Raw genomic sequence first — 107,939 nt, forward strand, 5'->3', positions numbered from 1 at the left:
TTGACCGCGATCTTCTTCGGTGTGACGCTGCTCGCAGCCGCCGGCATCGGCCTTTATTTCGCCAACCAGACCGGCGTCTTCAAATCGGCGACCGAGCTCGACACAGCGCCACCGGAAGCGCCGCCAACGGTCGACGGCGAAGATTTCACGCCGGACGACACCGCTTCGCCGCCGAAGCAGGGCGAGCAGGACGAGGCGCGCGACTGGATCAACGTTTTTTCGCCGGGTGACCCGACGCAGGTCAATGCACCGTCGGACGCCAAGGCCGACGTCATCCAGGACGAAAGCGGTTCCTTCCTGCGCATCCGCTCGGGGGCATCCGGCTCGGCCATCAGCTTCGACGTCGGACAAGGCGTGTTGGAAAAACTAGCCGGCAAGCATGCCACATTCGACATCATCGCGCGCTCCGAGGAGGGGCAGGAGACGCAGATTTCCGTCGATTGCAATTTCGGCGAACTCGGCGACTGCGGCCGCAAGCGCTATGCGGTCGGTCGCGAGCGCAATGAATATCTGTTCGACGTGCGCTTTCCCGACAAGCGTCCGGGTGCTGCCGGCACCATCGCCATCAATTCCGACTTCGATAAGCAGGGCAAGTCGGTCGACATCTACGAGATCCGCGTTTCAGTCGTTCCCTAAAGCACGTCGCGTTCGGACCGGTCTTATGCGACGCACTTTAGGTTCTTGTTTTGATGCATGTCGTTACCGCAAAACCGCTGCACACTTTTTGCTCGACATGCATTAACTATCGAGCAGCGCCTGCAGCGTCTCGATGCGGTCGGCTTCGGCCGCCGGCTTGTCCCAGCGCAGCCGCGAAATGCGCGGAAAGCGCATGGCAACGCCGGATTTGTGCCGCGTCGAGCGGTTGATCCCTTCGAAGGCTACCTCAAGCACCAGCCCGTTCCTGCGGTCGGCACGCACCGAGCGCACCGGGCCAAAGCGCTCGATCGTATTGTCGCGGACATATTTGTCGATCTGCCTCAGTTCCTCGTCGGTGAAGCCGAAATAGGCTTTTCCCACCGGCACCAGCTCCTCCGATCCTTCCGGCCCGGACCAGACGCCGAATGTGTAGTCGGAATAGAAGCTCGAGCGCTTGCCATGGCCACGCTGGGCATACATCAGCACGGCGTCGACCGTGTGCGGATCGCGCTTCCATTTGAACCACGGACCCTTCGGCCGCCCGGCCACATAGGGCGAATCCCAGCGCTTCAGCATGACGCCTTCGATGACCGGATGCAGCGGCTTGCGGCGCAATTCCTCGAGTGCCTGCCAGTTGGTGAATTCGACCAGCGGCGACAGATCGAAGCGGCTCGGATCGAGTGTCCTGACGAAGGCCTCGAGCCGGCCGCGCCGTTCGCGGAAGGGAAGTCCGCGCACATCCTCGTCACCAATCTGCAGCGCATCGTAGCAGCGCATGAAGGCCGGGTATTGCTGCTGGATCTTGGGTGACACGCTCTTGCGGTTCAGCCGCTGCTGCAGGTCCGAGAACGTGCCTGTCGCCTGCCTGGGGTCTCCGACCAGAAGCTCGCCGTCGAGGGCGCCGGAAAAATCCATCGCCTCCGCAAGGTCCGGAAAGGCACCCGAGACATCGTCACCGGTGCGCGAATAGAGCCGGCGAATGCCGCCTTCGCAAACCGCCTGGACGCGGATGCCGTCCCATTTCCATTCGGCCGCGTAGTCGGCCGGGTCGAGCTTTTCGAGGTCGCCGTCGCCGACGGCATTCGACAGCATCACTGGCCTGAACAGCGCCAGCGCCGTCTTCCTGGGTTTTTCCGCTTTACCCTCCAGCCAGGCGAACAGCGCGAGATAGGGCGGCGTCAGCCCGTGCCAGAGTTCCTCGATCTCGGCGATTTCGACCTTGCCGAAATCGGCCAGCGCCTGCTTGGCAAGCCGCGCCGAGACGCCGATGCGCAGGCCGCCGGTGACCAGCTTTATGATGGCAAAGCGCGCCGAAGTGCTGGCGCTGTCGAGCAGCCGGGCCAGCACTTGCGGCCCGTCGGAACGGCTCGCCGCCTGCAGCTTGGCCACCACCTCGGCCAGCGTCGGCTCGTGGTTCGCAATGTCGACCGGCGCCTGCGGCCAGACCAGCGATACGGTCTCGGCCAGGTCGCCGACATAGTCGTAGGAATAGCCGAACAGCACCGGATCCATGCGCTCGATCACCAGTGTGCGCAGCATCGCCGGCTTGACCGCGGCGATGGACAGATCGCCGGTGATGGCCGCCAGCGCCAGCCCGCGGTCCGGATCCTCGACGCTGCGGAAATAATCGGTCAAAAGCGTCAGCTTGCCGTTGCGCGACGGCGTCAGCACCAGCCGGTCGAGAAGCTCGGCGAAGCGGTTCATGAGTGGCGCGCCAAGGGGGGAAGCTTGCGATCCTTCGCGCCCCTCTCTGTCCTGCCGGACATCTCCCCCACGAGGGGGGAGATTGGCAGTTTCGTCCTTGCCACCCGTCCAGCAACGTTGGTGGTTGGCGAAAGCCGGCGCGACATCCAATCTCCCCCCTCGTGGGGGAGATGTCCGGTAGGACAGAGAGGGGCGCCGTAGAGCTCTGCGCAGGTGACCATCGAACCTCGCATTCTCAATCGCCCTCGTCCTCATAACCAACGAGATGCAGCGGCCGAGCCGCAATGCCTTCGAGCTCGCACCAGCGCACCAGCGCCTCCTCGCGGCCATGCGTTACCCAGATTTCTTCGGCGCCGGTCTCCTTGATCGTGGCGGTCAACTCGCCCCAGTCGGAGTGGTCGGAAATGATCAGCGGCAGCTCGACGCCGCCCTGCTTGGCGCGCTGGCGGATGCGCATCCAGCCTGAGGCGAAGCACGACATCGGATCGGGAAAACGCCGCGCCCAGCGATCGGCGAAGGCGGATGGCGGGCCGACGACGATGGCGCCGGCAAAGTCGCTTTTTTGGCCGGTCTCGACGGTCGCCGGTTCCAATGTGCCGAGATCGATATTCTGGCTCTGGTAATACTCGCTGAGCTTGGCCAGCGCGCCGTGGATGTAGATCGGCTTTTCGTAGCCGGCATCGCGCAGCAGCCGCATGACGCGCTGCGCCTTGCCCAGCGCATAGGCGCCGACCAGATGCGTTCGCTCGGGAAACTGCTCGGTCGATTTCAGCAGCCGGGCGATCTCTTCGGTATCGGGCGGATGCCGAAACACCGGCAGACCGAACGTCGCCTCGGTGATGAAGACGTCACACTTGAGCGGCTCGAACGGCTCGCAGGTCGCGTCCTTCTGGCGTTTATAGTCGCCGGACGCGACGATGCACGTACCCTGATGCGCGACCTTGATCTGGGCCGAGCCAAGCACATGACCAGCCGGGTGAAAGCTGACGGCCACACCGCCAAGCGCAATCGTCTCGCCGAGCACGGCGGCTTGCGTCGTTCCGGCAAAACTGTCGCCGTAGCGCAGCCCCATGATGTCGAGCGTCTGCTGCGTCGCCATCACCGAGCGGTGGCCGGAGCGGGCATGGTCGGAATGGCCATGTGTGATCAGCGCCCGGTTGACCGGCCGCACCGGGTCGATGAAGAAATCGCCGGGCGGGCAATACAGCCCTTCCGGCCGGGGATGAAGCAGGTCGCTGGCGCGCATGGCCCCAAGATAGGCGCTAATTCCGGCGCGGGAAGCCTGTTGTATGTCACTGCTGACTCCAGCATAGAGCGCAAGCCGGCTGCAAACACCCGGCGGAACCCGATCGCATGAAATCGCTCCAGACCTCGTCCGGCGATTTGACCGCCGACCGCCGCGCCGACTATGCCGAAATGCTCTATGCATCCGGCGATCATGCGGCAGCGGCGGAATTGCTGCTCGGCGCGCTCGAACTGGCGCCGCAATGGCCAGCCGGCTGGTTCCGCCTCGGCGAGATGCAGGAAGCGGCGGGCGCGCGCGATCGTGCCGCGCAGGCCTGGACGACGGCACTGCGGCTCGACCCGGCGGACAGGCTCGGCGCGGTGCTCAAGCTGCAATTGATCGGCAGGGCAGCGGCGGCCCAGGCGCCGCCCAGCGCCTTTGTCGAGACGCTGTACGACCACTATGCCGGGAGTTTCGAGGCTGAACTGGTCGACAGGCTCGGCTATCGTCTGCCCGAATGCCTCGACCGCGCCATCCAGGCAGCACGGCCGGGCCGGTTTTCGCTGGCGCTCGATCTCGGCTGCGGCACCGGCCTCATGGGCCAGAAGCTGCGGCCGATCGCCGACCGGCTGGAGGGTTACGACATCTCGGCCGCCATGCTGAGGCAGGCGCGCGCCAAAGGCGTCTACGATCTGCTCGTCAAGACGGACCTGCAGGATTTTTGCTATTCTGGCCCGAAAGCCGATCTGGTGACGGCGGCCGATGTGTTCATCTATGTCGGCGCACTCGAAAAGGTGGTGAACAAGATTGCCGGAATGCTTGCCGGCGGCGGTCTGTTTGCGTTGTCCGTCGAGACGCTCCCGGGCGGAGAATCGTCTGACAGCGCCGGCTTCGCCCTGCTGCCGTCCCGCCGCTACGCGCATTCCCAAAGCTATGTAGAGCGGGTTCTGGACGCCGACGGCTTTTCAGTCCTGTCGCTGCAGGCAACGATCATCCGGCAGGATCGCCGCCAACCGGTCGAAGGGCTGGCCGTAGTGGCAAGCTTGCTTTCCGGCAGCGTAAAATCTGGCTAAGACTTCTGCCGCTGCGCATGAGAAGCCGCAGCTGCGAACGACAAGGAGCACGTTCATGCGCTGGAACATGACGGTCTTGGCATCTTGCCTGGCGATGGCCGGCTGCGTCGGCAATTCGATGTCCGAACGGCAGGACGAAAACGTCCAGTCCTCGCTGCAATATGACAAGGTGCCTTGCGATCAATTGCTGGCGCAACGAAACGGCCTGGCGCAGCAATATCATCTGCCGGTGGACGCCAAGCCGTCCTTCTCCAACCCGGCGACGGGCTTTGGCCCGTTCACGCCGGATATGCGCTCGAAAGCCAAGCGCGATGCCGACCAGGCAAGCGGCAAGATCGACGCCATGAACCGGTCGATTGCCCGCCGCGAATGCGGCAAGCCGGCCAAGCAGAACAAGCTCGGCCTGACCTGACCGGATCCTAATCCGCCACCTTCCACTGCTCGCGCGAGGCGCTGGCGGGATAGACGCCGAGAATGCGCATTTCGCGCGAGAAAAAGCGCAACTCGTCGAGTGCCAGCTTCACCAGCGGATCGTCGGGATGGCCCTCTATGTCGGCGTAGAACAGCGTCGCCGTAAACGCGCCGAGCTGGTAGCTTTCCAGCTTGGTCATGTTGATGCCGTTGGTGGCAAACCCGCCCATCGCCTTGTAGAGCGCCGCCGGCACGTTGCGGACGCGGAAGATGAAGGTCGTCATCATCCTGGCGTCGGCCGAGGGGCGCTCGGCCCATTGCTTGTTCTTGGTCAGCACGACGAAGCGGGTGACGTTGCTGTCGGTGTCCTCGACATTCTCCTCGATGATGTCGAGTCCGTAGAGGGTCGAGGCCAGCGCCGGCGCCAGCGCGGCCATGGTGCGGTCCTTCATCGCGGCGACCATCTTGGCGGCGCCCGCGGTGTCGCCGGCAACCGTCGCCTTCCAGCCGTTCTTGCGGATGTATTTGCGGCATTGGCCGAGCGCGTGGATGTGGCTGTGCACGGTCCTGATCTCGTCGCGCCTGACGCCGCGCAGCACCATCAGCTGGAAGTGGATCGGCAGAAAGTATTCGCCGATGATGTGCAGCTTCGATTCCGGCAAGAGGTGATGAATGTCGGCGACGCGGCCGGCAATGGTGTTCTCGATCGGGATCATCGCCAGATCGGCCTTGCCGGTCTCGACGGCGTTGAAGGCGTCCTCGAAGGTCGGGCACGGCAACGGCTCCATCGACGGGAACATGTTGCGGCAGGCGGTGTCGGAATTGGCGCCCGGCTCGCCCTGGAAGGATATTTTGTTGGTCTTTTCAGGCATGCGCAGAGTCTCGGGAATTGGGGGAAGAATTTCTTAGTTGGAAAGGAGCGCCCTGGCGCGTTCGAGATCGTCCGGCGTATCGACGCCAAGCGGCACCGACTGGACGATCTCCGCATCGATGCGCATGCCGGCCTCCAGCGCCCGCAACTGCTCCAGCCGCTCGCGGCGCTCCAGCGGCGACGGCCTTAGCGCAACGAAGCGTTCGAGTGCGGCGCGGCGATAGGCATAGAGGCCGATATGATGGTAGAGCGGGCCTTCGCCCCAAGGGGCGGTGGCGCGGGTGAAATAGAGCGCCCTGAGCCGCGTCGTCGAGAGTGGCGAGCCGACCAGCTTGACGACGTTCGGATTGGTCTTTTCCTCGTCGCGTACGATCTCGACGCAGAGCGTGGCGATGTCGACCGCTGCGTTCTCGAAAGGCTTCAGCGCGGCGCCGATAACAAGGGGGTCGATGGTCGGCAGATCGCCCTGCACATTGACGATGGTCTCGACGCTGTTGCCAGGGTCGAGAATGGTCAGCGCTTCGAAGATGCGGTCGGAACCGGTTTCGTGGTCCGCCCGCGTCATCACCGCCTCGAAACCATGCGCGCGCACCGCCTCCGCAACGCCTTGCGTATCGGTGGCGACGACGACCCGGCCGAGCCCGGCCTCGGCAGCGCGGCGGGCGACGTGGACGATCATTGGAGTGCCGGCAATGTCGGCGAGCGGCTTGCCCGGCAGGCGGGTCGAGGCCATGCGGGCCGGGATCAGGATGAGGGTGGACATGAGGCGGGCAGGGGCTCGAAAAAGAGGAGGACAAAAGTGGCAAAAGGTCTCACTGGCAGCGCCCTTATAGGTGTTGCAACGCCGGAGCAAAAGACCTAGTTTCCGCGCGATTTGACCGCCTCGCAGGGTGGTTCACGATACCGACGGACGGAGTGGACGGATCGGTCCGCCGGAAAAGGGAGCCTGGGGCGTATGGATTCCAACGAAGTCAACAAGCTGCTCGCCGGTCTCCTCGGCACCGTGTTCATCGTCTTTTCCGTTGGCATCGTGTCCGACGCGCTGTTTGCCTCGCCGGCGCCGGAAAAGCCCGGCTTCGCCATCGAGGCGACCGAGCCCGCCGAAGGCGGCCCGGCCGCTCCCGCCGCGGCCGTGAAGCCGATTGCCGAGCTGCTGACCACTGCCAACGCCGAAGCGGGCGCCGCCATCTTCAAGAAATGCCAGGCTTGCCACTCCGGCGAAAAGGGTGGCCCCAACAAGGTCGGCCCCGATCTCTGGGACATCATCGACCGTCCGGTCGCCGAGCATGAGGGCTTTGCCTATTCGGCCGGCATGAAGGAGTTCTCCAAGGGCGGCAGCGAGAAGTGGACCTACGACAATCTCAACCACTTCATCACCTCGCCGAAGAAGTTCGTGAAGGGCACCGCGATGGGCTTCGCCGGCCTGCCCAAGGATGAGGACCGCGCCAACGTCATCGCCTATCTGCGCACGCTGTCGGACAATCCGAAGCCGCTGCCGGCGCCCGGCGCCTCGGCCGAAAATGAGCCCGCCAAGCCGCCCGAAGGTGCGGCCCCTGCCAAGCCGGCAGAAGGCGCGGCGCCAGCCGCCCCGGCGGCACCCGCAAAATAACAAAACTGTAATGACATTATCCTTGAAAAAGCCGGGTTCAGCCCGGCTTTTTCGTTAGGAAAAATGCATATGCGACGACAAAGCCGCTCGGTTGCGGTTTTCAGCGCCGCCAAATGATCTAGATTGGGCCCAGACGCTATGGTGACGGCGCTATATCGCGAAGAGGAGAACGCATGACGGTTGGCCGAGCGCGGACGCTTCTGAAATCGGTGCTGATGCTGGCTGCCTTTGCCGGCGGCCTGCAGGCGGCCTTTGCGGACGAATGGCGCACGACCTCCTCGCTGATCGGCGAATCCAAATACGGCGACAATTTCCAGCACTACGACTACGTCAATCCGGATGCGCCGAAGGGCGGCACGCTGAATTCGGTGGTGCTCGGCACGTTCGACAGCTTCAATCCCTATATTGTGCAGGGTTCGTTCGCCGCCGGCTTCGCCCAATTCGGCGGCGGCCTGCTCTACGACACGCTGATGGAGCAGGCGACCGACGAGGGCAGCACCAGCCATACGCTGATCGCCGACGCCTACAAATATCCGGCCGACTATTCCTCGGCGACCTACCGGCTCGATCCGCGGGCCAAATGGCATGACGGCCAGCCGATCACCACCGAGGACGTGATCTGGTCGTTCCAGGTGCTGAAGGCCAACAGCCCGATGTACAGCCGCTATTTCGAGAACGTCACCGACGCGGTCGCGATCTCCGATCGCGAGGTCGAGTTCCATTTCAGCCAGAAGGGCAACCGCGAACTGCCGAAGATCCTCGGCGATCTCGTCGTGCTGCCCAAGCATTGGTGGGAAGGCACCGATGCCAAAGGCAAGAAGCGCGATATCACAAGGCCGACGCAGGAGCCGCCGCTCGGCTCCGCAGCTTACAAGATCGCCAGCTTCAAGCCGGGCTCGGAAATCGTCTGGCAGCGCGTGCCGGATTACTGGGCGGCCAAACTGCCGGTGAAGATCGGCCGCGAGAATTTCGACAGGCAGCGTTTTACCTATTTTCTCGACGACAATGCCTCCTGGCAGGCCTTCACCAAGGGCGGATTCCAGGATCTTCGCCCTGAGTCACGTGCCCAGCGATGGGCAGTCGAGTATAATTTCCCGGCCATCAAGGCGGGGGACGTCATAAAAGCGGAATATCCTACGACGTCGCCGGAACCCATGCAGGCCTATGTCATGAATACGCGCCGGCCGCTTTTTCAGGACGTGCGCGTGCGCGAGGCTCTGACCCACGCCTACGATTTCGAGAGCATGAACCGCACCATCTTCTTCGGCGCCTATACGCGCACGGACAGTTACTTCGAAGGTGGTGATTTGGCCTCAAGCGGCCTGCCGCAGGGGAAGGAATTGGAAATCCTGCAACAATATCGCGACAAGCTGCCGCCCGAACTATTCACCCAGGAGTTCAAGCTGCCCGTCTACAACACGCCGCAGTCGGGGCGTGAAAATCTTCGGAAAGCCTATGAGCTTTTGAAGCAAGCGGGGTGGATCAACCGAGGCGGCAAGCTGGTCAATGAAAAGACCGGCGAACCGTTCAGGATCGAGTTTCTGGGCAACGATCCCGTGGACGAACGCGTTGCCGCGCCTTTGATCGATAATCTCAAACGCCTCGGCATCGACGCGACGCTGCGTATTGTTGACGACAGCCAGTACACAAACCGGACCCGCGCCTTCGATTTCGATATGCTGGCGCTTGCAGGCTTCCAGCAATCCAACTCGCCGGGCAACGAACAGCGCGATTTTTTCAGCTCCACTGCAGCCGATACCTCCGGGTCACGCAATTTGGCGGGCATCAAGAACCCGGTCGTCGACGCGCTTATCGACCGAGTGATCTTTGCCACCGATCGGGACGATCTCATGGTGGCCACCCATGCGCTGGACCGAGTGTTGCTCTGGAATTATTACATGATCCCACAATGGCACCTGGGAAAAATTCGTGTCGCCTACTGGAACAAGTTCGGCATTCCGGCAAAGCAGCCAAGCTACCTAGGCGTCGACCAGAATTCCTGGTGGATCGACCCGGACAAGGAAAAGGCGCTGGCGGCCAAATACAAGAGCGGCAATTGATGGCAGCGCTGCCTCGTCGCGACTTCCTCGCCCTGGGCGGTGCTGCCGCCGCTGCGGCACTGCTGCCAGGCCGAGCTTTCGCGGCCATTCCGACCGGCGTGAAACTGCACGGGTTGTCAGCTTTTGGCGATCTCAAATACGGGCCGGATTTCACGCATTTCGACTATGTCAATCCAGACGCTCCCAAGGGCGGCCGGATGAATTTCGGCCCGCCGAACTCCACCCTCAATCAGAGCTTTCTGACTTTCAACACGTTGAACTCGCTGGTGTTGAAGGGGGATTCGCCGCCGCGCACCGAGCTCTGTTTCGATTCGCTGATGGCAAGGGCGCTCGATGAGCCGGATGCGGTCTACGGCGTGCTTGCCGAATCCGTTACCTTGTCGCAGGACCGCAACGGCTTCCGCTTCAGCCTGCGGCCACAAGCACGCTTCCATGACGGCTCGCCCCTGACGGCCGAGGACGTTGCCTTCGCCTTGAACCTCTACAAAGACCGGGGACACCCGAACCTTTCCCAAGCGCTGCGGCATATGACGGATGCGGTCGCAATCGATCCGCTTACTGTCAGCCTTACCTTCAACGGCAAACAGTCGGCGCAGAATATCCTCGCGATCGCCGTAATGCCGATCGTGTCCAAAGCCTTCTATACGGCCAATGATTTCGACGCCTCGACGATGACCCCGCCGCTCAGCTCCGGGCCGTACAAGATGGGACGGGTCGTGGCCGGGCAGACTATCGAATATGAACGCGTCGCCGACTATTGGGGGCGCGATCTCGCCGTGAACCGCGGGCTTAATAATTTCGACCGTATCCGTATCGATTTCTATCTTGATCGCCAGGCAGCGTTTGAAGCGTTCAAGAAAGGCGATACGCATTTTCGCGAGGAATTCACCGCGCGGGTATGGGCGACCGGTTACGACTTTCCGGCCCTGAAGGACGGCAGGGTCGTCAAACGGGAATTTCCCGGCGAGAAATCGCCCGACATGCAGGCTGTCGCGCTGAACCAGCGCCGGCCGCAATTCCGCGATGTGCGCGTGAGACAGGCGATCGCCTATTGCTTCGATTTCGAATGGACCAAGCGGGTACTGTTTTTCGGCTCCTACGAGCGCTCGCAATCGAACTTCGAACGATCGGACTACAAGGCCGAGGGCCTGCCCTCGCCCCAGGAATTGAAACTGCTGGAGCCGTTTCGAGCCGAGTTGCCGCCGGAAACCTTCGGCGAACCGGTGGTGCAACCCGTCTCGGACGGTTCCGGTCACGACCGTAAGGTGCTGCGCGAAGCTTCGAGACTGCTTGCCGAAGCCGGCTGGAAGCGAGCGGGCAATTTCGTCGTCAATGAGAAGGGCGAGCGACTGCGGGTGGAAATGCTGGCCGAGGACGAGGGTCTCGTTCGCATTTTCGCGCCGTGGTCCGAGAATATGAAGGCGATTGGCATCGACGCTTCGATCCGGCAGGTCGATTCGACGCAATTTGAAGCGCGGCAAAGCAACTACGATTTCGATTTCAACATGCTACATTGGTTGATCGGGGCGACGCCTACTGCCGACGGCCTGGAAATCCTCTACAATTCCCGGATGGCGAAAACGCCGGGGATGCGCGACTATCCGGGCACGGAAAGCAAAGCCATCGACGCGCTGATCGAGGCAGCCGGCAAGGCGCAGAGCCGGATCGAACTCGTCACAGCGCTCAACGCGCTCGATCGGGTCTTGCGCGCGCGGCTAGACTGGATTCCAACATATCATCTGGCGAATCACCGGGCAGCCTTCTGGGACATGTTCGGCTTTCCCGCTCAAAAGCCGGATTACGACTTTCCGGTCGAGACGCTGTGGTGGTTCGACAAAGACAAGGCGGCAAAGATTGGCAAAGCCTGAGATTTTTGCACAAGCGAGGCAGGGAACCTGATGGGCGCCTATATACTGCGCCGCATCCTTTTGATGATCCCGACCCTGTTCGGCATCATGGCGGTGTCATTTGCCGTCATCCAGTTTGCTCCAGGCGGGCCGGTCGAGCAGGTCATCGCCAGGCTGACCAACCAGGGCGGCAGCGATCGCCTCGGCGGCGGCGGGGGTGATGCCGGCGGCGCCAATTTCGATGTCGCCGGTGACGTCGGCTCGAAATACCGCGGCGCGCAAGGGCTCGATCCGGAATTCATCAAGAAGCTGGAGAAGCAGTTCGGTTTCGACAAGCCGCCGCTCGAGCGCTTCGGCATGATGCTGTGGAACTATCTCCGCTTCGATTTCGGCGACAGCTACTTCCGCGACATCTCAGTGCTCGACCTGATCCTGGAAAAGATGCCGGTGTCGATCTCGATCGGGCTGTGGATCACGCTTTTATCCTACCTGATCTCGATCCCGCTCGGCATCCGCAAGGCGGTCAAGGACGGCTCCACTTTCGACGTCTGGACCAGCGGCGTCGTCATCGTCGGCTACGCCATTCCGGGCTTCCTGTTCGGCATCTTGCTGATGGTGCTGTTTGCCGGCGGCTCGTTCTGGGACTGGTTTCCGCTGCGCGGCATCACCTCCGACAATTGGGACCAGCTGTCCTGGCCGCAGCGGATCGTCGACTATTTCTGGCATATGACCCTGCCGCTGACCGCGCTGGTGCTGTCGGCCTTCGCCACGACGACGCTGCTCACCAAGAATTCCTTCCTCGAGGAAATCCGCAAGCAATATGTGGTCACCGCCCGCGCCAAGGGCCTGTCGGAGCGGCAGGTGCTCTATGGCCACGTCTTCCGCAACGCCATGCTGATCGTCATCGCCGGTTTTCCCGGTGCTTTCATCTCGGCCTTCTTCACCGGCTCGCTGCTGATCGAGAACATATTTTCGCTCGACGGCCTCGGCCTGCTCGGCTTCAACTCGGTGGTGCAGCGCGACTATCCGGTGGTGTTCGCCAATCTCTACATCTTCTCGCTGCTTGGCCTGTTCGTCGGGCTGCTGTCCGACCTGATCTACACCTGGGTCGATCCGCGCATCGACTTCGAGCGGAGAGACGTCTGATGGCGCGGACCATGGCCGAAACGGCGCCGGCTCGGATCGCGCGGCCCTTTCTGTCGCCGCTCAACCAGCGGCGTCTGCAGAACTTCAAGTCCAACCGGCGCGGCTACTGGTCGTTGTGGATATTCCTGTTCCTGTTCGTGCTGTCGCTGGTTTCGGAATTGGTCGCCAACGACAGGCCGATCATCGCCTCCTACAAGGGCGAGATCCTGTTTCCGGTCCTGGTCGCTTATCCCGAGGAGAAGTTCGGCGGCTTCTATGCCGTCACCGACTACCGCGACCCGGTCATCCAGGACGAGATCAACGCCAATGGCTGGATGATCTGGCCGCCGGTGCGCTACTCCTACCAGACCGTCAACAACGCTATTCCCGAAGCAGCACCGACCAAGCCGTCCTGGCTCTACGACAAGAAGACGCGCTGCAACCAGTATCCGAAAGGCGAGGCAGACCCCAATTGCAACGTCGGCAACTGGAACTGGCTGGGCACCGACGACCAGGCCCGCGACGTGCTGGCGCGCGTCATCTACGGCTTCAGGATATCGGTGCTGTTCGGCCTGATCCTGACCGCCGGCTCGGCGCTGATCGGCGTGGCGGCCGGCGCTCTGCAGGGCTATTTCGGCGGCTGGACCGACCTCCTGTTCCAGCGTTTCATCGAGATCTGGTCGGCGATCCCGGTGCTGTACCTGCTCTTGATCGTCGCCGCCATCCTGCCGCCTGGCTTCTTCATCCTGCTCGGATTGATGCTGCTGTTCTCCTGGGTGGCACTGGTTGGCGTGGTGCGGGCCGAGTTCCTGCGCGCCCGCAATTTCGAATATGTCAATGCGGCGCGCGCGCTCGGCGTCTCCAACATCACCATCATGTTCCGGCATCTGCTGCCCAATGCCATGGTGGCGACGCTGACCTTCCTGCCCTTCCTGCTCAGCGGCTCGATCTCGACGCTGACCTCGCTCGACTATCTCGGCTTCGGTCTGCCGCCCGGCGCCGCCTCGCTGGGTGAGTTGCTGAAGCAGGCACAGCGCAATCTCAACGCGCCATGGCTCGGCATTTCCGGCTTCGTCGTCATCTCGCTGATGCTGTCGCTGCTGGTCTTCGTCGGCGAGGCCACGCGCGACGCCTTCGATCCGCGCAAGACGTTCAGATGAGGGCGATGCAGGCTGGCATTCGGCATGTTATATTCCGGAAATGGCAATCCGGACAAAAGCGGACGTACCCTCAAGCGACCGGCGGCTTTGATCGGTGAAACACCAGTGGCAGCCATCGCTCGATCGCTGGAGAGCAAATTGGCCGATATGAGCGAACCCGGAGCCATGACGGTGTGTTGGCGTCCGTGCAGTCCGTCAATCCGCACGTTGGGGAAGGAAGGGTTATGAATAGGATCATCCTTGAACACTACCCGGCATCGAAGCTTCCGGATGAACTGCGAAAAGGCATAGCTCCGAGCGCCTCGGTCAAAGTGACAGTGGAGGAGGAGGCCAACAGGCCCCTTGGCCGCGAACAATTGCTTGAACTCATGCGGGATGCTCAGGCCAACGCGCCGGGAACAAGCCTCGACGAGGCTGTCGCGCGTGTTCGTGCCCTCCGCGATGAGTGGGAGGATTGATGGCTGCAGTCCGGCTTTATGTCGACACCAACATTTTCATCTATGCCTTTGAAAACAATGATGCGCTTGCAAAAAAACTGCTTCAGCTCATTTCACTGAACGAGGGCAGAAAGCAGCCTTTCCTGGCGACGAGTGAGATCGTGCTCGCGGAGTTGATGGTCGATCCCTTGAGAAAGAACAATGAGCGACTGATCGAGCTCTACGACAATATTTCAATCGGCAATGCCTTCATCTCAATTGGGACGATAACTCGCGACGTTCTCTGGCACGCAGCACAGTTACGTTCGGAATTCCTTTCCTTGAGATTACCAGACGCGATCCATCTTTCCACAGCGATGCACTTCGGCTGCACACAATTTCCGACCGCGGATACGAGATTGAAAGAGACCTATTCCATCGCACCAACTCGTCTCGTCCCACGTCAAATGGCAGCCAAAATATCGATCATACGACCGGAAATTTCCGCCTTGGACAGGGTTGTCGCGGAAGTTGAGCTATGACCGCCCCTCTCCTTTCGGTCCAGGACCTCAGCGTCGCCTTCACGCAAGGCGGCGACCAGTCGATCGCCGTCGACCATATTTCCTTCGACCTCGCCAGGGGCGAGACGGTGGCGCTGGTCGGCGAATCCGGCTCCGGCAAGTCGGTCACCGCGCTGTCGGTTCTGAAGCTGCTGCCCTATCCGACCGCCAGCCACCCGTCGGGAAAGATCCTGTTCCTCGGCGCCGACCTGCTTGCCGCCGACGAGAGAGACCTGCGCCGCGTGCGCGGCAACAAGATCACCATGATCTTCCAGGAGCCGATGACCTCGCTCAACCCGCTGCATACGATCGAGCAGCAGATCGTCGAGGTATTGAAGCTGCATCAGGGCCTGGGGGATCGCAAAGCCAAGGCGCGCACGCTGGAACTTCTGCACGAGGTCGGCATCCGCGAGCCGGAGAAGCGGCTCGACGCCTATCCGCACCAGCTTTCCGGCGGCCAGCGCCAGCGCGTCATGATCGCCATGTCGCTGGCCAACGAGCCTGAACTTTTGATCGCCGACGAGCCGACGACGGCGCTCGACGTCACCGTCCAGGCGCAGATCCTCGAGCTGCTCGCCGGCCTGAAAAGCCGCAAGAACATGTCGATGCTGTTCATCACCCACGATCTCGGCATCGTCAGGAAGATCGCCGACCGGGTCTGCGTGATGACCAAGGGCAAGATCGTCGAGACCGGCCCGACCAAGGAGATATTCGCCAATCCGCAGCACGCCTACACGCGGCATCTGCTTGCCGCCGAGCCGAAAGGCAAGCCGCCGGCGGCCAACCAGGCCGCCAAGCCGGTGATGGTCGGCAAGGACGTCAAGGTCTGGTTTCCGATCAAGAAGGGCTTCTTCCGGCGCACCGTCGACAATGTGAAGGCGGTCGACGGCATCGACGTCACCGTGCGGGCCGGCCAGACGCTTGGCGTCGTCGGCGAATCCGGCTCAGGCAAGACGACGCTCGGCCTGGCGCTGGCCAGGATGATCTCGTCGACCGGGACCATCCAGTTCAACGGACGCGGCATCAATCAGCTGTCCTTCAACGAAATGCGGCCGCTGCGGCGCGAGTTGCAGATCGTCTTCCAGGATCCGTTCGGTTCGCTCAGTCCGCGCATGTCGGTCGCCGAGATCATCGAGGAAGGGTTGAAGATCCACGAGCCGAAGCTGTCTCCTGATGGGCGCGACGAGCGTGTCGTCGACGTGCTGAAGGAAGTCGGCCTCGATCCGGCGACGCGCAACCGCTATCCGCACGAATTCTCCGGCGGCCAGCGCCAGCGCGTCGCCATCGCGCGCGCCATGGTGCTCAACCCGCGTTTCGTCATGCTGGACGAGCCGACCTCGGCGCTCGACATGAGCGTGCAGGCGCAGGTCGTCGACCTCTTACGCAGCCTGCAAGCCAAGCACGACCTCGCCTACCTCTTCATCAGCCACGATCTGAGGGTCATCCGCGCGCTCGCCAACGAAGTCATCGTCATGCGTAACGGCAGGATCGTCGAGGCCGGTCCTTCCGAACAGATTTTCGGCAACCCGCGGACCGACTACACAAAGGCGTTGATCTCGGCCGCCTTCAAGATCGAAACGGCGCCGGTCGGCATCGTCAGCGAGTAGATTTTCGCCAGAGATCATGCACAAAATCAAAACACTGCCGCGCCTTGCGCGTCGGAACGCGAACGCTGTTGGTAAAAAGGGAAAAACAATCCACAATGGAAAAAGGCCGCATCCTGCTTGCCCTCACCGGTATTCATCCGCTGCGCTGGCGCGAACTGCTGTCGGCGGAGCGCGAGGTGGTGCTCGAGCCGAATGGCGCCGGCGATCCCTCGATTACCTATGCTGTGGTGTGGAAACAGCGGCCGAACCTGTTGTCGTCGCTGCCCAATCTGCGCGCCATCTTCTCGATCGGCGCCGGCGTCGACCACATCTTCGCCGATCCCACCTTGCCCGACGTACCGGTCGTCAAGGTGGTGGCCGACAACCTGACCCAGTACATGACCGAATACGTCGTCTGGCGGGTGCTCGACCACCATCGCCAAGGCATGCTCTACCGCGCCCAGCAGCAGAAGAAGATCTGGCATGAACCGCAGCAGCGGCCGGCCAGCGACATCTCGGTCGGCATTATGGGGCTCGGCACGCTTGGCCGCGCGGCGGCATCGGTGCTGTTGTCGCTCGGCTTTCCCGTCAATGGCTGGTCGCGCAGCGATCGGCCGATGCAAGGTGTCTCGACTTACGCGGGCGAGGCCGGCCTGATCCCGTTCCTAAACGCCACCGACATCCTGGTGGTGCTGCTGCCGCTGACGCCGCAGACGCACGGTATCATCAACCACGGCGTGCTGAAGGAGCTGCGGAAGCGCAACGGCCTCGGCGGCTCAGTGCTGATCAATGCCGGGCGCGGCAGGCTGCAGAAGGACGCCGACATTTTGCGCGCGCTGGACGACGGCACGCTGAAGGAAGCCAGCCTCGACGTTTTCGAGGTCGAGCCGCTGCCGAAGACCAGCCCGCTATGGAGCCACCCCAAAGTGTTCGTGACGCCGCATGCGGCGGCAACTTCCGATCCGGTCCACCTGGCGCCGATCATGCTGCGCCAGATGGATGCTTTCGAGAGCGGCGAACCGCTGGAAAATGTGGTGGATCGCGACGCCGGGTATTAATTTTTAGAGCGCCGCTTTCCAGTCTCAGCCCCAGCCGAGCGGCACGTAGTCGATCTCCATAAACGCCTCGACTTCCGGGATCCAGCGGTCGCGGACGAAGGCGACGTGGTCGGGATGGTCGTTGTAGCCGGAATAGGCCCGCTGATCGGCGAACTCCATCGAGAAGCCGAAGCGGTAGTCGTTCTTGGGACTGACCTGCCGCAACTGCTCGAAATGCGTGACGCCCTTTATCGCCGTGAGAATCCTCTTGGCGTCGGCGAGGAACCGTTTTTCCTCGAGCGAATGCGGCGGGTGTTTCAGCGTGAACACGACGGTGTGACGGATCATTGTTTGCTCCTGCGATGTCTTCGTGTCACGCGCTGTCGGCCCAGGCGCGGATGAGGTTATAGGCGATCGCCCCCTTCGGCGGTGTCACCAGGCCGCCCGGATGCTCGCGGGCCAGCATCGAGAGCACCTCGTCGCGAAAGAACCAGCGGCAATCTTCCAGCTCGTTGAGATCGGGCTGGATATCGTCGTTGAGCGGTTCGCCGAAGCAGCCGATCATCAGCGAATAGGGAAACGGCCAGGGCTGGCTGGCGTGGTAGACGACGCGGCCTAGCCGGATGCCGGCTTCCTCCAGCGTTTCGCGGCGCACCGCCGCCTCGATCGTCTCGCCCGGCTCGATGAAACCGGCGAGCGCCGAATACATGCCGGGCCCGAAATGCCGGCCGCGGCCGAGCAGGCATTTTTCGCGTGTTGCCGTCAGCATGATCGCCACCGGGTCGGTGCGCGGAAAGTGCTCCGTACCGCAGGCCGGGCAATGCCGCTTGTAACCGCCCGCCCGCATCTCGGCTTCGGTGCCGCATTTGCTGCAGAAGCGATGGCTGGCATGCCAGGCGAGCAGCGCCGCCCCTTGCGCCAGCGCGCCGGCCGCCGCTTCGTCGATCAGCCCCCGCATATAGACCGAGCGATAGTCGATCGCCTTGATCGTCTCGGGAAGCTGCTCGGGCTCGACCCCGGCCGGCACCGCCAGCACCGGGCCGCTTTCGGAAAAACCGAGCAGGACGCCGTTTTCGAGCAATGCCTCGAGCGGCCTGCATTCGGCCACGCCGAACCAAGGGTCGAATGCGCCTTGCGCAAGCTTCAAATAGAGCCGGCCGCCACGCATCAGCAAAAGCCGCGCCGAGGGATCGGCGAGTGCCTTTTCGACGGAATCGTCGGCGCGGTTTTCGGACTGCCGGTCGATAATGTTGCCGGCGAAGCCGACGAACTGGCTCGGCTCGCGCAAGGGCGCGTCAAACAGGCGAAAGCTCATGCAGACTCGGGAAGGTTCAAGGTGGACACGGGAGAGGCTTATAGCGCTGCCTTGATCTTTTCCGCAAACTTGCGAAGGTCGGAGCGCTGATAGGGCTCGCGCAGGCCGTGCCCCCACACCGGGCCGGGCCAGCCGGGATCGCCTTCCGAGCGCGCAATGACGTGTACATGCAACTGGCGCACGATGTTGCCGAGTGCGCCGGTGTTGATCTTGGTGCAGCCGGTCACCCGCTTCAGCGCCAGCGCCACCATGTTGGTCTCGAAGGTCAGCATCGCCTGGTCCAGCGGCGTCATGTCGTGGATTTCCTCGATGCCCGGCCGCTGCGGCACCAGCAGCAGCCATGGCCACCGGCGGTCGTTCATGACGCGCAATTCGCACAGGCCGAGCCACATCAGCTGTTCGCTGTCGGCTTCCAGCTGGGCGTCAAGCGTGAATCCGGCCTTGAGGCCCGGCAGCATTGGCGTTTCCCTCATTTTTTGACGTTTTTTGACCTCCATCGACGCTAGAGCGGCTTCCGAAGGGCCGCAAGGGGCAGCAAGCAACATTGGCCGTCGCGGCGCTGATTGTGCGCGAAGAAGTGAGGGCCCGGGCAAATTGCATCAGGTTGGCGCTGCCCCGCCGAGGCCGACGATTTTGATCGCGGCCACATTTTGTTCTTGCTTTGTGCCGGCAGCTATGCTACTAATCTCGCTATGGTGATTATTTCGCACCAACGACCCGCCCGCCGAGGCGGGTTTTTGGTTTCAGCTTTCGCCGTCGCTCAAGGCCCTATCATCCGCACTTGCATTTCATCGCCGGATTGCCGATATGGAGGCTGGGAGGTTGGTGGTGGACGGTCCACTCGCCAACCGGGTCAGGTCCGGAAGGAAGCAGCCCTAACGAGCCCGGAACGGGTCATTGTTCCAGCCTCCCGCCTCTTCGCCTTTTGCCCCGACATTGACGGCGCCAAGCCGTGCGGGCGAAACTATGCGCAGGAATCGGCCGCCTCCAGTGGCAGCCCTTGGAGCTTAACGGGCGAATGAGCGAAGCCGGAAACGAGGCCGGGAAATTGGACAAGCCTGCCGCCTACCGCGTGCTGGCGCGCAAATACCGACCGTCGAATTTCTCCGAACTGATCGGCCAGGAGCCGATGGTCCGCACGTTGACCAATGCCTTTGCCACCGGCCGCATCGCCCAGGCCTGGATGCTGACCGGCGTGCGTGGCGTCGGCAAGACGACGACCGCGCGCATACTCGCGCGGGCCCTGAACTACAAAACATCGACCGTCGACCAGCCGTCCGTCGACCTTGCCGTGCTCGGCGAGCATTGCCAGGCGATCATGGAAGGCCGCCATGTCGACGTCATCGAGATGGACGCCGCCTCGCATACCGGCATCGACGACATCAGGGACATCATCGAGCGTGTGCGCTACGCCCCGGTATCGGCGCGCTACAAGGTCTACATCATCGACGAAGTGCACATGCTTTCCAACCAGGCCTTCAACGGCCTGCTGAAGACGCTGGAAGAGCCGCCGCCGCACGTCAAGTTCATCTTCGCCACCACCGAAATCCGCAAGGTGCCGATCACCGTCCTGTCGCGCTGCCAGCGTTTCGACCTCAGGCGCATCGATGCGGCAATGATCAAGGCCGACCTTGCCAGGATAGCCGGTCTGGAGGGCATCGAAGTCGAAGACGATGCGCTGGCGATGATCGCGCGCGCGGCCGAAGGCTCGATGCGCGATGCGCAGTCGATCCTCGACCAGGCGATCGCCCATGGCGGCGGCGCGGTCAGCGCCGAAGCGGTGCGTGCCATGCTCGGCCTTGCCGACCGTGCCCGCATCGTCGACCTGTTCGAACATGTCATGAAGGGCGACGTCGCCGCCGCACTTGCCGAATTCCGTGCCCAGTACGATACCGGCGCCGATCCTGCCGCGGTGCTGACCGACCTTGCCGAGTTCAACCATCTGGTCACCCGTCTGCGTTTCGTGCCGGCTGCCATCGACGACGCCTCGCTGTCCGAGGACGAGCGCCGGCGCGGCGCCGAATTCGCCAGCATGCTGTCGGTCAAGGTGCTGTCGCGGACGTGGCAGATGCTCTTGAAAGGTATTCCCGAGGTGCAGACCTCCAACCACCCGGTCAGCGCCGCCGAGATGGTGCTGATCCGGCTGGCCCATGCCGCCGACCTGCCGACGCTGGACGAGGCGCTGAAATCGCTGGAGAACGGCGGTACCCTGCCGGGCACTGCGCCGCGCGTGAATGGCACGCCGGCAAGCCCCGGCCCCGCAAACCATGCGCCTGCAAGCGGTGGTGCCGGCGCCGTGGCGCAGGCGCGGATGCCGACGGCCAATGGCGGCGCCCAGACAATGCGCCTGGTCGAGACGATGCGCCTGGTCGAGGCCGAGCCCGTGCCGACCAACTTCGTTGCTCCGCCGGAGCCGGCGGTCGAGGCGCCGCCGGTGCCGGTGAAATCGCTGGCCGACATTGTCGCCCTTGCCGACGCCCAGCGCGACATGGCCTTCAAGGTGCTGGTGAAGCGTTGCGTGCGCCTGGTGCGCATCGAGCCCGGTCGTATCGACGTCAGCCTGACCGACGATGCGCCGAAGATGTTGCTCAATGATTTGACCGCCAAGCTGCGCGCCTGGACGGGCCGCAACTGGCTGGTGTCGCTGTCGAAGGACGAGGGCGGCCAGACCTTGGCCGAGCTGGAATCGACAAAGCGCGAAAATGCCTTCCTCGATGCCAAGAGCGACCCGACGGTCGCCGCCATCCTGGCGCGCTTTCCCGGCGCCAAGATCATCGACGTGCGCATTCCCGACGCGCCGGAAGCCGACGAGGCCGAAGTGCCGGTCGAGCCGCCGGCCGACGACGACGAAACCTGAAACAACCAGCACCAACTGCAAAGGATCGTGCGATGAAAGACCTTCTCGGCATGATGGGCAAGGCAAAGGAAATGCAGGCCAAGTTCCAGGCCATGCAGGATGAGATCGCCACGCTGGAAGCCACCGGGCAGGCCGGCGGCGGCCTGGTCAGCGTCACGCTGACCGGCAAATTCGAGATGAAGTCGCTGAAGATCGACCCGTCGCTGTTCAAGGAAGACGAGGTCGAGATTCTCGAGGACCTGCTCCTCGCTGCCCACAACGACGCCAGGACCAAGGTCGAGCAGATCATGCAGGAGAAGACCAGGGCGCTGACCGCGGGACTGCCGATCCCGCCGGGAATGAAGCTGCCGTTCTAAGGTGTGTTGATATCCAGGTGATGCCGGCCTGCAAACGGCGGCTTCCTGCGCTTCCGGTGCTCACGAAACGTACGCTCCGCTCCGGTTCTCGGAAGCCCGCCAACTGTGTCTATTGGGCAACTCACCACACTTAATAACGCTTTAGCCATCTTTTTGCCTGAAAGTGTCTCATTCTTGCCGCAACCAGGGGCGGGCTGGCAGCAGAATTGAGGGGACACCTGTTGATCTCTACCCGATGGAAGACGCCGTTGCGGCTCGGCGTCGTTATCTCGCCGCTGTTTTTGGCCGCTTGCAGTCAGACCGCCTCGCACGGCATGTCCAGCCTGACCGATGCCATTACGCCGAGTTTCCTGAGCTCGCGCTCCTACAATTCCACGCCGAAGGAGAAGGAATGCCTGGAGCGGGCAATGTTCTTCGAGTCCAACCGCTCGAGCCGTGACGGCATGATTGCGGTCGGCACCGTGGTGATGAACCGGCTGCGGTCCGGCAAGCACGGCAGCACCATCTGCGAAGTGGTTGGCGAGCGCGGCCAGTTCGCGCCGGGCGTCATGACACGGCCGATGAATTCGAAGGCGATGCCCGACGTCGAGGAGGCCGCCGAGGCGGTGCTCAAGGGCGAGCGCAAAGCCAAGCTGAAGAACACCATGTATTTCCACACCGCCGGCCTGCGCTTCCCCTACACGAACATGCACTACACCATGGTCGCCGGCGGCAATGCCTTTTATGAAAAGCGCGGCCGCAACTGGCAGCCGCTGCCGGACGAACCGGTGGTCGCCATGGCCCAGGCCAAGCCGCAAGCGCCTGCCGCTCAGGCCATACTTGTCGCCTCAGCGGAGCCGGCTCGCGAGGTCAAGCCGACATTCGCCAAGGCAACCTATGCGACCGCCGCTGCATCGCTGCCGGCAAAGCAGACAAGGGTGACCGCCGGAATGGCGACCCCGGAGAAGGCGACGGCGGAGAAGCCGATGCTTGTGGCGCTGCAGGAACCAATGCAGGAGCCGGATGCGGCCCGTTTTGGCGGAACCGTGAGCGAGCGGCCTGTCACCTCCTTCCAGGCTGCGCCGGCAGAGCCGACAATGTCGTTCGAGGCGACGCCCGAGAACACTGACGCCATCGGCGCGATGATCGCCGGCCAGACCCGGCCACTGGAAGAAAACTGAGGACGGCAGCACTGGCCGCGACGTCGGCCTTCCCTTCTCCCACAAGGGGAGAAGGGAAGAGCGGAGCCCCTGGCCGCTCAACTGTTCCAAAGCGTGCGGAAAAATCCTAAACCGGTGCGATGTCGAAGCGAATCGCCGGTCCCGAGATCGAACGCCTGATCCAGCTGCTGGCCAAGGTGCCGGGGCTCGGTCCGCGTTCGGCACGCCGCGCCGCGCTCCACCTCATCAAGAAGAAGGAACAGCTGCTGGCGCCGCTCGCCGCCGCCATGGGCGAGGCGGTCGACAAGGTGCGCATCTGCTCGACCTGCGGCAATGTCGATACCTCAGATCCATGCATGATCTGCACCGACCCCCGCCGCGACCCCACTACGCTCATCGTCGTCGAGGACGTGGCCGACCTTTGGGCGCTGGAGCGGGCGACAGCCATGAACGTGCGCTACCATGTGCTCGGCGGTACGCTGTCGCCGCTCGACGGCATTGGTCCTGATGAGCTAAACATCCGTTCGCTGGTCGATCGCGTCGCCGGCGGCGAAGTCAAGGAAGTGATCCTCGCCGTCAACGCCACGGTCGAGGGCCAGACCACCGCGCACTACCTCACCGACCAGCTTTCCGGCTTCGACATCAAGGTGACGCGCCTGGCGCACGGTGTTCCGGTCGGCGGCGAACTCGATTATCTCGACGAAGGCACGCTGGCCGCCGCACTGAAGTCGCGGACAGTGTTTTGAGGCGAGTTGCGGGGAGAGTGCTTCCGAGATGATTGCGTTCCGTCGCGCCCCCCTCTGTCCTGCCGGACATCTCCCCCTCCAGGGGGGAGATCGGCAGCCTCGACATGCCCGCCAAACTTGCGACGTTGAAGATTGGCGAACACAGACGCGACAGCCAATCTCCCCCCTGGAGGGGGAGATGTCCGGCAGGACAGAGGGGGGCGCGACAGGACGCCGAGCTCGCACACTAGCCTGCCTCTCGTTTCTAGCAGCCCTACTTGGGTTGATCCTCGCCACCCCGGTCTCCGCGGCAAAGATCGACGACCAGTTCCGCGCCTGGCTTGGCAACGACCTCTGGCCCGAAGCCAATGCCAAAGGCATCTCCAGGAAAACCTTCGATGCCGCCTTCGAAGGCGTCAAGCCGAACCTGAAGCTGCCCGACCTGGTGAAGCCGGGCGAGAAGGCGACGACGCCGCAGAAGCAGCATCAGGCCGAGTTCGGTTCGCCGGGCGCCTATTTCGCTGAAAAGATAGTCCGAGCGGTGACCGCCGGCGGCCGCACCCGCGAGGCGACCAATGCTAGGACTCTTGCCGCGATCGAGAAACGCTACGGCGTGCCTGGCGAAGTGCTGCTGGCGATCTGGGGCCGCGAGAGCGGCTTCGGCGCGGCGAAGATGCCTTATGACGCCTTCGAGGTGCTGGGCACCAAGGCGTTCATGTCGACCAAGAAGGAATTCTTCCGCACCGAGCTCTTGGCTGCGCTCGAGATCGTCGAGCGCGGGCTTGCCCCGGTCGGCGCGATGAAATCGTCTTCGGCAGGCGCGCTTGGCCAGCCGCAGTTCATGCCGACATCGTTCCTCAAGCATGCCGTCGATTTCGACGGCGACGGCCGCACCGACATCTGGAATTCGACGCCCGATATACTGGCATCGATCGCCAATTATCTCGTCCATTATGGCTGGGTCAGGGGCCGCGGCTGGGGCTTCGAGGTGACTGTGCCGGACAGCGTCTCGTGCTCGCTCGAAGGTCCGGACCAGGGCAAGAAGATTTCCCAATGGGCTGATATGGGCATCAGGCGTGTGTCGGGTAAACCGTTCCCGGCGAGCGAACTGAAAGCCGAGGGCTTTCTTTTGATGCCGGCCGGGCGTAGCGGCCCGGCCTTCATCGTCACCCCCAATTTCTATGTGCTGAAGCAGTATAACACCAGCGATCTCTATGCCCTGTTCATCGGCCATGGCGCCGATCGCATCGCCCATGGCGACAGCAATTTCTCGGGCAATTGGGGCGCGGTCGGCGGGCTCTACCGCTCCGACATCGCCGCCCTGCAGCGGGCGCTGGAAGCTAAGGGCTACGATGTCGGCAGCGCCGACGGCCTGCCTGGCTTCAAGACGCGCCGCTCGATCGGCAAATGGCAGGCCAGCAACGGCCGTTCCGCTACCTGCTTTCCCGACGCCGACCTGGTTACCGCGCTGAAATAGCCGGATTTTCGCACCGCCGGTCTGGCCCAATCGACCGTTCTGCAAATGCTCGTTGCCGCGCTCGAAACCGCCGGATATGGTGAACCGGAACCGCACAAAAAATTGCCAAGACAACGGTCCGGGGATCACCGTTCGACGCGGCAAGAAATGCCACAACCCTGAGCCGGGAACTCAGGTCAACAAAAACAGGGAACAGTTAAAATGATGATGGAAAAGTTTGCTCTACGCTCCCGCTTCTTGCTCGCGGGCGCGGCCATGTCCGCGCTGCTTCTGGCCGGTGCGCCTGCCTTCGCGGTCACGCCCGCCGACACGCTGGTCGAGGGTTTCGCCATCGACGACATCATCACCATGGATCCGGGCGAAGCATTCGAATTGTCGACCGCAGAGGTCACCGGCAACACCTATGATCTTCTGGTACGCCTCGACCTCAGCGACACATCCAAGGTCAAAGGCGATCTCGCCGAAAGCTGGAGCGTCTCCGACGACGGCCTGACCTACACGTTCAAGCTCAAGCCCGGCCTCAAATTCGCCTCCGGCAATCCGATCACAGCGGCGGACGTCGCCTATTCGTTCGAGCGCGCCATCAAGCTCGACAAGAGCCCGGCCTTTATTATCGGCCAGTTCGGTATCGATGGCGGCAACATCACCGAGAAGGCCAAGGCCGTTGATGACACGACGTTCCAGTTCACCGTCGACAAGGCCTATGCGCCGAGCTTCGTGCTGAACTGCCTGTCGGCGACGGTCGCCTCGGTCGTCGACGCCAAGCTGGTCAAGGAGCATGTCGCCGCGGTCACGCCGAGCGCTGACTACAAATGGGACAATGATTTCGGCAATGCCTGGCTGAAGACCGGCTATGCCGGCTCCGGTGCCTTCAAGCTGCGCGAATGGCGCGCCAACGAGGCCGTCGTGCTGGAGCGCAACGACAATTACTACGGCGACAAGGCCAAGCTTGCCCGCGTCATCTATCGCAACATGAAGGAAAGTTCGGGCCAGCGCCTGGCACTGGAGGCCGGCGACATCGACGTCGCCCGCAATCTCGAGCCGAACGACCTTGATGCCATTGCCAAGAATGCCGACCTCACCACCACCAGCGCGCCGAAGGGCACGGTCTATTACATCAGCCTCAACCAGAAGAACCCGAACCTCGCCAAGCCCGAGGTTCGCCAGGCTTTCAAATATCTGGTCGACTACGACGCCTTGAGCTCGACCATCCTCAAGGGCATCGGCGAGATCCATCAGACCTTCCTGCCGAAAGGCGTGCTTGGCGAGCTGGACGAGAATCCGTTCAAGCTCGACGTCGCAAAGGCCAAGGAGCTGCTCGCCAAGGCCGGCCTCGCCGACGGCTTCAGCGTCACCATGGACGTGCGCACCGGCCAGCCGACGACGGGCATGGCGGAATCGATCCAGCAGACGCTGGGACAGGCCGGCATCAAGCTGGAGATCATCCCCGGCGACGGCAAGCAGACGCTGACCAAATACCGCGCCCGCAACCACGACATCTATATCGGCCAGTGGGGCCAGGATTATTTCGATCCGAACTCCAACGCCCAGACCTTCGCCAGCAACCCCGACAATTCGGATGAAGGCAAGACCAAGACGCTGGCCTGGCGCAACGCCTGGGATATTCCGGAATTGACCAANCCAGACCTTCGCCAGCAACCCCGACAATTCGGATGAAGGCAAGACCAAGACGCTGGCCTGGCGCAACGCCTGGGACATCCCGGACTTGACCAAGCAGACCGAAGCCGCCCTGCTCGAGAAGGACGCGGCCAAGCGCGCCGCAATGTACCAGGATCTCGAGAAGAAGATCCTCGATACCAGCCCCTTCGTCATCATCCACCAGCAGCTGGAAGTGGCCGGCCTGCGCAAGAACCTCAAGGGTTTTGCGCTCGGCCCGAGCTTCGACACCAACTTCGTCGGCCCCGTCTCGAAAGAGTGATGCCGGGGAGTGACGCCGGCGGACGCGCCGTATGAGTGTGGCTGAAAGCGAGGTGACGGCAGGGCGCGGCGGCGCCCGCGCCGTTGCCGTGGCCTCATCTATCGCCCGGTTCCTGGTCATCGCGATAACGACCTATCTCGGTCTGCTCGCGGTGACCTTCTTCATCGGCCGCGTGATCCCGATCGACCCGGTGCTGGCGGTGCTCGGCGACCGGGCGCCGGCCAACGTCGTCGAACGAACGCGCCGCGAGATGGGCCTCGACCTGCCGCTGGTCGAGCAGTTCTACATCTATGTCAAACATGCCCTGAACGGTGATTTCGGCACCTCGGTGCTGACCACCAATCCGGTGATGACCGATATCCGCCGCGCCTTTCCGGCGACGCTCGAACTGGCGACGTTGGGAACATTGATCGGTTCGGTGATCGGCGTGCCGCTTGGCGTGCTGGCCGCCGTGCGGCGCGGCAGCGTCATCGACCAGATCGTGCGCATCATCGGCCTTGTCGGCTATTCCGTGCCGATCTTCTGGCTGGGGCTGCTGGCGCTGGTGCTGTTCTACGCCAAGCTGCAATGGGTCGCCTTTCCCGGCCGGCTCGACGTCGTCTACGAATACACCTTCACGCCGATTACCGGCTTTTACCTGCTGGATGCGCTTTGGCAGCGGCAGTGGGACGTATTTGCCGATGCCTTCCGCCACATCATCCTGCCGGCCTCGCTACTCGGCTATTTCTCGCTCGCCTACATCAGCCGCATGACGCGCTCGTTCATGCTGAACGAACTCACCCAGGAATACATCGTCGCAGCGCGCGCCAAGGGCCTGTCGGAAACGCGCATCATCTGGGGTCACGCGCTGCGCAACGCCGCGGTGCCGATGGTCACGGTGATCGCTCTGTCCTATGCCGGGCTGCTCGAAGGCTCGGTGCTGACCGAGACAGTGTTTTCGTGGCCGGGCATCGGCCTCTACATCACCAACTCGCTGCAGAACGCCGACATGAATGCCGTGCTTGGCGGCACGATCATCATCGGCTCGGTCTTCATCGCCATCAATCTATTCTCCGACCTGCTCTACCGGCTGCTCGATCCAAGGACCAAGGCAGGATGAGGACCAAGGCAGGATGAGCACGGAAGCGATTCAAACCCGCCGCGACTGGCTGCTCAGCGAGCGGCCGGCGTCGCGCGTGCAGGCGAGGCTCGGCCGCGCCTATGTGGCGTGGCGGCGCTTTTCCGCCAACCGGCTGGCGTTTGCCGGCCTGCTCATCATCGTCGCCCTGCTGGTGGTCGCGGCATTCGCCGATGTGCTGGCGCCCTATTCGCCGACATTCGGCGACCTCAAGGGCTCGCGGCTCCTGGCGCCGAGTGCGGCGCACTGGTTCGGCACCGACGATCTCGGCCGCGATATCTATTCGCGCATCATCTTCGGCTCGCGCTGGACACTCTACGTCGTCATTCTGGTTGCCATTATCGCCGCGCCCATCGGCTTGCTGGTCGGCACCGTCGCCGGCTATGCCGGCGACTGGACCGATGCGATCCTGATGCGCATCACCGACATCTTTCTCGCCTTTCCGAAGCTGATCCTGGCGCTGGCCTTTGTCGCGGCGCTCGGCCCCGGCATCGAAAATGCCGTGCTTGCCATCGCCATCACCTCGTGGCCGCCCTATGCCCGCATTGCCCGCGCCGAAACGCTGACGGTGCGCAATTCCGATTATATCAAGGCGGTGCAATTGATGGGCGCCTCGCCGTTTCGCATCGTGCTTCGCCACATCATGCCGCTGTGCATCTCCTCGCTGATCATCAGGGTGACGCTCGACATGGCCGGCATCATCCTGACCGCGGCCGGCCTCGGCTTCCTCGGCCTCGGCGCGCAGCCGCCGCTGCCGGAATGGGGCGCGATGATCGCGTCGGGCCGCCGCTTCGTGCTCGACCAGTGGTGGGTTGCGGGCGCGCCGGGCTTTGCCATCCTCATCGTCAGCCTCGGCTTCAACCTGCTCGGCGACGGCCTGCGCGACGCGCTCGATCCCCGAAGCGGTGACCAATGAGCACGCTTCTCGAAGTCAACGACCTGCGCGTTACCTTCCCGACGCGCACCGGCCTGATCGAGGCAGTGCGCGGTGTTTCCTTCTCGCTCGGCCGCGAGCGGCTCGGCATCGTCGGCGAGAGCGGTTCGGGCAAGTCGCAGACCGGCCGCGCCATCATGGGCGTCACCCCGCCGCAGGCCGAGGTGACCGCGAAGACGCTCGCTTTTGACGGCATCGACCTGCTGGCCGCCTCGCCGCGCGAGCGCCGCGCGCTGCGCGGCAAGCGTATCGCCATGATCCTGCAGGATCCGAAATATTCGCTCGACCCGGTGATGAGCATCGGCCGCCAGATCGTCGAGACGCTGCGCACGCATGAGAAGGTCTCCAAGGCCGAAGCCCGCGACCGTGCGCTGGCCATGCTGGAGGCTGTGCAGATCCGCGATCCGGCCCGTGTCTTCGACCTGCATCCGCACGAGGTTTCCGGCGGCATGGGCCAGCGCGCCATGATCGCCATGATGCTGATCGCCGGGCCGGAAATGATGATCGCCGACGAGCCGACCTCGGCACTCGACGTCACTGTCCAGCTCGACGTGCTCGGCATCCTCGACCGGCTGGTCAGCGAGCGCGGCATGGGGCTGATCTTCATCTCGCACGATCTGCGCCTGGTCTCGTCCTTCTGTGATCGTGTCATCGTCATGTATGCCGGCAAGGTGGTCGAACAGCTCAAAGCCTCGGAGCTCGGCCGCGCCCAGCATCCCTATACGCGCGGCCTGCTCAACTGCATGCCCAAGATCGGCGCCGACCGTCACCCGCTGCCGGTGCTCGACCGCAAGCCGGAGTGGGCGGCATGACGGCAGCCCTTTCCGTCGACAGGCTGGAGGTGGTCTTCGACCGCTTCCGCGCGTTGAAAGGCGTCAGCCTCGAGGTCGAATCCGGTGAATCCTTCGGCCTGGTCGGCGAGTCCGGCTCCGGCAAGTCGACGTTGCTCAGGGCAATCGCCGGCCTGGCGCCGGCCGCATCTGGCACCATCGCCGTCAACGGCAAAACGCTCGGCGTGCGTCGCGACAAGGCGTTTTACCGCGAGGTGCAGATGGTCTTCCAGGACCCGTACGGTTCGCTGCACCCGCGCCAGACCGTCGACCGCCTGCTGCAGGAGCCGCTCGCCATTCACGGCTTCGCCGACGGCGAAAAGCGCATCCAGCGGGCACTCGACGAGGTCGGCCTCGGCACCGGGTTCCGTTTTCGCTATTCGCATCAATTGTCCGGCGGTCAGCGCCAGCGCGTGGCGATCGCCCGCGCCCTGATTCTGGAACCGTCGATCCTGCTGCTCGACGAGCCGACCTCGGCGCTCGACGCTTCGGTGCAGGCGGAGGTGCTGAACCTGCTGGAAGAGATCAGGCGCCGCCGCAAGCTGACCTTCCTGATGGTCAGCCACGACCTAGCCATCATCACCCACATGTGCGAACGGCTGATGGTGATGCAGAACGGCGAGGCGATGGAGAATCTGACCGCGGACGATCTTGTCGAACGCCGTGTCACCAAGGATTATACGCGCAATTTGCTGAGGGCCAGCGAGGGGTTCGTGAGGACGTAGTTTAACATTCCAGGTCGCGCTCTGTCGCGCCCCCCTCTGTCCTGCCGGACATCTCCCCCTCAAGGGGGGAGATCATTCGCTCTACCGCTTTCGCCAATGACAAACGCCGGAAGGCTGGCGAGGCAACTGAAACTGCCAATCTCCCCCCTTGAGGGGGAGATGTCCGGCAGGACAGAGGGGGGCGCGAAGGAACTCAACTTCCGCCTTAGGCCCCGCTACCCTCCACAATGGCACTGCTATCTCCCGCCTCGCCCTCCGCCTCTTTCGGCTCCTTGACCTGAACCACGCCGAATAGCACGCCGGCAGGAACAGCAGCATGATCGCTGCGCCGGCGATAGTGCCGGCCATCATCGCGTAGCTGCCGGACCGCAGGCCCAATCGCCCGCCGCCAGTGCCAACTTGAGGAAAACCTGAAATAAGCCCAGAAGAGTCTCAACAGCCATCAAACGAGAGCGGGCGCCGGCCCGGTGAGGGGTACGATGACAAATTCAGCCATTTCCGAACGCAAGAGCCAGTCGATTTCGCGCGGCGTCGGCATGACCACTCAGATCTATGCCGATCGCGCCGAAAACTCGGAGATCTGGGATGTGGAAGGCCGCCGCTACATCGATTTCTCGTCCGGCATCGCCGTCGTCAACACCGGCCACCGTCACCCCAGGGTGATCGAAGCGGTCAAGGCGCAGCTCGACCGCTTCACCCATACCTGCTACCAGGTCGTGCCCTACGAGAGCTATATCCGGCTGGCCGAACGGCTGAACGGCATGCTGCCCGGCAAGTTCGACAAAAAGACGATTTTTGTCACCACCGGCGCCGAGGCGGTTGAGAATGCAATCAAGATCGCCCGCAACGCCACCGGCCGGCCGGCGGTCATCGCTTTTTCCGGCGGCTTCCACGGACGCACCTTCATGGGCATGGCGCTGACCGGCAAGGTCGTGCCTTACAAGGTCGGCTTCGGCGCCATGCCGGCGGATGTCTTCCATGCGCCGTTCCCGGTTGCGCTGCACGGCGTGTCGGTCGCCGATTCGCTGGCTGCGCTCGACCGGCTGTTCAAGGCCGATGTCGATCCGGCCCGCGTCGCCGCGATCATCGTCGAGCCGGTGCAGGGCGAGGGCGGCTTCTACGAGGCGCCGCGCGATTTCATGACCGCATTGCGCAAGATCTGCGATCAGCACGGCATGCTGCTGATCGCCGACGAGGTGCAGACCGGCTTTGCCCGCACCGGCAAGATGTTTGCCATGGACCATCACGAGGTGGCGGCCGACATCACCACCATGGCCAAGAGCCTGGCCGGCGGCTTCCCGTTGGCGGCGGTCACCGGGCGTGCCGAGGTCATGGATTCGCCGAACCCCGGCGGACTCGGCGGCACCTATGGCGGCAGCCCGATCGGCGTCGCCGCGGCGCATGCCGTGCTCGACGTCATCGACGAGGAGAAGCTCTGCGACCGGGCCAACACGCTGGGCAACCGTCTGAAGCAGCGCCTGCAAGCGATCCGCGACGAAGCCCCGGAAATCGTCGATATCAGAGGCCCCGGCTTCATGAACGCGGTCGAGTTCAACGATGTGGCGAAGGGGCTGCCGTCGCCGGAACTCGCCAATGCGGTCCGGCTGAAGGCGCTCGACAAGGGCCTGATCCTGCTCACCTGCGGCGTCTACGGCAACGTCATCCGCTTCCTCGCGCCGATCACCATCCAGGACGGAGTCATGAACGAGGCGCTCGACATCCTGGAAAGTTCGATCCGCGAGGCCCGCGCTGCCTGAGCGATACGATTATCCTGCCGCGCGGGCCGGCTCTGCCTGCTGGAAGGCGGCGAGCGCGGCCTTCAGCCCGTCGGGCCCGGTCGCGACAGTCTGCGGCGACGGCGAAAAGCCGGCGCCGAGCATCTTGCGGCCAAGCATGTGGTCGCCGGGCCGGTTGACCGATTCGATGCCGAGCAGCCGGCTTCCGGCATAGTGGTAGATCGAGAATTTGTTCTCGGCCACGTCGCCCAGCACGACATGGCTGTCGCCGCCCGCAATCAGGCCGACCATCTGCAGCTTCATGTCACCGATATCGGACCAGAACCACGGCACTGCCGAGTAATTGTCGGTGTGGCCGGCGATGGTGCGTGCGGCGAGCCGCGCCTGGTCAGTGGCGTTCTGTACCGATTCCAGCCGCACATCGCCGCCGGTGAACCAGTGCCGGTAGGAGGCGGCATCGCCGATGGCGAGGATTTCCGGCACCGACGTGCGCATCTGCTGGTCGACGCGGATGCCGTTGGCGATGGCAATGCCGGCGGCTTCGGCCAATTCGACATTCGGCACGACGCCGATACCGATGACGACCACCTGCGCCGGCAATCTCTCGCCAGATGAGGTGATTGCAGCCGAAACACGGCCGTTCTCGCCCTCCAGCCGTTCGATGGTGGTGCCGGTAAGAATGCGCACACCGGTGGCCTCCAGCCGCTGGCGCACATGGCCGGCGATGACCGGTGCCACGGCGCGGCCGAGCAGCCGGTCGACCGCCTCGACCACCGTAACCTTGCGGCCTGCCGCGGTGAGCGTCGCGGCAATCTCCAGGCCGATGAAGCCGCCGCCGAGGATGACGACCTCCTCGCTTTGCGCGCTCAATTCGCGGATCAGGCGGGCATCGCCGAGCGAGCGCAGCGACACAACGCCAGAAAGCTCCGAACCCGGCAGCGGCAGCAGGCGCGGCCGCGCGCCGGTGGCGAGGATCAGCCGGCCGAACGGCAGCACGCCGCCGCCCGATATCTCCAGCCTGCGGCCGCCTACGTCGATCCGCTCGACCCGGATGCCTGGCCGGAAGTCGATGGCGCTGCCGGTATAAAAAGCCTCGCCGCGCAACGGCTGCGGCTTTGCTTGCTGATCCTTGATGAAGGTCTTCGACAGCGGCGGCTTGTGGTAGGGCAATTCGTTTTCGTCGCCGACCAGGATCACCGGGCCGTCATAGCCTTCTTCGCGCAGGCTGGCGGCCGCTTGCACGCCCGCATGACCCGCACCGACAATGACGACCCCGTTCTTCATAACAGCCCGATTCCTCATCCAAATCTAGGACGTCTCGCCAGGTGGCGATTGTCCGGCGCCGCCGCAAGAGCGCCGATCCGGGTCGCACCCGGAACGGCCGCCTGTCAACTGCGTCATGCGCCGGCATTCCTCATACGTCGGTGTTAAAGTTGACAGTTCTAGTTTAGAATAATTCTAAACTATTGTTTCAATTGAATTTTTTCTATGCCACCAGTTGACATCCGGCGTCTTCGCCGTTTTATGGAAGCTCGCGCGTCAGCGCATCCCTTTGATGTCTGGGCCTTGAACCCTTTCGATTGGAGGCATTTCGGTGTCTTTCTTCCGCGAACCGCGCGATGGCGCGACCCTTCTTTGCCCGCTGGCAACTGCCCGCCGCGGCGCCGGCATTTCATTGATTCCCGAGGAGAGACAATCATGAGAACGATGATCACGGCGCGGTATGGCGGCAGGCTTGCGGCGATCGGCGCCACCGCGATGCTGACGGCGGCCGTGTTCGTGCTGCCGGCCAAGGCGCAAACCGATGCCAAGGCGGTCATCAAGACCTATTCCGACATTGCGCTCGCCAAATACGAGGATTCGCTGATCACGGCCGAGGCGCTCGACAAGGCTGTCGATGCGCTGCTCGCCAAGCCATCTGCCGAAACGCTGAACGCCGCCCGCGAGGCCTGGAAGGCATCGCGCGTTCCCTATCAGCAGACCGAGGTCTATCGCTTCGGTAATGCCATCGTCGACGACTGGGAAGGCGAGGTGAACTCCTGGCCGCTCGACGAAGGCTTGATCGACTATGTCGCCAAGAGCTACGGCACCGAGTCGGACGCCAACGTGCTCTACACCGCCAATGTGATCGCCAACAAGTCGATCGAGATCAACGGCAAGAAGGTCGACGCCACCGACCTGACGCCGGAGTTCCTCTCCGGCACCCTGCAGGAGGCCGGCAGTATCGAGGCCAATGTGGCGACCGGCTATCACGCTATCGAATTCCTGCTTTGGGGTCAGGACCTGCACGGCACCGGTCCGGGCGCCGGCGAACGGCCCTACACCGACTACGACCTCGCCAATTGCACCGGCGGCAATTGCGACCGTCGCGGACAGTATCTGAAATCGGCGAGCGACCTTCTGGTTTCCGATCTAAAGGATATGGTCGACGACTGGAAGGAAGGCGGCGCCGCCCGCAAGAACCTTGTCGATGGCGAGCTGAACGCCGCCATTTCGACCATCTTCACCGGCATGGGCTCGTTGTCCTATGGTGAGCTCGCCGGAGAGCGGATGAAGCTCGGCCTCTTGTTGCACGACCCGGAAGAGGAGCACGATTGCTTCTCCGACAATACCTACAACTCCCATCTTTACGATGCGATCGGCATCCGTGCCGCCTATCACGGCAGCTACAAGCGGCTCGACGGCACTGTCGTCGAGGGGCCGTCGGTGGCCGACATGGTCAAGGCGGCCGACCCGGCGGTTGACAAGGAATTGTCGGACAAACTGGACGTCACCGTCGCCAAGATGGAGGCCATCAAGGCGCGGGCGCTTGCCGGCGAGGCCTATGACCAGCAGATCGGAGAAGGCAACACGGAAGGCAATGCCACCGTGCAGGCGGCGATCGACGCGCTGGTCGATCAGACCAAGTCGATCGAACGCGCCGTCGGCACCCTGAAGCTCAATGCGATAGCCTTCGAGGGTTCGGACAGCCTCGATTCACCGGACAAGGTGTTCCAATAAACTATCGAAACCACCAGCCACACGCCGCAACGAAGCGCCGTTAGCCAGAGCGACAAATGCTGATCTGCCATTGCAACATCATCACCGAAAAGGAGATAGAGCAGACGATCGTCGGACTGCTGGATGAGGACCCCTGGCAGCTGATCGTGCCGGCCAAGGTCTATCACGCCATGCACAAGCGCGGTCGCTGTTGCGGCTGCTTCCCAAATGTGGTCGAAACGATCATTCGGGTCACCGAAAATTACCATGCCCGCTCGGCGGCGAGTGGCGTGGACATCGTTTCACACCTGGATCGCGTCAGAGGCCTACGCGTCCAATACGGGAGCAGAACCCATGAAAGGCGAACAGCAGATCATAGAGCGGCTTAACGAGGCTCTGTTTCTGGAACTTGGGGCGGTCAATCAATACTGGGTGCATTTCCGGCTGCTGGAAGACTGGGGATACGCCAAGCTAGCGAAGAAGGAACGCGCTGAATCGATCGAGGAAATGCACCATGCCGACCGGCTCGTGGCGCGCATCATCTTCCTCGAGGGCCATCCGAACCTGCAGTCCGTGGCGCCGCTGCGCATCGGGCAGAATGTCAAGGAAGTGCTCGAATCCGATCTTGCCGGCGAATATGACGCGCGCACCGCCTACAAGCGTTCGCGCGAGGTTTGTAACGAAGCAGGCGACTACGTGACGATGAAGCTGTTCGAGGAATTGCTGGCTGACGAGGAAGGTCACATCGACTTCCTCGAGACGCAACTCGACCTGCTCGCCTCGATCGGCGAAGAAAAGTACGGCCAACTCAACGCAGCGTCGGCCGACGAGGCGGAATAAGGACATGCCGGAATGCGGCGCCCCCTAGATTTCATGCGCCGCTTGCGGCCGGCCGAGCATTGTGGCCTGCCGCCTCAGAAGAAGCCGCGATACGGTATCCTTCGCGGCGCCTTTCTTGCCGTGGTGGCGACGCTCACAGCCTCGGCGCTGGCCGGGGCGCCGCAACCGGCGGGGCTTGCCACCAGCCGCACGGATCTGACGCCGAAGGATCTGGCGCGCGTCATCGCCATCACCAGGCCGACCAGCGATTTCTCCAAGCCCGAGCAATTCGAGCTGATGCAGGGCGGCGCCGGCACCTCGAAGAAGGACGTCAACAAGGACGCCTTCTCGCAATCCTCTGCCAACATCAGCTTCGAGGAAGAGGGTACCTTCAAGCTCGGCAACGCCATTTTCCGCAAGAACTGGGTGTCCTCGCCATCCTCGACACAAGCCTCGGATGGGCTCGGCCCGTTGTTCAACGAGCGCGCCTGCCAGAACTGTCATCTGAAGGACGGCCGCGGCCATCCGCCCCAAGGCGACAGCGGCACCACCTCGATGTTCCTGCGCCTGGCAAGGGAAGCCAGTACCGAGGAGGAGAAAGCCGCGCTCGCCGATCACAAGGTGCTCAACTTTCCCGACCCGGTCTATGGCACACAACTTCAGGAGCTAGCCGTTCCCGGCCTGCAGGGCGAAGGCAGGATGCATGTCGATTATCAGGAGCAAAAAGTAAAACTGGCGGACGGCAGCGTCGTGTCGCTGCGCAAGCCGAGCTATTCGGTCGACGGTCTCGCCTACGGGGCGCTCGATCCACACACCACGCTGTCGCCGCGCATGACGCCGCCGATGATCGGCCTTGGCCTGGTCGAGCAGATCGCTCCTGCCGACATCCTTACGCGTGCCGATGCGGCCGACCGCGATGGTGACGGGATTTCCGGCAGGCCAAACATAATACGCGACGCCAGCAGCGGTGAACTGACGCTCGGCCGTTTCGGCTGGAAGGCGCAGGCGGCATCGATCCGCCAGCAATCGGCCGACGCTTTTGCCGGCGATATCGGCATTTCGACGCCTGAGGTGCCGAAGCACTGGGGCGATTGCAGCGCCGCGGAAAAGACCTGCCTTGCCCAACCTAACGGTGTACAGGAGCGCCTCGGTCCGGTCGAAGCGCCGCCGCCGGTCATGGACCTCGTGACCTTCTATTCGCAAAACCTTGCCGTGCCGGCCCGGGGCGATCTCGGCAGACCGGACGTGCTCGCCGGCAAAAAACTGTTCTACGATATGGGCTGCATCTCTTGCCATACGCCGAAATTCGTCACCCGTCGCGGCACCCCGAACAAGGCGCAGGCCTTCCAGCTGATCTGGCCTTATTCCGATTTCCTGCTGCATGACATGGGACCCGGCCTTGCCGACGGACAGGCGGTGGGCGAGGCCACGGGAAGCGAATGGCGCACGCCGCCACTGTGGGGCATCGGGCTCACCCAGACCGTCAGCGGCAACACCTTCTTCCTGCATGACGGGCGCGCACGAAGCCTGGCCGAGGCGATTCTGTGGCATGGCGGCGAGGGCCAGAAGGCGCGTGACCGCTTTGCCGCTGCCGATGCGGCCGACCGCGCCGCGCTGATCAAGTTTCTGGAGTCGCTCTGATGCGGAAGCGTCTTGCATTCGCTCTGATGCTGGTCCTCGCCGGTGCGCTGCCGGCATCCGCGGCGGTGAAGGCTTCGGATGTGATCCAGCGGGCGATCGACGGCTTCGTCCGCCCGGCCTATGCCAGACTGCATGACCATGCGGACAGCTTGGCCAAGACCATGCACGCGCTTTGCCAAGCGCCCTCGCGAGACAATCTCGATGCGGCACGCGCCGAATTCTCGGGTGTCGTGGATGCCTGGTCGGTGGTGGAAATCATCCGTTTCGGGCCGATCGCGGAAAACAACCGGCTTGAGCGCATGCTGTTTTGGCCGGACCGCAAGAGCATCGGCCTGAAGCAGGTGCAGGCGGCACTTGCCGGCAAGGATCCGACAGCCGCCGATCCGGCCCAGCTGGCTACAAAGAGCGTCGCCATGCAAGGGCTCGGCGCACTGGAATTCGTCCTCTACGGCGACGGAGCCGGTCAATTGGTCGGCAGGGACGACGCCTATCGCTGCGCCTACGGTGCGGCCATTGCCGGCAATGTCGAGACGATTGCCGGCGAGGTTGGCGATGACTGGAACGAGCCCAACGGCTTTGCCGCGCTCTGGGCCAATCCGGGTCCGCAGAACGCGCTCTACCACCACGGAACTGAAGCGGTGACCGAACTGGTCGGCGTCTTCATCAACGAGCTGGAAATGGTCCGCGACGTACGCCTGAAAGGCTTCCTGGGCGCCAAGCCGGAGGCCGACAAACCGAAACAGGCGATCTATTGGCGCTCGCAAAACACCGCCCGCTCGCTGACCGGGAATCTGGCCGGCATGGACACGCTGTTCCAGGCCTCGCAGCTTGGCGACGCGCTGCCGCCCGATGCGCGCTGGATGGCAGAATCGGTCCACATCCAGCTCACCAACGGGATCGAGGCGGCCAAGGCGATCAGGGGACCGATCGACAAGGCACTTGCCGATCCGGCGCTGCGCCAGAAGCTCGACTATTTCTCGCTGGTGACATCCAGCCTGACGACCCTGATCGGCACCAGGCTGACCGCCGAATTCGGCCTGACCGCCGGGTTCTCGTCATTGGATGGCGACTGATCATGAGGACGCCGCTGATCGATCGGCGCGATTTCCTGAGGGCCGCCGGCGCTGGTTTCGTAGCGGCGATGGCGCCGTCGGCCTGGGCAAAGACACTCGACGCCGACGCGGTCTTCGCCACCGCTTTCGTCAAGCGCGACGGCAGCTATGGCGCGGCCGTCCTGTCCGAGGCCGGCAAGTTGTTGCACACGATCGATCTGCCCGATCGGGGTCACGACGTTACCTTCGACCCGGTGTCCAAGCGTTCGGTGGTGTTTGCCAGGCAGCCGGGCACCTTTGCTGTCGTCTTCGACCATACCGGCCGCGGTGAACCGCGCACCATTGCCAGCGTTGCCGGCCGGCATTTCTTCGGCCATGGCGTGTTCTCGGCCGATGGCACGCTGCTCTACGCAACCGAGAACGATTTCGACAATGCCGCCGGCGTCGTCGGCGTCTATGACGCGCATGCGAAATTCAAGCGCATCGGCGAGTTCCCGACCTACGGCACAGGCCCGCACGAGCTGTTGCTGCTTTCCGACGGCAGGACGATTGCTGTGGCCAATGGCGGCATCGAGACGCATCCGGATTATGGCCGCGCCGAGCTCAACATCGCAACGATGAAGCCTTCCTACGTTCTGGTCGACCGCCTTACCGGAGATCTCACCGAAAAGCACGAATTGCCGCCGGCGCTGCACCAATTGTCGATCCGCCATATGGATGCCGACCGGTCCGGCACCGTCTGGTTCGGCTGCCAGTACAGGGGGCCGGGTACCGATCGTCCCCCGCTGGTTGGCCGCGCGCCGCGCGGCAAGGACTTGCAATTGCTCGATATGTCGCAGGATGTGCTCTCCGGCTTCAGGAATTATATCGGCTCGGTCGCCGCCAACCCTGCCGCCGGCACCATCGCCGTGTCTTCGCCTGAGGGCAATTCGCTTGCCGTGATCGACGCGGCCAGCGGCCGCATCGTCGCCACCAAGGCGCTGGTCGAGGTTTGCGGCGTTGCAGCCGATGGGGAAAGCTTCATGGCGACGACCGGCGCCGGCGATATCGTCGAGTCCGGTGGCTCGATACGTTCCGAGCCGGACTATGTCTGGGACAATCACGTGCTGCGTATCGAGCAGGTCGGCTAGTCCCGATACCTATTGTGGCGATTGCGTGCGTTGGAACTTACATTCTTGGACCCGCGCCGAAGCCAAGTCGCCTGACGATTTATCCATTATTCCCTTGCGGGGATCAGCCCTGGCGGGCAGAGGGAAGTTGTTTTCGAAACTGTCTCAACCGGCCGCTTCATGAAATTGCTTGCCATCGACTGTGCCGCCAATCTCTGCGCCGCCTGCGTCTACGACGCGGCGGCCGGGAAAGAACTCGGCCGTTCGGTGCTCGATCTCGGTAAGGGTCATGCCGAGCATCTGATGGGTGTCATCGAAAAGGCGTTGGGGACCAGCAGAACCGACTATTCCGGCCTCGGCGCCATTGCCGTTTCGACGGGTCCGGGCTCCTTCACCGGTCTGCGCGTCGGCGTCTCGGCGGCGCGCGGCCTTGCGCTGGCGCTGAAAATCCCGGCGATCGGCGTGACGACTCTGGAGGCCCTGGCGGCGCAAGCGAGAGCGGCATTTCCCGGTCGCGCCGTGCTCGCCGCGCTCGATGCAGGTCGCGAGGAGATCCATGCGGCACTTTACGATGAAGCATCCGTTTTGATTTACGGTCCCTCGGTGACCACGCTCTCGCAAGCCGCCGCCAAGGCGGTTGACAGCTCCGCGGTTCTGGCCGGTACGGCGGCAACGCAAATTGCCGCCTCGGCCGGGCGCGCCTTCGACGTCGGCGCGACAGCGGCCACCGCCGACATCGCCGTCTATGCCCGGCTGGCCGCCGCCCAACGTGCCGGTAAAAAGGGCGAGGGCGAAAAGCCGAAACCACTCTATCTGCGCGGCGCCGACGCAAAGCCTCAGGCAGGCTTTATTCTATCGAGGCAAGACCATGATCCCAAAAAGTGGAAACCGGTTTTGGGAAAAGATCATGGTCCAAACGGAAACAAGTCCTGATGCGCATTCCTTTCCTCCAGTCGCGCCGCAGGGACTATGCGCTCGAGCCGTTGACGGTTGCCGATAGCGCGGCCATGTCGGTGCTGCATCGCGAGGATTTCGCGCGGCCGTGGACCGACGACGAATTCGCCGCGCTGCTCGAGCAGGACACGGTGTTCGGCTATGCCGCGCGCGAGACCGGACAGGGTGCCAAGCCGCCGGTCGGCTTCGTGCTGGCGCGGCTCGCGGCCGGCGAGGGCGAGATCCTGACGGTCGCGGTGGCACGCTCGCATCGGCGCCGGGGGCTCGGCTGGCAATTGATGGATGCGGTGCTGCGCGAACTGCACGCACAGCGCGCCGAGGCGCTTTTCCTCGAGGTCGACGAGACCAATGTCGCCGCGATCGCGCTCTACCGGCGGTTCGGCTTCCGCGAGGTCGGCAAGCGCGCCAACTATTACAAGTCGCCGGAGCACGGCCCGACCGGCGCGCTTGTCATGCGCCGCGATCTTCGCTAGCCAAACGCCGGGGTGGTGCGGATGATCGGAAAAATCAGGATTTTCCTGGCCCTGGGGCTGGTTGTCGTCGGCTCGCTGGTGCTTGTGCCGCTGCAGATATTGTCGATGCGGACCGGGCTCTGGCGCGAGACCTTCATCCTGAAAATCTGGCACAGGATGATCGTCAGGACGCTGGGGCTGCGCATCCATGTCAAGGGGACTCTGTCCGAACAACGCCCATTGCTGGTTGCGTCCAACCACATCTCCTGGACCGACATCATGGTGCTGGGGTCGATGGTCGACGTGACGTTCATCGCCAGGGCCGACATGGCCGGCTGGCCGTTGATCGGCATGCTGTCGAAGCTGCAACGCACGGTCTTCATCGAACGTGAGCGTAAGCGTTCGTCGGGCGACCAGGCGAGCGAGATCGCCGGCCGCATGGCCAAGGGCGACGCCATGGTGCTGTTTGCCGAAGGCTCGACCGGCGACGGCAACATGATCCTGCCGTTCAAGAGCACGCTGTTCGGCGCCGCTACAATGGCGATTGCGGAAGGGGCGGCCGAACAGGTCTTCATCCAGCCGGTGGCGATCGTCTATACGCGCCTGCATGGCGTGCCGCTCGGCCGCCGGCATCGGCCGGTTGCCGCCTGGATCGGCGACGAGGAGCTGATGCCGCACCTCAAGGTGCTGATGGCCGAGGGCGCCCTCGACGTCGAGGTGCATTTTGGCGAGGCGATTGCTTTCTCCAAGGGCTCCAGCCGCAAGGAGACAGCAAAGCAGATGGAACGCCAGGTACGCGAGATGGTACAAGCGGCGCTCGCCGAACCGCGTCCGAGCCGGTAGGCTGCGCAGGTTCCGGCCAGATTCGTCTGTTTTTTGTCGGGGAAAGGCGCTAGAAGCCGCGAAATGGAATTGAACACGATAGAACGCGACGACATCGGCGCTGCCGCCGAAGACCTGGTCGTTCCGCCTGCCGCGACCAGAAAGGTCTTCGTCAAGACCTATGGCTGCCAGATGAATGTTTACGATTCGCAGCGCATGACCGATGCGCTGGCGGCCGACGGCTATGCCGCGACAGACGCTATCGGCGAGGCCGATCTGGTGCTGCTCAACACCTGCCACATCCGCGAGAAAGCGGCGGAAAAGGTCTATTCCGAACTTGGGCGCATCCGTGAGTTGAAGGCCGAGCGTGCAAAGGCCGGGCGCGAAATGCTGGTCGGCGTCGCCGGCTGCGTGGCGCAGGCCGAGGGTGCCGAGATCATCCGCCGCTCGCCGGCCGTCGACCTGGTCATCGGCCCGCAGACCTACCACCGGCTGCCCGGTGTGCTGGCGAGGGCGCGTGGCGGCGAAAAGATCGTCGAGACCGACTATGCCGTCGAGGACAAGTTCGAGTATCTGCCGCAGCCGAAGCGCGCCGAACTGATCAGGCGCGGCGTGACGGCGTTCTTGACCGTTCAGGAAGGCTGCGACAAGTTCTGCACCTTCTGTGTCGTGCCCTATACGCGCGGCTCGGAAGTCTCGCGGCCGGTGGCACAGATCGTCGCCGAGGCCGAGCGCCTGGCGGATGCCGGCGTGCGCGAGCTGACGCTGCTCGGCCAGAACGTCAATGCCTGGCATGGAAGAGGCGAAAACGGCGGGGAATGGGGCCTTGGCCGACTGCTGTTCAGGCTGGCCGAGATTCCAGGCCTGGCGCGGCTGCGCTACACGACCAGTCATCCGCGCGACATGGAGGATGAATTGATCGCCGCCCATCGTGATTTGCCGACGCTGATGCCCTATCTACATTTACCGGTGCAGTCCGGCTCCGACCGCATACTCAAGGCGATGAACCGCAGGCATATGGCCAAGGACTATCTGACGTTGATCGACCGCATCCGTGCCGCACGGAACGACATCGCACTGTCCGGCGATTTTATTGTCGGCTTTCCCGGTGAGACGGAAGCGGATTTCGAGGCGACCATGCAGTTGGTCGAAGACGTCAACTATGCCTCGGCCTTTTCGTTCAAATATTCGCCGCGCCCCGGCACGCCGGGCGCCGAGATGAGCGATCACGTGCCGGAGGCCGTCAAGGACGAGCGCCTGCAGCGGCTGCAGGCGCTGCTGCTGAAACAGCAGCAGGATTTCGGCACCAGCCTGGTCGGCAGGACCATCGACACGCTGATCGAAAAGCCGGGCCGCCAGGCCGGCCAGAAGGTTGGCCGCTCGCCCTGGCTGCAGCCGGTTATTGTTGATGAAAAGGCCGGCGAAATCGGTGACATTATCCAGGTACGAATCACGAAGACGGGCTACAACAGCCTGTTCGCCGAATTGGCCTGAAGGTCTCGGCAGATGAGGAGAGACGGTTGAGCGCTGCTGAAGTGAAGAACCTGCCCCAGAACCTACCCTCGGGGGCCTCGGATATCGCGCACATCGTACTGACTTTCGACAACAACAAGCTTGCCAGCGCCCTTTACGGCCAGTTCGACGAGAATCTGGCCCGACTCGAGCAGAAGCTCGGCGTCGATATCCGCTCGCGCGGCAATCAATTGACCATCAAGGGCTCTTCCTCGGCCGCCGAGCAGGCACGCCGCGCCTTGGACAATCTTTACGGCATTCTGCAGAAAGGCACCGACATCGGCCAGTCCGATGTCGACGGCGCCGTGCGCATGGCGATCGCCAGCGACGACCAGCTGACGCTGCCGACGCTGGAGCGCAAGGGCAAGGTGTCCGCCGCCCAGATATCGACGCGCAAGAAGACCATCTATGCCCGCTCGCTCAACCAGGACGCCTACATGCGCGCGCTGGAGCGGTCGGAACTCGTCTTCGGCATCGGCCCGGCCGGCACCGGAAAGACCTATCTGGCGGTGGCGCATGCGGCAATGCTGCTCGAACGCGGCATGGTCGAACGCATCGTGCTGTCGCGCCCCGCGGTCGAGGCGGGCGAACGGCTTGGCTTTCTGCCGGGTGACATGAAGGAGAAGGTCGATCCCTATCTGCGGCCGCTCTATGACGCGCTCTACGACATGATGCCGGCCGACAAGGTCGAGCGGGCGATTGCCGCCGAGGTCATCGAGATCGCGCCGCTGGCGTTCATGCGCGGCCGTACGCTGGCGCACGCTGCCGTCATACTCGACGAGGCGCAGAACACTACGCCGATGCAGATGAAGATGTTCCTGACCCGCCTCGGCGAGAACTCGCGCATGATCGTCACCGGTGATCCGACCCAGATCGATCTGCCGCCAAACACCAAGTCCGGCCTGGTCGAGGCGCTGAGAATCCTCGACGGCGTCACCGGCATGGTGACGGTCCGCTTCAACGAAGGCGACGTCGTCAGGCATCCGCTGGTCGCCGAGATCGTCAAGGCCTATGACCGCGACGGCAAGCTGGCCAGGGGCCTGGGTGTCGAAAGCTGATATGATTATGCGGCCGCATGGCTGAGGAGCAAAAGGCGGGGGGGCCGCTTCCCGTCGAGATCGACATCGCGATCGAGGCGGGCGACTGGCCCGACGAGACGACGCTGACGCGGCTGGTCGACCACGCCGTCTCGGCCGGCTTTGCCGAAACCGGTGCCGACGGCCGTTCCGAGCTCAGCATCGTCTTTTCCGACGATGCCCATATCCGTACGCTCAATGCCGGCTGGCGCGGCAAGGACAAGCCGACCAACGTCCTGTCTTTTCCGGCTTTTCCGTTTGCCAGGGGCGGGCCTCTGCCGCCGATGCTCGGCGACATCGTGCTGGCCGCCGAGACTGTCGCGCGCGAGGCGGCACTGGAAGACAAGCCCATCGAGGACCATATCTCCCATCTCGTCATCCATGGCCTGCTGCATTTGCTGGGCTATGATCACGAAACCGATGCCGAAGCGGAACTGATGGAAGCGACAGAGCGCGCAGCACTTGCGAGGCTTGCCATTCCCGATCCCTACACGTAATTACAAAAGACCAATTGACCGGACGATGATGAACGACAAACCAGAGACTGCCGCCCGCTCCGACGCCGGCAGTGTGATCAAGCCTTCCGAAACGACGGAAGAGGGCTCGAGTCCGAGTACCTCGACCGGCAGCTTCGCCAGCGAGGCATCGCCTGCCGGTCCTTCCCTGTTTGATCGCGTGCTCGGGCTTTTCAGGCACCGCAACGGCACCAGCCTGCGCGAGGAGATTGCCGGTGCGCTTGCCGAAACGGCGAGCGATGCAGAATCCTTCTCGCCTGGCGAACGCGCCATGCTCAACAACATCCTGCGCCTGCGCGAAGTGCGCGTCGAGGACGTCATGGTGCCGCGCGCCGACATCGAGGCGGTCGAGATCACCACGAAGCTGGGTGATCTTCTGGGGCTGTTCGAGCAGTCCGGCCATTCCCGCATGCCGGTCTATTCGGAGACGCTCGACGATCCGCGCGGCATGGTTCATATCCGCGACGTGCTGGCGCACATCACCAAGGTCGCCCGCGTCAGAAAGGGCAGGACGACAAGGAAAACTCCGGTCGCGACGGTTCTCGATCTCGCTCAGGTCGATCTGGCGCGCACCATCGGCGATCTCAACCTGATCCGACCGGTGCTGTTCGTGCCGCCGTCGATGCTCGCCTCCGACCTGATGGGGCGGATGCAGACGACGCGGACCCAGATGGCTTTGGTCATCGACGAATATGGCGGTACTGACGGTCTCGTCTCGCTCGAGGACATCGTCGAGATGGTGGTCGGCGACATCGAGGACGAGCATGACGAGGACGAGCCGATGATTACCCAGGCCGGCGAAGGCGTCTTCATCGTCGACGGCAAGGCCGAGATCGACGACGTCGCCAAGATGATCGGCGAGGATTTCGCCGCCGGCGAGCACGGCGAATATGTCGACACGATCGGCGGCATGATCTTCAACACGCTTGGCCGGGTGCCGGCGCGCGGCGAAGTGGTGCAGGCCATACCCGGCTTCGAGTTTCATGTGCTCGACGCCGACCCACGCCGCGTCAAGCGCGTGCGCATCGTCGAGACCCTGAAGGGCGAGCGCCGCCGCCGCGCCGTCCGCACCGAGCAGGCTTGAAGGACGCGGCTTGCCCGATGCCGGTTGAGGACCCGTTCAAGCACTCGACTTAGGCTCCGGCGTCTTCTACCAGGATCCGCGGGCCGCATTGACATGGCTTGAAAAGGCTTTCGGCTTCGAGCCGAGCATGGTGGTCAGCGATGCTAATGGCAGGCTCGTCCATTCCGAGATGCGGTTCGGCGACGGCTATATCATCGTCGATTCCGAATGGGCCGACCATATAGCCAGCCCGGCTTCAGTTGCAGGCAAGAACACGCGCGCGATCCTGAAGGCCATGTCTGGACCTTTTCCCAGACTGTCGGCTCTGTCCCACGCGTAGAGGCTGAGCGGCTGGGCGGGCTGAAGATACAAGGCTGGCATCGATAGCTATGAGCGGACTAGGTCGCCCGGTTTGGAGCCAAGCCCGCAGCCTGATAAATCTTGCTTCCTGATTCGCACGACTCGGAAGCATAGATGGAGCGCCAGGCCGGCCGGATAATTCTGCTTTGGGGCTGGCGGCGCGCGCTAGTGGCGTTTCTTGCCGGGGCGCTGACGGTTCTTGCCCAGGCGCCTTACGATTTCTTCGCCGTCTGTTTCGTTTCGTTCCCGCTGCTGGTGTGGCTCCTCGACGGCGCGACCGGCGAAGCCTCGGACGGTTTTCTGCGGCGCTTGCGGCCGGCTTTCGCCACCGGCTGGTGGTTCGGTTTCGGCTACTTTCTTGCCGGTCTCTGGTGGGTCGGCTCGGCGCTGCTGGTCGAGGCCGACAGCTTTGCCTGGGCCTTGCCGTTCGCGGTGGTCGGCATCCCCCTCGCGCTGGCCCTCTTTTACGGTTTCGCTGCCGTGGTTGCCCGGCTGTTGTGGAGCAACGACATCGGGCGCATCGCCGCGCTCGCCTTCGGCTTTGCGCTGGCGGAATGGCTGCGCGGCTTCCTGTTCACCGGCTTTCCGTGGAATGCCGTCGGCTATGCGGCGATGCCGGTGCCTTTGCTGATGCAGAGCGTCTCGGTGACCGGCATGGTCGGCATGAACGCGCTTGCGGTCTTCGTCTTCGCGCTGCCGGCGCTGCTTGCGGCGCGCCAGCATCTTCGCCTCGGCGCGGCGTTGCTTGTCGTTCTCGTCGCCGCCCATGCCGGCTTCGGCTATATCCGGCTCGCCGCCCCCGAAAAGCCGGCCGCCCGCAGCCTTGACGTCCGTATCGTGCAGCCTGCCGTCGACCTTACGGAAAAATGGGATACCTCGGTGCGTGACCGTATCTTCGCCACCATGATGGGGCTTTCGGCCAAGGCGCCGGAACCCGGCCATGACAGGCCGCAATTGATCCTGTGGCCGGAGACGTCCGTGCCGTTTCTGTTCACCGAACGTCCGGATGCCCTGCCTGCGATCGGAGAGATGCTTGGCGATGGCCAGATGCTGGTCGCCGGCGTCGTTCGCGAGGAAGGCGGCTCGGCGGCCGGCAGCCGTTACTACAACTCTGTGGTGGCGATCGACGAAAGGGGCGAAATCGTCGATGCCGTCGACAAGGTCCACCTGGTACCCTTCGGCGAATACCTGCCTTTCGCCGATCTGCTCGGCCGCTTCGGGCTTGAGCAGCTTGTTGCCGGTCCAATGACCTTCGCGGCGGGCAATGAGCGGCATCCGATCGCGCTGCCCGGCGGTATCCGGGCGCTGCCGTTTATTTGCTATGAGGTCATCTTTCCCGATCTGGTCGCAGTTGACGCAACGTCAGCCGAGCTTATTGTGAACGTCACCAATGACGCCTGGTTCGGCGACACGCCGGGGCCGTACCAGCACTTCAGGCAGGCGCAGATCCGGGCGGTGGAGAATGGGGTGCCCCTGTTGCGCGCGGCTAATAACGGCATTTCGGCCGTTGTCGACCCGCGCGGTCGCATCGTCGACGCGCTGGCAATCGATGCACGCGGCGCGATCGATGTGCGTGTGCCGATCTCCAACCAAGCCGTCGTTTCCTCCGGCCAACGACGCATTAACGGAATGCTGATCATGTTTTTGCTTGCCGTTACGGCATGCATTTTGAACGTAAGGCAAAGGCTACGGGCGAATTGACAGCCGACACATTAGAAACTCATACTGTAAGCGCCTGAAAATTTTCGAAGTCGATAAGGTCGTTCTGTTGGGGCACGGGCCGCGGCGTCGTTTGGGCAGCAAAATAGAAAAAGCCGGAAAAATTCGGCGAGGAAAAAATGACAGAAGAAAACAAGAAAAAGCCGAATCCGATCGACATCCACGTCGGAAGCCGCATCCGGCTTCGCCGCAATATGCTGGGAATGAGCCAGGAAAAACTGGGTGAAAACCTCGGCATAACGTTCCAGCAGATCCAAAAGTACGAAAAGGGCACCAATCGCGTCGGCGCCAGCCGTTTGCAGGCAATCGCCTCCATACTCGGCGTCCCCGTCGCCTTCTTTTTCGAGGATGCGCCCGGTCAGGAGCCCGTGGGCAACCGTGGATTTGCCGAGGATGCTTCGATGACCTCCGCCGTCGAATTCTGCGGCAGCCCGGAAGGCCTCCAGCTGAATCGCGCCTTCGTCAAGATCGCCGACGTGAAAGTGCGCCGCAAGATCATCGAGCTGGTGAAGTCGCTTTCCACCGACGAAGTCGATTGACTGGCCCGTGAAGAGTTCAACAAGGAAGGGGTCGTCGTAGCTGGGCATGCAATTTCTCGCGGCTGCGCCATTGAGGGATGTTCATTCCGCAGATGCGCTGAAGCGCAGATCGATTTCGCTCGACACGCTTCCTCGAAGCCGTTTTCCTCAGTCTGTTGGTGCAAGGGCTGATCGCAGTGCGCCCTGCCGCCGTCTCGGGATGCAAAGATAATAACGTCAAAATTCATGCCAGAACGGCTGCATGGCTTGACGAGCGACGCCCGGCACCGTTAACAACTGGCGCGCCAAAATCGGCGGCCTGCCGATATTTTTTTCAAGAGGGGACACCCGTGACGCGGCACAATTACTTCTTCACCTCGGAATCCGTTGCCGAGGGCCATCCCGACAAGGTCTGCGACCGCATCTCCGACGAGATTGTCGATCTCGTCTATCGCGAAGCCAGAAAGACCGGCATGGACCCGTGGAAGGTCCGCGTTGCCTGCGAGACGCTTGCGACGACCAATCGCGTTGTCATCGCCGGCGAGGTGCGCGTCCCCGAGACGCTGCTCAAGAAGGACAAGGAGGGCAACGTCCTGAAGGATGCGGCCGGCCATCCGATTGTCAACCCGGCCAAGTTCAAGTCGGTCGCTCGCAAGGCGATCCGCGAAATCGGCTACGAGCAGGCCGGTTTCCACTGGAAGACAGCCAAGATCGAGGTCCTGCTGCACGGCCAGTCGCCGGATATCGGCCAAGGCGTCGATAACGCCTCCGACCGGCAAGGCGAGGAGGGAGCCGGCGACCAGGGCATCATGTTTGGCTATGCCTGCCGCGAAACCCCGGACCTGATGCCGGCGCCGATCTATTACAGCCACAAGATCCTCGAATTGCTGGCGGCTGCGCGCCATGAAGGCAGCGGTGATGCCGGCAGGCTTGGGCCGGATGCCAAGAGCCAGGTCACCGTCCGCTATGTCGACGGCAAAGCGGCGGAAGTGACGCAGATCGTGCTGTCGACCCAGCATCTCGATGAGACGTGGGATTCGAAGAAGGTGCGCAACGTCGTCGAGCCCTATATTCGCGAAGCACTGGGCGACCTGAAGATTGCCGACAATTGCAACTGGTACATCAATCCGACCGGCAAGTTCGTCATCGGCGGGCCTGATGGCGACGCCGGCCTGACCGGCCGCAAGATCATCGTCGACACTTATGGTGGGGCTGCGCCTCATGGCGGCGGCGCTTTTTCTGGCAAGGACACCACCAAGGTCGACCGCTCGGCGGCCTATGCGGCGCGTTATCTCGCCAAGAACGTGGTTGCCGCAAAGCTCGCCGATCGCTGCACCATCCAGCTTTCCTATGCGATCGGTGTCGCCCAGCCGCTGTCGATCTACGTCGACCTGCACGGCACCGGCAAGGTCGACGAGGCAAAACTCGAGCGTGCACTGCGCGCCGTGATGGACCTGTCGCCGTCCGGCATCCGCCGCCACCTCGATCTCAACAAGCCGATCTATGCCAAGACGTCGTCCTACGGCCATTTTGGCCGCAAGGCCGGCCGCGACGGATCCTTCTCCTGGGAGAAGACCGATCTCGCCAAGGCGCTCAAGGACGCTCTCGCCGAACCGGTCGCCGAAGCAGTCGCCGCCTAACCGCGGCGCCTATGGATCCGAAGGACCGGCCAAGCCGTGCGACCGAGGCCTTTTTCGGTCGCCGGCGCGGCAAGACCATTCGACCACAACAGGCAGCGGCGCTGGAGAGCGGCTTCGCCGCCTACAGGCTCGATCTGACGGTTGAACCGCCGGCCGACTTGCGCAGCCTTTTCGAAGCCGAAGTTTCGGCTGTCCAGCTCGAAATCGGTTTTGGCGGCGGCGAACATCTTCTGCACCGTGCTACGGCCAGCCAGGCGACCGGCTTTATCGGCGTCGAGCCTTTCGTCAACGGCATGGCCAAGATGATGATAGCGGTCCGGGAGCGGCCGCTTGCCAATCTGCGCGTCTATGACGACGACGCCACACGTCTGCTGGACTGGCTGCCGCAGGCTTCGCTTGACGGCATTGATCTTCTCTATCCGGATCCGTGGCCGAAGAAGAAGCACTGGAAGCGGCGCTTCGTCAGCCCGGTCAATCTCGACCGCTTCGCGCGCGTCCTGAAGCACGGCGGAAAGTTCCACTTTGCGTCCGATATCGACAGCTATGTGAACTGGACGCTCCTGCATTGCCGGGCGCACGACGCCTTCACGTGGCAGGCAAGCGAAGCAGCCGACTGGCACCGGCCCTATGATGGCTGGCCGGGGACGCGCTATGAGGCCAAGGCCATTCGCGAAGGCCGACGGCCCGCCTATCTCACCTTCGTGCGGAAATAAGCGGGAAATTAGAGCTGAGCACAAGGCGAGCGGGCCGAAGGCTCTCGGCGCTCACTTGGCTCAGAAGCGACGGATCTTGTCGAAGGCTGCCGGCTCCATGCCGAGATTGCGCAGATCACGCGCACGCGGCTTGCGACCGCTTTCCACAGCCCGCGACGCGGCTACGGCGCTGCCGAACACGCTAAAGACATCGCCTATGGCTGAAAAAAATCCACGATTGTTCATGATGGTACCCTTTCGAGCGCAGTGAGCGCTCCAATTGTGCAATGCAACATAGATAGTCGTGCGTGGCCGGTGCTCAAAGGGGGATCACTGCATGGGCGCCATGCATTTGGCGCAGCGCTGCGGACTCGGAGCCTTGCCGTCATGCAGGACGGGCTTGAAACGAGGACCACGATCGTCTATATCAGCTTCAAATTCTTGGTCGCTATGACGAAGAGTGGGTCCACCCGGTCCCGCTCTTTTTTATTACCTGCCGACCAACAGAAATCGAGTGACAGGACCGAATGACAGTGACGGCAAGCGAAGGCGACGACCGCATCATCCGCGAAAGCGGCATCGATGCGCGCATCGCGCTGATCGTTCAGCCGGTACTGCGCGCCATTGGCTTCCGCTTGGTACGTGTGCACCTGTCGGGCCAGAACGGGCTGACGCTGCAGATCATGGCCGAGCGCGAGGACGGCACGATGACGGTCGAGGATTGTGAAGAGGTCAGCCGGGCGGTGTCGCCGGCGCTCGATGTCGATGATCCGATCGAGAAGGCTTATCATCTCGAAGTGTCGTCGCCGGGCATCGACCGGCCGCTGGTCCGCAAATCGGACTTTGCAGCCTGGACCGGCCATCTGGTGAAGATGGAAACGTCGGTTCTCGTCGCCGACCGTAAGCGCTTCAAGGGCAAGATCGCCGAAAGCGACGCGGACGGTGTGCTGATCGAGCGTGACAAGGCCGCTTACGGCGAGGAGCCGACGGTACGTGTTCCCTACGATGCGATTGCCGAAGCGCGGCTGATTCTGACCGACGACCTTATCCGCGATGCGCTGTCGAAGGACAATCGGGCGCGCAAGGAAGCCAGGAAACGCCGCGGCGAACCCGAAGACGCACCAGAGGGTGCGGAAGACGAAACCGAACAGGAAATGTGATTGGGCTGCCGGCCGTAAAGGTCGGCAACAAGCTCGGGAGAAAGAAGATGGTTGTAAGCGCCAACAGGCTTGAACTGCTGCAGATCGCCGATGCGGTCGCGCGTGAAAAGTCGATCGACAAGTCGATCGTCATCGCCGCCATGGCCGATGCGATCCAGAAGGCCGCGCGCTCGCGCTACGGCCAGGAAACCAATATCCGCGCCGACATCAATGCCAACACCGGCGAGATGAAGCTGCAGCGGCTGATGGAAGTGGTCGAGAAGGTCGATGACTACGCGACGCAGATTGCCATTTCCTCGGCGCGCGAGCGCAATCCGGACGCCCAGCTCGGCGATTTCATTGCCGAACAGCTACCGCCGATGGATTTTGGCCGCATCGCCGCCCAGTCCGCCAAGCAGGTCATCGTGCAGAAGGTGCGCGAGGCCGAGCGCGACCGGCAATATGACGAATACAAGGACCGTATCGGCGAGATCGTCAACGGTACCGTCAAGCGCGTCGAATACGGCAACGTCATCGTCGATCTCGGCCGCGGCGAGGCGATCATCCGCCGCGACGAGCTGATTCCGCGCGAAAACTACAAATATGGCGATCGCGTCCGCGCCTATGTCTATGACGTGCGCCGCGAACAGCGCGGCCCGCAGATCTTCCTGTCGCGCACCCATCCGCAGTTCATGGCGAAGCTGTTCACCATGGAAGTGCCGGAAATCTACGACGGCATCATCGAGATCAAGTCGGTCGCCCGCGATCCGGGTTCGCGCGCCAAGATCGCTGTCATCTCGCGCGACAGCTCCATCGATCCGGTCGGCGCCTGCGTCGGCATGCGCGGCAGCCGCGTCCAGGCGGTCGTCGGTGAATTGCAGGGCGAGAAGATCGACATCATTCCGTGGTCGCCTTCGGCCGCGTCCTTCATTGTCAATGCGTTGCAGCCGGCGGAAGTCGCCAAGGTCGTGCTCGACGAGGATGCCGAGCGCATCGAGGTCGTCGTTCCCGACGATCAGCTGTCGCTGGCCATCGGCCGCCGCGGCCAGAACGTCCGTCTTGCCTCGCAGCTCACCGGCTGGGATATCGACATCCTGACCGAGCAGGAAGAGAGCGAACGCCGCCAGAAGGAATTCGTCGAACGGTCGTCGCTGTTCATGGAAGCCCTCGACGTCGACGAGATGGTCGGCCAGGTGCTCGCTTCCGAAGGCTTCACCAGCGTCGAGGAGGTCGCGTATGTCGACTCCGGCGAAATCGCGTCGATCGACGGCTTCGACGAGGACACGGCTTCGGAAATCCAGACCCGCGCCCGCGAATATCTGGAGAAGATCGAAGCCGAGCATGACGAGAAGCGCAAGGCGCTCGGCGTCAAGGACGAGCTGCGCGAGATTCCCGGCATCACCACCGCCATGATGGTGACGCTCGGCGAGGACGGCGTGAAGACGATCGAGGATTTCGCCGGCTACGCCGCCGACGACCTGACCGGTTGGAAGGAACGCAAGGACGGCGAGACGAAGGTATTCCCGGGTGTGCTCGCCAACCACGGCGTATCACGCGCCGATGCCGAGCAGATGGTCCTGGCCGCTCGCCTGAAGGCTGGCTGGATCACCGAAGACGAGCTTGCCGCCGAGGGCGTGCCGGCTGACGAAACCGTCGGTGCGTGAGGTGAAACCGCATCGCACCGAACCCGCCCTTCGACGAGATGAACGATCGCACCTGCATCGTCACCCGCAGGCAAGCCGAACCGGATGAACTGATCCGTTTCGTCGTCGGCCCGGATTCGGCCGTCGTTCCGGACATCAAGAGAAACCTGCCCGGCCGCGGTTGCTGGGTGACGGCCGACCGCCTACATATAGAAAAGGCAGCGGCCAAAAACCTGTTTGCCCGTGCTTTTAAGGCGCAGGTGAGCGTGCCGGCCGATCTTGGCGGCATGGTCGACGCGCTGCTTTCCAGGTCCGCTCTGGGCATGCTTGGCCTGGCCCGCAAGGCGGGCGCCATAGCGCTCGGAGCGACCAAGGTCGAGAGCGCCGTGCGCGGCGGACTTGCACTTTTCGTGCTCCACGCGATCGAGGCTTCCGACGATGGCGTCCGCAAGATAAGCCAGGCGCGGCGGGCAACCGTCCACCTCGGCGGGCCTGCGATCCGCGCTTACAAACTTTTCTCCGAGGCCGAGTTGAGCTTGGCATTGGGGGGTACAAATGTGATACATGCTGCCGTTCTCGCGGGAGACGCGGGCAGGGCGGTCCAGAAGCGCATGGTTGCGCTCGACCGATATCGGGGCGGTTCCCCGGACGATCTGGCAATGCTTGCGGCCGTTGCTGACGAAGATGATGCCGCAGAGGATATGGAATGAGCGATACGAAATCGGGCGACGACAAGACGCTGAGTGTTACGCCGAAGAAGACCTTGACGCTGAAGCGCCCCGGTATGGAACAGGGCACGGTGCGCCAGAACTTCTCGCACGGCCGCACCAAGTCGGTGGTCGTCGAGACCAAGAAGCGCAAGTTCTCGCTGCCCGGCGACAAGCCGGAGCCGGCGGCAGCGCCTGTGTCCGTCTTCACGCCGAAGCCGGTCGCGGCAGCGCCTGCCGTGCAGGAAGCTCCCAAGGCGCCTCCCCCTCCGCCGCCGGTCGAACGCGGCGGCATGGTGCTGAACGAGTTGTCGCGCCAGGAAATGGAAGCACGCCGCCGGGCTCTCGAGGGCTCGAAGGTCCGCGATGTCGAGGATCGCCAGCGCGCCATCGAGGAAGCCAAGCGCCGCAGCGAGGACGAAGAGCGCCGCCGCCGCGAGCGCGAGGAATCGGCTCGCCGTCAGGCCGAGGAAGAGGCACGGCTGCAAGCCGAGGCCGAATCCCGCCGCCGTGCCGAGGAAGAGGCGCGCCGCCGTGCGCCGCTCGCCGCCGAACTGGCAACAGTCGATGACGAGGAAGAGGTCAAACCGAAGCGGACCGGTGCCGGCGCACCAGTGCGCCGTCTGGTCACGCCGGAAGTGGCGCGTCCGGCCAAACCGACCAAGGGCGAGGAAGACCGCCGCCGCGGCAAGCTGACGCTGAATTCGGCGCTTTCCGACGAGGATGCGCGCGCCCGCTCGCTCTCGTCGATGCGCCGCCGTCAGGAGAAATTCAAGCGCGCGTTGCATAACGAGCCACGCGAGAAAGTCATGCGTGAAGTGATCCTGCCCGAAACCATCACCATCCAGGAGCTGGCGCAGCGCATGTCCGAGCGCGCTGTCGACGTGGTCAAGTTCTTCATGAAGCAGGGCCAGATCCTGAAGCCTGGTGACGTCATCGACGCCGACACGGCCGAACTCGTCGCCACCGAATTTGGCCACACGGTCCGCCGCGTCGCCGAGTCCGACATCGAAGAGGGCTTGTTCAACATCGCCGATCGTCCCGAGGACCTGCAGCCGCGTCCGCCGGTGGTAACGATCATGGGCCATGTCGATCACGGCAAGACCTCGTTGCTCGATGCCATCCGCAATGCCAACGTCGTCTCCGGCGAGGCCGGCGGCATTACCCAGCATATCGGCGCCTATCAGGTCGAGAAGAACGGTCACAAGGTTACCTTCATCGACACGCCCGGCCACGCCGCCTTCACGGCGATGCGTGCCCGCGGTGCCCAGGCGACCGATATCGCCATCCTCGTGGTGGCAGCTGACGACAGCGTCATGCCGCAGACGATCGAATCGATCAATCACGCCAAGGCGGCCGGCGTTCCGATCATTGTGGCGATCAACAAGATCGACAAGCATGACGCCGACCCGCAGAAGGTGCGTTCGGAACTGCTGCGCCACGAGGTGTTCGTCGAATCCATGGGCGGTGAGGTGCTGGATGTCGAGGTGTCGGCGACCAAGGGCATCAATCTCGACAAGTTGCTCGAAGCGATCCTGCTGCAGGCCGAAATCCTCGACCTGAAGGCCAATCCGGACCGCACCGCCGAAGGCGTGGTCATCGAAGCCCAGCTCGACAAGGGCCGCGGCCCAGTCGCTACCGTGCTGGTGCAGACCGGCACGTTGATGCCGGGCGACATTCTCGTCGCCGGCAACGAATGGGGCCGGGTACGCGCGCTCGTCAATGATCGCGGCGAGCAGGTCAAGGAAGCGCCGCCGGCAATGCCGGTGGAGGTGCTCGGCCTGCAAGGCACGCCGCAGGCCGGCGACCGCTTCGCCGTGGTCAACAACGAGGCCCGCGCCCGCGAGATCACCGAATACCGCCAGCGTCTGGCACGCGAGAAGGCGGTTGCCAGGCATGCCGGCCAGCGCGGTTCGCTGGAGCAGATGATGTCGCAGTTGCAGACCAGCGGACTGAAAGAATTCCCGCTGGTTATCAAGGGCGACGTGCAGGGTTCGATCGAGGCGATCAACGCGGCGCTGGACAATCTCGGCACCGACGAGGTGCGTGCGCGCATCGTCCATGCGGGAGCCGGCGGTATCACCGAAAGCGACGTGTCGCTGGCGGAGACCTCGGGGGCCGCGATCATCGGCTTCAACGTTCGCGCCAATGTGCAGGCGCGTGCGGCAGCGGCCGCGGCAGGCATCGAGATCCGCTACTACTCCATCATCTACAATCTCGTGGATGACGTGAAGGCGGCGCTCTCCGGCCTGCTCTCGCCGGAGCGTCGCGAGACCTTCATCGGCAATGCCGAGATCCTCGAGATCTTCGACATCACCAAGGTCGGCAAGATCGCCGGCTGCCGTGTCACCGAAGGCAAGGTCGAGCGTGGTGCGGGCGTGCGCCTGATCCGCGACAACGTCGTCATCCACGAAGGCACGCTGAAGACCCTGAAGCGCTTCAAGGACGAGGTTTCGGAAGTTCCGGGCGGCCAGGAATGCGGCATGGCCTTCCAGAACTACGAGGACATGCGCGTCGGTGACGTCATCGAGTGCTTCCGCGTCGAGATGGTGACCAGGACGCTCTGAGCTCGAACGTTCGAGTTCGGGCATCCATCGAGACCGGGCGGTGGTCGAAAGACCGCCGCCCAAACCATATGAGACATGTGGTGCGGTCCTATCCCGCGCCCCACGATTTCAGGATAGAGAAAAATGCCCCGTTCAATCACATCAGGCCCATCCCAGCGCATGCTTCGCGTAGGCGAGCAGGTGCGCCATGCTCTGTCGGAAACCTTGCAGCGCGGCGAGATCCTCGATCCGCTGATCGAGAACACGGTGGTTTCGGTCTCGGAAGTGCGCATGTCGCCCGATCTCAAGATCGCCACCGCCTTCGTTTCGCCGCTCGGCGCCAAGGATGCCGGGGCGGTGATCGAGGCGCTCAACAAGCATGCGAAGTTCGTGCGCGGCCGCGTCTCCGGCGCGCTGCGCCAGATGAAGTACATGCCGGAATTCCGCTTCCGGCTCGACACCAGCTACGACAATTTCCAGAAGATAAACGAGTTGCTGCACTCGCCCGAAGTGGCGCGCGATCTCAGCGCCGACGACAAAGACAAAGACGACCGGAAGGACAGCGAATAGTGGCGCGTCGCGGCAAGAAGAAGGGCCGGCCGATCTCGGGCTGGCTGGTACTGGACAAGCCGGTCGGCATGGGCTCGACTGAAGCCGTCTCCAAGATCAAATGGCTGTTCCAGGCGGAAAAGGCCGGCCATGCCGGCACGCTCGACCCGCTGGCGTCCGGCATGCTGCCGATCGCGCTCGGCGAAGCGACCAAGACCGTGCCATACGTCCAGGACGGCGCCAAGGTCTACCGCTTCACGGTTGCCTGGGGCGAGGAGCGTTCGACCGACGACCTCGAAGGCCCGGCGACCAAAAGCTCGGACCGCCGTCCGGCGGAAGCCGACGTACGGGCGCTGCTTTCGAAATATACCGGCGTCATCATGCAGACGCCGCCGCAATTTTCGGCGATCAAGATCGCCGGCGAGCGCGCCTACGACCTTGCCCGCGATGGCGAGACGATCGACATTCCGGCACGCGAGGTCGAGATCGGCCGGCTCGATCTGGTCGAGCACATGGCCGATCGCACCATCTTCGAGGTCGAATGCGGCAAGGGCACCTATGTCCGCTCGCTGGCGCGCGACATGGGCCGCGACCTTGGCTGCTTTGGTCACATCGCCGAGCTGCGGCGGGTCGAGGTCGAGCCGTTCACGCAGGAAGATTTCGTTACGCTGGCCGAGCTGGAAGCCGCCCGCTTCGGCGAGCAGGGCGAGCCGCAAGCAGCAGACGCCCCGATCGACTTCGGTGCCATCGATGCACTTCTGGTCGACACCGCCGCGGCGCTCGAATGCCTGCCGCAGGTCGCGATCAGCGATGATGCGGCAACCAAAATCCGCCTCGGCAATCCGGTCATCATTCGCGGCCGTGACGCGCCGGTAGAAGCGGAGGAGGCCTGCGCCACCGCGCGCGGCAAGCTGGTCGCCATCGGCGCCATCGAGCAAGGCATGTTCAAGCCAAAGCGGGTCTTTATCGGGTAACAGCTGTCTCTCGGCGCATGATCTCCAACCGGATTCTATTTTGGGAAAGGATCATGCGCTAAATCAACAGGGCGACGGCGTCGTTTGCCGTCCGAAGGGATGCGCGGCACCGACGCTGCATTCGAGGGGGCACATGGCAAAGGCTGAGACGGGCAGGAAGCGGGCGGTGCTCAACACACGGCGGCCGCCCGTCGGGGCTTCGCCCGGCACGCTGATCGCCGACCCGGCGGCACGCCGTTCCGAGCTTAGGCTGACATTGATCTCGCCCGAAAAGTTCAAGACCATCGACAATGCCAGCATCGACGACGTCAACACCCATTGCCACAATTGGCCGGTTATCTGGCTCGATTGCACAGGCCTCGCCAACATCCAGCTGATCGAGGAGATCGGCCGGATCTTCAACCTGCATCCGTTGGCGCTGGAAGATGTCGTCAACACCGGCCAGCGGCCGAAGGTGGATTTCTTCGAGGACCATGCCTTTGTCGTCGTCAGGATGATCGACGATGTCACCGCGCATCGCTACGAACAGATCGCCGTCTTCTTCGGCAGGAACTTCGTCGTCACCTTCCAGGAACGCGAAGGCGACCCGTTCGATCCCGTGCGCAAGCGGATCGCAAGCTCGGTGCCCAACCGCTTGCGCTCGCGCGGCGCCGACTATCTCGCCTATGCTTTGATCGACGCCATCGTTGACAGCTATTTCCCGCCGATCGAGGCTGCCGGCGAATTGGTCGACAGCATTGAGGACCAGATGCTGAACCAGGCGCACAAGCATCAGATGCGGCAGCTTCACGAATTGCGGCGCGATGCCAATGTGCTGAAGGGCGTGCTTTGGCCGATGCGCGACGCGCTGGCGACCATGATCCGCAACGACGTCTCTTATGTGAAGGCCGAAACCAAGATATTTCTGAACGACACGCTCGATCATTCGCTGCGATTGATCGAACTGGTCGAAACCCAGCGCGACATGCTGACCGGCCTGATCGAGATGCACTTGTCGCTCAGCCAGGCGCGCACCAACGACGTCATCAGCTATCTGACGATCGTCTCGGTGATCTTCATGCCGCTTACCTTTCTCGTCGGCGTATGGGGCATGAATTTCGACCCCGACACCTCGCCCTGGAACATGCCGGAGCTGAAAGCCTATTACGGCTATCCCCTGTCGCTCGTCTTCATGGCGCTTGTTGCGGTCGGGCTCTTTGCGTACTTCAAATGGAAGAAATGGCTCTGACTAGGCGGAAGTGCCCGTTTATGCAGCAAAAAGCCGGCTTGTGAATTAGGCTGGCCTTTTTGTCGGAATTGCACTATATGCGCCGCAGCCTCGCGCTTTGACGCGTTGCTTGCACCGGCCCCTGCTGGACGACATCCCGGCTGAGGGCGTCCCGTTTCCTCAAACAGACAAGGAAAAACACGATGTCGATTACTGCCGAACGCAAGAAGGAATTGATGGGCGAATTCGCTACCGCCAAGGGCGATACCGGGTCTCCGGAAGTCCAGGTGGCCATCCTTTCGGAGCGCATCAAGAACCTGACCGACCATTTCAAGGACCACAAGAAGGATAACCATTCCCGCCGTGGTCTGCTCGCTCTCGTTTCCCAGCGCCGCAGCCTGCTTGATTATCTCAAGCGCAAGGACGACGCGCGCTATCAGACGCTGATCGAGAAGCTCGGTCTGCGCCGTTGACGAATTGACCGGCGGGTTCTTTCGAGAGCCCGCCGGTCGCGCATTGGAGCATCGGGTCATCCAAGGCTCCATGAAGGAAGTAGAGCGCCGCGCATCGGTTTGGATGCGCAAAGGACGCTCTGAAGTTTAGATTTGCGCAGGATATTTTCCGAAAACCTGGTTTTCGGGTTCACGCGCAAGGCCACTCGGATCGATTGGCCAACCCGGTTTCGAAACAGCAGAGGGCCGCTCGAAACCGCCCATGGACGGTCATGGGGCAGGATTGCAGGACGCTCGTGCGGCACCGCGCCGAATAAACCGAGCCTCCCGTTGTCTTGCCCGTGGCTGCCCGAGAAAGGAAGCCAAGGGAAAGGGGCATCCGCGCACGCTGAAACGGCGCGGCCCTTTCCGCATATGAAGGACAAGACATGTTCAATTACCACAAAGTGGAAATCGAATGGGGCGGCCGTCCGCTCATTCTCGAAACCGGCAAGATCGCGCGTCAGGCTGATGGCGCGGTGCTGGCCACCTACGGCGAAACCAAGGTTCTCGCCACCGTCGTCTCGATGAAAGAGCCGAAGCCCGGCCTCGACTTCTTTCCGCTGACGGTCAACTACCAGGAAAAGACTTACGCCGCCGGCAAGATCCCGGGTGGCTATTTCAAGCGGGAAGGCCGTCCGAGCGAGAAGGAAACGCTGGTTTCCCGCCTGATCGACCGCCCGATCCGCCCGCTCTTCGCCGAAGGCTACAAGAACGACACCCAGATCGTCGTCACCGTCGTCCAGCACGATCTCGAAAATGACCCGGACATCCTGTCGATCGTCGCCACCTCCGCCGCCCTGACCTTGTCCGGCGTGCCGTTCATGGGCCCGGTTGGCGGCGCCCGAGTCGGCTACATCAACGGCGAATATGTGCTCAACCCGCATGTCGACGAGATGCAGGAATCGAAGCTCGACCTGGTCGTCGCCGGCACCGCCGACGCCGTGCTGATGGTCGAGTCCGAAGCCAAGGAACTCGGCGAGGACCTTATGCTCGGCGCCGTCATGTTCGGCCACAGGGGCTTCCAGCCGGTGATCGACGCGATCATCAAGCTGGCTGAAGTCGCGGCAAAGGACCCGCGCGACTTCAACGCGCCAGACTATTCCGCACTTGAAGCCGAGATGCTCAAGATCGTCGAAGGCGAGCTTCGCGACGCCTACAAGATCACCGACAAGCAGAAGCGCTATGCCGCCGTCGACGCCGTCAAGGCGAAGGTCAAGGCCGCGTTCGCACCGGCAGAAGGCGAAGAGGCCAAATACACGTCCGAACAGATCGGCACCGTGTTCAAGGAGCTCCAGGCCAAGGTCGTGCGCTGGAACATCCTCGACACCGGCTCGCGCATCGACGGCCGCGACCTGAAGACGGTCCGCAAGATCGTCTCGGAAGTCGGCGTCCTGCCGCGCACGCACGGCTCGGCGCTGTTCACTCGCGGCGAGACCCAGGCGCTGGTCGTCGCCACGCTCGGCACCGGCGAGGACGAGCAGTATGTCGATTCGTTGACCGGCATGTACAAGGAGAAGTTCCTCCTGCACTACAACTTCCCTCCCTATTCGGTCGGTGAAACCGGCCGCATGGGTTCGCCGGGCCGCCGCGAAATCGGCCATGGCAAGCTCGCCTGGCGCGCCATCCGGCCGATGCTTCCGACCGCCGACCAGTTCCCCTATACGTTGCGCGTCGTTTCGGAGATCACCGAGTCCAATGGCTCGTCGTCGATGGCTACCGTCTGCGGCACCTCGCTGGCTCTGATGGACGCGGGCGTGCCGCTTGCCAAGCCGGTCGCCGGCATTGCGATGGGCCTGATCAAGGAAGGCGAGCGCTTCGCCGTGCTCTCCGACATCCTTGGCGACGAGGACCACCTCGGCGACATGGACTTCAAGGTTGCGGGCACCGCCTACGGCATCACCTCGCTGCAGATGGACATCAAGATCGAGGGCATCACCGAGGAGATCATGAAGATCGCCCTCGACCAGGCCAAGGATGGCCGTCAGTACATTCTCGGCGAAATGGCCCACGCGCTGTCCGGCGCACGTGCCGAGCTCGGCGAGTTCGCGCCGCGCATCGAGGTCATGCACATCCCGACCGACAAGATCCGCGACGTGATCGGCTCGGGCGGCAAGGTCATCCGCGAGATCGTCGAAAAGACCGGCGCCAAGATCAACATCGAGGACGACGGCACCGTCAAGATCGCCTCGGCCAATGCCAAGGAGATCGAGGCGGCGAAGAAGTGGATACACACCATCGTCGCCGAGCCGGAAGTCGGTGAAATCTACGAAGGCACGGTCGTCAAGACCGCCGACTTCGGCGCTTTCGTCAATTTCTTCGGTCCGCGTGACGGCCTCGTCCACATCTCGCAACTCGCCAATGACCGCGTCGCCAAGACCTCCGATGTGGTCAAGGAAGGCGACAAGGTCTGGGTCAAGCTGATGGGCTTCGACGAGCGCGGCAAGGTCCGCCTGTCGATGAAGGTCGTCGACCAGGCCACCGGCAAGGAAATCGTGCGCGACAAGAAGAGCGAAGGCGAAGAAAACGCCGCCTAAGCTGATCTAACTATGCAATCGAAGCGGGCGCGCCGGAAGGTCGCGCCCGTTTGCGTTTCAACAACAGCCTTGCAGTTCAAGAGTGGTGAATGTCCGCCGAGCCGCTGAAAACGCTTTTCCATCCGTTCGAGGCCGGTGCTGTTTCCCTGCCACGAAAGGATGAACGGATACTCTTTCTCGGTGCCGAGCCCGGCTTTCGCTTGCCGGAAGGGTTTGATGCCAAGCTTCATCTTGTCCAAGGCTTCAGGCCGCACTTTCGCGCCTTGCAGGCGTCCGGCTTCGCGGTCACACCGCAGGTCGAAGGCGAGGCTTTCGACGCGGCATTTGTGCTCGCTGGCCGCCATCGCGGCCAAAACGAGTTGCGCGTTGCCGAAGCGGTCGAACGCGCAGCACCAGGCGGGTTGATCGTTGTCGCCGGCAGCAAGGACGATGGAATCGCCAGCCTGCGCAAGCATGTCGGCGCCCTTGTGCCGCTCGAAGACCACCTGCCGAAGCATCACGGCATTGCCTTCTGGTTTCGCCGGCCGGCCGATACCGTTGCCGCGGCAACGCTTCGCGCCGCCAATCCGGACTTGGTGGTCGAGGACCGCTTCGGCACGGCCCCAGGCATGTTTTCCTTCGACAAGATCGATGCCGGATCGAAGCTGCTGGTCGAAAATCTGCCCAACGATCTGCGTGGCAGCGTTGCGGATTTCTGTGCCGGTTGGGGCTATGTCGCCGCCGAAGTCGCCGCCCGCTCACCCGGCATATCGGCGCTTGACCTTTACGAAGCGGATTTCGAGGCGCTGGAGGCGGCCAAGGCCAATGTCGGCAACACAGGCGTGGGGCCACGTTTCTTCTGGATAGATCTTTTGAGCGAACCGGTCGAGCGCCGCTACGACGTGGTCGTCATGAACCCGCCCTTTCACCGCAGCCGGGCGACTGAGCCGGAAATCGGTGCCGGCATGATCCGCGCGGCAGGCAAGGCGCTGAAGCCCGGCGGCCGGCTGTTCATGGTGGCAAACCGTCAGCTTCCCTACGAACCGGTGCTGGCGGCCGCCTTCTCCAGCCATGCGGAGCTCGCCCGCGACGGCATGTTCAAGGTCTTATCGGCGCGACGCTGAAATCCTGCGGGGCAAGCCGGCGATACGTCGCTCGCGCTATTCCCGCCCGCCGTCGGTCTGCTTCAATTCGTCAAGCGTCGGCATGGAAACGATGTGATAGCCGGAATCGACATAGTGGATTTCGCCGGTGACGCCGGATGACAGGTCGGACAGCAAATAGAGCGCGGAGCCGCCGACTTCGTCGATCGTCACTGTACGACGTAGCGGCGAGTTGCGCTGCTGGTAGGAGAACATGTGGCGTGCGTCGGAAATCCCGGCGCCCGCAAGCGTCCGTACCGGTCCCGCCGATATGCCGTTCACCCTGATGCCGCGCGGGCCGTAGTCGTTGGCGAGATAGCGGACGCTGGCCTCCAGCCCCGCCTTGGCGACACCCATAACGTTGTAGTTCGGCATGACACGGACCGAACCAGCATAGGTCAGCGTGATCATCGAACCGCTATCCTTCATCAATGTGGCGGCGTGACGGGCGATCTCGGTGAAGGAGTAGCAGGAGATCACCATTGTGCGGATGAAGTTGTCGCGGCTCGTGTCGGCGTAGAGGCCTTTCAGCTCGTTCTTGTCGGAAAAGCCGATGGCATGGACGACGAAATCCAGCCCGCCCCACGCCTTCCCCAAAGTCTCGAAAGTCGCGGCGACCGACACGCTGTCCTCGACGTCGCAAGGCACCACCAGGGATGCGCCCAATTTCTCGGCGAGCGGCTTGACCCGGCGCCCGAAGGCCTCGCCCTGATAGGTGAAGGCGAGGTCCGCGCCATGTTCGGACAGTTTGCGGGCGATACCCCAGGCGATCGAATGATCGTTGGCAACACCCATGACAAGCCCGCGCTTGCCCTTCATCAATCCGTCCATGGTCGGCAAATCCTTATGCGGAATAGCGCTGGAAAATCAGCGTTGCGTTGGTGCCACCGAAACCGAACGAATTGGACAAAACGGTGTCGATCCTTGCATCGTCGATGCGCTTGCGCACGATCGGCATGCCCTCGAATTCCGGATCGAGGTTCTCAATGTGGGCGCTCTCGCCGATGAAGCCGCCTTGCATCATCAGGATCGAGTAGATCGATTCCTGCACGCCGGCGGCGCCCAGAGAATGGCCGGTTAGCGATTTGGTCGACGTGATGAAAGGCATCTTCTCGCCGAACACCTCGCGGATGGCGCCCATTTCCTTGGAGTCGCCGACCGGCGTCGAGGTGCCGTGCGTATTGATGTAGTCGACCGGCGAGGACACCGTTGCGAGCGCCTGCTTCATGCAGCGCGCCGCGCCTTCGCCCGACGGCGCCACCATGTCGTAGCCGTCCGATGTCGCGCCATAGCCGACGATCTCGGCATAGATCTTGGCGCCGCGTGCCTTGGCATGCTCGAGCTCTTCAAGAATCAGCACGCCGGCGCCGCCGGCAATGACGAAACCGTCGCGATCGACGTCGTAGGCGCGTGAGGCGACCGATGCCCTGTCGTTGAACTTGGACGACATGGCGCCCATGGCATCGAAGAGATCCGACATCGTCCAGTCGAGATCCTCATGGCCGCCGGCGAAGACGATGTCCTGCTTGCCCCACTGGATCAGCTCGTAGCCATTGCCGATGCAATGCGCAGACGTCGAGCAGGCCGATGAGATCGAATAGTTGACGCCGTGGATCTTGAACCAGGTGGCAAGCGTCGCCGACGCGGTCGACGACATCGCTTTTGGCACCGCGAACGGCCCGATCCGCTTGGGGCTGCCGTTTTTGATCGTGGTCTCGGCCGCCTCGACGATTGCACGGGTCGACGGTCCGCCGGAGCCCATCACGATACCGGTGCGCTCGTTGGTGATGTCGGCCTCGTCGAGGCCGGCGTCTGCGATCGCCTGGTCCATTGCGACATGGTTCCAGGCAGCACCCTGCGACAGGAACCGCATGGCGCGACGGTCGATCATGCCCGATGGGTCCAGCGTCGGCGCACCCCACACCCGGCAACGGAAGCCATGCTCGGCGAAAGAGTCGGAGAAGCTGATGCCGGATCTGGCATCGTGCAGCGAGGTCTGCACCTCGTTGGCATTGTTGCCTATCGACGACACGATGCCGAGACCTGTGACTACGACCCGTCTCATTCGCAACTCCTTCCAGCGCGGACCCCGAACCTGAAATCAATTTCCGGAATGGAACCATGCGCAAAATTAAAGTGCTACAGCGTTCATCAGACGTCAAAGACGTCGTACTGTAGGGTCTTCGTTTCAGACGGCGGCCGATTGCTTGGACAGACCGACCTTCAGATCCGTTGCCGCGTATATGGGCTCGCCATCTGCCTTCAGCCAGCCATCGGCGATGCCAAGCACAAGCCGACCGCGCATCACTCGCTTGAAGTCGACGCCATACTCCACCTTCTTGACCGAAGGCGTGACCATGCCTTTGAACCTCACCTCACCGGTCGACAGCGCCATCCCCTTGCCGGGTTCACCGAGCCATCCGAGATAGAACCCCGTCAACTGCCACATGGCGTCCAGGCCTAGGCATCCTGGCATGATCGGATTACCGATGAAATGGCAGGCGAAAAACCACAAATCCGGCTTGATATCGAATTCCGCGCGGATGAAACCCTTGTCGAACGCACCGCCGGTCTCGCTGATCTCGGTGATGCGGTCGAACATCAGCATCGGCGGATAGGGCAGCTGCGCATTTCCCGGTCCGAACAGCTCGCCGCGGGCGCAGGCAAGCAATTCCTCGTAACCGTAGCTGGATTTCGAACCCGCCATCAATCTCGTCCCCGTGATCGTCCCGGGCGATAGGCGCCCTTGTCGGTGGTTTCCTAACACAATCTGTTTCAGGCCGGAAACCGGCGCTTGCGCTTAACCTGCCCGTCTGCCCGGGTCAATGCGCGCTATTGATCGCATTCGGTCGACAGAATATATGTCAGGACACGTCCAGTTTCGGCAGATGCTCAATTTCTGCCATTTTGGACCTGTCTGAGGCGGAACTGTGAGCGCGACGGATAGATGGATCTGGGTTGCCGGAAGGATAATGTCGCTGTGGACAAGCGGGTTCGCGAGGCCGGTCTGAGGCCGACACGCCAGCGCATCGCGCTGGCCGATCTGCTTTTCGCCAAGGGCGACCGCCATCTTTCGGCCGAGGAACTGCACGAGGAGGCGCTTGCCGCCGGCGTGCCGGTGTCTCTGGCCACCGTCTACAATGCTCTGCACCAGTTTACCCAGGCCGGTCTTCTGCGCATCCTTGCCGTCGAGGGATCGAAGACTTATTTCGACACCAACACCTCCGATCACCATCATTTCTATATCGAGGGCGAAAACAGGATCTTCGATATCGACAGCGGCCCGGTGACGGTTTCCAACCTGCCGGAACCGCCGGAGGGCATGGAGATCGCCAATGTCGATATCGTGGTGAGACTGCGTCCGAAACGCTGCGACTGACCGGCGCCTTATGAAATTCCTGGATTTGACGCTCCGGCTCGAATGGGTCGCCGTCGCGGTGGCGGCTCTTGTCTTCTATGCAATCGCCGGTGTTTCCTGGTGGCTGTTTGCCGTGCTCATTCTGGCGCCCGACCTGTCGATGCTGGGTTACATGGCCGGGCCGCGCGTCGGCGCCGTCGCCTACAACGCCTTGCACATACTGATCTTGCCCGTTCTGCTGGCGCTTGTCGGCAGCGTCTTTGACAATGCAATGGCGATAGCTGTCGCGCTGATCTGGATCGCCCACATCGCCATCGACCGCGCTCTGGGCTATGGTTTGAAGCTGTCGAGCAGTTTCCAGGATACCCATCTCGGCCGCATCGGCCGCTAAACCATCCCCGAACCGAAGATCAGCGAAACAAATGCCGATCCGGTGCTTGCAGCGCTGGCCTGACCTCCGGTTCGGAAAGGTCAGTTCTTGACCTTTTCGCCGGGATAGGCACCCCAGACGAGCGACTGTGCGAGCCAGCCGGTATGGCCGTCGAAGGTCATTTCGCACCATTGGCCATCGCAGGACTTGATCGTGCCCATTACCCCCGGTTCGAGGATCGCGATGACGCCTGCATCTTTTGCCGGGTCGTCAAGGAGGTTGACGCGAGCGTCCTTGCCGCGCTGCCAGGGGGCGACGATCGCCGTGCGACGGCCCGAAAGCAGCGACTGATTGATCCAGCCTTCCGAGCCGTCGGCATCACGCACACGGCGCCACGTATCGAACTCCTGGATGATCTCCATCGGCAGGCCTGGCTTCATATACATCCAGTCGACGGAATAATTGACGCCCGGCCCAACGCGCGAGTTGACGCGGCCGGATTTCAGGCTGACGAAGCGCGGCAGCGGCAAGCCGCTTGGTCCGAGCGTGACGCTCTGGGCGGGTGCGGCGGCACTTTGCGCCATCACCAGTGGGCTATGGATGAGAGCGCCGAGGAATGCTGCACTGAGGGTCAGGCGGAGCGACGCGAAACCAGACACTTTCGTTCCTTTCGGCGCCCACCCATCGGCCTTCGCGCCCATTTTTCTTTGTCTTCGGCGGAACCGCTTGTTACATGGATGACCGGTACCGCGATCGGCTCTCAGTTTCGCCGTTCTTGGTTAAAGAGGTCTCAACGAGATCGAGTTCGAGGAAACAATGGCAGGCAAAAAGAAGCCCCTCGTCGTCATCACGCGCAAGTTGCCCGACCTAGTCGAGACCCGCATGCGCGAGTTGTTCGACGCCCGCTTGAATGTGGAGGACAGGCCGATGACGCAGCCGGAACTGGTGGCGGCGGTCAAGGAGGCCGACGTGCTGGTGCCGACTGTGACCGACAATATCGACGCGGCGCTGATTGCCCAGGCCGGCGACAACCTCAAGCTGATCGCCAACTTCGGCAATGGCGTCGACAAGATCGACGTTGCGGCAGCGGCCAAGAAAGGCATCACCGTCACCAACACGCCGAACGTGTTGACCGAAGATACGGCCGACATGACCATGGCGCTGATGCTGGCCGTACCGCGGCGGCTGGCCGAAGGCGCCAACGTGCTGACCGGCGATAAGAAATGGGCGGGCTGGTCGCCGACCTGGATGCTCGGCCGTCGCATCTGGGGCAAACGGCTCGGCATTGTCGGCATGGGTCGCATCGGCACTGCCGTCGCCAGGCGCGCCAAGGCCTTTGGCCTCTCGATCCACTACCACAACCGCCACCGCGTGCTGCCGGCAATCGAGGAGGAGTTGGAAGCCACGTATTGGGAAAGCCTCGACCAGATGCTTGCCCGTATGGACATTATCTCGGTCAATTGCCCATCGACACCGGCAACTTTCCATCTGCTTTCGGCACGGCGGCTGGCGCTTCTGCAACCGTCCGCTTACATAGTCAACACCGCGCGCGGAGATATCATCGATGAGGAATCGCTGATCAAGCTCATCCATGACGGCAAGATCGCCGGCGCCGGCCTCGACGTCTACGAGCACGAGCCGGCGCTGAACAGCAAGCTGCTGAAGCTTGCCCACAAAGGCAAGGTCGTGCTGTTGCCGCATATGGGTTCGGCGACGCTCGAAGGCCGTATCGACATGGGCGAGAAGGTGATCATCAATATCCGCGCCTTCTTCGATGGTCATCGCCCGCCCGACCGCGTGCTGCCGTTGAGGGCGTGACCTGCCGTCACGCCGACACGGTCTTGCCGCGGCAACCGCGCGTTCGTCGTTGGATAGCGTTGGCTTACGAAAACGCCTTGCGCATGGTGATTGAGGTCGGCCGCTCGTAGCCCTTGTGCGCTGTCCGTTCGGTTTCACGAAAACCGAGGCGGGCAAAGGCTGCGTGATTTCCGGTCAGCTCGATCCGGGTCTGGAGCTCGATGGCGGTCCTGTTGTGGCTGCGGGCAAGATCTTCGACGGCCTGCATCAGCTGTTTTCCAATGCCTTGTCCCTGAAGAACCGGCTCGACCGCGAGCTTTCCAACATAGAGCTCGTCTGCGCGCTTCAGGATGAAGACGCAACCGACGATCTCGTTTTCCTTCAGCGCCAGGAATGCTGTCTCCTCCAGCGCTCTAGCCCTGAGATTTTCAACGGTGAGCCGATGCGCCGAGGACGGCGGGTCAATAACCCCGTCCATAAAGGCGAAGGCCCGCATGACCAGCGCCAGCACCTCGTCCCAACGGTCGAAATCGGCCGCAAGCTGCACGGTGGAAACGTCGGCAGGCAGGCTCACGGGCTGGTTCGCTTGTAGCGGATCGTGTCGAAGCGTGCCGCCAGCGCATCGTAGAGCAGCAGTCGTCCGACCAGCGGCTCGCCAATCCCGGTGATCAGCTTGATCGCTTCCATGGCTTGCAGCGTGCCGATGACCCCGGTCAGCGCGCCGACAATGCCGGCCACCGCGCAGGATGGCACCAGTCCCGGCGGCGGCGCCTCGGGAAAGAGATCGCGGTAGCTTGGGTTCAACTTGCCGTCCGGGCCGGTTTCGAATGGCTTCAGTACGGTGACCGAGCCGTCGAAGCGGCCAACGGCGGCATGCACGAGCGGCCGGCTTTCCGCGGCGCAGGCGTCGGCCACCGCGTAGCGTGTCTCGAAATTGTCGGAGCCGTCAACGACGATGTCATAACGGGCAATGAGGGTAGGGGCGTTGTCCACGGTCAGCCTGAAATTGTGCTCTTCCACGACGACGTTTGGATTGATGCGGATGATCGCCGCTCTGGCGCTGTCGGTTTTCGCCACCCCGACATCGCCCGTGGCGTGGATCACTTGTCGTTGCAGGTTGGAAAGCGAAACGATGTCGTCGTCGACGATACCGAGAGTGCCAATCCCTGCGGCGGCGAGATATTCGAGCACCGGCGCTCCCAATCCGCCGGCGCCAATGACGAGCACCCGCGCCCGCTTCAGCCGCTGCTGGCCGGCGCCGCCGATCTCGGGCAGCACGATGTGGCGGGCGTAGCGTTCGAGCTCTTCATCGGTGAGGGCGGCTGTGATCATCGCCGGACCATATAACGGAGGAAAAAGCTTGTCAGGCGTCAATGCATGCAGCTCAGAAATGCGCCATGGACGAAATTCAAATGGTCGGCCCGACCTTGCCGTGATCGACGGTCAGGAATTGCGCGCGTCCCTTGAGGCTGTCAAACAACGCGGCATCGGTCCCGGTCATGAAGGCCTGGCAGTTTAGTTCCTCCAGGATCGAGAACAAGGCCGCCCGTCGACCGCCGTCGAGATGGGCGGCGATCTCGTCGAGCAGCAGGATCGGTGTCATGCCCGACATCTCGCCGGTTAGCCGCGCATGCGACAAGACAATGCCGACCAGCAGCGCCTTCTGCTCGCCGGTCGAACAGAGCTCGGCCGGCATCGCCTTGGGCCGGTGGCGCACCACGAGGTCGGAACGGTGCGGGCCGTCGAGCGTGCGTCCGGCGGTGCGGTCGCGGTCGCGCCCCTGGGCAAGCGCACGACGGAACCGTTCCTCTACGTCGACGGCCGGCAAAATACCGAGTTCGCCTTCCAGTTCGCCAGAGATGCCGATGTCGGCTTGCGGAAACGGTCCGTCGCCGGGCAGCCGGTCGATCATGGCGGCGAGCAGGCGCACCAGTTCGGCACGCGCCGCGGCAATCGCCACGCCGGTCTCGGCCATTTGCATCTCGATCGCATCGAACCAGGCACCGTCGCGTGAACCGTCGGCGAGCAGTCTGTTGCGGCCGCGCATTGCCTTTTCGTAGTCAAGCGCGCGCTGGCCGTGGCCAGGATCGATCGCCAGCACCAGCCGGTCTAGGAAGCGCCGGCGGTCGGCAGCCGGCCCGGGGAACAGGCCGTCCATCGCCGGTGTCAGCCAGACCACGCGCAGCCATTCCAGCATGTCTTCGGCTGAGCGTGCCGTCGCGCCGTTGATCCGCACCCGCCGGCCGGCTTCGCCGTCGCTGCCCGATATTCCGGTACCGATCTCGACCTGGCCTTCCGGCCCGTCAAGCCGGGCATGCAGCGCAAAGCCACCGTCGCCGCCTTCGCGCGCCACCTCGGAATAGGGTGCGCGGCGCAGGCCGCGGCCCGGCGTGAGCAGCGAGATCGCTTCAAGCAGATTGGTCTTGCCGGCGCCATTGTCGCCGGAGAAAACCACAGCGCCGGGATCAAGGTCGATTGCCAACGCCGCATAGTTGCGGAAATTCGTAAGTGTGAGCTTACTTATGTACGTCTGCTGCGGTTTTGCAGATCTGGTCACGACAGCAAGATGGCCCCGTTCGGGCCCTACACCCGCATCGGCATCAGCACGTAGAGCGCGGTCTCGTCGGCCATGTCGTGGATCAGCGTCGGGGAACCGGCATCCGCCAGCATGAACTTCGCCTCCGTGCCGGTCAGTTGCGCGGCAACGTCGAGCAGGTATTTGGCGTTGAAGCCGATTTCGATCGGATCGGAGGAATAGTCGGCCGCCAGTTCCTCGGTGGCACTGCCCGAATCCGGGTTGTTGACCGCAAGCGTGACCTGCCCTTCGGCGATCGAAAGCTTCACCGCCCGGCCGCGTTCGGACGAAATGGTCGAAACGCGATCGACGGCAGCGGCGAAACTCTGGCGATCGATAATCAGCTTCTTGTCGTTGCCGGTCGGAATGACGCGCTGGTAGTCCGGGAAAGTGCCGTCGATCAGCTTGGAGGTCAAGATAACGCTGCCGATGGTGAAACGGATCTTGGTGTCGGACAACTCGGTGGTGACTGCAACATCGGGATCGTCGACCAGCTTTTGCAGCTCGCTGACCGTCTTTCGCGGGATTATGACGCCAGGCATGCCCTCAGAGCCTGCCGGCGCATCGATCTCGGCGCGCGCCAGCCGGTGGCCGTCGGTCGCGACAGAGCGCAGCTTCAGCTTGCCGCCGGCCTCGTGCGTGTGCAGATAAATGCCGTTCAGATAATAGCGCGTCTCCTCGGTCGAGATGGCGAACTGGGTCTTTTCGATGAGGCCCTTTAGTCCGACGGAATCGAGCCGGAAAATATGCGAGAACGACCCGGCTGAAAGCTCGGGAAAGTCGGACTGCGGCAGGCATTGCAGGCGGAAGCTCGAGCGCCCCGACGTCACCGTCATGGCGTTGCCGTCTTCGTCGGTCTTCAGCGCCACCTCCGCGCCGTCGGCAAGCTTGCGCACGATGTCATAGAGCAGATGTGCCGGGACCGTCGTCGCCCCGCCACGTTCGACCTTTGCCGGCGTTGCTTCGGTCACCTCCAGGTCGAGGTCGGTCGCCTTCATTTCAAGGCTGGCCCCCTCGGCGCTGAGCAGCACGTTCGACAGGATCGGAATGGTATTGCGCCGCTCGACCACGCGGTGAACATGGTTGAGCGACTTCAGGAGATTTGACCGTTCCAGGATAACACGCATGACGAAACAGGCTCGCTTGAATGAATGAACGGGTCTCCGGCAAGCGGCGCCCCGCGAAAGGTCTGAACAGGCTCAGAATCTGCGTAAACTGACAGGAAAAACCCGGCAAACGCAAGCCCGCGCCACCGGTTCGGACCGGCTGCACGGGCTTTCTGGGGATAAAAAGGCCGGAGTCCGCGAGCCGGCGTTTTTCGGGCCGTCAGGCCTGGTCGTTGATCAGCCTTCTCAGCAATTCGAGTTCCTGCGCCAGTGTGTTGTCGGCACCGGAAAGATCCTCGATCTTGCGCACCGCATGCAGCACGGTCGTATGGTCACGACCGCCGAACCGCCGCCCGATCTCCGGCAGCGAGCGCGGCGTCATCACCTTCGACAGATACATGGCGACCTGCCGTGGCTTGACGATGGTGCGTGTGCGCCGGTTGGACAGAAGTTCGGTCTTCGACACGTTGTAGTGGCGCGCGACGATGCGTTGGATGTCCTCGATACGCACCCGCTTGGGTTCGCCCGAACGATAGATGTGGCCAAGGATCTCGTCGATGCGGTCGATGGTGATCTGCGGTTCGAAGGATTGGCGAAACAAAAGCTGGTTGAAGGCACCTTCGAGCTCGCGTCCGCTGCCGGTCACCGTGCGGGCGACGTGGTTGAGGATCTCTTCGGAAATATCGAGCGACGCATCGTCGAGCTTGGCGGTGGCAAGCCTGAGCTTGAGCATACCGATACGCATGGCGAAATCCGGGGCTGACATTTCCAGCGCGACGCCGCCGTTGAGGCGCGAGCGGACGCGTGGCTCCAGCGACTCCAATTCCGACGGCGGCCGGTCGGCAGCGACCACCACTTGCTTGGCGCTGTCGAGCAGCATGTTGATCAAATGGCAGAATTCGTGCTGGATCGACTTGCCCTGCAGGAACTGCATGTCGTCGATGATGAGGAGGTCGATGTCGCGCAGCTGTTCTTTCAGCGTCAGTGCGTTGTTGTCGCGGATCGCGGTGGCGAACCGCCACATGAAATACTCAGCCGTCAGATAGACGACCCGCGATTTCGGATTCTGCTTCAGCGATTCTGCGGCGATCGCCTGCAACAGGTGCGTTTTGCCCAGCCCGACCGTCGCGTGAAGAAAGAGCGGATTGAAACGCACCGCGCTCGACTGCGATTCCGCGACCGCCTTGGCGGCGGCAAAAGCCACTCGGTTCGATGGTCCTTCGATGAAGGAGGTGAAAGTATAGCGTGGATCGAGTGGCGAACCGAGAACATTGTGCCGGAACTCGGTTTCTGCCGGCATCCCCGGGCGGGGTACCGGGACCCGTTCGACCCTACTGGGGCTCGCCGTGCCCGCAGAGAGCGCGGTTTGCGTCTGCCTGGTCATCTTGCGCGCCGGGGCCACTTCTGGCTCGACGCTGTTGCGGCCCTGCCGTGTGGCGGTGCGAACCACGATCTCGATCTTGAGGATCTCCGGATCCTCGTGCTTCCACAACTCGGTGATGAGATCGAGATAGTGGCCGTTGATCCATGAACGCAGGAATGCGGTTGGCACTGAGATGCGGACAATGCCCTTAGAGGATTCAGCGACCTTCATGCGCCCGAACCAGCTCGAATAGACCTCGGTTCCCAGACGCGCCTTCAACTGGGCCTTGACCCGATCGAACTTCTGTTCAGCTTCATTGGAAGCCGCCATGTCGTTCCTTCCGATTAACGTTCCAGGAAATGGGAGGTCGCCTGTAAGCTCCCTTTCGATGCCGCCGCTCTGCATGATCGAGTTCCTTGTCTCTTGTACCTGTTTTCCGCCGGGGATGCGCCTCCTGCATCCATGTTTCCGGCGACCGTGTCTTCGCTGCGACACCATCGCCGCCGCCGGCTGATGAATCGCCTCGTTGTCGGTCCGGCGCCGAAGAGCCGATCCGCTTTGGTCATGTCAGGGCAACAAAATGCCGTCCGGCGAAAAACCGCCGGCGCACCGTCGACCTGCCATGTACAATTACGCCAGTCCCCTACCGTATCGAAAAGACAAACCAACCCCGTCCGCGGAGTTGAATCCGCGGTGTAAACTCTGCCAATTTGAGCTGGCCGGTTTCAGGCTGGTCAAGGGCCAAGGGCCCGTCCCTTCGATGGACAGACATTACCGAAATCGCTGTGGATAGGGCAAGGCCACCCCTAACGGATTTTTAAGGAATCTGACTAGCAAGGGACGTTTCGAACGCCATGCTGCAACAGTTGATTTTGACAAAGCCATTGTGATTCAAACCCTTTTCCGGCGAATATGAAAAAGGCCACACAACGCGAAATTTTCTGAAATAATTCACTTGACAGCCAATTGTCGCCTATCGGCCGCAGCTGATGTGAACAAGCTGTGGATCACCATCGGTAAGCTTCTGAAAAGAAAAGGTAATCTGTGACGCTCGGAAATTTTCGCATTGGCGGTTTCGAAGGCTGCGAATATCAGCAGGCATGTATATGCCGGCAAAGCATTTCGAACTTTGAAATGCCCGCGGAGCGCCATTTTGCGGGCTTTCTTTTAAGTACTTGCCGGCAAACGAAAAAAACCCGGCGCGATTGGCCGGGTTTGAAGAAGCGCAGTTCAGGAAAAGGTATATTAGGCCGACAGCACCTTGACCCGTTGGGCCAGCCGCGACACCTTGCGCGATGCCGTGTTCTTGTGCACCACGCCCTTGGTCGCGGCGCGCATCAATTCCGGCTCGGCCACCTTGAAGGCAGCCTGTGCGGCCGCCTTGTCGCCAGCTGCGAGCGCCTCTTCGACCTGGCGGATGTAGGTCCGGACGCGGGAGCGGCGGTTCTTGTTGATCGCTGCGCGACGGGCGATCTTGCGCGTTGCCTTTTTGGCCGAGGAGGTATTGGCCATGGTGCCTCTCTTCTGATCTGGTGGGCGCTTGCGGGATACCGCAGGGCGCAAAAAACAAACGGGCAGCCACAGGGCCGCCTCGATTGGTGCGGCTTATAGTTCAGCTTTTCCGGCGCGTCAACGCTGCAGCGCTTTCTTTTTGACCGGCGCCTTCGTCATCTCATCGGTTCGTGAAATTCGGCTTCCGCTTGCCGGTGAAGGCCGCCATGCCTTCCTTCTGGTCATCCAGCGCAAACAGCGAATGAAACAGCCGGCGCTCGAACCGCAGACCCTCGGTGAGCGTCGTCTCATAGGCGCGGTTGACGGCCTCCTTTGCCATCATCACCGACGGCAAGGAAAAACCAGCGATCTTGGACGCTGCCTTAAGCGCTTCCTCGATCAACTCGCCGGCTGGCACCACGCGCGAGACAAGGCCGGAACGCTCGGCCTCGGCTGCGTCCATCATTCGACCCGTCAGGCACATATCCATCGCCTTCGACTTGCCGACAAAGCGGGTCAGGCGCTGCGATCCGCCCATGCCGGGCATGACGCCCAGCGTGATCTCGGGTTGGCCAAATTTGGCGGTGTCGGCGGCGATGATGAAGTCGCACATCATCGCCAGTTCGCAGCCGCCCCCCAGCGCATAGCCCGCCACCGCCGCGATGATCGGCTTTCGTGCCCGCGTAAATTCTTCCCAGCCGACGAAGAAATCCTGCAGATAGGCATCCACATAGGAGATGGACTGCATTTCCTTGATATCGGCACCTGCCGCGAAAGCCTTTTCCGAACCAGTGATGACCATGGCGCCGATGTCGGCATTGGCGCCCATGCTATTCACCGACGCGACCAGTTCCGCCAGCACTTGTGAATTCAGCGCGTTGAGCGCCTGCGGCCGGTTCAGCGTAATCAGCCCGACCTTGCCGCGGGTTTCGACGATGATGGTTTCATAGCCCATGCTTTGCTCCTCCTCGCTTCTGGTTCAAGCCTGACAGGCCCGGCAGTGGAAAGTCGAACGACCGCTTTGCACGATACGCTCGATGTGGCCGCCACAACCAGGCTTGGAGCAGGCTTCCCCCTCGCGATCGTAAACCGCGAAGGAATGCTGGAAGTAGCCCAGCGATCCATCGGTCTGCATATAATCGCGCAACGACGAGCCGCCGGCGGCGATCGCATCGGCGACGACCGAGCGGATTGCTTCGGCCAGGCGTTCGCTCTGCTCTTTGGCTTTCTTGCCGGCTCTCGCGAGGGTGCCCGCTTCGCGCAGCGGCGACAGGCCGGCCCGCCAAAGCGCTTCCGAGACGTAGATATTGCCTAGCCCGGCAATCAGCCTCTGGTCCAGAAGTGCCGCTTTCAGCGGTGACTTGCGACCTTTCAGCAACGAAGCGAGCAGCGCGCCGTCCAGTGCGTTGCCTGTAGGCTCGACGCCTAATCCCGCCAGCATCGGATGCATGTCGGGCTCGCCTTCCGAAAACAGCATGAACCCGAAGCGGCGCGGGTCGTTGAAGATCACGCGAGAGCGGACGCCGGCAGGGGATGCGATGTCGAAGACGACGTGATCGTGAGCATTGTTTTTCGAACGTTCGTGGTGGAACGCGCCGGGCGTTGCGCTCTCGTCGGCCGTTTCGATGCGAAACGAACCCGACATGCCGAGATGGCAGATCAGAACCGGGCCGTTGTCCATGTGCATTGTCAGATATTTGGCACGGCGGCCGAGCGCCGCAATCGTCTTGCCGGTCAGCCGCTCCGAAAATCTCTCGGGGAACGGAAACCGCAAATCCGGCCGGCGTGCCTCGACACCGACAATGCGGGCACCTTCAAGGGCCGGCTGCAGACCGCGCCTGACTGTCTCTACCTCCGGCAGCTCAGGCATGGCCACCTATCGTGGCATGGAAGGAGGTGCCGTGACGGCCGCGCGCCAGCCCGAGATGTTCGGCCACGGTTTCGCCAATGTCGGCAAATGTTGTCCTCAGTCCGATGTCTGCGCCTTTGAAACCCGGCCGTGTCCCGATAATCGGAATACGCTCGCGCGTGTGGTCGGTGCCGCGCCACGTCGGATCGTTGCCGTGATCGGCGGTCAAAATGAGCAGATCGCCTGGCCTCAGCCGTGCGAATGCCTCGGGCAGGCGCCGGTCGAAAGCTTCGAGTGCGGCGGCATACCCCGCAACGTCGCGCCGATGCCCGAACTCGGTGTCGAAGTCGACAAAGTTCGCGAAGACGAGGTCGCCGTCGCGGGCGTCTTCCATGGCACCAAGCGTTTTGTCGAACATCGCCATGTTGCCGGCAGCCTTGCGGACTTCCGAGATCCCCCGATGGGCGAAAATGTCGCCGATCTTGCCGATCGCGATAACCCGGCTGCCGCGCGCCGTCAGCCGGTCGAGCAGCGTCGGTTCCGGCGGCGGTACGGCATAGTCGCGACGATTATGCGTTCGCTCGAACGTGGCGGCGGTTTCACCGATAAACGGCCGCGCGATGACGCGGCCGATATTCAGCGGATCGACGAGCCTGCGCACCACTTTGCAGAACTCGTAAAGCCGTTCCAGGCCGAAATGAACCTCGTGCGCGGCGATCTGCAGGACGGAGTCGATCGAGGTGTAGCAGATCGGCTTGCCGGTGCGGATATGGTCTTCGCCGAACCGTTCGATAATCTCGGTGCCCGGAGCATGGCAATTGCCGAGGATGCCAGGCACCTTCCCTTCACGCACCATTGCTTCGGTCAACTCGGCCGGAAAGGCGGGAATCTTGTCTGGGAAGTAACCCCAGTCGAAACGGACCGGCAGGCCGGCTATTTCCCAATGGCCCGATGGCGTGTCCTTGCCGCTCGAAACCTCTTGGGCCGCGCCGTGAAAGGCGGCGCTAAGCGGGGCACTGCCATTCTCGAACCTGAAACCCGTCGCCGTTGCCGCGGCCTGGCCGAGGCCGAGCGCGAACATGTTTGGTACAAGAAGGGGTCCGGCACGCAGGCCTTCGCGATCGGCGCGGCCTTCTGCGCAGGCCCGCGCGATGTGTGCGAACGTATTGGAGCCGGTGTCGCCATAACGTTCGGCATCGGCCGCGCCGCCGATGCCGAAGGAGTCGAGGACAAAAAGGAAGGCGCGTGCCATCGAAAGGTTCATCATTGCCTGTGCGTTGGCTCAGACATAGGGTTCCGCGCCGCCATTGGCAATTCGGAAACCCAACGGCACGGCTTGGCGTGCTGGTCCCGGAGAGACGAATCGCGGCATGGTCGATCTGCGGATGGAAATGCGCGGCGCGGAGCTCGCATGAGGCTTGCCCTGACAGCATTCGCCGCCGTACTGGCTTTGCTGCTGGATGCGTCTTGCACAAACCTGGCGCGAGCCGATTGGCGCGATGTTATCGGAACGTTCCGTATCGGTATCGTCGCCGAACCGTTGCCGGTCCGAGGGACTGCGTGCTGGCTGCAGCCATCGTGCGTCTAGTCTCGGCCCGCGGTCGCAAGCAATAGCAACAGACCGGTTAGCGGGCTTCAGGCGTCAGCAATCGCTGCACGGAATGGTCGGGCTCCTGCGCGGCCGCAGATAATAAGTTTCCGCCATCGATATCGAATTGAAGACCGAGCTCAACCCGAACCGGCTTTGGCCGTCCGCCGACCAGGTGATGATTGGCTTGTAGGCGAGATCGCTTTCGACCCGAATGAGGAACGTGCCTTTGATCTTGAGCGCGCTCGGGACCGTTGTGGTGGAATCCTTGACCGCGTCGACGCTAGAGACGCCATCGACCAGTTTGCGCGACCACACGACCAGGACTTTCGGCGTCGTCTCGTTGGTCACCTGTATCGCCGTGATAATGATCTTCGGTTTCGAGCGGTTGTAGGGCTGGAGCGTGGAACTGCCGATCGCCATGATGGCATCGACATCGGCCGCCTTGACGGTCTGCTGCTGCGTGACGAGGTCCGCTACCATGCTGCCGATGCGGCTGACCTTCTTGCTGGTCTCGATGGCTTGCGAGGCCTCCATTGTCATAAAGTACATGATCAACAAGACAGGCACGATGAGGGCAAACTCGACAGCCGCAATACCGCGGCGGTCCGAGCAAAGCCGGACTGCTCTTGTACAAATCCCTGCGATGCCCAGCTGTGCCCCCGCACGAATCATGGCTTTGCCCTTTTCAAGCGACTACGTGGTTCAGTTGTCGAACGGCTCGTTCTGCCAAGTGATCGAAGCAAAATGCAGCGTTTTGCCGTCCTTCAGGTTGGCCATCGATTTGGCCATGAAGTCGGTCATCACCGGCCATTTGTAAAAAACACGCAGCATGTTTCTCGACTCCGCCAGGCCAGGTGCGACGGTGAAGGTCTGTGTGCTCGTGCCCTTGGTCAGCACGACGTCGCCATCCTGGATCTTGAAACCGGCCAGCGCCGCATCGGCGAAGGTCGGATATTCGCGCAAGTCCACCAGCAATCCGGGACAGGTCTTGGCGACCATGATCTCCAATTTGGTGCAGATCATATCCCGCAGCTTGGTGCCGGACACATCGGCCGGTCTTAGTTGGCCGGTACGCAGCTGGCGCGCGATGTCGTCGGTTGCGTTTGCCATCACTTCCTGTGCGGCAAAAGAAATGCAGCTCTCCAGGATGGCGAAGACAAGAAGCGCGAAAGGAATTGCAAGCATGGCGAATTCGATCGCCGTGCTTCCGCGGCGGTCGCCCAAAAACCGTCTTGGAGAACCTGCTCGTCCTGCCTTGCTCATGTCCTCTGCCCGCCGATGCCGCTTCTGTATCGGTCCCACCCTTAGTCGGAACCGATTGAAGTCCGGTTGGAATGACCGTTAAATTCAACGGGAAGGCCTTAACCCGGCGATAACCGAAGCACGTACTCGCCAAAGACGGAGACGTCGGCTACTAATGCGCGGCGCTCATTTCGGCTTCAGAGGCCTTCTCGGCATCGCTCTTATACGAGCTTTCGCAATATGGCGCGCAGGACATGGTCTGTACTTCGGAACGCCGATAGATGCGCACCGACGACGCTGCCTGGCGTACGACGGTTATTTGCTCATCGACGATCGGGTTGCCCTCCTGGTCGAGGACGACGAGATTGGTGACGCCAAATCCCTTGCCGGTCAGTACGATCGTCGATGCATCCTGCACGGAGGCGTCGGCGATCGCCGGATTGCCGACGACAATCGTATCGGCGGCGCGCGACAATTTGATGATCTTTGCCTGGTTCATCGTCACCTCGATGCCGGCGCCGGCCCTGGCTGGAAAGGCGAAAGCCGCTGCGGCAAAAAGCACGGCAACTGGAAATGATGATCTCGGCCCGGCCATTGAGGCGCCCCCTGGCAAACTGTTCAACGGAACATGAATGAGATTGGTGAACCAACCGTTAAGCGGCTGGAGTTCAGGACCAAGCCGGAACCGGCATTGGGCCTAGCCGGCACGGCTGGAACGTCTTTGCCGAATTGCGCCTCTTGCGCCTTTTGTCAGCCCGGGGGCCTAGCGGCGGGTATTTTAGTTCTGGGTTAACCACGCAATGTCGTCGAAGCGGGAAAGGAATCGGTAAGCCTGTTTATTAAGCCGATTGAAACAGCTTCTCCTTAGATTCGCAGTATCCGATCAGCCACCAAGAGAAGTTGACGGAAGTGCTGTAACAATTGGAGTAGGAGCTCGAATGTCTAACCTCATCGCACGTTTTGTGAAGGACGAATCCGGCGCGACCGCTATCGAATACGGTCTGATCGCCGCTCTTATCGCACTCGCCATCATGGTCGGCGCCGGCCAGCTCGGCAACTCGCTGAACGCCAAGTTCACCGCCATCTCCACTAAGGTGAACGGTAGCTGACCGTAACGGGTTCGGTTGTTCTGAAATAAGGGCCGCCGCACTGGCGGCCCTTATTTAGTCCTCGCATGATTTGAAATTTAGGCCTCATCAGTCGTTAATCGAATAGGATTAGGCTGGGGCTAGATGCAATTGGGTCATAGGCGCGCCGATGCTTGAAGCCGTGATCTTCGTCGTGTTTCCGTTCTGCATGCTTTTTGCCGCGATCTCCGACATGCTTTCGATGACGATCGCCAATCGCGTGCCGGTGTTGCTTGTGGTTGTCTTCGCCTTGGTTGCGCCTTTGACCGGCATGGACTGGGCCACCTATGGCTGGCATTTCGCCGCCGCCGGCCTGGTTCTCGCGGTGACGTTCGGCCTGTTCGCGCTGGGCGGCATGGGCGGCGGCGACGCCAAGCTTCTGGCTGCCACTGCCATGTGGATGGGACTGAACATCCATCTCATCGAATACCTCGTCGCCTCGACATTCATCGGCGGACTGCTGACGCTAGCCATCCTCGCCTATCGAAAATCGCCGCTTGCCGCCGTCACAAGCCACAATCCGTTCCTGCGCCATTTCGCCGATGAGGCGACCGGCGTTCCGTACGGCATCGCGCTTGGCATTGGCGGTCTGCTCACCTATTCCGACTCGCCATTGATGGCCTGGGCACTTACCAGGCTGGCGGGCTGAATTTCGCTTTACGCGGTTGGCGCCGAGCAGGCGAGTTGGCCACGTTTTCCTTCGGGCCGGGCTTGTCGGTCCAATTTATGTAAACGTTAAATTAATCACGATCGTAAGTATAACATTAACCTTGTTTTGACGATTGCCGCTGCAAAGTCCCGCTTGGCTACGTGGTTTGCCAAGGCGAGGTTCGGACAGATGCCAGCATCCCGATTGATTATTCTGAGCGTGGCGATAGCCGCGGCCGGTGGTGCAGGCTATGTCGCGAAGAACATGGTCGTGGCTCCGCCGCCTCCGGTTGTCGATTCCGGTCCTCAGGCGCCGGCGATCGCGCTGCAGGATGTGCTTGTTCTTTCCGGCGACGTTCCGATGGGCAGTCCGCTTGAAAACAACATTTCCTGGGAGTCATGGCCGTCCGCCGGCATCAACGCAAATTTCATCACCCGCGCCGCCGAGCCTGAAGCGCTGGACAAGCTGAAGGGCGCCGTCGCTCGCGTGGCGCTCTACGCCGGCGAGCCGCTGCGGCGCTCGAAGCTGATCGGTGAAGGGCAAAGCTTCATGTCGTCGATCCTGCCCTCCGGCATGCGGGCCGTTGCCACAAGCATCTCGGCCGACACCTCGGCCGGTGGCTTTATTCTTCCCAACGATTTCGTCGACGTCATCATGACCCGCAGAGCCGATCCCGCCAATGGCGGTGGTCCGGGCTTCACGACCGAAACTATCCTGAAGAACATTCGCGTCCTGGCGATCGACCAGACCATTCAGGAGGACGAGGAAGGTAAGAAGACCAGGGTTGGCCAGACCGCCACCCTGGAACTGACGCCGCAGCAGTCCGAGATCATCACCGTCGCACAGCAGATGGCGGATCGCCTGACATTGGCGCTGCGCTCGATCAAGGACAGTCAGGACAAGAATGTGGGCGAAGCCGATTACCTGGTTTCCGGCAATGGCCGGCGCGGAACCGTGCGGTTGATCAAGTCGGGCGAAGTTTCCGAAGTGGGGGCGAGGAAATGAGGCTAAAAACCAAATTGCCGGTCACGCTGGCTGCGGCGATCGGCCTGCTTTTCCTTGGAACGAATGCATATGGCGTTCTCTGTGCCAGCGCAGCAGGCGACAACGCCAGGGTGACGGCTTCGACCGCCACCCAGCGGGTCAAGCTCGGACTGAACAAGTCGGTGGTCATCGACCTCCCGAGCGATGCCTACGACATTCTCGTCGCCAACCCCGCTGTAGCCGACGCGGTGACCCGCACCGCCAGGCGCATCTATCTGTTTGGAAAGGCGGTCGGCGAGACCAATATCTTCGTCTTTGGCCCGAATGGCGAGCAGATCGTCAGCCTTGACCTAGCGGTCGAACGTGACGTCGCCGGGCTGGAGGATTATATCAAGCGCTTCATCCCGTCATCGGAGGTCAAGGTCGAGTTGCTGAACGACAACGTCGTTCTGACCGGAACCGTGGACACTCCTCTGGACGCCAAGCGCGCGGCCGATCTGGCAACCATTTTCGTGTCCGGCGGCGAGGCGACCACGGGTCAATATTCGCAGACCGCTGCCGGCGGTTCGGCTGAAGCCGGCGTCGCGATCGATAACCCAGATGCCGAGCGCCGCGTCAGCAAGATCGTCAACCTGCTGCAGATCATCGGCGACGACCAGGTGACGCTGAAGGTAACGGTCGCGGAAGTCAGCCGCTCGGTGATGAAGCAGCTCGGCGTCAACATGGTGGGCAACGGCAGCAGCAACGGCATCAGCTGGGGCGCGGTAAGCGACAATTTCACTGGTTTGGGCAAGTCGCTGTCGAACTCGGGCCTCTCTATCGGGAGCTCGACGCTGCAGGCCTACATCAATGCCATGGAACAGTCCGGTGTCATGAAAACCCTCGCCGAACCAACATTGACGGCCGTATCCGGCGAGAAGGCGACCTTCAAGGTTGGCGGCGAATACAACATGGTGACCAGCGTTTCCCAAGCCGTATCAAACGATAACCAGACCGGTCTGAAGACGTATTCGGTCGAGAAGATCGAATACGGCATTGGCCTGGAATTCCAGCCGGTGGTGCTGTCTCCCGGCCGTATCAGCCTGAAAGTCAGAACCTCGGTTTCCGAGCCGACAACGGAGGGGTCTGTGTCTTTGTCCGAAGGCGTAACAAGCCCGGGCATGAATGCCCTGTCGCTCCGCAAGCGCTTGGCCGACACAACAGTGGAACTGCCTTCGGGCGGCTCGATGATGATTGCCGGCCTTGTCCGCGATGATCTCAGGCAAGCCGTCAACGGCTTACCTGGTCTGACAAAGATTCCAGTGCTTGGCGCGCTGTTCCGCAGCAGGGATTTCGTTCGCAACGAGACCGAGCTCGTCATCATCATTACGCCCTATCTGGTGAAGCCGGTGGCGCGCAACGATCTTGCCAAGCCGGATGACAATTTCAACGCCGCCAGCGATGGCGCCGGCATCTTCCTTGGCCGCGTCAACCGTGTCTACGGCACCATGCAGACCGACAAGCCCAACGGCCGTTACCACGGCGTTGTCGGCTTTATCTACAAGTAAGCGGGGAAGCGGTCATGTCTAAGGCAGCATCGAAGGCACGGGCGATCACCGCGACGCGGTCGGTCCATTCGCGAATCTGGCGGCCGGCCGTTCCCATTATGGCGATCGCGGTGGCGGCATTGCTGGCCGGCTGCGCCAATCGCGACAGCGTCACGGTGGGTGCCATACCGGACGATTATCGCACCACCCATCCGATCGTCATAGCCGAGAAGATACAGAAGATCGACCTTCCGGTCGGCGCCGGCGACCGTGGCATGACCAGATCCCAGCGTGACACGCTCCTGGGCTTCCTGGACGGATACGACAGGAGCGCGGCTCCGGTGCTGACGATCGAGATTCCGAGCGGCTCAGCCAACGAAATCGCAGCGGCCGTGGCCGGCCGCGATTTCGCCAGGCTGGCCATAGCCAGCGGCATCAGCCGGAAGCGGATCGCCATGCGGTCCTATCAGTCTGTTTCGGCCGAAGCGTCCGCACCGATCCGTGTTGCCTACGTCTCGGTGAAGGCTCAGACGGATAAATGCGGGCGCTGGCCCGAAGACCTGCTGCAGACTTCGGAAAACAAGCACTATGCCGATTTCGGCTGTTCGTATCAGAACAACCTGGCTGCCCAGATGGCCAATCCGTCCGATTTGATCGGGCCACGCAAGCCGACCCCGATCGACGCGGAAAATCGCGGCGCGGTGATCGACGTCTATCGTGACAGAGGTATTTCGGACGAATTCCTCGGCAATTCGGAAGTCGAATATTAACGAGTGTTGAGGCTCAACAAACCCTAAGCCGCGCAAGTCACGGAAAGTGATGACAATGAGCAATCTTGCCTATGACACAGAGGTACCGGGCGGCGAAACCTCGGAGCAGGATATTGCCGCGATGCAGGCGTTGCGGCCGATCCCGCGCATTTCGATCCAGGCATTTTGCGAGACCGAAGGCGTAGCCAATCCGGTCGAGCGCGCCGGCGAGGATCGCCGCATGGCCAAGGCCCATCTGAAGGTGCATATGGGGGGCATCCCTACCGCTATCGAATTCTATCAGTCGGCGCCGACACCGAACCTGATCCTGCTTGAATCGCGCAGCGAGCCGAAGCTATTGCTTGAACAACTCGCCCAGCTCTCCGAGCATTGTGACCCGACCTCCAAGGTGGTGGTTGTCGGCCACTACAACGATGTCGGCCTGTACCGCGAACTCATTCGTTCGGGCATTTCCGAGTATGTCATCGCGCCCGTATCGATGGCCGACATCGTCAGCGTGGTGTCTTCGATCTTCGTTGATCCGGAAGCGGAGCCGATCGGCCGCTCGATTGCCTTCATCGGCGCCAAAGGCGGCGTCGGCTCCTCGACCATAGCCCATAATGTGGCCTGGGCCATGTCGTCCCTTTTCAAATCCGAAGTGGTTGTCGCCGATCTCGACCTCGCCTTCGGAACGGCCAATATCAATTTCGACCAGGATCCGGCGCAAGGCATTGCCGAGGCAGTCTTCTCGCCGGAACGCGTCGACGAGGTCTATCTCGACCGGCTGCTCGCCCAATGCGCCGAGCACCTGTCGCTGCTTGCGGCCCCTTCGACCCTGGAGCGGGTCTACGATTTCGATCCCGACGCCTTCACCCAGCTTATCGACATAGCCCAGCGTAGCGCGCCGCTCCTCGTGCTCGATGTTCCCCACGTGTGGGCCGGCTGGACCAAGAACACGCTGGTCAAGGCCGACGAGATCGTCATCACGGCGACGCCCGAACTGGCCAATCTGCGCAACACGAAGAACCTGGTCGACATGCTGAAGCGGCTTCGTCCGAACGATCCCGCGCCAAAGCTTGTGATCAACCAGGCCGGTGTGCCGAAACGTCCTGAGATTACGCCGTCCGACTTCTCCGAATCGCTCGGCCTTTCGCCGATGTCGGTCATCCCGTTCGAGCCGCTTTTGTTCGGAAATGCTGCCAACAACGGACGTGTGCTCGGTGAGATGGATGCCAAGAATCCGGTTGTCGCCACGATCAACGAGATCGCCCATGTGCTGACAGGGCGCAGCGAAATCAAGGTGAAGAAAAAGGCTGGCCTCGGCAATCTGATCGGCAAGCTTTCGCGCAACAAGAAGTGATGCCTCAGCGGTGGAATTGGTAAGCGATCATGTTTGGTAAAAGAGGCAGCGACGACGGCAACCGGACCATTCCGGAATTCCGTCAGCCAGCACCCGCACCTGCTGCGCCGGCGGCCGCAAACCCTGTGGAAGCGGCTGTAACTGCCAGGTCGGCGGCGCTGCCGCCATCCGGCGCGCCNGGCGCTGCCGCCATCCGGCGCGCCTGCCGCGCCGGCGGTTCGCCGTGCGGTCGAGCCGCCGCCATTGGCCCCGGAGCCGAAAAGTATCCAGCGCCAAAAGAGCGAAACCTACTACGACACCAAAAGCCAGGTCTTCGCCGCACTCATCGATACGATAGATCTGTCGCAGCTCGCCAAACTCGATCCCGAAAGCGCGCGCGAGGAAATCCGCGACATTGTCAACGACATCATCGCGATCAAGAATTTCGCGATGTCCATCGCCGAGCAGGAAGAGCTTCTCGAGGATATCTGCAATGACGTTTTGGGCTACGGGCCGCTGGAGCCACTGCTTGCCCGCGACGATATTGCCGACATCATGGTCAATGGCTCCAAGAACGTCTACATCGAAGTCAACGGCAAGGTCGAGCAGACCGGCATCCGTTTCCGCGACAACCAGCAGCTCCTCAACATCTGCCAGCGTATCGTCAGCCAGGTTGGCCGCCGCGTCGATGAATCAAGCCCGATCTGCGATGCGCGTCTTCCTGATGGCTCCCGTGTCAACGTCATCGCACCGCCCCTGGCTATCGACGGCACCGCACTTACCATCCGCAAGTTCAAGAAGGACAAGCTGACGCTCGACCAGCTGGTCAAGTTCGGCTCGATTTCTCCGCAAGGGGCCGAGATTCTCAAGATCATCGGGCGTGTCCGCTGCAACATTGTCATCTCGGGCGGTACCGGCTCAGGCAAGACGACGCTGCTCAATTGCCTGACCAACTATATCGACCGCGAAGAACGCGTCATCACCTGCGAGGACTCAGCTGAGCTGCAATTGCAGCAGCCGCATGTGGTGCGTCTCGAAACCCGTCCGCCCAACCTCGAAGGCGAGGGCGAAGTGACCATGCGCGACCTGGTCAAGAACTGTCTGCGCATGCGCCCCGAACGTATTATCGTCGGCGAAGTGCGCGGACCCGAAGTGTTCGACCTGCTGCAGGCGATGAACACCGGCCATGACGGCTCGATGGGAACGATCCACTCGAACAGCCCGCGCGAATGCCTCAACCGTATAGAGTCGATGATCGCCATGGGCGGCTATACGCTGCCGCAAAAAACCGTGCGCGAAATCGTCGTCGGCTCCGTCGACGTGATCATACAGGCTGCACGCCTGCGCGACGGATCGCGGCGTATCACCCACATCACCGAGGTGATCGGCATGGAAGGCGACGTCATCATCACCCAGGACATCGTTCTCTATAACATCAAGGGCGAGGACGCGAACGGCAGGCTGCTGGGCGAGCACGTGTCGACTGGCATCGGCCGTCCGCATTTCTGGGAGCGCGCCCGCTACTACGGTGAGGAGCAGCGCCTCGCGGTTGCGCTCGAGGCGATGGAGAAACGCGCTGATTGATCCGTCTGGAAGCGTGGGGGCCAGGGTCGATGTTCGGAATTGACGGCACCGTATTGGCATTCGTCGTGCTCGCCGGCTTCAGCGCCGGCGCTGTGGCCTATGCTTTCCTGTTTAACCGGATCAGCACCGAGAAGCAGGTCGGCAAGCGGCTTGAATCGATCAAGACCGCCGAGACGGATCGTTCCGTCGTCAAGGCGTCGCGCGATCGCGTGGCGGAAGCGGCCAAGCGTCGCAAGTCCGTCCAGGATTCGCTGAAGGATCTCGATCAAAAGCAAAAGTCCAATCAGAGCCTGGTCAAGAAACCACCGCTGAAGATCCAAATCCGTCAGGCCGGCATGAAGATCTCGCTTGAGCGCTTCTATGTCTACTCGGCGGTCTGCGGCGTCGTCTTGACGGCTCTCGTCTATTTCATCGGCGCACCGTTGCTGGTCTTGCCGGCTGCGCTGCTGGTCGGCGTCTTGGGTCTGCCCCGCTGGTTCGTCTCGTTTCGCCGCGCGCACCGCGTCAAGGCGTTCCTCAACGAATTTCCGAACGCGCTCGATATCATTGTGCGTGCGGTAAAATCCGGCCTGCCGCTGAACGATGCCGTGCGCCTGATCGCCAACGAATCCCCCGAGCCGGTCAAGACCGAGTTCCGCCGCATCGTCGATTCGCAGCAAATGGGTTTGTCGATCCCCGACGCGGCCATGCGCATGCCAGAAACGATGCCGTGCACCGAGGCGAGCTTCTTCGGCATCGTCATCCAGATCCAGTCTCAGGCCGGCGGCAATCTTTCCGAAGCGCTGGGCAATCTTTCGCGCGTGCTTCGCGACCGCAAGAAAATGAAAGCCAAGGTCCAGGCATTGTCCATGGAAGCCAAGGCATCCGCCGTGATCATCGGCGCGTTGCCTTTCGTCGTCGCCTTTCTCGTCTATTTGACGAGCCCGAACTACATCATGCCCCTCTTCATCACCAGCACCGGCCATCTGATCCTCGGTTGTTCCGGCATCTGGATGTCGATGGGCGTCCTGGTAATGCGCAAGATGATGAATTTCGAAGTCTAGGACTCGCGTATGACCGATCACGTCATCAGAACTCTCACCGACCCGTCCCTGCTGATCGCACTGCTGGTCGGTATCGCGGTGTTTGCGACCGTCTTCACGCTGCTGCCCGCTTTTGGCGGGAACCAGCTCAAGGCGCGCATGAAATCCGTAGCGCTGGAGCGCGATGAGCTGCGCGCCAAGCAGCGCGCGCGGCTGGCAGTCGAAGCCGACCGCCGCCGCAAGGGCCTGCGCGAAGAACAGTCGGTCGGCATGCGCAATATTGTCGATCGCCTGGATCTCAGGCGTGCGCTGGCGGATGAAGGTACCTTGCAGAAATTGAAAGTGGCGGGTTTTCGCGGGCAAAATCCGCTGACGCGCTTCCTTTTCTTCCGTCTCGTCCTGCCCTTCATCGGCTTTGCATTGGCGGCGATGTATCTGTTCGTGCTCGGCGGATTGCCCGAGCAGCCGCTTTTCGTGAAGCTGTTCGTGTGCATCGTGGTAGCCTATGCGGGATTCTACGCGCCCGTGCTCTACGTCAACAACCGCGCTACCAAGCGCAAGCAATCGATTCAGATGGCGTGGCCGGACGCGCTCGACCTGTTGCTGATATGCGTCGAGTCCGGCATGTCGGTGGAAGCGGCGCTTCGCAAGGTCGCCGATGAGATCGGCGCGCAATCGGTGGCATTGGCGGAAGAATTCATCCTGACAAACGCCGAGCTTTCCTATCTGCAGGAGCGCAAGCAGGCCTACGAGAACCTTGCAAGCCGAACTGGCCTGGAATCCGTCAGGTCGGTGTCCCAGGCGTTGGTTCAGGCCGAGCGCTACGGCACGCCCGTGGCGCATGCGTTGCGGGTGCTTGCCAGTGAGAGCCGCGACATGCGCATGAATGCCGCCGAGAAGAAGGCGGCCGCGCTGCCGCCGAAGCTCACCGTGCCGATGATCCTGTTCTTCCTGCCGGTGCTGTTCGCCATTATTCTGGGTCCCGCCGGCATCCAGGTGAGCCAGCGCGGCATCTTTGGCGACCAGCCGAAATCCAGCAGCGAGTAGCGCCAGCGGCGTTGCCAGAAACGCTGATACGATTCAGAGCCACGCTGCCGGTGCAGCGCGGCTCTTTGCGTTAGACATGTTGCGGAATTCGCGCGCCGGTTCGGCGCTCGAAGCGGTCAGTTGGTGGCGGGCTTTGCCTTGTCCTGGTCCTTGAGCTGGCTCCAGGCATTCTGCTGCGCCAGCATCTGGCGAAGGTAAGCGACGTTAGCCTGCGCCTGATCCTGCGACAGCTCTTGCGAGGCGATCTTCTCGGCCTCGTCGAAACGGCCTTGCAGACCGACGACCAGCGCAAGGTTCTGGCGGACGCGGCTATCTGCATTCGGCTGCTGGGCGGCTGAGCGCATATAGGTTTCGGCCGTGCGCAAATCACCTTCCAGCACGTACGACATGCCGAGATTGGAAAGGATCGACGGTTCGTTCGGCCTGAGATCCAACGCCTTGCGATAGCCTTGGCGCGCCTCGTCCTTTTGGCCGAGCTGGTCGAGAATGGCAGCTTCCGCCGACACCAGTTTCCAATCAGGATATTCAGGGGTCTGCGCGCGGCGCACGGCATCGAGAGCCGGTTCGAACTGTCCGTTGGCGGCAAGCGCCTTGCCATAGGCGGCGAGCACGTCGCGGTCCTTCGGCAGGGCGATCGCCAGCTTGCGCATCACCGCAAGCGATTGGTCTGCGTCGCCGTCCATCTGCAGCGCCGCGGCATAATTTGTCGCGATCCGCTTGTCGCTGGGGTTTTTCGAATAGGACTGGCCAAGCGCCATCGTAGCGTTGTGCAGTTCGCCCGCCGACATTGTTTCCAGCGGCTTGCCGCTTGGACGAGAAATCGAGCCAGTCGTCAATTTGCTGGTTCCGCAGCCAGCGACGCCTGCGGCAAGCGCCATCATCAACGCCGTGCTGATCAGCCTATTTGCGCTGGCGTTCATCCTGCGGTTGGTCGGCATCGGCACCAGGGCTCCGTTCATGCGCGTGACCATTTGCGAGGTCATCTTTCCTCCCGCAGAAATATTCTGTTAACCCTAACGGAGAGTTAAGAAACGCCGACTCGGAAGCCGGAGGCCAGCGAATGCCTGTCGAACTCGTCGAGAAAGAATTGAGCAATGCGCTGCCGGTCCATCTGGTGGCGAAGGATGCTCTGGCGGCGGCGGGCCTTGCGCCATCGTCGGTCGCCTGGGCCAAGGCCAACGGCTTTTCCGGCGAGGCCGGCAGGACGCTGATCGTGCCTGGCGACAACGGCGCGATTGCCGGAGCCCTGTTCGGCACCGGTGATGGCGAGGGCGCACTGGCCATCGGCGCACTAGCGAGAGCCTTGCCCGAAGGCGAGTGGCATTTTGCGTCCGCACCGGCCAAGCCGGAGCTTACGGCACTCGCCGTAGCGCTCGGCGGCTATGTCTTCACCCGCTACGGCAAGAAGCCAGGCAAGACGCTTCGCCTCGCGCTGCCGGCAGGCACCGACATTGCCCGCATCCGCCGCATCGCCAATGGAGTTTTCCTGGCGCGCGATCTGGTCAACACGCCGACCAGCGATATGGGCCCCGATCAGCTGGAAAAAGCCGCCCGAACCTTGGCCGCGACGCACAAGGCCGAATTATCGGTGACCAAAGGCGACGATCTTCTTACCGCCAACTTTCCGATGATCCACGCCGTCGGTCGGGCTTCTGCCGACGCGCCGCGCCTGATCGACATGATTTGGGGGCCGAACAATGCCCCCAGGATAACGCTGGTCGGCAAGGGCGTCTGCTTCGATACAGGCGGTCTCGACATCAAGCCGTCCTCGGGCATGCTTTTGATGAAGAAGGACATGGGCGGCGCTGCCAACGTGCTGGGCCTCGCTTCCATGATCATGGCCACCGGGCTGAAGGTCCGGCTTCGCGTGCTCATCCCGGCTGTCGAGAATTCGATAGCCGGCAACGCCTTCCGGCCAGGCGACGTGCTGGTGAGCCGCAAGGGCATCACCGTCGAAATCGGCAACACCGACGCCGAAGGACGGCTGGTGCTCGCCGATGCCTTGGCCTTGGCCGACGACGAAGAGCCGCAGATGCTGGTCGATATGGCGACGCTGACAGGCGCTGCCCGTGTTGCGCTCGGTCCCGACCTGCCGCCGTTCTACACCGGTGACGAGGCGCTTGCATCCGAGCTGGCGGACGCCTCCGTTGCGGTCGAGGATCCGCTATGGCGCATGCCGTTGTGGAAGCCCTATGACGCCAAGCTGGCGTCGAAGGTGGCCAACATCAACAACGTCACGTCGGACGGTTTCGCCGGCTCGATCACCGCGGCGCTTTTCCTGAAGCGCTTCGTGGAAAAGACCGCCGGCTGGGCGCATGTCGACATCTTCGCCTGGAACCCGTTCGACCGCCCGCACGGCCTTGCCGGTGGCGAAGCGCAAGGCATCCGGGCGCTGGAGCAGGTCATTTCGAACCGCTACGGCTGATTCTCGGGCATAGCCGACGAAGGTATTGACTGAAACGGAACCGAAACAATTTTCCGTCATGCTGGACGGATGTCGATTATCATGCGTCCAAGCCAGGCCTTGCGACTATGGCAACAGGTGGTGTTATCCGAGGTGCGTGACGACGCGCCCGATCTCACTATGCGCCAGACGGCGATCCTGTTCACCATCTATCTCGATCCGCCGCCGCACACGGTGCGGGGGTTAGCCGCCCGACTCAACGTCACCAAGCCGGTGATCACCCGTGCGCTCGATACGATGGGGGCGCTGAAACTGGTGTCGCGCCACCGCGACGAGCTCGACAAGCGCAACGTGCTGGTCAGGCGCACAGTCGAAGGCGCGCTCTTTGTCGAGCGCTTTGGCGATGTTATCATTGCCAGAGCCCAAGAGTTGCCCATTTGAACGAGTTGCCGATTTGACCGCCAGGGATGCCCGCCTCCATGCCTTCCGCTCCGATCTCGCCGACGCCAGGCTGACAGGCGAGGTCGCCGCCGACCGTTTCGTCGCCGGCCGGCCGGCTCGCATATCAGCCTCCGCGGCCGATGTCCGCAAGGCTCCGCGCCCGGATGCCGGCGTCGATACCCAGCTTCTGTTCGGCGAAGACGTCCTCGTCTTCGAGGACGTTGAGGGCTGGGCCTGGATACAGGCCGAGCGCGACGGCTATGTCGGCTATGTCGCCGACACTGTGCTGGGCGGTCGGGACCATGCACCCACGCATGTTGTCTCGGTGCCGCGCACTTTCCTCTATCCGGGACCGGATTTGCGGTTCCCGGTGAGCGGGGAGCTCTCGATGGGGTCAGCGGTAACAGTGAAAGGCGCGGCTGAAACACGCCGCACGTACTATGCTCTGCTGCCATCCGGCGAGGCGGTCATATCTGACCATCTCAGGCCTGTCGCCGAGGTTGCCCCCGACTACGTCGCGGTCGCCGAGGCGTTTCTCGGCACGCCCTATCTATGGGGCGGCGTTTCCGGCTTCGGCATCGATTGTTCCGGTCTCGTGCAACTTGCAATGCACATGGCTGGCAGGCAAGTGCTGCGCGACACCGACATGCAGGCGGCGACCGTCGGTGAACCGCTCGACCTCGGGCCGGATTTTGCCGGGTTGCGGCGCGGCGACCTGGTCTTCTGGAAAGGCCACGTCGCGATCATGACGGATCCGGAGACCATGATCCACGCCAACGGCCACACCATGCTGGTGTCGCGTGAAGGACTGAGGGAGGCGGTCGCCCGTATCGGCTATCTCTATGGCGGACCGACCGGGTTTCGCCGGCCGTAACGCGAATCGATCACCTTTTGTTCTGATTCTGCTTGGCGATTGCGCGCCGCCGCGCTACGTCTGGCGCGTGACAGAGCAGCCGCGCCTTGCCGAACAGAATGCCGCCGTCGTCCTGCCCGAGCCATTTGTCAAATGGTTTGAAGAAAAGGGCTGGTCGCCGCGCGCCCACCAGATCGATTTGCTGGCCAAAGCCCAGGGCGGCCGGTCGGTATTACTAATCGCCCCGACCGGCGCCGGCAAGACGCTGGCCGGGTTCTTGCCATCGCTGACCGAACTGGCCGGCCGGCCGAGGAGAAGGCCGGGGCAGGCGCATCGAGGCATCCACACACTCTACATCTCGCCGCTGAAGGCGCTGGCCGTCGACATCGAGCGCAATCTCGGCAAACCCGTCGCAGAAATCGGGCTGCCGGTCACCGTCGAGACGCGCACCGGCGACACGCCCGCACACAAGCGCCAGCGGCAGAAGCTGGCGCCGCCCGACATTCTCCTGACCACGCCCGAGCAATTGGCGCTGCTGATTGCCGCGCCCGATGCCAGGCGCTTCTTCGAGGACCTGCGCTATGTCGTGCTCGACGAATTGCATTCGCTGGTGACCTCGAAGCGCGGGCATCTCCTGTCGCTCGGGCTGGCCCGGCTTCGCTCGTTTATGCCCGCCCTGCAGACGATAGGCCTGTCGGCGACGGTCGCCGAGCCTGACGAATTGCGGCGCTGGCTGGTCAGCCAGAATCCACCGGGGCCGATGGCCGAACTGATCGTCGTCACTGGCGGCGCCAAGCCCGACATCTCCATTCTCGATTCGGAGGAGCGCGTGCCGTGGGCGGGACATTCGGCCCGCTACGCAACGCCGGAAATCTACAACGAGATCAAGCGCCACAAGACAACCCTGCTGTTCGTCAACACGCGCAGCCAGGCGGAGTTGCTGTTCCAGGAGTTGTGGCGGGTCAACGAGGAGACCTTGCCGATCGCGCTGCATCACGGCTCCCTCGACGTCGCGCAGCGCCGGCGTGTCGAAAAGGCAATGGGCGAGAACGCCCTGCGCGCCATCGTCGCCACGTCGACGCTCGACCTCGGCATCGACTGGGGCGATGTCGACCTGGTCGTCCATGTCGGCGCGCCGAAAGGTGCCAGCCGGCTGGCGCAGCGCATCGGCCGTGCCAACCACCGTATGGACGAGCCGTCCAAGGCGATCCTGATACCGGCCAACCGCTTCGAGGTGCTGGAATGCAGGGCGGCGCTCGACGCCAATTATCTCGGTGCCCAGGATACGCCGCCGCTGGTCGATGGCGGGCTCGACGTCCTGGCGCAGCACGTGCTGGGCTGTGCCTGCGGTGCGCCGTTCCATGCCGATGCGCTGTTCGAGGAGGTGCGGACGGCAGCACCCTATGCCGATCTCGATCGCCCGACATTCGATCGCGTCATCGATTTCGTCGCCACTGGCGGCTATGCGCTAAAGAACTACGAGCGCTATGCCCGCATCCGGTTGAACAAGGACGGACTGTGGCGGGTCTCAAATCCTCGCGTCGCCCAGCAATACCGGCTCAACGTCGGCACCATCATCGAAGTGCCGGCGCTCAACGTCCGCTACGTCCAGGCCGGCAGCAGAGGCGCGGCTTCGCGTGGCGGCCGGGTTCTGGGCAAGATCGAGGAGGCGTTCCTCGAAACGCTGACGCATGGCGACACCTTCATGTTCGCCGGCAAGGTGCTGCGCTTCGAAGGTATCCGCGAGAATGAGTGCTTTGTCTCGAATGCACCCGGCAGCGACGCCAAGGTGCCGTATTACGGTGGTGGCAAATTCCCGCTTTCGACGTACCTGGCCGAACAGGTCCGCGCCATGCTGGACGATCCGCAGCGCTGGAAGAAGCTGCCGGAGCAGGTCGCCGACTGGCTACGCTTCCAGGCCGACAAGTCGGTGCTGCCGAAACGCGACGATCTGCTGATCGAGACCTTTCAGCGCGGCAACCGCCACTATCTGGTGGCCTATCCGTTCGAGGGCAGGCTGGCGCACCAGACGCTCGGCATGCTGCTCACCCGCCGCCTCGACAGGGGGGGAGCCAAGCCGCTCGGCTTCGTCGCCACCGACTATGCGCTTGCCATATGGTCGCTGGCCGATATGGGCCATATGTTCAGGGCGAAGAAACCGTCGCTGGCTGCGCTATTCGATCAGGACATGCTGGGCGACGACCTCGAAGCCTGGCTCGCCGGCAGTTGGTTGTTGAAGCGCACCTTTCGCAATTGCGCGCTGATCTCGGGATTGATCGAGAAACGCCACCCGGGGCAGGAGAAGAGCGGCCGCCAGGTAACCGTGTCGACGGATCTCATCTACGACGTGCTGCGCAGCCACGAGCCCGACCATATCCTTTTGCAGGCGACGCGTGCCGATGCCGCGACCGGTCTCTTGGATGTCAGCAGACTTGCCGAGATGCTCTCGCGCGTCCAAGGTCGAATCATGCATAAGAACCTCGAGCAGATATCGCCGCTCGCCGTGCCGATCATGCTCGAGATCGGCAAAATGCCGGTGCACGGCGAGGCCGATGACACGCTGCTGATGGATGCAGCCACGCTGGTCGAGGAGGCCATGGGGACGAAATGACTGTCGCGCTGGCCATGGCTGCGCCTCTGGCGGATGCGGGCGCTGTCCGTATCGCCGGCGAACGCGCGATCTGCGACCGTCGCGGCGTGCTCTATTTTCCCGAATTCCGGCTTCTGACCGTATCCGACCTGCATCTGGAAAAAGGCTCATCACTGGCCAGGCGCGGCACGCTGGTCCCACCTTACGACACCGGTGCGACGTTGCTCCGGCTACAGGCGGTGATCGCCGATTATCAGCCTGCGATCGTTATCAGCCTGGGCGACAGTTTTCACGATGGCGGCGGCGCCGCACGTATGCACGCGAGCTTTCGCCAAAGGCTGGAAGGGCTGATGGTCGGGCGCGACTGGTTCTGGGTCGCCGGCAATCATGATCCAGAAGCGCCGGCCGACTTGCCAGGCGAGACCGTGCGCGAGCTGGCCATAGGCTCGCTACTCTTCCGGCACGAGCCTTCGGCGGTGAGAGTGGAAGGCGAGATATCAGGCCACCTGCATCCTTGCGCCCGCATCGTGCAGCAAGGCCGTTCGGTGCGGCGTCGTTGCTTTGCCGGCGATGGCGGCCGCATGATCATGCCGGCTTTCGGCGCCTATACCGGCTCGCTCAACGTGCTCGATCGCGCCTATGCCGGGCTGTTCCGCCGCGAAACGCTGATGGCCTATATGCTTGGCACAGAGCGCATTTTCGCGATTTCCCACGCGATGCTCAGGCCGGGCTGAACCTACCTGCCGTAGTACAAAGTGACCGTGTGCTTGGCCTCGGCGAAGAACAGCCAGCGCTCGACCAGCATTCCGGCGAGTTGGGCGATTGCGGCGAGTATCGACAGTGCTGCCGCATAGGGCCACGGCAAGGCGAACGCCGCGACCAGCAGCAACGCGGGCAAAGCAAAGGCCAGCACCTGCGTGATCTGGCGGAGTTTAGCGCTGTGCTTGCGCGCAATGCGAAAGCCCATCTCCTTGAGCAGATAGTTTTCCTCGGTATGCGGCCATTCCAGCGACCGCACCGTGCCGCCGGAAAGCCCGGTTGCGGTGTTGGCATTGGTCGGGATCTCCAGCCTGTCATTGTATCGCCAGGTCGCCAGCTTCAAACCCCAGCCGAGCGCGGTCAGCAACAGGGCAGCCGCCAGAAGCATATTCGAGCCTGCGGCAAATCCCTGCAGCAGGGCGTTGAGCAGTACGCTGCCGGTCATCGCCGAAAAGACCAGGTAGGCGGGCAGGGTGAAGCGGCTGTGCCACTGGGCAATCGGCTTCAACGACGCGTAGATCATGCCGGTGGTGCAGACGGTTGCGACCGCGCCGATGGCAGCGAGCAGCCCGGCGACAGCCGCCCAGCCGCTCGTACGGCCGAGGACCACCCAGCCAATACCGAACAACCCCGCCGGCACGAAGGTGGCGACCGAGGCAACACCTTCGCGCGACAGCCATGAGCTACGCCATTGCGAGAAGGCACGCCAGGCGCGTTCGGGCCGGCCGAGATGGCCGGCCGACGACAGCAGGCCTGTCGAGATCAGGCCAAGCGCCAGCCCCATGCCGGTGAGGCCAAGCCAGAAATCGGGCGGGATAAAGCCCTGTCCGGCGAGCACGCCAAGCAGCGCGAGCAGGCCGTAACCGGCGCCCGTGGCCGTGGTGAAAAAGACGACGGAGAAGGCTGGATGCATGAAGGCACGGGTCAGTTCGAAAGCATGCGGTCGACCCAGCCGAGGAAGCCGCCTTCAGCCTGCACCGCTTCAAGCGCTGGCGCCGGCACCGATGCGGCGCGGGTGGTGTGGGCACGTGGCGGCAGATATTTGTTGGTCGGCTTATAGCCCATTTCCGGCATCAGATCGACACCGCCGCGCTCGGCCACCAGTTGCGAGATAGCGGATGCCGGATCGCCCAGATCGCCAAAATGCCGCGCGCTGGTCGGGCAAGCAGCGACGCAGGCGGGCACGCGATCTTCTTCCGCCAGATTGTCGTTGTAGATGCGGTCGACGCACAACGTGCATTTCTTCATCACGCCGACATTGGTGTCGAATTCGCGCGCTCCGTAGGGACAGGCCCAGCTGCACAGTTTGCAGCCGATGCATTTGTCCTCGTCGACCAGCACGATGCCATCCGACGCCCGCTTGTAGGAGGCGCCGGTCGGGCAGACCGTGACGCACGCCGGCGTCTCGCAGTGCAGGCAGGAGCGTGGGAAATTGACCGTGCGCCCACCCATCTCGGTCATGTGCTCATAACTGTGCACGCGGTTGAACCAGACGCCGTCGACATTGCCGCCATAGGGGTCGATGTCGGTCAGCGGCGCCATGTGGCCGCCGGTGTTCCATTCCTTGCAGGCGGTAACGCAGGCCTGGCAGCCGACGCAGGTGTCGAGATCGATGACAAGGCCGAGCTTCTTGTCGGTGTGGGTGGGAAGGCAAGTCATTTGGCAGCTTCTCTTTCCCGACGGAATTCGGCGCCGAAACTAAGCTTATCGGGCGGGGGTTCAAAATGCGGCGGCTGTCGGAACCGCTCGAACTGCGGTTCGGTGAAGCCTGCTTCCTCGTCTGCGCATTTGACGATGCGCACGCGCAGGTCGAACCATGCCGCCTGGCCGGTGACAGGATCGGAATTCGAATAGTGTTTGCCATTCGCATCGGCAGAGGTCTGGTCGCCGATGATGTGGTTGAGTAGAAAGCCGCGATTGGATTCGGCCGCCTCATCCTTCAGCCCCCAGCTGCCGCGACGCTTGCCGATCGCATTCCAGGTCCACACCGTATTGGCGTTGACGCCGTCGACCAGCTTGATCTGTCCTTTGACCTTGCCGTTGATGCTCTCGATCCACACCCAGTCATCATCGACAAGCCCGAGGCTGGCGGCGGTCCGATTGTGCACGAACAGCCGGTTCTGGCTGGTGATCTGCCTTAGCCACGCATTCTGCCCGCCCCAGGAATGGTACATGTGCATCGGCCGCTGCGTCAGCGCGTGGAGCGGATAGGCTTGGCTATCGACGGCAGCCTCTTCGAAGGGCGCGTACCAGAACGGCAGCGGATCCATATAGGTCTCGATACGGCTGCGCTCCGCCTCCGGCGGCAGCACCCCGCCATGGCCGCGCGCCGCAAGGCGAAAGCGCTGCATCGGCTCCGAATAGAGTTGGAAGACGATCGGCTCGGCCTTCGGCATGAAGCCCATGCTCTCAGCGAATTCGAGATACGAGCGGTTGGCCATCTTGTAGTAGCGCTGATCGGCGGCGAAATCCTGGTGCCAGAAGCCGCCATTATCGATGTAGCGCTGCAACTGGTCGGGATTGACCTCGCCCTTGCCGACCGAGGCCCCGTCCTTGCCGCGCCAGCCGGCGAGCGGACCGACACCTGGCGTGCGCTCGTGATTGACGATGTAGTCGGCATAGTCGCGGTATTTGGCGGAGCCGTCGTCATGAACGAAGCCCGGCAGACCGAGCCGCGCGCCGAGTTCGATCAGAACCGTCTGGAACGGCCTGACGTCGCGATCCGGCTCGACAACGGGATGGCGGATAGCGTCGCCCGGACCGTCGGCGTGGCTGATCGGCCGGTCGAGCAGACTGATACAGTCATGACGCTCGAGATAGGTCGTGTCCGGCAGCACCAGATCGGCAAAAGGTACGGTCTCGGAATAATAAGCGTCGGAATAGATGATGAACGGGATCTTGTGCTCACCTGACGCATCGATATCGGTCAGCATTGCCATCGTCTCGACGGTGTTCATCGACGAGTTCCAAGCCATGTTGGACATGTACATGAACAGAGTGTCAATCGTGTAGGGATCCCCGGCCCAGGCGTTGCGGATAACCGTGTGCATGAGCCCATGGGCGGCCAGCGGCGCGTCCCAGGAGTATGCCTTGTCGATACGGATCGGTTTGCCGCCTCCGTCGATCAGCAGGTCTTCCGGCCCGCAGACGAAGCCGAGCGGCATGCCTTCGAGTGGTGTCATCGGCTTCACATTCTTGCCGGCGGGCTTTGGACCCGGCGGCGCGGACCGCGGATAAGGCGGTTTGAAGCGGAAGCCGCCCGGCACGTCCACCGTGCCGAGAAGCACCTGAAGCAGATGAATGGCGCGGCAAGTGTGAAATCCGTTCGAATGGGCCGAGATGCCGCGCATCGCATGCATCGACACCGGCCGACCCTTGATGGTCTCGTGCCGGCGGCCGGCCCAGTCCGTCCAGGCCACCGGCAGTTCGATTTGCTGTTCGAAGGCGACATGAGCGAGTTCTGCGGCAATGCGTCGGATGGTGTCGGCGGAGATGCCGCACCGGTCAGTGACGGCGTCCGGTGAATAGCTCTCGTCCAGATAACGGTCGGCGACGAGTTGGAAGACCGGCACGCAGCGGCGGCCGTCGACGAGAACGCTGCCGGTCAATGCGGGCTTCGCGTCGGCATCGCTGGCATTGACAGGCGTCTTCGCCACCCTGTCCCAAGCCAGCGGATTGCCGTCGCCATTGCGCATGAACAGCCCGTCATCGACAGCTCCAGGCTCCTGAACGACCAGGATGTGGGCATTGGTGTACCGCAAGAGGTACTCGAGATCGATGCGGCCAGCCTTCAGCAATTCATGGATGAGGGCGAATACGAACAGGCCGTCGGTGCCGGGCCGGATGCCGATCCAGTCGTCGGCAATTGCATTATAGCCGGTGCGGCAGGGATTGATTGAAACCACCTTGGCGCCGCGCGCCTTGAGCTTGCCGAGTCCGATCTTGATCGGATTGGAATCATGGTCTTCGGCAACCCCGAACAGCATGAAATATTTGGTGTTGTCCCAGTCGGGCTCGCCGAACTCCCAGAACGAGCCGCCAATCGTGTAGAGGCCGCCGGCTGCCATGTTCACCGAGCAGAAACCGCCATGGGCGGCGAAGTTCGGCGTGCCGAACTGGCTCGCCCACCAGCCGGTCAGCGATTGCGACTGGTCGCGCCCGGTGAAGAAGGCGAGTTTCTTCGGATCGGTCTGGCGGATGTTCGAAAGCCGTTCTGTCGCGATCGACAAAGCTTCCTCCCACTCGATCTCGCGGAACTCGCCCGAGCCGCGCAGTCCGGTGCGCAGCAATGGTTTCGTCAGCCGGGCCGGGCTGTAATGCTGCATGATGCCGGCGCTGCCTTTGCCGCACAGCACGCCGCGATTGACCGGATGATCCTTGTTGCCGTTGATGTACCGAACCTTGCCGTCCTTGATATGGACGTCGATGCCGCAGCGGCAGGCGCACATATAGCAGGTGGTCTTGGCGATGCTGTCGGAGACATCAGGCGAAGTATCGACGCCGTCGCGTTCAGCGGGCGCGCGCGTATCGGCAAGCGGCCGTTGTGATGGTGCCGAATTGGCTCCGCGCAGCAGGTTGTTGGTCATGATCCGGTGATGCTCTTGCGCTCCGCGAACTTGGCTCTCGTCTTCGGGCCTGGGCCGCGCATGTAATGCTCTTCCGGCCGATAGCGTTCACCCAAGAGCCGCCGCCGCAGGCTGCGGGTCCAGTGCGCAAACACGGATTTGAACCGCCCCACCAATTCTACCCTCGACTGCTCTGGCGCGACTTTTTTCCAATTTCGGGCCAAAATTTAGAACAAAGCGACCGATCCGTCTAACAACTTGCTCTTGTAATTCCAATCGGATTTGCTTCTTAGTATCGGAATGACCCTGGACCAGTTGCGGATCTTCGTCGCCGTCGCCGAACGGGCGCACATGACCAAAGCGGCCGAGTTGCTGGGCATCTCACAGTCGGCCGCATCCGCCGCGATCCGCTCGCTCGAACAGCAGCATGGCGTCCAGTTGTTCAACCGCGTCGGCCGCAACATCGAGCTCGCCGAGACCGGACGCCGATTCTTGCCCGAAGCCAAGGCGGTCCTCGAGCGGGCTGCGGCGGCCCACAATGTGCTGGAGCATGTCTCGCAGACGATATCAGGCAGTCTCTCGATAGCTGCCAGCCAGACCATCGCCAGCTATTGGCTGCCGCGCCGGCTCGCCTCTTTCCACGAAGCCTATCCTGCCGTCAGGCTGAGTGTGAGCATTGGCAACACCAGGCAGGTCGAGACCAATGTACTTGATGGCGCAGCCGATTTTGGCCTGGTCGAGGGGCGCACCGAATCCGACATTTTGCGGCGTGCCAAGGTCGATATCGATCGCATGATGCTGGTCGTGGCGCGCTCGCACCCTGAGATCGCGGAAGTTTCGCCTGGACATCCCGACCTTGGCGGGCTTCGCTGGATCATTCGCGAAGGCGGGTCGGGCACACGCGAGGCGCTGGAGGACCTTGCCCGACGCGACGGGGTTTCGTTCGCGGACCTGCAGATATTCCTGGTATTGCCGAGCAATGAGGCTATTCGCCAGGCGGTCGAGGCCGGCGCCGGCGCCAGCATCATCTCGGAACTCGTCGTCGCCCGCGCGGTCGCCGAAGGCAGCCTGCGTTCTGTGCCGGTCGATCTGCCGAAGCGCGAATTTGCCATGATCACGCATCGCGACCGGCAGCCAAGCCTGGCCCAGATGGCGCTCAAGGCGCATCTTGGCGGCAAAGCTGAGAGATCCGCGCCGCTTTAAGCCGATCAGCCGAACTTCCGCTGCGCGTCGAGCGCCAGTCCAAGCCCGACCGAGCCGAACACATCGCCTTCGATTACCGACGCCTGCGGCACCAGCGCCAGGATCTGCTGCCTGGCCAGCGGGATCGCGGTCGATCCGCCGGTCAGGAACACCGCGGTGATGTCCGAGGCCTTCACCTGTGCGTCGCGGATGGTCTGCTCGACCGTAGCCGCAACACGCTCAATGTCCCTGACTATGGTGGCTTCGAGACCCTTGCGCGTGATTTCTGCCGTGAACCTCACCTCGGGCAGCGCGACCTCGACATCGGCCGACGATCGGTCCGTCAGCTCGATCTTGGCCTTTTCGACCAGCGCCGCCAGCGCATGGCCGTAACGATGCTCGACGATGTGGATGAAGCGCTCGACCAGGTCCGGGCGCTCCGCCTCGTAGCGGATCTGGCGCAGATGCGTCATCGCCCTCGCTGTGTAGACCAGGTTGATGCGCTGCCATGTCGCCAGCTCGATGAAGTAGCTCGCCGGCAGATTGCGCTTGCCGTCCTTGGTTGGCGTCAAATAACCGAGCTGCGGCATTACATGGGCGATGCTCAGCAGCCGGTCGAAATCGGTGCCGCCGATGTGGATGCCGCGGCTGGCCAGTATGTCGTCCTTGCGGTCGAGCGAGCGGGCGCGCTCGGGCGAGACCCGCACGATCGAGAAGTCGGACGTGCCGCCGCCCATGTCGACGATCAGCGCCAGTTCCTCGCGCGTCACCTTCTGTTCGTAATCGAGTGCCGCCGCGATCGGCTCGAATTGGAAGGCGATATGTTTGAAGCCTTGGGCGCGAGCGGCGTTTTCGAGTTGGTGCTCCGCCTTCGCATCGGCCTCGGCATCGTCGTCGACGAACTGCACGGGCCGTCCCAGCACGACGCTGTCGACCGCGTCATGGGCTTCTTCTTCCAGCTTCTTTTTCAGGTGGCCGACAAATAGGCCGACAATTTCCATGAAGCCGATCGAGCGCACCTTGATGCGCGTCTTTTCGTGAGCGAGCGAGCTGCCGAGCACGCTCTTCAGCGAGCGCATCAGGCGGCCTTCGATACTGTCCGTATAGTTGGCAATGGCGCGTCGCCCGAAATAGGTGAGGTTGTCCTCGAAATTGAAGAATACCGCACTGGGCAGCGTGACCTGGCCGTCTTCCAACGCCACCAGCCGCGGCTGCCCGTTCCTGACCACGCTCACGGTGGAATTCGAAGTGCCGAAGTCGATACCGGCAAATGCTGGTCGCATCGTGCGTTCCTGTAGTTCTGATTTGGGGAGCAGCAGCTCGTATCCGGTCGGGCCGGGGGTCGCGGTCTAACCCATACCCTCGGAAAGGGAAACCACTTTTACGAGAGTTCAGTCTTTCCTGAACACCAGTCTTCCGAGCCAGCCGGTCAGCATGGCCAGCGATACGGCAAAGACACCATAGAGGAAGGAATAGTCGTGCGCGACGCGGAAGATCGACTGTTCGAAACCGGACTTGCGGATTTCGAGCTGGGCGGAGCTTTCCTTGATGAACAAGCCGCTCTTGAACAGGAAGGCGCGGGCCTTATGGGTGCCGACCGGAACGTTTGGGGCGAGCCTGACGGTGGCGCGGAACAGGTTCTGCGACAGAAACTGCACACCGCCGACATTCTCGCTGTAGAGGCCGGTCGCCGCCTTGCGTTCGCGCAGCGCGGCGGTGAACTCCTCGATTGTCGCCGGGCTGTCCTCCGCGTCGGCGGGCTGCAAATAGAGGTTGGAGGCGCCAAGCGACAGCTGCTTGTAGCTGTTCGGATCGGTGACGTCCTGCAGCGGCCGCGTCGTCGCCACCGAATAGGAGACAGGTACGTTTTTGAAGGTCTCCGACTCCAGATTGACCCAGACGCCGAGCACCCGGTCCTTGCGGCGCACGACGACCGGCCGAGCCGGGCCTTCCAGCACGACGATCACGTCGTAGCGCCCTTGCCGCGCGACAAGCGTATCGGCATTTTCCAGCGAGCCGAAAATGGTCAGGTCGGCGCCGGAAAAGCCGGCGGTAATCGAGACATTGTCGGTGGAAAGGCCGATCTGGATGTTTTCGGTTAGTGGCGCCTGCGCCTTCGCCGATGGCGCAGCAGCCAGCAGCGACAGCAAGGCGGCGGCCGCGAGCGTCCTTAGGCCGGCCATCAGCTCAGGCCCACGCCGGACAGAGAATAGAGATTGGGCGGCGTGACGAAAAGATCGATGGCAAGCCGGATGGCTACCGCCAGCACGAGCAGCGCCAGCAGCGCCCTGAGTTGCTCGCCCCGCAGCCTCTGACCAGCCTTGGCGCCATATTGCGCGCCGGCGACGCCGCCTGCCATCAACAGGAAGGCGAGCATGACGTCGACCGTCTGGTTGGTGGTGGCGTGGACCAGCGTGGTGTAAGCCGAGGTGAAGATGATCTGGAACAGCGAGGTGCCGATGACGACGTTGGTCGGCACCTTCAAAAGGTAGATCAGGGCCGGCACCATGATGAAGCCGCCGCCGACGCCCATGATCGAGGACAGGAAGCCAATCGCCGCGCCCAGCCCAAGCACCGGAATGACGCTGACGAAGAGCTTCGAGGCCCTGAACCGCATCTTCAGCGGCAGGCGGTGGATCCAATTATGCTGGCCGGATTTCTTCAACACCGGTGCGGCGCCGCTGCGAGTGGCGCGCAGCGCATTGACGCTCTCGACCAGCATCAGTCCGCCGACGGTGCCGAGCAGCACGACGTAGAGCAGCGAGATGAACAGGTCGAGCTGGCCGAGCCGGCGCAGGAGCGCAAAGACATAGATACCACCGGTCGAGCCGACGATGCCGCCGGCTAAAAGCACGCCGCCGAGCTTGAAATCGAGCGTGCCGCGCTTCATGTGCGACAGGGCGCCGGAGAAGGAGGAAGCGATGACCTGGTTGGCGCCGGTGGCGACCGCGATTGCCGGCGGTATGTTGTAGAAGATCAGCAGCGGCGTAATGAGAAAGCCGCCGCCCACGCCGAACATGCCCGACAGGAAACCCACCGCCGCACCCATGGCCAGCAGCACGAAGATGTTGACGGAAATTTCCGCGATCGGGAGATAGATGCCCACCCGTCAGTCTCGATCAGTTTGCCTCCTGGCGAATGCAACCGTTGCGGGCATTTTTGCGTCAGAAGGCTATCTCGTTCTTGCGCCGGCCGGGCCGTGAAGTCAAACTTCGCAGCACCGCCGAAACAAAAAACAACTCAATCAGTTAACAGGCAAATCTGTGGCAAAGGCGTCGCGGAAACGACGCATCCGCCGTTATTTACGCGCAAGCAGCGCCTTGACCAGCTTTTCGTCGATCGCGCCGGTTGCCTTCATATCGTTGTCGGCCTGGAAGGCCATGATCGCGTTCTTGGTTTTCTGGCCCATCATGCCGTCGGGATTGCCGGCCTCGTAGCCGTTCTTGTTGAGAATGCGCTGGATGTTCTGGACCGCTTTCTTCATGTCGATGCCGGCGGTCGTCTGCGGTGTGCCGTCCTGCCACGATTCAGGAACGTCGGCCGAATTGGCGGCTGGATCGAGCGGCTTGGCCTTCCACAGTTCAGCCGCGGCCCGCGCACGCTCCAGCTGGTCGGGCCTCAGCGCCTTGGCGATCTCGTCGCGCTTGGCCGCCGCATCCTTGTCGCCGGTCTTGGCGACGAGTGCGAACCATTTGTAGCTCTCCTCGAGGTTCTGCTTCATGCCGACGCCCTTCGCCGCGAGGATGCCGAGATTGAACTGGCTATCCTTGACACCGAGATCCGCCGCCGCCTGGAACCAGCGCGCTGCCGATTCATTGTCGGTCACGCCATCCGTCGCCATCGCAAACAGCACGGCAAGATTGTGCATCGCGCTGGCATTGCCCTGCGCTGCGGCAAGCTGGTACCAGGTTTTCGCTTTCTTGATGTCGCGTGCGACGCCGACGCCCTTCTCGTAGAAATTGCCGATGCGGTATTCTGCCGGTACGAAACCGAGTTCGGCAGCTTTCTCATACCATTTGGCCGCCGCCGCCATGTCTTCTTTGACGCCGCGAGACTCGGCGTAGCGCGA

100 protein-coding genes, 1 other RNA gene and 2 pseudogenes (1 of these 103 only partly in view) are annotated in these 107,939 nt (G+C 62.6%); 70 read left to right on the forward strand and 33 right to left on the reverse strand.

The annotated features are described in order from the left end of the window. Positions 1-636 carry the 3' portion of a hypothetical protein gene (locus X773_RS54635; RefSeq protein WP_023676850.1) on the forward strand. Its footprint begins 528 nt before the window's first position, so 636 of the gene's 1,164 nt are visible here — the last part of the coding sequence; its start codon lies beyond the left edge, outside the window; the stop codon is at positions 634-636. A 102-nt stretch (positions 637-738) separates the two neighbouring features. On the opposite strand, the gene X773_RS54640 is transcribed toward X773_RS54635, so the two are convergent. Next, positions 739-2,340, reverse strand: coding sequence for a cisplatin damage response ATP-dependent DNA ligase (locus X773_RS54640; RefSeq protein ID WP_023676851.1), 1,602 nt, complete (start codon positions 2,338-2,340; stop codon positions 739-741). A gap of 235 nt (positions 2,341-2,575) precedes the next feature. Beyond that, positions 2,576-3,586 (reverse strand): ligase-associated DNA damage response exonuclease, encoded by a 1,011-nt coding sequence (locus X773_RS54645; protein ID WP_023676852.1) that lies wholly within the window; start codon positions 3,584-3,586, stop codon positions 2,576-2,578. 107 nt (positions 3,587-3,693) lie between these two features. On the opposite strand from X773_RS54645, the gene X773_RS54650 reads away from it, so the two are divergent. Further along, positions 3,694-4,638, forward strand: a complete 945-nt coding sequence (locus tag X773_RS54650) for a methyltransferase domain-containing protein (protein WP_023676853.1) — start codon at positions 3,694-3,696, stop codon at positions 4,636-4,638. Positions 4,639-4,693: 55 nt separating this feature from the next. Further along, positions 4,694-5,050 carry a hypothetical protein gene (locus X773_RS54655; RefSeq protein WP_023676854.1) on the forward strand — a complete coding sequence of 119 codons (357 nt, stop codon included), beginning with the start codon at positions 4,694-4,696 and terminating at the stop codon, positions 5,048-5,050. Between the two features lie 7 nt (positions 5,051-5,057). Here the strand turns inward: X773_RS54655 and X773_RS54660 are convergent, their stop codons facing one another. Together X773_RS54660 and X773_RS54665 are read right to left on the reverse strand one after the other, a co-directional pair. Beyond that, entirely contained in the window at positions 5,058-5,921 is an 864-nt protein-coding gene (locus X773_RS54660; protein ID WP_023676855.1) for a prephenate dehydratase, read from the reverse strand. 33 nt (positions 5,922-5,954) lie between these two features. Beyond that, positions 5,955-6,683, reverse strand: a complete 729-nt coding sequence (locus X773_RS54665) for a 3-deoxy-manno-octulosonate cytidylyltransferase (RefSeq protein WP_023676856.1) — start codon at positions 6,681-6,683, stop codon at positions 5,955-5,957. Between the two features lie 192 nt (positions 6,684-6,875). Here X773_RS54665 and X773_RS54670 point away from each other — a divergent pair, with 192 nt between their 5' ends. The 9 genes from X773_RS54670 (at position 6,876) to X773_RS54710 (ending at position 17,341) form a co-directional block, all read left to right on the forward strand. Then, on the forward strand, positions 6,876-7,529 hold the full coding sequence (locus X773_RS54670; RefSeq protein ID WP_023676857.1) for a cytochrome c family protein: 654 nt from the start codon (positions 6,876-6,878) through the stop codon (positions 7,527-7,529). A gap of 173 nt (positions 7,530-7,702) precedes the next feature. Next, complete coding sequence (locus X773_RS54675) at positions 7,703-9,589, forward strand: extracellular solute-binding protein (RefSeq protein ID WP_023676858.1); 1,887 nt, start codon at positions 7,703-7,705, stop codon at positions 9,587-9,589. Further along, a complete protein-coding gene (locus tag X773_RS54680; protein ID WP_023676859.1) occupies positions 9,589-11,457 on the forward strand; it encodes an extracellular solute-binding protein in 1,869 nt (622 codons plus the stop codon). The genes X773_RS54675 and X773_RS54680 overlap by 1 nt, the downstream gene beginning before the upstream one ends. 30 nt (positions 11,458-11,487) lie before the next feature. Continuing rightward, positions 11,488-12,582, forward strand: coding sequence for a microcin C ABC transporter permease YejB (locus tag X773_RS54685; RefSeq protein WP_023676860.1), 1,095 nt, complete (start codon positions 11,488-11,490; stop codon positions 12,580-12,582). Beyond that, positions 12,582-13,721 carry an ABC transporter permease gene (locus tag X773_RS54690; RefSeq protein ID WP_036238521.1) on the forward strand — a complete coding sequence of 380 codons (1,140 nt, stop codon included), beginning with the start codon at positions 12,582-12,584 and terminating at the stop codon, positions 13,719-13,721. Before X773_RS54685 ends, X773_RS54690 begins: the two co-directional genes overlap by 1 nt. A 224-nt stretch (positions 13,722-13,945) precedes the next feature. After that, positions 13,946-14,179: a hypothetical protein gene (locus X773_RS54695; RefSeq protein WP_031211801.1), complete on the forward strand. Its 234-nt coding sequence runs from the start codon at positions 13,946-13,948 to the stop codon at positions 14,177-14,179. Next, entirely contained in the window at positions 14,179-14,679 is a 501-nt protein-coding gene (locus tag X773_RS54700) for a PIN domain-containing protein (RefSeq protein ID WP_023676863.1), read from the forward strand. The genes X773_RS54695 and X773_RS54700 overlap by 1 nt, the downstream gene beginning before the upstream one ends. Then, complete coding sequence (locus X773_RS54705) at positions 14,676-16,304, forward strand: ABC transporter ATP-binding protein (RefSeq protein ID WP_023676864.1); 1,629 nt, start codon at positions 14,676-14,678, stop codon at positions 16,302-16,304. The genes X773_RS54700 and X773_RS54705 overlap by 4 nt, the downstream gene beginning before the upstream one ends. A 95-nt stretch (positions 16,305-16,399) precedes the next feature. After that, positions 16,400-17,341 (forward strand): glyoxylate/hydroxypyruvate reductase A, encoded by a 942-nt coding sequence (locus X773_RS54710; protein WP_023676865.1) that lies wholly within the window; start codon positions 16,400-16,402, stop codon positions 17,339-17,341. 24 nt (positions 17,342-17,365) lie between these two features. On the opposite strand, the gene X773_RS54715 is transcribed toward X773_RS54710, so the two are convergent. Genes X773_RS54715 through X773_RS54725 form a run of 3 tightly spaced genes read right to left on the reverse strand, consistent with a single transcriptional unit; the run spans position 17,366 to position 19,093 of the window. Then, positions 17,366-17,668, reverse strand: a complete 303-nt coding sequence (locus X773_RS54715) for a Dabb family protein (protein ID WP_023676866.1) — start codon at positions 17,666-17,668, stop codon at positions 17,366-17,368. Between the two features lie 25 nt (positions 17,669-17,693). Beyond that, complete coding sequence (nudC, locus tag X773_RS54720; RefSeq protein WP_023676867.1) at positions 17,694-18,635, reverse strand: NAD(+) diphosphatase; 942 nt, start codon at positions 18,633-18,635, stop codon at positions 17,694-17,696. 38 nt (positions 18,636-18,673) lie between these two features. Next, positions 18,674-19,093 (reverse strand): HIT family protein, encoded by a 420-nt coding sequence (locus X773_RS54725; protein WP_023676868.1) that lies wholly within the window; start codon positions 19,091-19,093, stop codon positions 18,674-18,676. A 359-nt stretch (positions 19,094-19,452) separates the two neighbouring features. Between X773_RS54725 and ffs the strand changes: the two genes are divergently transcribed. The 12 genes and pseudogenes from ffs to X773_RS54780 all read left to right on the forward strand — a co-directional run bounded on the left by ffs (position 19,453) and on the right by X773_RS54780 (position 32,491). Beyond that, an RNA gene (gene ffs / locus X773_RS74535) (signal recognition particle sRNA small type) lies at positions 19,453-19,549 on the forward strand. A 104-nt stretch (positions 19,550-19,653) separates the two neighbouring features. Next, positions 19,654-21,492: a DNA polymerase III subunit gamma/tau gene (locus X773_RS54730; protein WP_023676869.1), complete on the forward strand. Its 1,839-nt coding sequence runs from the start codon at positions 19,654-19,656 to the stop codon at positions 21,490-21,492. A 32-nt stretch (positions 21,493-21,524) separates the two neighbouring features. After that, positions 21,525-21,848, forward strand: coding sequence for a YbaB/EbfC family nucleoid-associated protein (locus X773_RS54735; protein ID WP_023676870.1), 324 nt, complete (start codon positions 21,525-21,527; stop codon positions 21,846-21,848). Between the two features lie 221 nt (positions 21,849-22,069). After that, complete coding sequence (locus X773_RS54740) at positions 22,070-23,008, forward strand: cell wall hydrolase (protein ID WP_023676871.1); 939 nt, start codon at positions 22,070-22,072, stop codon at positions 23,006-23,008. A gap of 119 nt (positions 23,009-23,127) precedes the next feature. Further along, positions 23,128-23,733: a recombination mediator RecR gene (gene recR / locus X773_RS54745; RefSeq protein ID WP_023676872.1), complete on the forward strand. Its 606-nt coding sequence runs from the start codon at positions 23,128-23,130 to the stop codon at positions 23,731-23,733. Positions 23,734-23,911: 178 nt separating this feature from the next. Then, positions 23,912-25,189, forward strand: coding sequence for a lytic murein transglycosylase (locus X773_RS54750; RefSeq protein ID WP_023676873.1), 1,278 nt, complete (start codon positions 23,912-23,914; stop codon positions 25,187-25,189). Between the two features lie 201 nt (positions 25,190-25,390). Further along, a pseudogene (locus X773_RS54755) lies at positions 25,391-27,128 on the forward strand (ABC transporter substrate-binding protein). Between the two features lie 31 nt (positions 27,129-27,159). Next, positions 27,160-28,227, forward strand: a complete 1,068-nt coding sequence (locus tag X773_RS54760) for an ABC transporter permease (RefSeq protein ID WP_023676874.1) — start codon at positions 27,160-27,162, stop codon at positions 28,225-28,227. 13 nt (positions 28,228-28,240) lie between these two features. Further along, complete coding sequence (locus X773_RS54765) at positions 28,241-29,161, forward strand: ABC transporter permease (protein WP_023676875.1); 921 nt, start codon at positions 28,241-28,243, stop codon at positions 29,159-29,161. Then, a complete protein-coding gene (locus X773_RS54770; RefSeq protein WP_023676876.1) occupies positions 29,158-29,991 on the forward strand; it encodes an ABC transporter ATP-binding protein in 834 nt (277 codons plus the stop codon). Before X773_RS54765 ends, X773_RS54770 begins: the two co-directional genes overlap by 4 nt. Next, positions 29,988-30,734: an ABC transporter ATP-binding protein gene (locus tag X773_RS54775; protein WP_023676877.1), complete on the forward strand. Its 747-nt coding sequence runs from the start codon at positions 29,988-29,990 to the stop codon at positions 30,732-30,734. The genes X773_RS54770 and X773_RS54775 overlap by 4 nt, the downstream gene beginning before the upstream one ends. 479 nt (positions 30,735-31,213) lie before the next feature. Beyond that, positions 31,214-32,491, forward strand: a complete 1,278-nt coding sequence (locus tag X773_RS54780) for a 4-aminobutyrate--2-oxoglutarate transaminase (RefSeq protein WP_023676879.1) — start codon at positions 31,214-31,216, stop codon at positions 32,489-32,491. Between the two features lie 9 nt (positions 32,492-32,500). Here the strand turns inward: X773_RS54780 and X773_RS54785 are convergent, their stop codons facing one another. Then, complete coding sequence (locus X773_RS54785; protein WP_023676880.1) at positions 32,501-33,754, reverse strand: FAD-dependent oxidoreductase; 1,254 nt, start codon at positions 33,752-33,754, stop codon at positions 32,501-32,503. A 474-nt stretch (positions 33,755-34,228) separates the two neighbouring features. Here X773_RS54785 and X773_RS54790 point away from each other — a divergent pair, with 474 nt between their 5' ends. The 18 genes from X773_RS54790 to X773_RS54875 all read left to right on the forward strand — a co-directional run bounded on the left by X773_RS54790 (position 34,229) and on the right by X773_RS54875 (position 51,414). Further along, on the forward strand, positions 34,229-35,470 hold the full coding sequence (locus X773_RS54790) for an imelysin family protein (protein ID WP_245274705.1): 1,242 nt from the start codon (positions 34,229-34,231) through the stop codon (positions 35,468-35,470). A gap of 56 nt (positions 35,471-35,526) precedes the next feature. Then, positions 35,527-35,838 (forward strand): (2Fe-2S)-binding protein, encoded by a 312-nt coding sequence (locus X773_RS54795; protein ID WP_023676882.1) that lies wholly within the window; start codon positions 35,527-35,529, stop codon positions 35,836-35,838. Beyond that, the gene (gene bfr / locus X773_RS54800; protein WP_023676883.1) at positions 35,804-36,289 is read left to right on the forward strand and encodes a bacterioferritin; all 486 of its coding nucleotides are present in this window, start codon (positions 35,804-35,806) and stop codon (positions 36,287-36,289) included. The genes X773_RS54795 and bfr overlap by 35 nt, the downstream gene beginning before the upstream one ends. A 12-nt stretch (positions 36,290-36,301) precedes the next feature. Then, positions 36,302-37,909: a di-heme oxidoredictase family protein gene (locus X773_RS54805; protein ID WP_023676884.1), complete on the forward strand. Its 1,608-nt coding sequence runs from the start codon at positions 36,302-36,304 to the stop codon at positions 37,907-37,909. Then, entirely contained in the window at positions 37,909-38,982 is a 1,074-nt protein-coding gene (locus X773_RS54810; RefSeq protein WP_023676885.1) for an imelysin family protein, read from the forward strand. The genes X773_RS54805 and X773_RS54810 overlap by 1 nt, the downstream gene beginning before the upstream one ends. A gap of 2 nt (positions 38,983-38,984) precedes the next feature. Continuing rightward, entirely contained in the window at positions 38,985-40,091 is a 1,107-nt protein-coding gene (locus X773_RS54815; protein WP_023676886.1) for a DUF1513 domain-containing protein, read from the forward strand. Between the two features lie 159 nt (positions 40,092-40,250). Further along, positions 40,251-41,003 (forward strand): tRNA (adenosine(37)-N6)-threonylcarbamoyltransferase complex dimerization subunit type 1 TsaB, encoded by a 753-nt coding sequence (tsaB, locus tag X773_RS54820; RefSeq protein ID WP_023676887.1) that lies wholly within the window; start codon positions 40,251-40,253, stop codon positions 41,001-41,003. Beyond that, on the forward strand, positions 41,003-41,497 hold the full coding sequence (gene rimI / locus X773_RS54825; RefSeq protein ID WP_023676888.1) for a ribosomal protein S18-alanine N-acetyltransferase: 495 nt from the start codon (positions 41,003-41,005) through the stop codon (positions 41,495-41,497). Before tsaB ends, rimI begins: the two co-directional genes overlap by 1 nt. 21 nt (positions 41,498-41,518) lie before the next feature. Then, complete coding sequence (locus X773_RS54830) at positions 41,519-42,319, forward strand: lysophospholipid acyltransferase family protein (RefSeq protein WP_023676889.1); 801 nt, start codon at positions 41,519-41,521, stop codon at positions 42,317-42,319. A gap of 63 nt (positions 42,320-42,382) precedes the next feature. Then, a complete protein-coding gene (miaB, locus tag X773_RS54835) occupies positions 42,383-43,792 on the forward strand; it encodes a tRNA (N6-isopentenyl adenosine(37)-C2)-methylthiotransferase MiaB (protein WP_023676890.1) in 1,410 nt (469 codons plus the stop codon). Between the two features lie 26 nt (positions 43,793-43,818). After that, positions 43,819-44,868, forward strand: coding sequence for a PhoH family protein (locus X773_RS54840; RefSeq protein WP_023676891.1), 1,050 nt, complete (start codon positions 43,819-43,821; stop codon positions 44,866-44,868). 17 nt (positions 44,869-44,885) lie between these two features. After that, positions 44,886-45,383 (forward strand): rRNA maturation RNase YbeY, encoded by a 498-nt coding sequence (gene ybeY / locus X773_RS54845; RefSeq protein WP_023676892.1) that lies wholly within the window; start codon positions 44,886-44,888, stop codon positions 45,381-45,383. Between the two features lie 28 nt (positions 45,384-45,411). Next, complete coding sequence (locus tag X773_RS54850; protein WP_023676893.1) at positions 45,412-46,485, forward strand: hemolysin family protein; 1,074 nt, start codon at positions 45,412-45,414, stop codon at positions 46,483-46,485. An 88-nt stretch (positions 46,486-46,573) separates the two neighbouring features. After that, positions 46,574-46,804, forward strand: a complete 231-nt coding sequence (locus tag X773_RS54855; protein ID WP_245274703.1) for a hypothetical protein — start codon at positions 46,574-46,576, stop codon at positions 46,802-46,804. A 134-nt stretch (positions 46,805-46,938) separates the two neighbouring features. Continuing rightward, complete coding sequence (gene lnt / locus X773_RS54860) at positions 46,939-48,525, forward strand: apolipoprotein N-acyltransferase (RefSeq protein ID WP_023676894.1); 1,587 nt, start codon at positions 46,939-46,941, stop codon at positions 48,523-48,525. Between the two features lie 137 nt (positions 48,526-48,662). Next, entirely contained in the window at positions 48,663-49,082 is a 420-nt protein-coding gene (locus X773_RS54865) for a helix-turn-helix domain-containing protein (protein ID WP_023676895.1), read from the forward strand. 329 nt (positions 49,083-49,411) lie between these two features. Next, complete coding sequence (metK, locus tag X773_RS54870; protein ID WP_023676896.1) at positions 49,412-50,701, forward strand: methionine adenosyltransferase; 1,290 nt, start codon at positions 49,412-49,414, stop codon at positions 50,699-50,701. A gap of 11 nt (positions 50,702-50,712) precedes the next feature. Further along, complete coding sequence (locus tag X773_RS54875; RefSeq protein ID WP_023676897.1) at positions 50,713-51,414, forward strand: tRNA (guanosine(46)-N(7))-methyltransferase TrmB; 702 nt, start codon at positions 50,713-50,715, stop codon at positions 51,412-51,414. Positions 51,415-51,474: 60 nt separating this feature from the next. On the opposite strand, the gene X773_RS74545 is transcribed toward X773_RS54875, so the two are convergent. Beyond that, the gene (locus X773_RS74545) at positions 51,475-51,639 is read right to left on the reverse strand and encodes a hypothetical protein (RefSeq protein ID WP_023676898.1); all 165 of its coding nucleotides are present in this window, start codon (positions 51,637-51,639) and stop codon (positions 51,475-51,477) included. 281 nt (positions 51,640-51,920) lie between these two features. Between X773_RS74545 and rimP the strand changes: the two genes are divergently transcribed. From rimP to X773_RS54925, 10 genes are all read left to right on the forward strand, one after another. Continuing rightward, positions 51,921-52,553, forward strand: coding sequence for a ribosome maturation factor RimP (gene rimP, locus X773_RS54880; protein WP_023676900.1), 633 nt, complete (start codon positions 51,921-51,923; stop codon positions 52,551-52,553). 47 nt (positions 52,554-52,600) lie between these two features. Beyond that, positions 52,601-54,196 carry a transcription termination factor NusA gene (nusA, locus tag X773_RS54885; RefSeq protein WP_023676901.1) on the forward strand — a complete coding sequence of 532 codons (1,596 nt, stop codon included), beginning with the start codon at positions 52,601-52,603 and terminating at the stop codon, positions 54,194-54,196. A 38-nt stretch (positions 54,197-54,234) separates the two neighbouring features. Then, positions 54,235-54,885, forward strand: a complete 651-nt coding sequence (locus X773_RS54890) for an RNA-binding protein (RefSeq protein WP_023676902.1) — start codon at positions 54,235-54,237, stop codon at positions 54,883-54,885. Further along, on the forward strand, positions 54,882-57,449 hold the full coding sequence (infB, locus tag X773_RS54895) for a translation initiation factor IF-2 (protein ID WP_023676903.1): 2,568 nt from the start codon (positions 54,882-54,884) through the stop codon (positions 57,447-57,449). Before X773_RS54890 ends, infB begins: the two co-directional genes overlap by 4 nt. A 123-nt stretch (positions 57,450-57,572) precedes the next feature. Beyond that, positions 57,573-57,998, forward strand: coding sequence for a 30S ribosome-binding factor RbfA (gene rbfA, locus X773_RS54900; protein WP_023676904.1), 426 nt, complete (start codon positions 57,573-57,575; stop codon positions 57,996-57,998). Then, a complete protein-coding gene (gene truB, locus X773_RS54905; RefSeq protein ID WP_023676905.1) occupies positions 57,998-58,951 on the forward strand; it encodes a tRNA pseudouridine(55) synthase TruB in 954 nt (317 codons plus the stop codon). Before rbfA ends, truB begins: the two co-directional genes overlap by 1 nt. Positions 58,952-59,084: 133 nt before the next feature. After that, complete coding sequence (corA, locus tag X773_RS54910; RefSeq protein ID WP_023676906.1) at positions 59,085-60,179, forward strand: magnesium/cobalt transporter CorA; 1,095 nt, start codon at positions 59,085-59,087, stop codon at positions 60,177-60,179. Positions 60,180-60,319: 140 nt separating this feature from the next. After that, positions 60,320-60,631: a 30S ribosomal protein S15 gene (rpsO, locus tag X773_RS54915; RefSeq protein ID WP_280940423.1), complete on the forward strand. Its 312-nt coding sequence runs from the start codon at positions 60,320-60,322 to the stop codon at positions 60,629-60,631. Between the two features lie 407 nt (positions 60,632-61,038). Continuing rightward, complete coding sequence (gene pnp / locus X773_RS54920; RefSeq protein ID WP_023676908.1) at positions 61,039-63,186, forward strand: polyribonucleotide nucleotidyltransferase; 2,148 nt, start codon at positions 61,039-61,041, stop codon at positions 63,184-63,186. A gap of 89 nt (positions 63,187-63,275) precedes the next feature. Next, positions 63,276-64,289, forward strand: coding sequence for a class I SAM-dependent methyltransferase (locus X773_RS54925; RefSeq protein ID WP_023676909.1), 1,014 nt, complete (start codon positions 63,276-63,278; stop codon positions 64,287-64,289). A gap of 36 nt (positions 64,290-64,325) precedes the next feature. On the opposite strand, the gene fabI is transcribed toward X773_RS54925, so the two are convergent. From fabI to fabA, 3 genes are all read right to left on the reverse strand, one after another. Next, on the reverse strand, positions 64,326-65,138 hold the full coding sequence (gene fabI, locus X773_RS54930) for an enoyl-ACP reductase FabI (protein ID WP_023676910.1): 813 nt from the start codon (positions 65,136-65,138) through the stop codon (positions 64,326-64,328). 13 nt (positions 65,139-65,151) lie between these two features. Then, positions 65,152-66,372, reverse strand: coding sequence for a beta-ketoacyl-ACP synthase I (gene fabB, locus X773_RS54935; protein ID WP_023676911.1), 1,221 nt, complete (start codon positions 66,370-66,372; stop codon positions 65,152-65,154). Between the two features lie 123 nt (positions 66,373-66,495). Beyond that, positions 66,496-67,014, reverse strand: a complete 519-nt coding sequence (fabA, locus tag X773_RS54940) for a 3-hydroxyacyl-[acyl-carrier-protein] dehydratase FabA (RefSeq protein WP_023676912.1) — start codon at positions 67,012-67,014, stop codon at positions 66,496-66,498. 240 nt (positions 67,015-67,254) lie between these two features. Here fabA and irrA point away from each other — a divergent pair, with 240 nt between their 5' ends. After that, positions 67,255-67,686 carry an iron response transcriptional regulator IrrA gene (gene irrA, locus X773_RS54945; protein ID WP_023676913.1) on the forward strand — a complete coding sequence of 144 codons (432 nt, stop codon included), beginning with the start codon at positions 67,255-67,257 and terminating at the stop codon, positions 67,684-67,686. A 10-nt stretch (positions 67,687-67,696) separates the two neighbouring features. Further along, complete coding sequence (locus tag X773_RS54950; protein WP_023676914.1) at positions 67,697-68,056, forward strand: DUF4260 domain-containing protein; 360 nt, start codon at positions 67,697-67,699, stop codon at positions 68,054-68,056. A gap of 80 nt (positions 68,057-68,136) precedes the next feature. On the opposite strand, the gene X773_RS54955 is transcribed toward X773_RS54950, so the two are convergent. Further along, on the reverse strand, positions 68,137-68,694 hold the full coding sequence (locus tag X773_RS54955; RefSeq protein WP_023676915.1) for an SH3 domain-containing protein: 558 nt from the start codon (positions 68,692-68,694) through the stop codon (positions 68,137-68,139). 157 nt (positions 68,695-68,851) lie between these two features. Between X773_RS54955 and X773_RS54960 the strand changes: the two genes are divergently transcribed. Continuing rightward, positions 68,852-69,853 (forward strand): D-glycerate dehydrogenase, encoded by a 1,002-nt coding sequence (locus tag X773_RS54960; RefSeq protein WP_023676916.1) that lies wholly within the window; start codon positions 68,852-68,854, stop codon positions 69,851-69,853. 64 nt (positions 69,854-69,917) lie between these two features. Here the strand turns inward: X773_RS54960 and X773_RS54965 are convergent, their stop codons facing one another. The 12 genes from X773_RS54965 to X773_RS55020 all read right to left on the reverse strand — a co-directional run bounded on the left by X773_RS54965 (position 69,918) and on the right by X773_RS55020 (position 81,644). Next, the gene (locus X773_RS54965; RefSeq protein WP_023676917.1) at positions 69,918-70,406 is read right to left on the reverse strand and encodes a GNAT family N-acetyltransferase; all 489 of its coding nucleotides are present in this window, start codon (positions 70,404-70,406) and stop codon (positions 69,918-69,920) included. After that, entirely contained in the window at positions 70,403-71,164 is a 762-nt protein-coding gene (locus X773_RS54970) for a molybdopterin-synthase adenylyltransferase MoeB (protein WP_031211813.1), read from the reverse strand. Before X773_RS54970 ends, X773_RS54965 begins: the two co-directional genes overlap by 4 nt. Before the next feature lie 76 nt (positions 71,165-71,240). After that, complete coding sequence (recF, locus tag X773_RS54975) at positions 71,241-72,389, reverse strand: DNA replication/repair protein RecF (RefSeq protein WP_023676919.1); 1,149 nt, start codon at positions 72,387-72,389, stop codon at positions 71,241-71,243. A gap of 26 nt (positions 72,390-72,415) precedes the next feature. After that, positions 72,416-73,534, reverse strand: a complete 1,119-nt coding sequence (gene dnaN, locus X773_RS54980) for a DNA polymerase III subunit beta (RefSeq protein ID WP_023676920.1) — start codon at positions 73,532-73,534, stop codon at positions 72,416-72,418. A gap of 199 nt (positions 73,535-73,733) precedes the next feature. Further along, a complete protein-coding gene (gene dnaA, locus X773_RS54985) occupies positions 73,734-75,206 on the reverse strand; it encodes a chromosomal replication initiator protein DnaA (protein ID WP_023676921.1) in 1,473 nt (490 codons plus the stop codon). Between the two features lie 915 nt (positions 75,207-76,121). Beyond that, positions 76,122-76,388: a 30S ribosomal protein S20 gene (gene rpsT / locus X773_RS54990; RefSeq protein ID WP_023676922.1), complete on the reverse strand. Its 267-nt coding sequence runs from the start codon at positions 76,386-76,388 to the stop codon at positions 76,122-76,124. Positions 76,389-76,548: 160 nt separating this feature from the next. Further along, complete coding sequence (locus X773_RS54995) at positions 76,549-77,322, reverse strand: enoyl-CoA hydratase (RefSeq protein ID WP_023676923.1); 774 nt, start codon at positions 77,320-77,322, stop codon at positions 76,549-76,551. A 24-nt stretch (positions 77,323-77,346) separates the two neighbouring features. Next, a complete protein-coding gene (gene mutM / locus X773_RS55000; protein WP_023676924.1) occupies positions 77,347-78,237 on the reverse strand; it encodes a bifunctional DNA-formamidopyrimidine glycosylase/DNA-(apurinic or apyrimidinic site) lyase in 891 nt (296 codons plus the stop codon). Next, positions 78,230-79,468, reverse strand: a complete 1,239-nt coding sequence (locus tag X773_RS55005) for a phosphopentomutase (protein WP_023676925.1) — start codon at positions 79,466-79,468, stop codon at positions 78,230-78,232. The genes mutM and X773_RS55005 overlap by 8 nt, the downstream gene beginning before the upstream one ends. Before the next feature lie 390 nt (positions 79,469-79,858). Then, complete coding sequence (locus X773_RS55010; protein ID WP_023676926.1) at positions 79,859-80,479, reverse strand: TadE/TadG family type IV pilus assembly protein; 621 nt, start codon at positions 80,477-80,479, stop codon at positions 79,859-79,861. Positions 80,480-80,509: 30 nt separating this feature from the next. Next, positions 80,510-81,070, reverse strand: a complete 561-nt coding sequence (locus X773_RS55015; RefSeq protein ID WP_023676927.1) for a TadE/TadG family type IV pilus assembly protein — start codon at positions 81,068-81,070, stop codon at positions 80,510-80,512. 151 nt (positions 81,071-81,221) lie between these two features. Continuing rightward, positions 81,222-81,644, reverse strand: a complete 423-nt coding sequence (locus tag X773_RS55020) for a pilus assembly protein N-terminal domain-containing protein (RefSeq protein ID WP_023676928.1) — start codon at positions 81,642-81,644, stop codon at positions 81,222-81,224. Positions 81,645-81,987: 343 nt separating this feature from the next. Here X773_RS55020 and X773_RS55025 point away from each other — a divergent pair, with 343 nt between their 5' ends. The 9 genes and pseudogenes from X773_RS55025 to X773_RS55065 all read left to right on the forward strand — a co-directional run bounded on the left by X773_RS55025 (position 81,988) and on the right by X773_RS55065 (position 91,076). Further along, positions 81,988-82,158: a Flp family type IVb pilin gene (locus X773_RS55025; RefSeq protein WP_023676929.1), complete on the forward strand. Its 171-nt coding sequence runs from the start codon at positions 81,988-81,990 to the stop codon at positions 82,156-82,158. Positions 82,159-82,306: 148 nt separating this feature from the next. Next, the gene (locus X773_RS55030; protein ID WP_023676930.1) at positions 82,307-82,825 is read left to right on the forward strand and encodes a prepilin peptidase; all 519 of its coding nucleotides are present in this window, start codon (positions 82,307-82,309) and stop codon (positions 82,823-82,825) included. Positions 82,826-83,014: 189 nt separating this feature from the next. Further along, positions 83,015-83,830 carry a Flp pilus assembly protein CpaB gene (gene cpaB, locus X773_RS55035; protein WP_023676931.1) on the forward strand — a complete coding sequence of 272 codons (816 nt, stop codon included), beginning with the start codon at positions 83,015-83,017 and terminating at the stop codon, positions 83,828-83,830. Beyond that, positions 83,827-85,356, forward strand: coding sequence for a type II and III secretion system protein family protein (locus tag X773_RS55040; RefSeq protein WP_023676932.1), 1,530 nt, complete (start codon positions 83,827-83,829; stop codon positions 85,354-85,356). Before cpaB ends, X773_RS55040 begins: the two co-directional genes overlap by 4 nt. Positions 85,357-85,370: 14 nt before the next feature. After that, complete coding sequence (locus X773_RS55045) at positions 85,371-86,105, forward strand: CpaD family pilus assembly protein (RefSeq protein WP_023676933.1); 735 nt, start codon at positions 85,371-85,373, stop codon at positions 86,103-86,105. Between the two features lie 55 nt (positions 86,106-86,160). Then, positions 86,161-87,444 carry a CpaE family protein gene (locus X773_RS55050; RefSeq protein WP_023676934.1) on the forward strand — a complete coding sequence of 428 codons (1,284 nt, stop codon included), beginning with the start codon at positions 86,161-86,163 and terminating at the stop codon, positions 87,442-87,444. 29 nt (positions 87,445-87,473) lie between these two features. Beyond that, positions 87,474-89,007: pseudogene (locus X773_RS55055) on the forward strand (CpaF family protein). Between the two features lie 29 nt (positions 89,008-89,036). Next, positions 89,037-90,050: a type II secretion system F family protein gene (locus X773_RS55060; RefSeq protein WP_023676935.1), complete on the forward strand. Its 1,014-nt coding sequence runs from the start codon at positions 89,037-89,039 to the stop codon at positions 90,048-90,050. A gap of 9 nt (positions 90,051-90,059) precedes the next feature. Next, entirely contained in the window at positions 90,060-91,076 is a 1,017-nt protein-coding gene (locus X773_RS55065; protein WP_023676936.1) for a type II secretion system F family protein, read from the forward strand. 116 nt (positions 91,077-91,192) lie between these two features. On the opposite strand, the gene X773_RS55070 is transcribed toward X773_RS55065, so the two are convergent. Further along, positions 91,193-92,014, reverse strand: coding sequence for a tetratricopeptide repeat protein (locus X773_RS55070; RefSeq protein ID WP_023676937.1), 822 nt, complete (start codon positions 92,012-92,014; stop codon positions 91,193-91,195). A gap of 122 nt (positions 92,015-92,136) precedes the next feature. Between X773_RS55070 and X773_RS55075 the strand changes: the two genes are divergently transcribed. From X773_RS55075 to pdeM, 5 genes are all read left to right on the forward strand, one after another. Beyond that, positions 92,137-93,501 carry a leucyl aminopeptidase family protein gene (locus tag X773_RS55075; protein ID WP_023676938.1) on the forward strand — a complete coding sequence of 455 codons (1,365 nt, stop codon included), beginning with the start codon at positions 92,137-92,139 and terminating at the stop codon, positions 93,499-93,501. Positions 93,502-93,570: 69 nt separating this feature from the next. Then, a complete protein-coding gene (locus X773_RS55080) occupies positions 93,571-93,921 on the forward strand; it encodes a MarR family winged helix-turn-helix transcriptional regulator (RefSeq protein WP_023676939.1) in 351 nt (116 codons plus the stop codon). 13 nt (positions 93,922-93,934) lie between these two features. Continuing rightward, positions 93,935-94,795 carry an NlpC/P60 family protein gene (locus X773_RS55085; protein WP_023676940.1) on the forward strand — a complete coding sequence of 287 codons (861 nt, stop codon included), beginning with the start codon at positions 93,935-93,937 and terminating at the stop codon, positions 94,793-94,795. Between the two features lie 67 nt (positions 94,796-94,862). Further along, entirely contained in the window at positions 94,863-97,385 is a 2,523-nt protein-coding gene (locus X773_RS55090) for a ligase-associated DNA damage response DEXH box helicase (protein ID WP_023676941.1), read from the forward strand. Further along, positions 97,382-98,098: a ligase-associated DNA damage response endonuclease PdeM gene (gene pdeM, locus X773_RS55095; protein ID WP_023676942.1), complete on the forward strand. Its 717-nt coding sequence runs from the start codon at positions 97,382-97,384 to the stop codon at positions 98,096-98,098. The genes X773_RS55090 and pdeM overlap by 4 nt, the downstream gene beginning before the upstream one ends. Before the next feature lie 2 nt (positions 98,099-98,100). Here pdeM and X773_RS55100 read toward each other — a convergent pair whose 3' ends face one another. The 3 genes from X773_RS55100 to X773_RS55110 are packed head-to-tail and all read right to left on the reverse strand — an operon-like array spanning position 98,101 to position 102,709. After that, a complete protein-coding gene (locus X773_RS55100) occupies positions 98,101-99,036 on the reverse strand; it encodes a DmsC/YnfH family molybdoenzyme membrane anchor subunit (protein WP_023676943.1) in 936 nt (311 codons plus the stop codon). An 11-nt stretch (positions 99,037-99,047) separates the two neighbouring features. Further along, the gene (locus tag X773_RS55105) at positions 99,048-99,782 is read right to left on the reverse strand and encodes a 4Fe-4S dicluster domain-containing protein (RefSeq protein ID WP_023676944.1); all 735 of its coding nucleotides are present in this window, start codon (positions 99,780-99,782) and stop codon (positions 99,048-99,050) included. Further along, the gene (locus X773_RS55110; RefSeq protein ID WP_023676945.1) at positions 99,779-102,709 is read right to left on the reverse strand and encodes a molybdopterin oxidoreductase family protein; all 2,931 of its coding nucleotides are present in this window, start codon (positions 102,707-102,709) and stop codon (positions 99,779-99,781) included. Before X773_RS55110 ends, X773_RS55105 begins: the two co-directional genes overlap by 4 nt. 279 nt (positions 102,710-102,988) lie before the next feature. Between X773_RS55110 and X773_RS55115 the strand changes: the two genes are divergently transcribed. Further along, positions 102,989-103,891 carry a LysR family transcriptional regulator gene (locus X773_RS55115; RefSeq protein ID WP_023676946.1) on the forward strand — a complete coding sequence of 301 codons (903 nt, stop codon included), beginning with the start codon at positions 102,989-102,991 and terminating at the stop codon, positions 103,889-103,891. 5 nt (positions 103,892-103,896) lie between these two features. On the opposite strand, the gene X773_RS55120 is transcribed toward X773_RS55115, so the two are convergent. The 4 genes from X773_RS55120 to X773_RS0137940 form a co-directional block, all read right to left on the reverse strand. Beyond that, positions 103,897-105,153, reverse strand: coding sequence for an Hsp70 family protein (locus X773_RS55120; protein ID WP_023676947.1), 1,257 nt, complete (start codon positions 105,151-105,153; stop codon positions 103,897-103,899). A 108-nt stretch (positions 105,154-105,261) separates the two neighbouring features. Next, entirely contained in the window at positions 105,262-106,053 is a 792-nt protein-coding gene (locus X773_RS55125; RefSeq protein WP_023676948.1) for a TIGR02186 family protein, read from the reverse strand. Continuing rightward, the gene (locus X773_RS55130; protein WP_023676949.1) at positions 106,053-106,976 is read right to left on the reverse strand and encodes a sulfite exporter TauE/SafE family protein; all 924 of its coding nucleotides are present in this window, start codon (positions 106,974-106,976) and stop codon (positions 106,053-106,055) included. Before X773_RS55130 ends, X773_RS55125 begins: the two co-directional genes overlap by 1 nt. Before the next feature lie 192 nt (positions 106,977-107,168). After that, the coding region (locus tag X773_RS0137940) for an SEL1-like repeat protein (RefSeq protein WP_198023556.1) at positions 107,169-107,939 on the reverse strand (771 nt) is incomplete at its 5' end.

The sequence above is a fragment of the Mesorhizobium sp. LSJC280B00 genome (assembly GCF_000502835.1).
GTDB lineage: Bacteria > Pseudomonadota > Alphaproteobacteria > Rhizobiales > Rhizobiaceae > Mesorhizobium.

Bases quoted from the DNA above. Each gene is read 5' to 3' on its own strand.
- X773_RS74545 (WP_023676898.1), bottom strand. From the start codon at position 51,639: ATGAACAATCGTGGATTTTTTTCAGCCATAGGCGATGTCTTTAGCGTG.
- rimP (WP_023676900.1), top strand. From the start codon at position 51,921: ATGACAGTGACGGCAAGCGAAGGCGACGACCGCATCATCCGCGAAAGC.
- X773_RS54750 (WP_023676873.1), top strand. From the start codon at position 23,912: ATGTCCGGCAGGACAGAGGGGGGCGCGACAGGACGCCGAGCTCGCACA.
- X773_RS54700 (WP_023676863.1), top strand. From the start codon at position 14,179: ATGGCTGCAGTCCGGCTTTATGTCGACACCAACATTTTCATCTATGCC.
- X773_RS54970 (WP_031211813.1), bottom strand. From the start codon at position 71,164: ATGATCACAGCCGCCCTCACCGATGAAGAGCTCGAACGCTACGCCCGC.
- X773_RS54875 (WP_023676897.1), top strand. From the start codon at position 50,713: ATGGATCCGAAGGACCGGCCAAGCCGTGCGACCGAGGCCTTTTTCGGT.
- X773_RS54735 (WP_023676870.1), top strand. From the start codon at position 21,525: ATGAAAGACCTTCTCGGCATGATGGGCAAGGCAAAGGAAATGCAGGCC.
- rbfA (WP_023676904.1), top strand. From the start codon at position 57,573: ATGCCCCGTTCAATCACATCAGGCCCATCCCAGCGCATGCTTCGCGTA.
- X773_RS54890 (WP_023676902.1), top strand. From the start codon at position 54,235: ATGAACGATCGCACCTGCATCGTCACCCGCAGGCAAGCCGAACCGGAT.
- fabB (WP_023676911.1), bottom strand. From the start codon at position 66,372: ATGAGACGGGTCGTAGTCACAGGTCTCGGCATCGTGTCGTCGATAGGC.
- X773_RS54795 (WP_023676882.1), top strand. From the start codon at position 35,527: ATGCTGATCTGCCATTGCAACATCATCACCGAAAAGGAGATAGAGCAG.
- X773_RS55105 (WP_023676944.1), bottom strand. From the start codon at position 99,782: ATGACTTGCCTTCCCACCCACACCGACAAGAAGCTCGGCCTTGTCATC.
- X773_RS54780 (WP_023676879.1), top strand. From the start codon at position 31,214: ATGACAAATTCAGCCATTTCCGAACGCAAGAGCCAGTCGATTTCGCGC.
- X773_RS55050 (WP_023676934.1), top strand. From the start codon at position 86,161: ATGAGCAATCTTGCCTATGACACAGAGGTACCGGGCGGCGAAACCTCG.
- X773_RS55075 (WP_023676938.1), top strand. From the start codon at position 92,137: ATGCCTGTCGAACTCGTCGAGAAAGAATTGAGCAATGCGCTGCCGGTC.
- X773_RS55015 (WP_023676927.1), bottom strand. From the start codon at position 81,070: ATGAGCAAGGCAGGACGAGCAGGTTCTCCAAGACGGTTTTTGGGCGAC.
- X773_RS54670 (WP_023676857.1), top strand. From the start codon at position 6,876: ATGGATTCCAACGAAGTCAACAAGCTGCTCGCCGGTCTCCTCGGCACC.
- X773_RS54830 (WP_023676889.1), top strand. From the start codon at position 41,519: ATGATCGGAAAAATCAGGATTTTCCTGGCCCTGGGGCTGGTTGTCGTC.
- X773_RS55100 (WP_023676943.1), bottom strand. From the start codon at position 99,036: ATGCATCCAGCCTTCTCCGTCGTCTTTTTCACCACGGCCACGGGCGCC.
- X773_RS55080 (WP_023676939.1), top strand. From the start codon at position 93,571: ATGTCGATTATCATGCGTCCAAGCCAGGCCTTGCGACTATGGCAACAG.
- rimI (WP_023676888.1), top strand. From the start codon at position 41,003: ATGCGCATTCCTTTCCTCCAGTCGCGCCGCAGGGACTATGCGCTCGAG.
- X773_RS54645 (WP_023676852.1), bottom strand. From the start codon at position 3,586: ATGCGCGCCAGCGACCTGCTTCATCCCCGGCCGGAAGGGCTGTATTGC.
- irrA (WP_023676913.1), top strand. From the start codon at position 67,255: ATGGATCTGGGTTGCCGGAAGGATAATGTCGCTGTGGACAAGCGGGTT.
- X773_RS54775 (WP_023676877.1), top strand. From the start codon at position 29,988: ATGACGGCAGCCCTTTCCGTCGACAGGCTGGAGGTGGTCTTCGACCGC.
- pnp (WP_023676908.1), top strand. From the start codon at position 61,039: ATGTTCAATTACCACAAAGTGGAAATCGAATGGGGCGGCCGTCCGCTC.
- X773_RS54770 (WP_023676876.1), top strand. From the start codon at position 29,158: ATGAGCACGCTTCTCGAAGTCAACGACCTGCGCGTTACCTTCCCGACG.
- X773_RS55025 (WP_023676929.1), top strand. From the start codon at position 81,988: ATGTCTAACCTCATCGCACGTTTTGTGAAGGACGAATCCGGCGCGACC.
- X773_RS54960 (WP_023676916.1), top strand. From the start codon at position 68,852: ATGGCAGGCAAAAAGAAGCCCCTCGTCGTCATCACGCGCAAGTTGCCC.
- mutM (WP_023676924.1), bottom strand. From the start codon at position 78,237: ATGCCTGAGCTGCCGGAGGTAGAGACAGTCAGGCGCGGTCTGCAGCCG.
- tsaB (WP_023676887.1), top strand. From the start codon at position 40,251: ATGAAATTGCTTGCCATCGACTGTGCCGCCAATCTCTGCGCCGCCTGC.
- X773_RS55070 (WP_023676937.1), bottom strand. From the start codon at position 92,014: ATGCCGACCAACCGCAGGATGAACGCCAGCGCAAATAGGCTGATCAGC.
- nudC (WP_023676867.1), bottom strand. From the start codon at position 18,635: ATGAGCTTTCGCCTGTTTGACGCGCCCTTGCGCGAGCCGAGCCAGTTC.
- X773_RS54640 (WP_023676851.1), bottom strand. From the start codon at position 2,340: ATGAACCGCTTCGCCGAGCTTCTCGACCGGCTGGTGCTGACGCCGTCG.
- X773_RS55040 (WP_023676932.1), top strand. From the start codon at position 83,827: ATGAGGCTAAAAACCAAATTGCCGGTCACGCTGGCTGCGGCGATCGGC.
- X773_RS55045 (WP_023676933.1), top strand. From the start codon at position 85,371: ATGTCTAAGGCAGCATCGAAGGCACGGGCGATCACCGCGACGCGGTCG.
- X773_RS54650 (WP_023676853.1), top strand. From the start codon at position 3,694: ATGAAATCGCTCCAGACCTCGTCCGGCGATTTGACCGCCGACCGCCGC.
- X773_RS54815 (WP_023676886.1), top strand. From the start codon at position 38,985: ATGAGGACGCCGCTGATCGATCGGCGCGATTTCCTGAGGGCCGCCGGC.
- dnaN (WP_023676920.1), bottom strand. From the start codon at position 73,534: ATGCGTGTTATCCTGGAACGGTCAAATCTCCTGAAGTCGCTCAACCAT.
- X773_RS54805 (WP_023676884.1), top strand. From the start codon at position 36,302: ATGCGGCGCCCCCTAGATTTCATGCGCCGCTTGCGGCCGGCCGAGCAT.
- ybeY (WP_023676892.1), top strand. From the start codon at position 44,886: ATGGCTGAGGAGCAAAAGGCGGGGGGGCCGCTTCCCGTCGAGATCGAC.
- X773_RS54760 (WP_023676874.1), top strand. From the start codon at position 27,160: ATGAGTGTGGCTGAAAGCGAGGTGACGGCAGGGCGCGGCGGCGCCCGC.
- X773_RS54925 (WP_023676909.1), top strand. From the start codon at position 63,276: ATGTCCGCCGAGCCGCTGAAAACGCTTTTCCATCCGTTCGAGGCCGGT.
- X773_RS54705 (WP_023676864.1), top strand. From the start codon at position 14,676: ATGACCGCCCCTCTCCTTTCGGTCCAGGACCTCAGCGTCGCCTTCACG.
- X773_RS55010 (WP_023676926.1), bottom strand. From the start codon at position 80,479: ATGATTCGTGCGGGGGCACAGCTGGGCATCGCAGGGATTTGTACAAGA.
- X773_RS54725 (WP_023676868.1), bottom strand. From the start codon at position 19,093: ATGCTGCCGGGCCTCAAGGCCGGATTCACGCTTGACGCCCAGCTGGAA.
- X773_RS55110 (WP_023676945.1), bottom strand. From the start codon at position 102,709: ATGACCAACAACCTGCTGCGCGGAGCCAATTCGGCACCATCACAACGG.
- X773_RS54865 (WP_023676895.1), top strand. From the start codon at position 48,663: ATGACAGAAGAAAACAAGAAAAAGCCGAATCCGATCGACATCCACGTC.
- X773_RS54765 (WP_023676875.1), top strand. From the start codon at position 28,241: ATGAGCACGGAAGCGATTCAAACCCGCCGCGACTGGCTGCTCAGCGAG.
- X773_RS54680 (WP_023676859.1), top strand. From the start codon at position 9,589: ATGGCAGCGCTGCCTCGTCGCGACTTCCTCGCCCTGGGCGGTGCTGCC.
- X773_RS54785 (WP_023676880.1), bottom strand. From the start codon at position 33,754: ATGAAGAACGGGGTCGTCATTGTCGGTGCGGGTCATGCGGGCGTGCAA.
- cpaB (WP_023676931.1), top strand. From the start codon at position 83,015: ATGCCAGCATCCCGATTGATTATTCTGAGCGTGGCGATAGCCGCGGCC.
- X773_RS54715 (WP_023676866.1), bottom strand. From the start codon at position 17,668: ATGATCCGTCACACCGTCGTGTTCACGCTGAAACACCCGCCGCATTCG.
- fabA (WP_023676912.1), bottom strand. From the start codon at position 67,014: ATGGCGGGTTCGAAATCCAGCTACGGTTACGAGGAATTGCTTGCCTGC.
- X773_RS55125 (WP_023676948.1), bottom strand. From the start codon at position 106,053: ATGGCCGGCCTAAGGACGCTCGCGGCCGCCGCCTTGCTGTCGCTGCTG.
- X773_RS54655 (WP_023676854.1), top strand. From the start codon at position 4,694: ATGCGCTGGAACATGACGGTCTTGGCATCTTGCCTGGCGATGGCCGGC.
- X773_RS54730 (WP_023676869.1), top strand. From the start codon at position 19,654: ATGAGCGAAGCCGGAAACGAGGCCGGGAAATTGGACAAGCCTGCCGCC.
- bfr (WP_023676883.1), top strand. From the start codon at position 35,804: ATGAAAGGCGAACAGCAGATCATAGAGCGGCTTAACGAGGCTCTGTTT.
- X773_RS54695 (WP_031211801.1), top strand. From the start codon at position 13,946: ATGAATAGGATCATCCTTGAACACTACCCGGCATCGAAGCTTCCGGAT.
- X773_RS55065 (WP_023676936.1), top strand. From the start codon at position 90,060: ATGACCGATCACGTCATCAGAACTCTCACCGACCCGTCCCTGCTGATC.
- X773_RS54685 (WP_023676860.1), top strand. From the start codon at position 11,488: ATGGGCGCCTATATACTGCGCCGCATCCTTTTGATGATCCCGACCCTG.
- X773_RS54950 (WP_023676914.1), top strand. From the start codon at position 67,697: ATGAAATTCCTGGATTTGACGCTCCGGCTCGAATGGGTCGCCGTCGCG.
- X773_RS55020 (WP_023676928.1), bottom strand. From the start codon at position 81,644: ATGGCCGGGCCGAGATCATCATTTCCAGTTGCCGTGCTTTTTGCCGCA.
- nusA (WP_023676901.1), top strand. From the start codon at position 52,601: ATGGTTGTAAGCGCCAACAGGCTTGAACTGCTGCAGATCGCCGATGCG.
- X773_RS54850 (WP_023676893.1), top strand. From the start codon at position 45,412: ATGAACGACAAACCAGAGACTGCCGCCCGCTCCGACGCCGGCAGTGTG.
- X773_RS54675 (WP_023676858.1), top strand. From the start codon at position 7,703: ATGACGGTTGGCCGAGCGCGGACGCTTCTGAAATCGGTGCTGATGCTG.
- X773_RS55060 (WP_023676935.1), top strand. From the start codon at position 89,037: ATGTTCGGAATTGACGGCACCGTATTGGCATTCGTCGTGCTCGCCGGC.
- X773_RS54995 (WP_023676923.1), bottom strand. From the start codon at position 77,322: ATGGGCTATGAAACCATCATCGTCGAAACCCGCGGCAAGGTCGGGCTG.
- miaB (WP_023676890.1), top strand. From the start codon at position 42,383: ATGGAATTGAACACGATAGAACGCGACGACATCGGCGCTGCCGCCGAA.
- dnaA (WP_023676921.1), bottom strand. From the start codon at position 75,206: ATGGCGGCTTCCAATGAAGCTGAACAGAAGTTCGATCGGGTCAAGGCC.
- X773_RS54710 (WP_023676865.1), top strand. From the start codon at position 16,400: ATGGAAAAAGGCCGCATCCTGCTTGCCCTCACCGGTATTCATCCGCTG.
- X773_RS55115 (WP_023676946.1), top strand. From the start codon at position 102,989: ATGACCCTGGACCAGTTGCGGATCTTCGTCGCCGTCGCCGAACGGGCG.
- X773_RS55005 (WP_023676925.1), bottom strand. From the start codon at position 79,468: ATGGCACGCGCCTTCCTTTTTGTCCTCGACTCCTTCGGCATCGGCGGC.
- infB (WP_023676903.1), top strand. From the start codon at position 54,882: ATGAGCGATACGAAATCGGGCGACGACAAGACGCTGAGTGTTACGCCG.
- lnt (WP_023676894.1), top strand. From the start codon at position 46,939: ATGGAGCGCCAGGCCGGCCGGATAATTCTGCTTTGGGGCTGGCGGCGC.
- fabI (WP_023676910.1), bottom strand. From the start codon at position 65,138: ATGGACGGATTGATGAAGGGCAAGCGCGGGCTTGTCATGGGTGTTGCC.
- rpsT (WP_023676922.1), bottom strand. From the start codon at position 76,388: ATGGCCAATACCTCCTCGGCCAAAAAGGCAACGCGCAAGATCGCCCGT.
- X773_RS54790 (WP_245274705.1), top strand. From the start codon at position 34,229: ATGCTGACGGCGGCCGTGTTCGTGCTGCCGGCCAAGGCGCAAACCGAT.
- X773_RS54810 (WP_023676885.1), top strand. From the start codon at position 37,909: ATGCGGAAGCGTCTTGCATTCGCTCTGATGCTGGTCCTCGCCGGTGCG.
- X773_RS54660 (WP_023676855.1), bottom strand. From the start codon at position 5,921: ATGCCTGAAAAGACCAACAAAATATCCTTCCAGGGCGAGCCGGGCGCC.
- recR (WP_023676872.1), top strand. From the start codon at position 23,128: ATGTCGAAGCGAATCGCCGGTCCCGAGATCGAACGCCTGATCCAGCTG.
- X773_RS54665 (WP_023676856.1), bottom strand. From the start codon at position 6,683: ATGTCCACCCTCATCCTGATCCCGGCCCGCATGGCCTCGACCCGCCTG.
- X773_RS55030 (WP_023676930.1), top strand. From the start codon at position 82,307: ATGCTTGAAGCCGTGATCTTCGTCGTGTTTCCGTTCTGCATGCTTTTT.
- corA (WP_023676906.1), top strand. From the start codon at position 59,085: ATGGCAAAGGCTGAGACGGGCAGGAAGCGGGCGGTGCTCAACACACGG.
- X773_RS54690 (WP_036238521.1), top strand. From the start codon at position 12,582: ATGGCGCGGACCATGGCCGAAACGGCGCCGGCTCGGATCGCGCGGCCC.
- pdeM (WP_023676942.1), top strand. From the start codon at position 97,382: ATGACTGTCGCGCTGGCCATGGCTGCGCCTCTGGCGGATGCGGGCGCT.
- X773_RS55120 (WP_023676947.1), bottom strand. From the start codon at position 105,153: ATGCGACCAGCATTTGCCGGTATCGACTTCGGCACTTCGAATTCCACC.